Here is a 113,028-nt window from a genome sequence, read left to right on the forward strand (position 1 = left end):
CGCGCGAGGATCGCGGCGGAGGACAGGTCGTGCGGATCGGTCGGCAGGAGGGCGAAGTTCTCGTCGGCGAGGACCATGTTCATCGGGACGACCGAGGCGAACCGCACCTCCACGCCCAGCGCGGCACGCTCCTCCAGGTGCTGCGCCGTCTCCGGCACCGAGGCGGCCCGCCGGCTGTACATGGCGCGGACCCGGACCCCGCGCTCGGCCCACAGACGGTCCTGGGCCAGCTCGCCCGGCAGCTCCTCGCGGCGGACGGAGCCGGTGTGCATGAAGTGCACGGCCGTACGAACGGAGTCCGTCAGATCCGCGAGGCTGCGCCGTATCCGGTGGGGGTCGTCGACGATCTCGACCTCGATCTCGCCGCGCGGCGTGGCCCCCGCCCGAAGGAACGGTCCGGCGAGGGCTTCGAGTGCGGTGTGCGCGCGGCTGGTGGCGGCGAGCCGCTCCTGGAGCCGGTCGCGCTCCCGGCGCAGCAGCCGCAGCAGGGCGACATCGGGGTCGACGACGGCCACGGGGTCCTGGGGGGCGGTCAGTCCTAAGGAGACGAGTTCGTCACGACATCGCTCCCGCTCCTCGGCGGAGAGATCCAGCCGGTCCGCGGCCTCGTCGAAGGTCGCCCCGGGACGGGTGCGGAGCTCCTGGTACACGGCGAGGGCCTGTTCGCTGCCCGCACGGGCCACGGCGGCGTTTCTGGACACGGCGCAGCAGACTCCCCTCGGATCCCACCTGGACCCTGTTGAATCGCCCCGCTAGACCCTGCCACAAAATCGAACGACACGCACTGAGTTCACCGCAGCTCAGGCGGCGGGTGCGCTCGCCCGGCAGTCGGGGCACAGGCCCTTGAAGACGATCTCGGCGTCCTCCACCTGCCACTCGGGCAGGCCGCCCCGGGGCGGCTTCGGCGCGGCCATGTCGACGTTCTCCACGCGGCCGCAGACGACGCACAGCGCGTGCTGGTGCGCCGGACCGGAGATCTCGAAGACGGCGGGCAGGCCGGGGCGGTCGAACTTGCTGACCAGGCCGGTCTCCTGGAAGTGCCGCAGCATCTCGTACACGGCCTGGCTGGTCAGCGTGCCGAGCCGCTCGCGCGCGGTCGTGGTGATCGCCTCGACGTCGAGATGGCCGCCGGCGGCGAGCACCGTGAGCACCTCCAGGCGCGGGCCCGTGACCCGCAGCCCCACGTCGCGCAGGCGCTGGATCACCGCCTCGCGGCCCGTCAGCTCTTCCACGACTGCCATCTTCTCCGCCCGCCACCTGGTCGGCTCAAACTTTTGTGGGCATCGTACCTCTTGCTCGTCAACCTCGTCAGTCGTCCGTCCTGCACACCAGCAGGACGGACTCGGTCCGCTCGTCGATCCGGTGGCGTCGCCGGCCCTCGATGTGCAGGCCCGCCGAGTGCAGCTCGGCGGCGAGCCGCTCGGGGTCCACGATCCACTTGTCGGTGGTCAGCACGACCCGCTCGGTGGAGAGCTTGCCGGTACGGGCCGTGTAGTAGGTGATCCGCTCGCTCATCGACGGCAGGTCGAAGACCTGGCGCGCCACCACCCACTCGTCGATCCCGTCGAAGCGCGGCACCTGGAAGGCCCAGGTGCGCTGCGGCTCCGCGATCAGCCCGGGCAGCTGGTGCGCGGTGTAGTCGAGGGCGAGCGCCCCGCCCGTCTCCAGGTGGGACGCGACCTCCCGCAGCAGCGCCGGCCGGCGCGCGGGCGGGACGGCCGTGACCATCGCGCCCGCGAGGAGCGCCAGCCGGTAACTCCCTTCGAGCCGCAGGTCGGTGAGGTCGGCCCGGTGGGTGACGACGAGCCCGGCGACCTGCGGACCGATCCGGCGGGCCCAGCTTTCGAGGCGCTCGAGGGCCGAGGCGTCCCGGTCCACGGCTTCCACGGCGAAGCCGTGCCGGGCGAACGGGACGGCGAGCCGCCCGGCGCCGGAGCCGAGGTCCAGAACGGGTCCGCCGGTGGAGCGGGCGAGGCTGAGGTACCGGACGATGTCCGCGCTGTGCGGGCCGAGCAGGGTGTCGTGCAGCCAGACGGAGCTCTCGTCGGCGGGGGCGACCGATTCGAGCCCGGGAAGGGTGTCGGACTTGATTCGGACGCCGGCTCCGGGGACGGGCTTGCGCTCCCGCTCGTATCGGGACGGCAGGACCGGCGCGAGCACTGCGGGCACGACGGGCAGGGAAGTGCCGCTCGGTGTGTGCATCGCTCCTCCAGGGGCTCGCTCGGTCCATGCCGTCCGGACGAGGAACCCGTGCCGCCGGGACCGCGCCGCTGGACCCATCCTGACCTGGCGGGGAGCGCCGATCCACCGGATCGGGCTGCGTGAACACGCGATGGCGTGGATCCGCCAGCCCCCTTTTTTTTGAGGGCTCGGTTCGCCTCCGGGGCGCTTCAGCCGGGCTCACAGCCCCGACCGTGCTCGCCTCCTTCGTTCCTCAGGAGGCTCCGCGCGCTCGGGGCTGTTCCCCCGGCGCGCCCCTTCGGCTCACTCGCCGGGTCCTGGGGGTGGCGGGTGCTCGGTGGGGTCCCTCCAGCGCGCCCCGCAAGCCCGCGCGGCGGTCGAACCCGGGAGGCGAGCACGGTGCGGGGCTGTTCCGCCGGCTTCGGCGCCCCGGAGGCGAACCGAGCCCTTAAAAGAGAGAGCGGCTTATGCGGCGCGGGGACAGTGGGCCGAAGCCCATGTGTGTGTAGAAGGGGAGCGCCGGGTCGGGGTCCGCCGGGAGTTCGACGCGCTGGTCGTGGGCCCCGTAGCTCCGCATCCGGTCCGTGGCCGCGGCGAGCAGGGCCGTACCCACCCCGTGGCGGCGGGAGCCGTCCGCCACGGCCAGCGCGTACACCTCGCCCTCGCCCGGTACGGGCACCCCGCCCGCGGCGACGCCGACGACCGCGCCCTCCGTGTCGGTCGCGACGAGCCAGCCGAGCCAGCCGGGCGCGCCTCCCGGAATTTCAATTTCCGCTCGTATGCGGGGAAGTGCGCATTGCGCCGAGATCAGCCGCCGCATCGGGATTTCATCCAGGATTCCGGCGTAGCTGCTCCGAATGACGTCGGCGAGCAGCCTGGATATCGTCGCCGCATCGCCGGCCGCAGCCGTGCGAACGCCAGCCAGCTGCATTGGTTTCGTACCCTTCGACGTGCCGAGCCTGAGCCCCAACATACCCACAATAGCGGTGAATTAAGTTGCCCGTGACCGATGCGAAATCTACGAATTCGCTTAGTAAATAGCGGTGTTCGGGGGGTCCGACGGTGACTGGGTAAATTATTGAGGGAAGGAACAGCAGGCGATGACCAGCGGTGTCATCGCGAGCGTCGCCGCCCCGATGGTGCACAGTCCGCGCAGGACCGGGTGTCCGGCGCTGTAGGGAGTGAGGATGCGCCGCATCCGCAGCGCCGCCGAAGGACCGCCCGCCGCGAACGCCGACCGCGGCGCCCGTCCCGATGCCAGCGCGTACAGCGCGGTGGCGAGCGCGTCCCTCGTACATCGCCGCAACGCCCGGTCGTCCGCCGCCATTTCCAGGAGCAGCGGTACGGCGGCGGCACCGTGCCGTGCGAGCGGGAGCCGCGGGAAGACGGCCACGAAGGCCTCCGTCGCCGCGACCAGGAGGTGGTGGCGCCCGCTGATGTGCGCCCGCTCGTGCGCGAGGGCCGCCGCGAGCTGGGCGGGTGTCAGCGTGTGGACCGCGCCGGAGGAGACGACCACCCGGCGCGAGCGGCCCGGCAGGCAGTAGACGGCGGGGCGGTCGTCGTCGAGGACGGTGGCCCGCAGTGCGGGGTCGTACCGCCCGACGAGCCGCAGCACCCCCGCGTGCCGCATGCGCACGCGCCGGGCCCGTACCAGTCTCCGTACGAAGGCGGCGGCGGGCAGCGAGAGGACGGTGAGGCCGATCGCGAGGGCGAGCTGCTCGCGGCCGTCGAGGGTGAGCAGCTGGTCGAGGGTGGGGGGCCGGAGCGTGAGGGCCATGTCGGTGACGTGGTGGCTGCTCTCGGTCGACAGGACGAGCTGGGCGGGGAGCAGGGCGGTCGCGGCCGCGAAGACGGCGCCGCAGGCGGCCCAGACGGCGAGGGCGAGCCGGGGCGCCTGCTGGGCCCAGCGGGCCCGGGTGACGAGCCAGGGCACGAGGCAGCCGGTGAGCAGGACGAGCCCGAGCGGGACGAGCGCGTGGTGGTTCACGCGGCACCGCCGTCGCGGCGGGCGCCGCGGGGTGTGCCGTCCTGCCCGGTGCCGTCACCCCGGGCGGTGCGGAGGGCCGCGTCCAGGGCGGCCATGTCCTCGTCCGAGATGACCTCGACGAACCGCAGCAGGGCGGCCGGCCGGTCCTGGCTGTCGCCGAGGGCGTCCCGCATGAGGCCGGCCGTGTACTCCTCGCGGCTGCGGACGGGCTCGTACAGCCAGGCCCGGCCCGCCTTCTCGCGGCGGAGCCAGCCCTTGCGGTGCAGTATGTCCGCCACCGTCATGACGGTGGTGTAGGCGACCCGGCGTCCCCGGTTGATGTCGTCGACGATCTCGCGGACGGTGGCGGGCCGTTGCCATGCCCACAGCCGGTCCATGATCTCGGCTTCCAGCTCTCCCAGCCGACGCACGTGGATCCCCTTCCCCCTGGGCGGCGCTCATCGTACGGGCCGCTTCCTCCGCTCTGGTATACCCCCCGGGGGTACGATGGCGGGATGTCGACCCACATGACGAACCGCCCCTGCCCGAAGGTCTGCGGCCCCGGTCTGCCCGTTTCCGCGGAGCTGTTGCTCCTCCGGCGGGTGCTCGGGCTCTGCCTCCGCCTGAGCGTCAAGCTGTCCGCCGGCTGTCCTTCGAGCAAGAGCGGTTGATGCCGCTTCGGCTCTTCTTTCCCGATACTTCGTCAGGTCCGGATGAGCCGGGCGATCGCTTTCGACGCCTCGCTCACCTTCACCTTCGCCTGATCCCCGCCCTGGGCGATGGCCTCCGTGACGCAGCAGCTGAGGTGCTCGTCCAGGAGGGCCACCGCGCAGGACTGGAGGGCCGCGTTGATGGCGGAGACCTGGGTGAGGACGTCGATGCAGTAGACGTCCTCGTCGACCATCCGCTGCACGCCCCTGACCTGGCCCTCGATCCGCCTCAGGCGTCTGATGATGTCTTCCTTGTGCTGTCCGTAACCGGCCACGGCAGTCTCCCCGTCACATCGCTACATCGTTTCTCGGCGGCACGTCGCTGTCGGTGTCACTTCACTTCGGTGGCACTTCACTCCGGTGTCACGTCACTTGTCGGCGGCCTGGAAGCCGCGCAGGCGCAGGCTGTTGCCGACCACGAAGACCGAGGAGAAGGCCATCGCGGCCCCCGCGATCATCGGGTTGAGCAGTCCGGCCGCGGCGAGCGGCAGGGCGGCCACGTTGTAGGCGAAGGCCCAGAAGAGGTTCGAGCGGATCGTGCCGAGGGTCTTGCGGGAGAGCCGGATCGCGTCCGCCGCGGCCCGCAGGTCGCCCCGTACGAGGGTCAGGTCGCCGGCCTCGATCGCGGCGTCCGTGCCGGTGCCCATCGCCAGGCCCAGGTCGGCCTGGGCGAGCGCGGCGGCGTCGTTGACGCCGTCGCCGACCATGGCGACCGAACGGCCCTCCGCCTGGAGCTTCTTGACGACGTCGACCTTGTCCTGCGGCATGACCTCCGCGATGACCTCGTCGATGCCGACCTCGGCGGCGACGGCCTCGGCGACGGCCTTGTTGTCACCGGTGAGCAGGATCGGGGTGAGACCGAGGGCGCGCAGCCGCCGGATGGCCTCCGGGCTGGTCTCCTTGACGGCGTCGGCGACCTCCAGGACCGCGCGGGCCCGGCCGTCCCAGGCCACGGCGATCGCGGTCTTGCCGGCCTTCTCGGCCGTGTCCTTGGCCGCCTTGAGCTCCGCCGGGAGGGCCATGGCCCACTCCTCCAGGAGCTTCTCGCGGCCGACGAGGACGGCGTGACCGTCGACGACGCCCTGCACGCCGAGCCCGGGGATGTTGGCGAAGTCCTCGGGGGTGGGGAGCGTACCGACCCTGGCGGCGGCACCGGTGGCGACGGCCTGGGCGATCGGGTGCTCGGAGGAGTGCTCCAGGGCGCCCGCGAGACGCAGCACGTCGTGCTCACTGACCGCGCCGTCGCCTTCGGCGGTGTGGACCTTGATGAGGGTCATCCGGCCGGTGGTGACGGTGCCGGTCTTGTCGAGGACGATCGTGTCGACCTTGCGGGTGGTCTCCAGGACCTCCGGGCCCTTGATCAGGATGCCGAGCTGGGCGCCGCGGCCGGTGCCGACCATGAGGGCGGTCGGGGTGGCCAGGCCCAGGGCGCAGGGGCAGGCGATGATCAGGACGGCGACGGCGGCGGTGAACGCGGCGGTGAGTCCCTGGCCGGTGCCGAGCCAGAAGCCGAGGGTGCCGAGCGCGAGCGCGATGACCACGGGCACGAAGACGGCCGAGATCTTGTCGGCGAGGCGCTGGGCGGCGGCCTTGCCGTTCTGCGCGTCCTCGACGAGCTTCGCCATCCGGGCGAGCTGGGTGTCCGAGCCGACGCGGGTGGCCTCGACGACGAGACGGCCGCCGGCGTTCAGGGTGGCGCCGGTGACCGCGTCGCCGACCGAGACCTCGACCGGGACGGACTCGCCGGTGAGCATGGACGCGTCCACGGCGGACGAACCCTCGACGACCGTGCCGTCGGTGGCGATCTTCTCGCCCGGCCGGACCAGGAAACGGTCCCCGACCTGGAGGTCGGCGGTCGGTACGGTGACCTCCTGGCCGCCCCGCAGGACGGTGACCTCCTTGGCGCCCAGCTGCATCAGCGCCTTGAGCGCGGCGCCCGCCTTGCGCTTCGAGCGGGCCTCGAAGTACCGGCCGGCCAGGATGAAGGCGGTGACGCCGGCGGCGGCCTCCAGGTAGATGTTCCCGGCGCCGTCGGTACGGGCGATCGTGAACTCGAAGGGGTGCGTCATCCCCGGCGTACCGGCGGTCCCGAAGAACAGCGCCCACAGCGACCAGAGGAACGCGGCGATCGTGCCGACCGAGATCAGGGTGTCCATGGTGGCCGCGCCGTGCCTGGCGTTGGTCCAGGCGGCCTTGTGGAAGGGCCAGGCGGCGTAGACGACGACCGGCGCGGCGAGCGTGAGGCTCAGCCACTGCCAGTACTCGATCTGCAGGGCCGGGATCATCGCCATCGCGATGACGGGCACGGCGAGCGAGACTGCGGTGACCAGCCGCTGCTTGAGGGGCCGCAGCTCCTCGTCGGCCTTCTCCTCGTCCGAGGGACCTTCGGGGGCGCCGGGCGTCTCGCTCTTCGGCGGCGCGGGCTCGGCGGCGGTGTAACCGGTGGCCTCGACGGTGGCGATCAGCGCGGCGACGTCGATGTCGGCGTCGAAGGTGACCTTCGCCTTCTCGGTGGCGTAGTTGACGGTGGCCTCGACCCCGTCCATGCGGTTGAGCTTCTTCTCGATCCGGGCCGCGCACGAGGCGCAGGTCATGCCGCCGATGGCGAGCTCGACCTGAGCCGTGCCGGGTGTCGTCGTTGTCATGAGTACTGCTCCTCTTTCTTTCTTGGGCTCGGTTCGCCTCCGGGGCGCCTGAGCCGGGCTCACAGGGCCGCCCGTGCTCGCCTCCCTCGTTCCTCGGGAGGCTCCGCGCGCTCGTCCCTGTTCCCCCGGCGCGCCCTTCGGCTCACTCGCCGGTCCCCCTTTTTTGGGGCTCGGTTCGCCTCCGGGCGCCTGATGCGTGTGTCGACGGTCGACCGTGCTCGGCCCCTCGTTCCTCGGGGCCTGCGCGCGCTCTCCCTTTCGACACCCGCGCGCCCTTCGGCTCACTCGCCGGTGCTCGTGCGCGCCGCTCAGGGAAGGCGCTCGCGGCGGCCGGGATCGTCAGGGGTTCGGGGCGGGGGCCGGGACCCGGGCGTGGTGGGCGGGTCCCGGCGGCCGGGGTGGTGCGGGCGGTGGGCCGCCTGCCGGGCGGACCGTCGGGTACCGGGGACGGGGGACGCCGGTGGGGTGTCGGTCCTGCCCGGCGGCGGCTCAGGCGCGGCCGGTCAGCTCGTAGCCCGCGTCGTCGACGGCGGCGGTGATCGCGGTGTCGTCCGGCTCGCCGCCGGTGGTGACGGTCACCAGGCCGCCGTCGACGTCGACGTCCACGGAGATGACGCCGTCCAGCGCGCCGACGGACTTGGTGATCGCGGTCCGGCAGTGGCCGCACGTCATGCCGGAGACGGCGTAGACGGTCACGGTGCTCTCGGCGACCGCGACCGTGGCCGTGTCGGTGGTGCTGGTCGAGCAGCTGTTGTCAGGGGTGCAGCAGGAGCCCATGGCTTCCTCCTCGGTCGGTTCCTCCGGGCGAGATACCCTCGGGGGGTATCCGGTTGTGAGTCCATGTATACCCCCCTCCGGTATCCGATGCAAGCGGATCCCCGACTTGACTTGATACCCCCCAGGGGTATGGTGAAGTGCATCGAACGGCTACCACGCCACCCCGGGTATCCACCCCACGTATCGGGAGAGCAGCCATGAACACCGGTGTGAAGATCACTGCCTATGCCGCCGCGCTCGCCGCGACCTTCGGGGCCGCGTACGGGGTCGGCACGGGAGTCGGCCCCGTCGAGGAGCCGAAGAAGGCCGAGCACGGCGACCACGCGGCCGCACCCGCTCCCTCCGAGAGCGCCGCGGCGGGCGACGGCCACGCCGGACACGGCGAGGACGCGACCGCCGCCGCCCCCGCCGCCGCCGCGAACCTCCCCGGCGGGCTCCAGGTCTCCGACGGCGGCTACACCCTCGCCCTGGAGACGCCGACCCCCGCCGCCGGCAAGAGCGTCCTCAAGTTCTCGATCAAGGACGTGGCCGGAAAGAAGGTCACCGCCTTCACCACCGAACACGGCAAGGAACTGCACTTCATCGTCGCCTCGCGCGACCTCACCGTCTTCCGCCACCTGCACCCGGTGAAGGCCGCGGACGGCACCTGGACCACCCCCGTCGACCTGCCCGCCGCCGGCGGCTACAAGGCCTTCGCCGACTTCAAGCCCGCCGCCCCCGGCGCCAAGGGCATCACGCTCGGCGCCGACCTCTCCGTGCCCGGCGCGTACGCCCCGAAGCCGATGCCGGCCGTCGCCCCGACCGCCACCGTCGACGGCTACCAGGTCAGGCTCGGTGGCACGCTCGACCCGGGCAAGGCCGGCGAGCTGAAGCTCACCGTCTCCAAGGGCGGCAGGCCGGTCACCGACCTGGAGCCCTACCTCGGCGCGTACGGACACCTCGTCGCCCTGCGCGACGGCGACCTCGCCTACCTCCACGTGCACCCGAACGAGGGGGGTCCCGGCCCGGACGTATCCTTCACCGCGACGGCGCCCAGCGCGGGGACGTACCGTCTCTTCCTCGACTTCCAGCACCAGGGCACGGTGCGGACGGCGGCCTTCACGGTCACCGCGGGTGGCGGGAAGTCGTCCCTGCCGGCGCCCAAGTCGGACGTTCCCGCCGCCGGTGAGGCCACGCACGATGCGGGAGGTCACGCGCACGGCTAGTCTGTTCAATGGACTAGACCTGTAGCCGTCATTCATGGAGGAATGGGCTCGATGAGCAACCGTGCAGTCCTTGAGGTGATCGCCCTCGACGAGGAAGACGCGGTCGCCGCCCAGACCGGCGGCGCCGACCGGCTCGAACTCGTCACCGACATGGCGGCGGACGGGCTCACCCCGTCCCGGGCCGGCTTCGCCGCCATCCGCGCCGCCGTCGACATCCCGCTGCGCGTGATGCTCAGGGACGCCGACGGATTCTCGGCCGGCGGCCCCAAGGGCATCGACGCCCTCGTGGCCCACGCCTCGGAGCTCCGCGAGGCGGGCGCGGACGAGTTCGTGCTCGGCTTCCTCACCCCCGACGACGAACCGGACCTGGTCGCCGTCGAACGGCTCGTCGCCGTCCTCGACGGCGCCCGCTGGACCTTCCACCGGGCGATCGACCGCGCCTCCGACCGCGACGGGATGCGCAAGCGACTCGCGGACCTGCCGGGCCTCGACACCTACCTCACGGCCGGCTCCGCGACGGGCGTCGACGACGGCCTGGCCACCCTCAAGGCCGAGGCCGCCCGCTCGGGCGAGCCGGGCTACGAGGCCCAGATCCTCGTCGGCGGCGGCCTGCGCCTCGACCACCTCCCCGAACTGCGCGCGGCGGGCCTCGACGCCTTCCACATCGGCGGCGCGGCCCGCCCCCAGGGCTGGACCGCCCCGGTCTCGGCCGACGCGGTACGAGCCTGGCGCGAGGCCGTCGACGCGTAAGCCGGAGCACGGGGGGAGCCGGAGCACGGGGGAGCCGGGGCACGGGGGAGCCGGGGCACGGGGGAGCCGGGGCACGGGGGGAGCCGGGGCGGCGGCCGTGCCCGGAGCCCCTGGGCCCGGCCGGCGCGGGTCCCTGACCCGGGCCCGCCCCCGCCCCCCCCGGAAATCGCGTGGCCAGGGCGGGGGCCGGTCGCTAGCCTCGCCGTCATGGCAGCCACCACCACCACGACGCAACCCGACGAGCTGGACATCGACACCGAACTCGTCGAGCGGCTCGTCGCCGAGCGGTTCCCCGAGTGGGCCGGGCTGGCGGTGACGGCGGTGGACTCGGCCGGGACGGACAACGCGATGTTCCGGCTCGGCGACGACCTCGTCGTACGGCTGCCCCGCGTCCCCTTCGCGTCCGGCCAGGTCGAGAAGGAGCAGCGCTGGCTGCCGCTGCTCGCCCCGCACCTGCCGCTGGACGTCCCCGTCCCGGTGGGCCGGGCCGAGGGCGGCGCGGAGTTCCCGTGGCCCTGGTCCGTCTACCGCTGGCTCGACGGCGCCGACGCCTTCGACGAGCCGCTCACCGATCTCGCCCACGCCGCCGTCGAGTTGGGCCGCTTCGGCGCCGCCCTGCGCGCCGTCGACGCGAGCGGCGGACCGGCCTCCTTCCGGGGCGGACCGGTCACCGCCTGGGAGGACGGCTCCCTGCCGGGTGCCGTCCGGGACCTCGGCGCCGACGGCACCGTCGACGCGGAGCTCGCGAGCGCCGCCTGGGAGACCGTCCTCGCGCTCCCGCAGTGGGACCGCGAACCCGTCTGGATCCACGGCGACCTGCTCCCCGGCAACCTCCTCGGCCGCGACGGCCGCCTCAGCGCCGTCATCGACTTCGGCGGGCTCGGGGTCGGGGACCCGGCCTGCGACACCATGCCCGCCTGGACGCTCCTCACCGCCGAGACCCGGCCCCTCTTCCGCGAGGCCGCGCGGGTCGACGACGCCACCTGGGCGCGCGGCCGGGGCTGGGCCCTCTGCTGGGGTCTGGTGACCGAGCACTACTACCGCGGCAAGAACCCGGTCCTGGCCTCCGTCGCCCACCGCACCTGGTCCGAGGCCCTGCCCGAATTCGTGGCCTGAACCCGTACGCCGCCTCCTGACCAGCACACCCACCAACCGCCAGGGCCTGTCCGGCGGATCAGGGCCGGACATGCCTAGTCGGCGGCGACGAGTTCGACCTCGAAGCCGTCCGCGTTCTCCAGGTAGGCCGCGTAGACGCCCGCGCCGCCCGCGTACGGATGCCGGTCGGCGAACATCAGCCGCCAGCCGTGCGCCGGCGCCTCGGCGGCGAGCCGGTCGACGGCGGCCCGATCGCCCGCGTGGAAGGCGAGATGGTTCAGGCCCGGCCGCAGCCGGTCGTGCCGGTCCGACGTACGGGCCGGGGACCGCTCGACGACGAGGTAGCAGGAGCCGAGCGCCCAGCTGCGGCCGCCCTCCCAGCGCTGGAAGGGCGCGTACCCGAGGGCGCCGAGGAGCCAGCCGAAGCTCGCCTCGGCGCTCTCCAGGTCGCCCACCCACAGCTCGACGTGGTGCAGGGCCCCGACCGGGCTCACAGGGCGCCCAACTGCTCCGGAACCGGGGCCGAGTGAATGACCGTCAGGCCCGAAACGGCACGGGTCAGCGCCACGTACAGCCGCCGCAGGCCCGTCCGCTCGTCCGGTTCGCCGTCGACGACCGCCGCCGGCTCGTCCAGGACCACGTAGTCGTACTCCAGGCCCTTCGCCAGCGACGCCGGGACCAGCGTCAGCCGGGACTCCGCGGTCGTCTCCTCACCGGGGGAGAGGTACGCGAGACCGGCCGCCGTCAGCGCCTCCGCCAGCGGGGCGATCCGCGCGTCGGCGGCGATCAGGCCGATCGAGCCCTCGTGGGCCAGGTACTCGACGCAGGCCGCGACGACATCGGAGTCCAGGGCCTCCGGGCCGTCCGCCCGCCGGACCGCCAGCGAACCGGGGTTCTCCCGGACCGACTCCACCGCCGCGAGCCCCGGCGACATGTGCGGAAGCAGCCGCGAGGCGTACGCGATCACCTCGCGCGGCACACGGAAGCCGGCGGTCAGCTCCTCCACCACCGCCTCCGGCTTGCCCAGGTGCCCGAGCGCCTGCGCCCAGCTCTCCGTCGCCCACGGGGTCGTCCCCTGCGCCAGGTCGCCCAGGACCGTCGCCGAACCGGTCGTGCACCGGCGGCCCACCGCCCGGTACTGCATCGGGGACAGGTCCTGCGCCTCGTCGATGACCACGTGCCCGAGCGAGTGCGTCCGCTCGACCAGGTCCCTCGTCTCGTCGATCAGCACCGCGTCCGCCGCCGACCACTTCGCCGACTTCACGCTCCGGGCCGGCTTCGCCCAGAGCAGCAGCTTCTGCTCGTCCTCGGTGAGCAGCCCCTCGGCGTGCTCCGCCAGGAACTCCGGGTCGCCGAGGAGCCGCAGCACCAGCTTCGCCGGCTCCACCAGGGGCCAGCACTCCTTCACGACGGCCTTCACCGCCGCGTTCCGCGCGACCGCGTTCTGCACCCGGTCGTCGGGCGCCTCGCCCGCCTGCTCCATCCGCACCAGGACCGCGTGCGCGATCCGCTGCGGAAGCGCCTCGCGGGCCGCCCCGTACCGGATGTCCCGGTCCTGCAACTCCCTGACCATCTCCTCCAGTTCGTGCGCGGGCACCCGCCAGCGGCGCGAGCCGCGCACCACCATCAGGGACTCCTTCGGCAGCGAGATGTGCGAACGGACCGCGCGCCGCAGCACCTCCGCCATCCGGGCGTCGCCCTTGACGACCGCCGTCGCCGCCTCGTCCGTCCCCCGCACCTCGACATGGGCGACGAGGTCGTCGACGGTCGCCTGCTGGACCTCCAACTCGCCCAGCGCAGGCAGGACCTGCTCGATGTAGTGGAGGAAGGAGCGGTTCGGCCCGATGACCAGGGTGCCGGTGCGGGCGAGCCGCTCCCGGTGCGCGTAGAGGAGGTACGCGACACGGTGCAGGCCCACGGCCGTCTTTCCGGTGCCGGGCCCTCCCTGCACGCACACGGTCCCGGACAGGCCGGAGCGGACGATCCCGTCCTGCTCCGGCTGGATCGTCGCCACGATGTCCCGCATCGGGCCGACGCGGGGCCGCTCGATCTCGGTCTGGAGCAGCCGGCTCGTCGTCTCCAGCTCCGCCGGGTCGGAGAGGTGCTCGTCCTCGTACGCGGTGAGGTCGCCGCCCGTGTACCCGAAGCGCCGCCGCAGTCCCACGTCCTGCGGGTCCTTCTTCGACGCCTGGTAGTACGGCTGCGAGACCGGCGCGCGCCAGTCGATCACCATCGGGTCGCCGCCGGCGTCGTGGACGTGCCGCCGCCCGATGTAGAAGCGCTGCCCCTCCTGCGTGGTGTGCAGGTAGTCGAGCCGCCCGAAGAACAGCGGGGTGTCGGCGAGGTCCGCCAGCGCCTTGATCCGGTCCTCGATCTGGCGCCCGAGCACCAGCGAGTTGACCCAGTTCGCCGTGACGTCCTTGATGTCGAGCGACTCCACGTCCTCGCGCATCGCGCGCAGGGCGGCGCGGGAGGAGGTCAGATGGGCGCGCTCGCGCGAGAGCGGATCGGGCACGGGATCGGAAACGGGCACGGTGAAGCCTCCGAGCAGGTGGATACGCGGACACGACGAGGTGGCCGCCGGTTTCCGGCCGGGCGGCGGCTCTCCACGGAGGGAGGCGGGGAAGCTGGCGAGTGTAACTCCGCGCGGGTGGGCGGGGCGAATCGTTTTCACCCCTGCGTACCCGTAGGGGACGGGGTCCGACGTAAGGGGGACCCCGATTCCAACCCCAGGCCGATGTGTTCGGAATGTCCGGATTCCATCATGGAGGCATGACCGCGACGACCTTCACCCTCGTGACCACCGTCCCCCGACCCCGCACCCGCCCCCTCGCCACGGCGTTCCGCGCGATACGCGCGATAGGAGCCTTCGGCGGCGCCGCGGCCGGCGTCGTCCTCCTCGGCGACTACGGCCCGCCCGGGGCCGGCGTCAGGAACCCCCGCCCTGAGTACGCACCGGGCCCCGACTGAGTACGCGAACGCCTGGCCGCCGCCCCGTCGGACCTGATGTGATCAGGACATGGAGACGACCACCACCCCGGACACCACCGGCCCGACCCCCTTCACCCTGCGCGTCACAGCGAGCTTCGGCCTGCTGTTCCTCGTGGCCTGCCTGGTGGCCACCTTCATGATCACCCTCCGCGACGCCGTCCGGGGCGACGGCGGGGGCGGCGTGTTCATCGCGGCCGGCTTCTGGGCGCTGGCCGCAGGAGCCGTAGCGGGCGTGGCGGCCCTGATCGTGCCCCGCCGGGGACTCGTCATCGCCCAGTACTGCCTGGCGATCGCGGGCCCGTTCCTCGCACTGATGGACTGAGCCCGCAGACCGCCCCGCACCCTACGGAGCCAGCAGCTCGTCCGCGTCCACGATCCGGTACGCGTACCCCTGCTCCGCCAGGAACCGCTGCCGGTGCGCCGCGAAGTCCTGGTCGATCGTGTCCCGCGCGACCACCGAGTAGAAGTGCGCCTGGTGCCCGTCGGCCTTCGGCCGCAGCACGCGGCCCAGGCGCTGCGCCTCCTCCTGCCGCGAGCCGAAGGTGCCCGAGACCTGGATCGCGACCGTCGCCTCCGGCAGATCGATCGAGAAGTTCGCGACCTTCGACACCACGAGCACGCTGATCTCGCCCGTACGGAACGAGTCGAAGAGCTTCTCCCGCTGCGCGTTCGACGTCTCGCCCTTGATGACCGGCGCGTCGAGGTGCTCGCCGAGCTCGTCGAGCTGGTCGATGTACTGCCCGATGACGAGGATCTGCTGCCCCTCGAACTTCTTCACCAGGGCCTCCGTCACCTTCCGCTTCGTCGCCGTCGTCGCGCAGAAGCGGTACTTCTCCTCCGGCTCGGCCGTCGCGTACGCGAGCCGCTCGGAGTCGGTCAGGTTCACCCTGACCTCGACGCAGTCGGCGGGCGCGATGTAGCCCTGCGCCTCGATCTCCTTCCACGGCGCGTCGAACCGCTTGGGCCCGATCAGCGAGAAGACGTCCGACTCGCGCCCGTCCTCCCGGACGAGGGTCGCGGTCAGACCGAGCCGCCGCCGCGCCTGCAGATCGGCCGTGAACTTGAAGACGGGCGCGGGCAGCAGGTGCACCTCGTCGTAGACGACCAGGCCCCAGTCCCGCGAGTCGAAGAGCTCCAGGTGCGGGTAGACGCCCTTCCGCTTGGTCGTGAGGACCTGGTAGGTGGCGATGGTGACGGGCCGGATCTCCTTCTTCGTCCCGCTGTACTCGCCGATCTCGTCCTCGGTGAGCGAGGTCCGCTTCACGAGCTCGCTCTTCCACTGCCGGGCGGAGACGGTGTTGGTCACCAGAATCAGCGTCGTCGCCTTGGCCTCCGCCATGGCACCGGCCCCGACCAGCGTCTTTCCGGCGCCACAGGGCAGCACGACGACCCCGGAACCGCCGTGCCAGAAGCCGTCGACGGCCTGCCGCTGGTACGGCCGCAGGCTCCAGCCGTCCTCGGCGAGCTCGATCGGGTGGGCCTCCCCGTCGACGTACCCGGCGAGGTCCTCGGCCGGCCAGCCCAGCTTCAGCAGCGTCTGCTTGATCTGCCCGCGCTCGGAGGGGTGCACGGCGACGGTGTCCGGGTCGATCCGCGCCCCGACCAGCGGCTGCACCTTCTTCGACCGGAGGATCTCCTCCAGGACGGGCCGGTCGGTGCTGGTCAGGACGAGCCCGTGGGTGGGGTGCTTGGAGAGCGTGAGCCGCCCGTACCGGTCCATGGTCTCGGCGATGTCGACGAGCAGCGCGTGCGGCACGGGGTAGCGGGAGTACTCGACGAGCGCGTCGACGACCTGCTCGGCGTCGTGCCCGGCGGCCCGCGCGTTCCAGAGCCCGAGTGGGGTCAGCCGGTACGTGTGGATGTGCTCGGGAGCCCGCTCCAGCTCGGCGAAGGGCGCGATGGCCCGACGGCACGCCTCGGCGAGCTCGTGGTCGACCTCCAGGAGCAGTGTCTTGTCACTTTGGACGATGAGCGGCCCGTTCACGCGCGATCAGATCCTTCCCGGGCCGCTCAGACGACGGCCAATCCTCCAGTCTGCCTGATGCGGGGCCGTTGTCGGCAGGGGCTGCCACACTGAAGGCGACGGATTCCTGCTGAGGAGGTGGCGAGATGAGCGTTGCTCACGATCCGCATTACGGGCCTTGGACGATAGAGGAGGTCCTGGCACTGGGGGAGGACCGAGGTGAGCGTCGCGAATTGATGGGGGAAGCACTCTTGATGTCACCGGCTCCGGGATTCAAGCACCAGCGGGCGTCGCTCCGGCTGGCGTCGCTTTTGGATGCCGCGATCGAGGCGGCGGGCGCGCCGGCCGAGGTCCTTGAAGCCGTCAACGTCGTCCTGCCCGACGGACTCTTCATCCCCGACATCGTCGTGGTGGAGGCGGCAGCCGCCGCGGAGAACCCGGTGACATGCGACGCGGACGCCGTGCTGCTCGTCGTCGAGATCGTCTCGCCGTCGTCCTCCGGCCGCCGGACGGACCGCCTGCTCAAGCCGCCGTACTACGCGGAGGCGGGCATCGAGCACCTGTGGCGTCTTGAGCTGGAGCCCGAACCGGCACTGATCGTCTCCGAGCTGCGGGACGGCCGCTACGTGGAGCGGCTCGTCGCCGAGGCCGGGCGCGAGACGCTCGTCGAAGCGCCCTTCCCGTTGAAGCTCGACCCCGGCGCCCTGGTGAGCCAGAGGCGCTAGGAGGCGCTAGGGGGTCCGGCGGATCATGGCCGGGGTCCTACACCTGGTCGTCGGCCAGTTCCGCGACGCCCGTGATCCGGTGCAGGGGGTACGTGCGGACCTCGTCGGCCGTGTGGTCGTAGCCCGTCACGAAGCCGCCCTCCACCCGCACCGGAGCGATGACCCGCTGGCTCGCCGCGCCCTCCGCGTTGACGTAGCCGATCCAGACCGCCGAGCCGGTCATCGCGGCCGCCTGGACCGTGGCCAGGGTCTCGGCCGCGGAGGTGCGGGGGAGGGTCCCGGCGGCCGTCGGGGTCGCCGGTTCCTTCCGTACCGCCGTCGCCGCCCGGTCGCCGGCCCGGATCGCCCTGACCGCCGCGCCGAGCAGCGTCCTGTCGGGGGACGGCGGGCCCTCGGGGACGGGCACCGGGGCCGTACGGGCGGAGGTGCGGTACGCGTCGGCGCGGGCGATCAGGACGTCGCCCTCGGCGGACTCGGCCGCCGGGGCGTACCCGAGCGACCGCAGCCCGTCGAGCAGCGACACCGGGTCCGTCTGCGCGGCGAGGACGGTCGGCGCGATACGGCGCAGCCCCAGGGGCGCGGACCGCCGGTCGGCCAGGATCTCGCCGAGGACGGTGTCGTCGTCGCAGCGCACGTACGCGGAGGCCGCACCGACCTTGAGGTGGCCGTGGCGTCTGGCGACGTCGTCGATCAGATAGGCGAGCGGCTGCGGGACGGGCGTGCGGGAGTGCTTGGCGAGGAAGTCGTGCAGGTCGGTCGCCGTCTGGCCGGAGTCGAGCGCGCGCCGCACGGAACCCGGGGTGAACCGGTAGACCGTCGCACCACCCTTCGACTCCACGTCCGCGAGGACGCCCAGCGCGTCGGCGAGCGGCCGCCGCAGCGGGCCGGGTGCGACGGCCGTCAGATCGGCCTGGAGGAGTACGTGGTCGACGGCCTCCGGGAGCAGCGGCGCGAGCAGCGTCGCCGCCCGGGTCGCGGCCACCGACGGTTCGACCCCGCCGCCCGGGTCGGCGGCGGACGCGGCCTCGGCGAGCGGCAGGTTCAGCAGCGCCCGGGCGGGCCCGGAGAGCGCCCCGCGCCCGGTGAGCCCGAGCAGCTCGGCCTCCTCCAGGGTCCACCGCGCGATCCGCGTCCGCAGGTCGGCCGCGCCGGCCGAGGAGGAGCCCTCGGAGCCGCGCAGGGGCCGCTCCCAGCGCAGCCGGGCGAGGAGCGACTCGGGGTCGGCCGCGGCGCCCGGCGGGAGCGTCGCGAGCAGGTGCAGGACCCGGTGGCGGACCTCGGGGGCGGAGGAGCGGTCCAGCTCCGGGCCGAGCGCCGAGAGGGTGCGGCCCTTCGCGTCCTGGCCGCCGACCAGGCCGGACGTGCGGGTCGCGGCCAGCCAGGGCGTGACGATCCGCGCCCACCGCTCGGCGGGCGGCAGGTCCAGCCAGTCGTCGTAGGCGGGCGTCGGCGCGTACCGCTCGTCGGCCTCGCCGTCCGAGGCGAGGAGCCCCGCCGCGTAACCGAGCTCCAGCCAGAACGAGGCGATCGGCTCGGAGACGTCCAGGGCCGCGGCGATCCGCTTGAGGTCCCGTACGGCGAGTCCGCCCGCGCGCAGGACCGGCGGGCCGCCCCGGTCCCAGGACTTCAGCAGCTCCTCGACCGTCGCGAGGGCCACGTACGCCTGCCCGGCGGCCGCGCTGTCCACAACCTGTGGACGGTAGTCGCGCTGCACCGAAGGCTCCGGCGGCAGCGGCTCCGGCGACCGGTGCGCCCGCCCGCCCCGCAGATGCAGCGCCACCTCGCGCGGCAGCACCATCGTCCGCGCCGACACCGGCAGCAGCAGGCCGCGGTCGCGCAGCCAGCGCACGGGAGGCGCCGGGTTCGCCGTCACCTCCCCGTACGGCGGACCCCACACCAGCCGGTCGAGGACGGCGAGCGCCTCCGGCGGAGCCGTGTCGAGCAGCTCGCCCATCCGCGCCCGGTCGGTGAAGAGCGCCGTCAGCCCGGCCACCGCCGACACCGGATCGTGCGTCGACGTCAGCCCGGCCGCCGCGATGATCTCCTGCACCCGGCCCGGCGACATCCCGGACGTGGCCTCGGCGACCGTCGGCCCAAGACCGGTCGGCGACGGGTGCTGCGCCGAGGGCGCCAGCAGCTCCCGGGCGGTCCGCACGAGCCGCAGCCGCTCGTCGTCGCCCCACACCAGCGCCTGCTCGCGCAGCAGCGCCACCGCCCCGGGCAGCGCCGCCTCGATCTCCGGGTCGCCCTCGTCGCCGGTGAGCAGCCCGAGGAGTACGGGGTACGGCGTGGGGTCCGGGGCCACGGCGAGCGCTTCGGCCGTCTGGAGGGAGAACCGGTCGAGCCGCTCGATCGCCCGCACCACCGAACCGCGCGTTCCGGCGCGGGTGGCCAGCTGTGTCAGGTCGTTCGGTACGGGACCCAGCAGGTCCGGCCGGGCGCGCAGCAGCGCGGCAAGACCCTCGTCGCCCCGCGCGCGCAGCGCTTCAGCGAGCGTGCGCGGCGCAGCCACGGCGCCATCTGCTTCAGGCACGTGCGCCTCCCGGTCGAGCTCACCGATCCCCATCCGCACCACGTTAGCCCCTGTCCGCGCGCTAACGTCGGGGCGTACCGGGCGAACCGGCCGTGGAGGGGCACCGTGGAGATCGAGAGCGACCAGTTGGTCGACGACTATCTGAGCCGGGTCGGCGATCTGGCCCAGCAGCGGCAGCTGCCGCCGAGCGACAGCGCGCGGCTCGTGTCGACGCTCCGGAACGAGATCGACCGCCGGCGCGCCACGTACGGCGAGGAGAGCCCGGCGGCGGTACGCGGGATCCTCGGCGCGCTGGGAACACCGGACGAGGTGGTGGAGCGGGCGGAGGACGGGACACCGGTGCCGCCGCGCTCCGAGGGCCAGGGGCCGGTAAGCCCCCGGCGCCCCTCCCCGCCCCCGCCGAAGCCTTCCCGGTCGTCGGCGTCGAAGCCGTCGAGGTCGCCGTCCCCGAAGCCCTCCCGGTCGTCGTCCCCCAAGCCGTCCCCGTCGGCCTCGAAGCCCTCCCGGTCGTCGTCCCCGAAGCCGTCCGCCTCGTCCTCGCCCGTCCCGATGCCCCGCAGGGGCGACGAACTACCGGGCGCGGGCGCCGGCATGGACCCGGACTGGTGGCGGACCGACGCCCTCAACGCCACCGACATCGACGTGACCGACGGGCTCCCGGGCTTCGTCGGCGGCATCGAGATGCCGGAGCTCTTCGAGCCCCCGGCCCCCGAGGTCGAGGAGGAGCCCGAGGACGAGGAGGCCGCGCCCGGCAGGTGGCGCCGAGTCGCCCGCGTCGTCCTGCGCCGCAAGGCCGCCCCCGCCCCCGACCAGGAGGCCGAGGCCGACGAGGAGCCGGCGGCCGCCCCCGCCCGCCCCCGGCTCGCGAACCCCTTCCTCCTGCTCGCCGCGCTGCTGCTCGTCGGCGGCGCCGTCTTCGGTTCGCTCGTCGCGCTCGCCGCCGGCTGGCTCCTCGCGTACGCCTCCCGCCGGCTCACCCCCGGCGAGGTCAAGGGCGCCGTCCTCGTCGTCCCCGGCCTCGCCGCCGCGACAGGTGTCGTCTGGCTGTGGGGCCGCGTCGAGGGCCGCTGGGGCGACCCGGTGGGCCCGGGCGGCGAGGCGATGAGCGCGGCGATCGCCGAGACCTGGCCGTGGGTCCTGCGGGGAGCGGCGGTCGCGTCGGCCCTGTTCCTGCTCTGGCGCTCCCGCAAGCACTGAGACGCAGCTACGACACGACGTCCGCCACCTCGGCGTCGGTCTCCTGGGCGAGGGTCATCGCGATCCACGCGATCCACACCTGTACGGGGTGAGATAGGGCTCGCCTCAGCGCAAGCAGCGTGTAAGCAGCACCCATTTTTCGAACACCGGGCCCCGAGGTCGACCACAATGGCCGCATGACGACCACCGAGCAGCCCCCGCAGCCCCCCTCGTCCCCGCTCACCGTCGGCTTCGACCTCGACCTGACGCTGATCGACACCCGCCCCGGCATCAAGGCGGCCTGGGAGGTCTTCGCGGCGGAGACCGGAGCCGAGATCGACGCGGACCTGGTCGTCTCGCGTCTCGGCCCGCCGCTCGAACAGGAGATGGCGCACTGGTTCCCCGAGGAGCACGTCCCCGAGATGGTGGTCCGCTACCGCGCGCTCTACCCGACGTACGCGATCGAGCCCTCGCACCCCATGCCGGGCGCCCGGGACGCGATCGAGGCCGTTCACGCGGCGGGCGGCCGCACGATCGTCGTCACCGCCAAGAACGGCCCGCACGCCGAACTGCACCTCGCGCACCTCGGCATCGAACCCCACGCCGTCGCCGGCGGCCTCTGGGCCGAGGGCAAGGCCGAGGCCCTGCGCGCCCACGGCGCCCGGGTGTACGTGGGCGACCACGTCGGCGACGTCCGCGGCGCCGCCACGGCGGGCGCCCTGTCGGTGGCCGTCGCGACCGGCCCCTGCGCCCCCGACGAGCTGCGCGCGGCCGGCGCGGACGTCGTCCTCACGGACCTGACGGACTTCCGTGCCTGGTGGGAGAGCTACCGCGGCTGAGCCGGAGCGGCCGAACCCTCCCGGGCCTGCCGCCGCTGGGCCGCGATCGACCGCAGCACCCCGGCGGCGGCGACGGCGAATCCGACCCCCATGAGCATGGAGACGGTGTACGCGACGGTGGGGAACGGATCGGTCCCCAGGAAGAGCGGAGCCACCGTGACCAGCGTCGCCACCGCACCGACGGCGAAGAGGACGACACCGGCCTTGACGAGGCCGTCACCCGGGGCACTGTCGTTCACCGGTACGGCAGGGGTTTCACTACGCATCCAGTCAGGGTAGTTCCCAGGCCGTACGAACACTTCGGCGGCGTCTTGTCAGCGGCCCCCGGAGCACTAGCCTTGGTGCCGGCGGGTCGGGCGACCCGCCGTTTGCCATCCCCAGCGACGAGTACGAGGACGAGGACAGACGTGCCTACCGGCAAGGTCAAATGGTTCAACCCCGAGAAGGGCTTCGGCTTTCTCTCCCGCGACGACGGCGGTGACGTCTTCGTCCACTCGTCGGTGCTCCCTGCCGGAGTCGACGCACTGAAGCCCGGCCAGCGAGTCGAGTTCGGAGTCGTCGCCGGTCAGCGCGGCGACCAGGCGCTCTCCGTGACGATCCTCGACCCGACCCCGTCCGTCGCCGCGGCGCAGCGCCGTAAGCCCGACGAACTGGCGTCCATCGTGCAGGACCTGACGACGCTCCTGGAGAACATCACGCCGGCCCTGGAGCGCGGCCGCTACCCCGAGAAGACCCAGGGCAAGAAGATCGCCGGTCTGCTGCGGGCGGTCGCCGACCAGCTCGACGTGTAGGACCGGGCCCCGGACCCGGGTACGGGGACGTGCCCGGGCCTGACCCGGGTCACGGGAACGGGCCCGGTTCTACGGGAACGGACCCGGACCCGGTTCTACGGGAACGACAGCGCGTCCGGGCCGAAGGGCGGTACGAGTCCCTCGGCCGCGGCGCGGGTGAGCAGCCCGCGGATCGCCGCGTAGCCGTGCTCGCCCAGGTCGGCCGTGAACTCGTTCACGTAGAGACCGATGTGCTGGTCGGCCACCTTCGGGTCCATCTCCTGGGCGTGCTCCAGGACGTACGGCCGGGAGGCCGTCGGATCGTCCCAGGCCATCCGCACGGACGTTCGGGCCGACTCCGCGAGCAGCCGCAGGGTCTCCTCGCCCAGGGAGCGGCGGGCGACGATCGCGCCGAGCGGGATCGGGAGCCCGGTCGTCGCCTCCCAGTGCTCGCCCATGTCGGCGAGGGAGTGCAGGCCATAGCTCTGGTACGTGAAGCGGGCCTCGTGGATGACGAGTCCCGCGTCGACCTTGCCGTCGCGCACGGCGGGCATGATCTCGTGGAACGGCATGACGACGACGTTCCCGACGCCTCCCGGCACGGTCTCGGCCGCCCACAGCCGGAAGAGGAGATAGGCGGTCGAGCGCTCGCTCGGCACCGCGACCGTCTTCCCCGCGAGCTCCGACCCCGTGCCCTCCTCGCGGGTCAGCACGAGCGGCCCGCAGCCCCGGCCGAGGGCGCCGCCGCAGGGCAGCAGCGCGTACTCGTCGAGGATCCACGGCAGCACGGCGTACGAGACCTTCAGGACGTCGTGGTCGTCGGCGCCGCCCTCCGCCCAGCCGTTGGTGACGTCGATGTCGGCGAAGGTCACGTCGAGCCGGGGCGCGCCCGGGACGCGGCCGTGCGCCCAGGCGTCGAAGACGAAGGTGTCGTTCGGGCAGGGCGAGTAGGCGATCTTCAGTTTCACTTCGCCTCCACGAAGACGGTGGGGTTCATGAAGACGGCGGGGCCCAGCAGGGCGAACGCCTGCCGGAGGGAGTCCAGGGCCTCACCGATGCGCCAGGCGGCGCGGTCGCGCGGGCCGACGGCGTTCGACACGGCCCGGATCTCGACGACGGGCACCCCGTACGCGGCGGCGGCCTCGGCGACCCCGAAGCCCTCCATCGCCTCGGCGGCGGCGGCCGGGTGGCGCGCGGCCAGCTCGGCGGCGCGCCCGGCGGTGCCGGTGACGGTCGAGACGGTGAGGACGGGCGCGACGGTGTGCGGCCGGTCGCCGGCGCGCAGCGCGGCGGAGAGCGGGCCGGTCAGGGAGGGCGGTACGGGGTGGGTGGACCGTCCGAAGCCGAGCTCCTCGACGGCGAGGTACCCGTCGGGGGTCTCCGCACCGAGGTCGGCGGCGACGATCGCCCCGGAGACCACGACGGTGCCGATCGGCGCGTGCGGCGCGAACCCGCCGGCGATCCCGGCGGAGACGACGAGGTCGTACGGGGTGCCGGAGCCCGCCCCGGTCAGCGAGGCGTGCGCGAGCGCCGTCCCGGTCGCCGCGGCCACGGCCGCGGGCCCGACCCCGCCCACGAGGAGATCCACCCCGCCGGCGTGGCGGCGCAGAGCGAGGCCACCCGGGAGCGACAGGGGCTCCCAGGCGGTCTCCGGGGCTGTCTCCGGGGCATCGGGACCGAGGCCGGCGGCGACGGAGTCGGCCTCCGCCGCCACGGCCGTCACGATCAGGATCCGGTGGACCACCGGTGGATCAGGATTCCTTCTTCAGCTGGAAGTGCCAGATGCCGGTCAGCTTCTTGCCGGTGTTCTCGACGATGGTCACCTGGGTCTGGTCGGTGGCCTCGCCGGTCTGGCTGGAGAAGAAGGCGCTGGCCGGAATGGTCCGGTACGTCTTCTTGTACGGCTCGGGCTCGGCCTGCTGGCCGCCGAGGAAGATCGTCCAGCCGTTGTCCGCGATCTCGGGGTCGACCCCGAAGCGGATCTTGTCGTCCATCGCGACGGTGATGGACTTCTCGGCCTTCTTGTTGAGGCACTGCTGGATCTGCGACTCCTTGATGGCGTCGCCGTCGTTGTAGCAGGCGGCCTCGGAGTGGACCGAGTCGGTCCCGACCGTCACGGTCGCGATCGGAGTCGGCTTGTCGCAGGCGGAGAGAACGAGGAGCCCGGCGGAGACGGCCCCGAGGGCGACGGCGGCCCGGCGGCGCGAGCCGGAAAAGAACGCAACGGTCATGAGCCGAAGGCTATCGGGCCGCCGCGCCCGCGCCACGCGGGGGTACGGCGTGCCGCCGCTCCGTGACCTCGGCCCGGGCCGCCACGGATGGCCACGAGGCCTCGGGCGGGCCGCCACGGACGGCCGCGAGGCCTCGGGCGGGGCCTCCGCAGATCTCCGAGGCGCCTCGGGCGAGCCCCCGCGGAACGGTCACGGGACCTTGGGCGAGGCCTGCGCGGAACGGCGACGGGATCTCGCGTGAGGCCTCCGTAGATCTACGCGGCGCCTCGGGCGAGCCCTGCGCAGACGGCAGCCCGGGCCCTCGGGAGTCGTGTGCCTACGCCACCCGCGTCTTCGGGCGGCCCTGCGGCCCCGGTGGGCCCTTGCGCTGGCGGGCCGCCGTCAGCAGGCCGCGGACCGCGAGGAGAGCGCCCACCGCGAGGATCCCCGCCGCGACGGCCATGCCGAGCGTGCCGTTCAGCGGCAGCGAGATGCCGATGGCCCCGCCCACCACCCACGCCATCTGCAGCGCCGTCTCCGAGCGGGCGAACGCGGACGTCCGCACCACCTCCGGTACGTCCCGCTGGATCAGCGCGTCGAGTGACAGCTTCGACAGGGCCTGGGTGAGGCCCGCGACCGCAACGAGGACGGCGACCATCAGACCGCCGAAGAAGATCGCCGTGACGATCGCCGTACTGCACACGACGCAGATCATCGTGGCGATGATCACCTCGGGCCCGTGGCCCCGGTCGCGCAGGAGCGAGCCGGCCGCGGTGCCGCACGCGTTCCCCACGCCCGCCGCCACGCCCACGATCGCCAGCGAGACGGCGGGACTCTGCCCCGAGAGGGGATGATCGCGCAGCAGGAACGCCAGGAAGAAGATCAGGAATCCCGACAGCATGCGCTGCGCCGAGTTCGCCTCCAGACCGTGCAGCACCGAAGGGCCGACCGTCCGCAGGCTCGGCTTCCGCTCGCCGTGCGTCAGCAGGTGCGCCCGCCGCTCACCCTTCGCCGAGTCCACCTTGGGCGGCATCCGCAACGCCCAGAACGTGCCGAGCAGGAACAGCGCACACGCCCCGTACAGCGGCCACCTGGGCCCGATCAGCTGGAGCCCCGCACCGATGGGCGCGGCGATCCCGGTGGCGAGCAGCCCCGCCAGGGTGACCCGGGAGTTCGCCTTCACGAGGGAGAACTTCGGTGGGAGCAGGCGCGGGACGACCGCGCTGCGCACCACCCCGTACGCCTTCGAGGCGACCAGGACCCCCAGCGCCGCCGGGTAGAGCTCCAGGCCGCCGGTGGCGACCGCGCCCGACATCATGATCGCGAGGACCGCGCGGGTCAGCATCGCGCCCGCCATCGCCGCGCGCCTGCCGTGCGGGATGCGGTCCAGGAGCGGGCCGATCACCGGGGCGAGCAGGGTGAAGGGGGCCATCGTGACGGCGAGGTAGAGCGCGACGCGGCCGCGGGCCTCGTCGGTCGGTACGGAGAAGAACACGGTGGAGGCGAGGGCGACGGTGATCATGACGTCCCCGGCGCCGTTCACGGCGTGCAGCTCGATGAGTTTGCCGAGCCCCGACTCGCCCGCGCCGTGGGCGTGGGTGGCCTTCCGGATGCCTTTCGCCGTCCCGGTGAAGGGCAGGTGCAGGGCGCGTCCCACCGACCGGCCCGCTCGGCGGAGCGGTCCGGCATGATCTTCGGATCGTGCAGGAGACCGTGCGGCTGCCACTCCGTCATAGTGCCCCACCGGCGCGCCGGACGAACCGTGGCACGGCGACGGAGGCGCTCACGAACTTCCCCCGATCACATGCCCGGCCCGGCGGGGTGGCCCCCGATCCCATGCCCGGACCGCCCGTGACCCGGGGCCTGCGAGGGGTCCGTGAGGGGGACGCCGGGGGTCTGCGAAGGGTCCGCGAGGGGTGCGCCGGGGGTCTGCGAGGGCCCGCCGGGGGGCCGTCGGCGCCCCGCGGACCGTCCGCGATCCGGGCCACTTGGGGCGGGCAGGTGGGCGGAGGCCCGCGAACGGGGTAGCGTGCGTAGCGCGTCACCGGCGGAAGCTCTCGGCCGCGCGCCTCTTCGGCATCCCGCAGAATGGATGGCGATAGGTGTGCCCGAGACATGCGAGACAAGTCGGGTGCGGACGTCGATGCGGCCCCCTGGTCCGCTCCGCCCGCCGCCCGTGGCTTCGCTCCCGCCCCTCGGCCGGCGCACCCGTGAGACGGCGTAGGAGAGAAGCGAGACCTGTGAGTGCTGCGACGACGCGAAGCGGTACCCCGCGTACCCCGCGAGCCACGCGTACCCCCGACCGCCTGTGCGTCGAGGCGGTAGCCCTCGCCCGGGAGGCCGCCGAGGAGGCGGCCGCGCCCGGCATCGTGGGCGCACACGTCGAGGTCGTCGCGGAGGGCGACCGCGTCGTCACGCACTTCTTCGAGTGCAAGGAGCCCGGCTACCGCGGCTGGCGCTGGGCGGTGACCGTCACCCGCGCCTCCCGCGCCAAGAACGTCACGCTTGACGAAACCGTCCTGCTGCCCGGCGCCGACGCCCTCCTCGCCCCCGAGTGGGTGCCGTGGAGCGAGCGCCTGCGCCCCGGCGACATGGGACCGGGCGACCTGCTCCCCACCGAGCAGGACGACCTGCGCCTGGAGCCCGGCTACACGGGCGAGGACGCGCCGCCGCCGAACTCGGCGGTCTCGGAGGAGCTGGCGGACCACCTCGACGTCGAGGACGCCGAGATCGTCCCCCGTATCCCCACGCGGGGCACGGTCGCCTCGGTCGCCGAGGAGCTCGGCATGCGCCGGGCCCGGGTCCTCTCCCGGTACGGCCTGCACGTGGCCGCCGACCGCTGGGACGAGGCCTTCGGCGCGAAGACCCCGATGGCACAGGCGGCGCCCGCCACCTGCGAGTCCTGCGCCTTCCTGATGCCGATCGCCGGCTCCCTGAAGCAGGCCTTCGGAGTCTGCGCCAACGAGTTCTCCCCGGCGGACGGCCGGGTCGTCTCCCTCGCCTACGGCTGCGGCGGGCACTCGGAGGCCGCGATCATGCCGAAGCCCCCGCGCCCGGCGCCCCCGGTCCACGACTCGATGGCGACGGACGCCTTCCCGCTCCGCCCGGCCAAGGACTCCGGCTCGACGACGGAGCCCGACGACTCCTCCGAGGACCTCGGCCACTCGTAGCCCCCAGGGGCGTCCGGGGTGTGCTTCCGCGCGCCCCGGGGCCGGGACGTGCCCCGGCGGCCGGGGCAGGGCGGAGCGCGGTACCTTTCGGGCCCCGGACCTTCGGGTCCGGCAGCGTCACCGCCCGATGATCGCCCAGATCACCGCCCCGCAGAGTGGAGTCAGACGTGAGCGTCAGCGTCCGGACGACGACCGACGGAACCGATCCCTTCGGCACCGCACGGCTGCGGCGGGGAGTGCTCGACGCCTGGGGCGCCTCGCCCGCCCGGTTCCGGGAGGACGCCAACGCCGAGGAGGACCTCGCGCTCGGCGGCTACCGCGACCGGCTCGTCGTCGAACTGGCCCAGAACGCCGCCGACGCCGCCCACCGCGCCGGGGTCACCGGCCGGCTGCGGCTCACCCTGCACCCCGCGGACCACGAGGGCCCGGCGATCCTCGCCGCCGCCAACACCGGCGCCCCGCTGGACGCCGCCGGCGCCGAGTCGCTCTCCACGCTCCGCGCCTCCGCCAAGCGCGAGCAGGGCGCCGGAGCCGTCGGCCGCTTCGGTGTCGGCTTCGCCGCCGTCCTCGCGGTCAGCGACGAGCCCGCCGTCCTCGGCCGCCACGGCGGCGTCCGCTGGTCCCTCGCGGAGGCCCGCGAACTCGCCGCGGAAGCCGCCCGGTACAGCCCCGGCCTGGGCGACGAACTGCGCCGCCGCGACGGCCACGTACCCCTCCTGCGTCTTCCGCTGCCCGCCGAGGGCACCGCCCCCGACGGCTACGACACGGTCGTCGTCCTCCCGCTGCGCGACTCCGCCGCCCGCGACCTGGCCGGGCGGCTCCTCGACGCGGTCGACGACGCCCTGCTCCTCACCCTGCCCGGTCTCGCGGAGATCGTGGTGGAGACGGCCGAGGGCGTACGGACCCTCCACCGGTCCGAGGAGGACGGCTACGTCCGCATCGACGACACGGCGACCGGCACGCACCGCTGGCGGACCGTCTCGCACGCCGGGCCCCTCGCCGCCGAACTCCTCAAGGACCGCCCGGTGGAGGAGCGGCTCCGCCCCCACTGGTCCGTCACCTGGGCCGTACCCGTGGACGGCGAGGGCGCCCCGCGCCACCCCCGCACCGAGCCCGTCGTGCACGCCCCGACGCCCACCGACGAGCCGCTCGGCCTCCCCGCCCTGCTGATCGCCTCCCTGCCGCTGGACACCGCCCGCCGCCACCCGGCGCCCGGCCCGCTCACCGACTTCCTGGTGCAGCGCGCGGCCGACGCGTACGCCGAACTCCTCGCCGAATGGCAGCCGGTGACGACCGCCACCCTCGACCTGGTGCCGGGGCCGCTCGGCAAGGGCCCGCTCGACGGGGCGCTGCGCGAGGCCATCCTGGACCGGCTGCCCAGGGTCGCGTTCCTGGCCCCCGCCGCCCCCTCCGAGGAGCTCCCGGCCCTCCGCCCGATCGAGGCCGAGGTCGCGGAGGGCGCGGGCGCGGAGACCGTCGACGTCCTCGCGGAGGTCTTCCCGACGCTTCTCCCGGCCGGCCTGGAGCGGCGGCCCGAGCTGCGGACCCTCGGCGTGGGCCGGGTGCCGCTGACGGAGGCGATGGACCGGCTGGCCGGTGTGGACCGCGCCCCGTCCTGGTGGTGGCGCCTGTACGACTCCCTCGCCGGCGTCGACCCCGACCGCCTGAGCGGCCTCCCGGTGCCGCTCGCGGAGGCCCCCGGGGGCGACGGCCGGATCCGTACGACCATCGGCCCCCGCCAGGTCCTCCTGCCGCAGGACCGGACCCCCGCCGAGCTGACCCGCCTCGGGCTGAAGGTGGCCCACCCGGAGGCGGCGCACCCGCTCCTGGAGAAGCTGGGCGCCCTGCCCGCCACGCCCCGCGCGGTCCTCACGACCCCGCAGGTGCGGGCGGCGGTCGCCGCCTCCCTCGACGCGGGCGAGATCTGGGACGAGGACGCGGACGCGCTGGACGCGGACGAGCTCGCGGAGACGGTCCTCGGGCTGGTCCGGGACGCGGAGCTCGGCCCGGGCGAGGAGCCCTGGCTCGGCGGACTCGCCCTCCCCGACGAGGACGGCGAACTCTCCCCGGCGGGCGAGCTGGTGCTGCCGGGCTCGGCCTTCGCCGCCGTCATGCGCGAGGACGAACTCGCCTACGTCGACGCCGAGCTGGCCGCCCGCTGGGGCGAACAGCCGCTGGCCGCCTGTGGAGTCCTCGCCACCTTCGCGCTCGTCCGCGCGACCGACCTGGTCCTCGACCCGGACGAGGTCGAGCCCCGCGAGGGCGACTACCCGGAGCCGGACGACGCGGGCCTCCTCGACGCGGTCGACGTGTGGTGCGAGGACGTCCTCGACCGGCTGCCGGAAGCACCGGTGCCGCCGGTGGCGACGGAGATCGTGGCGGTACGGGACCTGGACCTCGTCGACGACGACGCCTGGCCCCAGGCGCTCGCCCTGCTCGCCGTGCCGCCCCTCCGGGACGCCCTCACCCAGCCCGTACGGATCCTCCTGCCGGACGGCACGACGGAGACGGTCCGCTCGTACACGGCATGGTGGCTCCGGGACCACCCGGTCCTGGACGGCCGCCGCCCGGCGGGACTCCGCGCGGAGGGCTCGGACCCCCTCCTCGCCGGCCTGTACGACTCCGCCGACGCGACCGGCTTCGACGACGAGCAGGTCCTGCGGGCGCTCGGCGTCCGCACCTCGGTCACGGCGCTCCTGGAGGAGCCGGGCGGCGCGGCGGAACTCCTGACCCGCCTCGCGGACCCGGCCCGCGAGGTCACGGCACCCCAGCTGCACGCCCTCTACACGGCGCTCGCGGACCTGGACCCGGAGCAGGTGACCCTCCCGGACGAGCTGCGCGCGGTCGTGGACGGGGAGCTGGTGGTGGTGGACGCGGCGGAGGCCCTGGTGGCCGACGCCCCGGACCTCCTCCCCCTCACGGGCGACGTCCCGCTCCTCCCGGTCGCCCCGTCCCGCGCGGCCGACCTGGCGGAGCTGTTCCAGGTGCGGCGCCTGAGCGAGGCGTACGAGGCGGAGGTGACGACGGTCGGCGAGGAGCACGAGGTCCCGCCCTCGGTCCACGCCCTCCTCGGCCCGGCGACCCCGTCCTCGTACATCGAGCACGAGGAACTCCGCGCGGGGGGCGTCGAACTGGACTGGCGCCTCACACCGGACGGCGTCCTCCACGCGGCCACGCTGGAGGGCGTGGCGGCGGGCCTGGCCTGGGCGGCCTCCCAATGGCCCCGCCGCTTCGAGGTGGCAGCCCTCCTGGAGGACCCGTCCCGCACGTCGGAACTGGCGAGGGACCGCTGGTTCGACTGAGGGGGTCGTGGGGGCGGGGCGGGGGTCCTGGGGACCGTGACCTCGAACTCCACCGGCAACCTCCGGGCCTCCGTCACGGCCACGGCCGACGGCTACTACCGCTGGAAGTACACGGCCCCGTACTGGGTCGCGCCCTCCATCTCCGTCACCGACTACGTCGACGTGCGCTGACGGCCGCAGCTTCATCGCACCCACCGGCGGCGCCGGTGGGTGTGCTCGGTCGGCTCGGCCAGGTGATGGTCTGAGCCTCCGGGGCGACCGTGATCCGGAAGCGGACGGGGTCCGGTGCCCCGTCCCGCCGCCGGCGGGTCATTGCTCGGCCGCGCGCGCCGGTGATTCGGCGGGTGGCAATGCCGGGAGTCCGGCGGGTTGGAGGGCGGCCTGTACGTTGTCCGCCGAGGTCGTCCATTCGATGCCGTTCTTGGGCCGGATGTGAGCGACGCGGACCACGCGGCCGTCGGTGTGCAGCTCGTGAGTCACCGCCGTCAGCTCCCCCTCACCGCGGCTGGCGATGTCGCGGACCCGCTTGTGGAGCAGGGGGTGTTGCTCGTACCCGTCGTGGCCGACCGCGTTCACGTCTTCACCTCCGGGAGGATTTCGCCGGCCTCGGCCCGCCGCATGAACCTCGCCCAGCCGGCCGCCGCGCGCATCCGGAGCGCCCGGCTCGGCGCACCCGGCGCCGCCTCAGGGGCATTGAACCTCCGTCCGCTGGAACCAGGTGTTCGGCGGGGCAGGTCAGGCGTACTCATACCGCTTGCTCCTCTCGCGATGACGTGATGGTCAGTCAACTGGTCGACACAGAGCGTGAGTACTGTTGAGGTCGTAGCGGACCGTGAAAGCCGTGAAAGTTCAGGGGGGTCGCCATGTCGGCACGTACACCGAACGTCGCGTTAGCCGCTCTCTTCAAGGAAACCGGATGGTCGAGGGGCCAGTTCGTCCGTGCCATCGCCCGCGTGGGTGCCGAAGTCGGTATCCCGTTCCAGTACGACGAATCCGCGGTGCCGCACTGGCTGGCAGGCACGCTTCCGCGGAAGCCGGTTCGCCCGCTGGTTCTGGAGGCGCTTGCGCGCAGGCTCGGCCGTCCCGTCAGCCTGTACGCGGCGGGATTTGCTCATTCGGCCGAGGATTCCGTGGGCGCTCCGGATACCGTGGCCGGACTTGCCGATCTCGGGAGTGCGGACATGGACCCATCACGCAGGAGCGTGCTCGGGGCGGGGGTCTATTCGGCTGCCGCCATCATCCCGGGGTGGCCGGATGTGCGGGACCGGTTGGGGAAGGTTCAGGCCGACCCCCACACGCGGATCGGGCATCCCGAGGTTGCGGCGATCATCGCCATGACCGGGCACATCAGCGATCTCGACGACAAGTTCGGCGGCCGGATGGCCCGGCCCATGGCAGCGGCCTTCCTCGTGAACACGATCGTTTCCGCGCTTCGAGCGACGGCCTCCGACGACGTGAAGAACGCCCTGCGGTCGGCGGCTGCCGATCACTGCTATCTGACCGGATACATGGCGATGGACGAGCGGAAGGACGGCCTGGCCCAGCAGTACTACACCAAGGCCCTCGAACTGGCCGGCGCGGCGGGTGACCATCTGACCTACTGCACGACCCTGCGCGGGATGAGCGTGCAGGCCGTCGACCTCGGTCACGGACCCCTCGCCGCGCGACTGGCGGACGCCGCCGCTGCCGCCTCACCGCAGGCTGGTCCCCGCATGGTCGCGTTCCTCACGGGGCAGCAGGCCCATGCTGCCGCGCAGACCGGGGACCGGGTGGGGGCTCTGATGCGTCTCAAGGAGGCGGAGAGGTCCATGGACAGGGCGGAGTCGCGGGCGAAGGCGTTCGGGTCCTACGACCCGTCCGCGCTGAATTACCATGTGGGTCAGGTCCGTTACGAACTCGGTGACGTCGACGGTTCGATCGAGTCCTTGGAGCTGGCCGACCGTCTGCGCGAGCCCGTCTACCGTCGCACTCGGGTCCGGTACAACGCGATGCTCGCGGAACGGAAGCTGGAGATCGGGCGTCTGGAAGAGGCGTGCGTCGACTGGAACCGCGTCCTGGACGACTACCCGCACGTACAGTCGGGCCGGTGCGACGACCGGGTGATGACAATGCTCTCGGGGCTTCGCCCACACCTCGGAAACGCCCGCGCGCGCGAGCTCTTCGAGCGCGGTCGGCCGATGATGCGGGGAGCGGGACCTGTCTGACCGAGACGGCGCCCCGGGAATCGCTCCGCGAACTCTCCACCGCGCATGACGTTTTGCGTGAAAGTACCTGAGAACCGGAGGTCACCACATGGCAGACGAGACGGCGAACGCGCAGGGCACGGCCGGGTTCATCTTCGAGATGGGGGTGCTCAAGAACGCCAAGCGCACCGGGTGGTGGTTCACCGGAAACAACAACCCCGAGTCGATCGCCGAGCACTCGTTCCGCGTGGGTGTCATCGGTGCCGTGCTCGCCATGATGGAGGGCGTGGACCCCGCCAAGGTCGCCTTGATGTGCCTGTTCCACGACACGCAGGAGACCCGGATCGGGGACATCCCGCACATCGGCCGCCGCTACATCGACGCCGCGACGAACCAGACGGTCACCGCGGATCAGGTGTCCGCCGCGCATCCCGCCGTGAAGGCCGGGGTCCAGCGGGTCGTCGACGAGTACGAGGCCGACACCCCCGAGGCGATCGTCGCCAAGGACGCGGACAAGCTGGAGTGCCTCGTGCAGGCCGTGGAGTACCGGGCGCAGGGCAACACTCTGGTCCAGGACTGGATCGACACCTCCCTCAACAGCCTCAAGACGGCGTCCGCGCAGGCCCTCGCCGAGGCCGCGCTCACCATGTCGCCGCTGGAGTGGCGCAAGACCTTCCTGGGCTGATCCCGAGGCCCCCGCCGGGGCGCGCCCGGCCACGCCCCGGCGGGGCACGTCGCCCCTTTAAGTAATGGGAAAAGAACTCCCCAACCCACCCCTCCCGCTCCCCAACTGGCCTTGCCACACGTTCGGGTGAAGGAGCGTCCGGAGTGCGGACGGATGCGGTACGGTCGGCCGCAACAACGGCATATGCAGCTCGGCCCCCGACAGGACTGGCATCCTGGCGAGGGCCTGACCAAGTAGGAAGTAACGCTTCCCAATGGCTTATCCGCAGTCTAACGCGGCCGTGTCCGCGCGCCCCGTTCCGTTCGAGATTCCCGCCGACGCGCCCCGCTCCGGGGTGATCCGGGTCCGGTTCCGGCATACCGACCGGTTCACGATCGTGGGGAACCACCTCGCCCAGCATCCGTCCCTGTCGGCCGTGGCGATCGGCCTCGGGGTGTACATCCAGTCGCTGCCCGAGGGCGCCGACGTCACCGTGAAGACGCTCACCAACCGCTTCACGGAGGGTGAGATCACCGTCCGTCGAGCCCTCAACGAGCTGGTCGTGGAAGGCTACTTGGAGCGGCATCGGGTGGCCCTTGGGGGTGGGCGGTTCGCCACGCGGATCGTGTCGTACGACAAGCCCGGGTGCGGCTTGCCTGCACGGCGAGCGGAAGTGCCTGTCCCGCCCGACGCCGACGCCGACGCCGAGTCCGAGCCGGAGGCCGTACAAGCAGTGGCCGACCCCGAACCCACCGCCCTCCCCGGGCCCGCCGCCGACCTGCTCGCGCGGCTTCGGACCGTCGATACCCGGCTGCTGCTGCCCTGGCGGGAGGTCCTGCGGCTCGCCCCCGCCGTCGACGAGTGGCTGGCCCGGGCCGCGACCCCGGCCCAGATCGTCCGTACCCTCACGGCCGCCCTGCCGCCCGCCCACGTACCCATCCACCACCCGGGCAGGTTCCTGGAGTACCGCCTCTCCGCCCTCCTCCCGCCCCCGCTCTCCGCCGGTCCGCCACCGCCGGCGGTCGAGGCGCCCGCGCCGCTGATCACCTGCGGCGGCTGCGATCGCGCCTTCCGCAGTCACGATCCCGACGCGAGCTGCGCGGACTGCCGCGGGGCCGCCTGAGCGGCGCCCTACGTCGGGAACCGCCTGCTCACCCAGCGGTACGACAGCTCCAGGAGTCCCCCTCCCGCCGCCGCGATCACCACCGCCGCCCACGGCATCGTCGTGCCGACCAGTTTCAGGGCGAAGAAGTCCTGGAGCCAGGGGACGACGAGGACGAGGAGGAAGGCGCCGGCCATCGTGGCGACCAGGGTGAGGCGCCACCACGTGTAGGGGCGGGCGATGATCGCCAGGACCCACATGGAGACCAGGAAGAGGGTGAGCGTGGCCGCGCTGGTCTCCGCTTCCAGGGCGCCTTCGCCGGTGTAGTGGTGGCGGGCGAGGAGGTACGTGGCGAAGGTGGCCGCCGCCGCGATGACGCCGCCGGGGATCGCGTACCGCATCACCCGGCGTACGAAGTTCGGCTTCGCCCGTTCCTTGTTGGGGGCGAGCGCGAGGAAGAAGGCCGGGACGCCGATCGTCAGGGTGGAGAGGAGGGTGAGGTGGCGGGGGAGGAAGGGGTACTCGACCTGGGAGCAGACCACCAGGACGGCCAGGAGGACCGAGTAGACCGTCTTGGTGAGGAAGAGGGTGGCTACGCGGGTGATGTTGCCGATCACCCGGCGGCCTTCGGCCACCACCGACGGCAGGGTCGCGAAGGAGTTGTTCAGGAGGACGATCTGGGCGACGGCCTTCGTCGCCTCCGAGCCCGAGCCCATCGAGACGCCGATGTCGGCGTCCTTGAGGGCGAGGACGTCGTTGACGCCGTCGCCCGTCATGGCGACCGTGTGGCCGTGGGACTGGAGCGCGGCCACCATGTCCCGCTTCTGCTGCGGGGAGACCCGGCCGAAGACCGCGTTCGCGTCCAGGACCTTCGCCATCTCCTCCCGGTCGGTGGGGAGGGTGCGGGCGTCCACCGTGTTCTCGGCGCCGGGCATGTCGAGCTGTCCGGCCACCGCGCCCACCGAGACCGCGTTGTCGCCCGAGATGATCTTCGTGGTGACGTTCTGGTCGGCGAAGTAGGCGAGGGTGTCGGCGGCCTCCGGCCGTAGCCGCTGTTCCAGGACGACGAGGGCGGTCGGGCGGGCGTCGGTGGCGACCACGGGGTCGTCGAGTTCGTGGGTCGTACGGGCGAGGAGGAGGACCCGGAGGCCCTGTTCGTTGAGGTGGTCGATCTCGGTGAGGGTCGGGTCCCCGGCGGGGAGCAGGACGTCCGGGGCGCCGAGCAGCCACGTCGAGCTCTCGCCGTTCCCCTCGCTGAAGGCCGCGCCGCTGTACTTCCGCGCCGACGAGAAGGGGAGCGACTCCGTGCAGCGCCAGTCCACCGAGTCCGGGTAGGCGTCGACGATCGCCTGGAGGGAGGCGTTCGGGCGCGGGTCGGACTCCCCGAGGGCGCCGAGCACCTTCCGTACGTACGCCTCGTCCGCGCCGTTGAGGGGCCGGAGCTCCGTGACGTCCATGCCGCCCTCGGTGAGCGTGCCCGTCTTGTCGAGGCAGACGACGTCGACGCGGGCGAGGCCCTCGATGGCCGGGAGTTCCTGGACGAGGCACTGTTTGCGGCCGAGGCGGATGACGCCGATGGCGAAGGCGACGGAGGTGAGGAGGACGAGGCCCTCGGGGATCATCGGGACGATGCCGCCGACCGTGCGGGCGATCGAGTCCTTGAGGTCGTTGTCCTTGACGACGAGCTGGCTGATGATCAGCCCGATCGCGGTCGGGATCATCATCCACGTCACGTACTTGAGGATCGTGGAGATGCCGCTGCGCAGTTCGGAGTGGACGAGGGTGAAGCGGGAGGCCTCCTCGGCCAGCTGGGCGGCGTAGGCCTCGCGGCCGACCTTGGTGGCGGTGAAGGCGCCGCCGCCCGCGACCACGAACGAGCCGGACATGACCGGGTCGCCGGGCTGTTTCACGACGGGGTCGGCCTCGCCGGTGAGGAGCGACTCGTCGATCTCCAGGCTGTCGGCCTCGGCGACGACACCGTCGACGACGGCCTTGTCCCCGGGGCCGAGCTCGATCAGGTCGCCGAGGACGATCTCGGAGGTGGAGAGCTCGGCGGTGACCCCGTCACGGCGGACGGTCGGTTTCGCCTCGCCGATGACGGCCAGCCCGTCGAGGGTCTTCTTGGCGCGGAGCTCCTGGATGATGCCGATGCCGGTGTTGGCGATGATCACGAAGCCGAAGAGGCTGTCCTGGATCGGCGCGACGAAGAACATGATCACCCACAGCACGCCGATGATCGCGTTGAAGCGGGTGAAGACGTTGCCGCGGACGATGTCGACGGTGGAGCGGGAGCTGCGTACGGGTACGTCGTTGACCTCGCCGCGTGCGACGCGCTCGGCGACCTCGGCGGAGGTGAGGCCGGCCGGGTGGTGCACGACGGGCGGTTCCACCGCCTCGGCCACGCCGCCGTCCGTGTCGATCTTCGCCCGCTGAGTCATGTTCTCGACGGTACGACCGGAACGGGCCGCTCACCTGCCGAGGAGGGCGAAGATCGGACCGGGGGAGGAGGGGAATGGTCCCTTGGTGCTACGCGGGTGCTACGCGGGTGCTACGCGGGTGCTACGCGGGTGCTACGCGGGTGCTACGCGGGTGCTGTGCGGGTGCTGTGCGGGTGCTACGCGCCCGGGGTGGCCTCGTCCTACGCGGGTGTTACGCGCCCGGGGTGGTCTCGTCCGCCGATGTCGCCCCCGCCGCGCTCGTCCCCGCGGCCTCCGCCGTCCGTGCCGCCTCGTGCCGCTTGATCGCCGCGTCCCGACCCCGTACGTACCAGATGCCGATCAGGCCGAGCCCGCCGCCGGCCAGGCAGGTCCACACCCACCAGGTCAGGTCCCGGTCGTCGAACCAGCCGTAGAAGGGGAGCTGGACGAGGAAGAGGGCGAACCAGAGGATCGTGCCGCCGGTGATGGTGGCGACGACGGGCCCTTCGAGGGGCTCGGGTGCCTCGTGCTTCGGTGTCCACTTCGCCATACGGCTCAGTCTAGGTGTCGGGAATTGTTGTCTACGCGCGGAGATAGACGCTCGCTCGCTCATGTGTTCATACTGAAACGGTTTGCCTCCGGCGGGTTTCCCTCGTATGAACCGCCAAAAGGACTTCTTCCGAAGAGGAACCCCCATGAGCACCACGGCCACCGCCAAGGCCACATCCCCCGAGCCTGTCTCCCCGCAGCCGAGCTCGGGCCTCGACCGCTTCTTCAAGATCTCCGAGCGCGGGTCGACCGTCGCCCGCGAGGTCCGGGGCGGTTTCGCCACCTTCTTCGCGATGGCCTACATCATCGTGCTGAACCCGATCATCCTCGGCAGCGCCAAGGACATGTACGGGCACCAGCTCGACGGTGGTCAGCTCGTCACCGCGACCGTCCTCACGGCGGCCTTCTCGACGCTCCTCATGGGAGTCATCGGCAACGTCCCGATCGCCCTCGCCGCCGGCCTCGGCGTCAACACGGTCGTCGCGCTCCAGCTCGCGCCGAAGATGTCCTGGCCGGACGCGATGGGCATGGTCGTCCTCGCCGGCATCGTCGTGATGCTGCTCGTCGCGACCGGTCTGCGCGAGCGCGTCATGAACGCCGTCCCGGTCGGCCTGCGCAAGGGCATCGCGATCGGCATCGGCCTCTTCATCATGCTCATCGGCCTCGTCGACTCGGGCTTCGTCTCCCGCATCCCCGACGCCGCGCACACCACCGTCCCGCTCCAGCTCGGCAGCGACGGTCACCTCACCGGCTGGCCGGTCCTCGTCTTCATCCTGGGCACCCTGCTCACCCTCGCCCTGATCATCCGCAAGGTGCCGGGCGCCATCCTGATCTCGATCGTCGCGATGACGGTCGTGGCCATGGTGATCAACGCGGTCGCGACCGTCCCCTCCTGGGGTCTCACCACCCCGGAGTGGCCGGGCAACCCCGTCGCCTCGCCCGACTTCGGCCTGGTCGGCGAGGTCAGCCTCTTCGGCGGCTTCGAGAAGGTCGGTCTGCTGACCGGCGTCCTCTTCGTCTTCACCGTGCTGCTGTCCTGCTTCTTCGACGCCATGGGCACGATCCTCGGCGTCGGCGACGAGGCCAAGCTGATGGACAAGGACGGCAACCTCCCCGGCATCAACAAGGTCCTGCTCGTCGACGGCCTGGCGGTCGCGGCCGGCGGCGCCACCTCCTCCTCGGCCAACACCTGCTTCGTGGAGTCCACGGCGGGCGTCGGCGAGGGCGCGCGTACGGGCCTCGCCTCGGTCGTGACCGGCGGTCTCTTCTCGATCGCGCTCTTCCTCACGCCGCTCGCGACGATGGTCCCGTCGCAGGCGGCCACGCCCGCGCTGCTCGCGGTCGGCTTCCTGATCCTGGCCGGCTCGATCAAGGACATCGACTGGAGCGACTACACCATCGCGGTGCCGGCGTTCCTGGCGATGATGATGATGCCGTTCACGTACTCGATCACGAACGGCATCGGCATCGGCTTCATCGCCTTCAGCGTGCTGCGACTGGCGGCCGGCCGAGGCCGTGAGGTCCCGGTGGCCATGTACGTGGTGTCGGCGGTCTTCGTCTTCTACTACGCGATGCCGGCGCTCGGCCTCACGTGATCCTCGGGCCCGGCTGACTCCGGCCCGTAGAACTTCTCCGTCTCGTCGACGGCGGTCTTGAACCGCTCGTCGAAATCCTCCCGAATGAGCGTCCGGACGACATAGTCCTGGACGCTCATTCCTCTTTTCGCGGCGTGACTCCTGAGCCGGTCGAGCAGCTCACCGTCGATGCGCAGGCTGAGCACTGTCGATCCCATGTCGTTCAGGGTCGGGGCAGCCGGGGCGTCTTTGCGTCACTTTCCGGATCCGACTCACTCATTTGGGTGATACATGGATGCCGAAGCGTGACCTTCCCGCCTCGGCGTTGCCGGTGCTGCCGGTGTTGTGGGAGTGGTCCGCGGGGGTGTCCGTGGGAGTGGTCCCTGTGAGTGGTTCGTGCGAGTTCGGTGTGATCCGTGCGACGTCGGCGCGTTCCCGTTGGTATTTAGGCAGAGTAATGAGTTAGGCTAACAAACATGCCAGACCTGTCCCACGGCACTGCCGACGACGTTGCGGCCGTGAACGCGCTCCGCTCCTCCGTCATGCGACTCAGCCGACGCCTCAAGCACCAGCGCGTCGACGAGTCGCTGAGCCCCACCGAGATGTCGGTGCTCGGCACCCTGAAGCTCTGCGGCTCCGCCACCCCCGGTGAGCTGGCCCGCAAGGAGCACGTCCAGCCTCCGTCGATGACCCGCATCGTCGCGCTGCTCGAAGCCAAGGGACTGGTCCTGCTGGAGCCGCACCCCGACGACCGTCGGCAGAAGGTGGTCCGCCAGACCGAGCAGGCCGAGGCCATGCTCGAAGAGTCCCGCCGCAAGCGGAACGCCTGGCTCGCCTCCCTCGCCGAAGGCCTGGACGAGGACGAATGGGCCAAGCTTCGCGCCGCCGCCCCGGTCCTGGAGAAGCTCGCACACCTCTAGAACCCCAGCCGAGGAGGCGAACGCACTTTGAGTACGGGACCCGGAGCAGACTCCGCACCCGTCCATCAACCCACCCTCAAGACCCGTGGGCGGGGGGAAACCTTCTCCTCGCTCAAGATCCGTAACTACCGGCTGTTCTTCACCGGAGCGATCGTCTCCAACACCGGTACGTGGATGGCCCGCATCACCCAGGACTGGCTGGTCCTGAGCCTCACCGGCTCGGCCGCCGCCGTCGGCATCACCACGGCACTGCAGTTCCTGCCGATGCTGCTCTTCGGGCTGTACGGCGGTGTGATCGCCGACCGCTACCCCAAGCGCACCCTGCTCCTCTTCAGCCAGGCCGCCCTCGGACTCTGCGGCCTCGCGCTCGCCGTCCTCACCCTCTCCGGCTCCATCCAGGTCTGGCACGTCTACCTGATCGCCTTCCTCCTGGGCATGGTGACGGTCGTCGACAACCCGGCCCGGCAGTCCTTCGTCTCCGAGATGGTCGGCCCGGACCAGCTGCGCAACGCCGTCTCCCTGAACTCTGCGAACTTCCAGTCCGCGCGGCTCGTCGGCCCCGCCGTCGCCGGTGTCCTCATCGCCGGAGTCGGCAGCGGCTGGGCCTTCCTCCTCAACGGCCTCTCCTTCCTCGCCCCGCTCGTGAGCCTCCTGCTCATGCGGACGAGCGAACTCCACAAGGTGGAGCGCGCCCCGCGCGGCAAGGGCCAGCTGAGGGAGGGCCTGCGATACGTGGCCGGGCGGCCGGACCTGATCTGGCCGATCGTCCTCGTGGGCTTCATCGGCACCTTCGGGTTCAACTTCCCGATCTGGCTGACCGCCTTCTCGGAGGAGGTCTTCCATGTCGGCGCCGGTACGTACGGCTTCCTCAACACCCTGATGGCGGCCGGCTCGCTCGTGGGCGCCCTGGCGGCGGCCCGCCGCGGCTCGACCCGGCTGCGGATGCTGGTCGTCGCGGCGGCGGTCTTCGGCGTCCTGGAGATCGCGGCGGCGCTGTCGCCGGCGTTCTGGCTGTTCGCGCTCTTGCTCGTCCCGATCGGCATGATCGGCCTCACGGTCAACGTCACCGCGAACTCGGCCGTCCAGATGGCGACCGACCCGGCCATGCGGGGCCGCGTGATGAGCCTCTACATGATGGTCTTCGCCGGCGGCACCCCGATCGGGGCGCCGCTCCTCGGCTGGATCACCGACACGTACGGCGCCCGCGCCGGCTTCGCGACGGGCGGCGCGATCTCGCTGGCCGCGGCCGGTGTCGTCGGCCTGGTCCTGGCGAAGGTCGGCGGCCTGAGGATGGCCTTCGCCTGGCGCGACGGCCACCCGCAACTCCGCTTCGTGGCGCGCGAGCGGCTGGCGACGGCGGCGTAGGGCCCGTCCGGGGTGTGGCATTCGTTCCGCGGTGCGGAACGGGTGGGCACACCCCGGAGCCCATGCGTGTCGCTCAGACCCGCCGCTCCAGGATCTGCCCCTCCCAGTCGCCGACCGCGAAGGCCTCCGTGCGGGTGAAGCCCTGGCCCTCGTAGTACGCGATCAGCCGGCCCTCGCTGCCCGCGAAGCAGTCCACCCGCAGCAGCGACACCCCCTGCCGCCGCGTCTCCTCCACCGCGTGGGCGAGGAGCGCCGCCCCCACCCCGTGGCCGTGGAACCGCGTGTCGGTCGCGAGGAGCCGTACGTACACCTCGGGCTCGTCCGCCCGCGGCACGTGCTTGCCCGGGTGCGGGGTCAGTGTCATCGTCCCCGCCGGTACGCCGTCGATCTCGACGATCCACGGGTCGCCCTCGGCGAGCGTGTCCTCGACCTGCTGCACCGCCGCCGGGCGTGCGGAGAACGGCTCCGTGCCCCACTGGGCGGTGATCCCCTTGCCGTTGAGCCACGCCACGGCGCTGTCGAGTACCGCGAGTATCGCGGGGAGGTCGTCCTCCCCGGCCTTCCTGATGGTGATCTCCATCCGCCCGAGGCTAGTCGCCGCGATTTCCATGATCCGTACAACCCTTCGAGAGGGTGGGGGGTCGTACCCGGTGTATCCATCGGGTTGGGGGGAGGAACACACCTTGCGTACCACTACGAGCCGTCGGCGTCTGGCGATCTCGGTCGGCGTCGTGCTCACCGCGGTGACCGCCGCTTCGCTCACCGTCCCGGCCGCGTCCGCGGCGCCCGGGCCGGGCCCCGCCGCGCCCGTGGCCGTGTCCGCGGCCCGGACCGCCGCGCCGGCCCCGGTGCCGTTCCTGGCCTCGGGCGGCAAGCTGCTCGGCGCCGGGACGACCGGCTTCCTCTCGCAGGACGCCGAGGGTACGGCGCGCTGGACCAGCTACGCGGACGGGGCGTCGAAGGTCATCGCGAAGAGCGAGGGCGAGTACGTCTTCGGCTCCGGCCCGGGCTCGGACATCGTCGTGGTCGCGCGCGAGGTGGCGGAGGCCGGGGCCGAGGAGATCTACACCTCGATCGTGAAGGTGTACGACATGGCGACGGGCGCCGCGCCCGTCACCTTCGACCTGAGGGAGAGCACGGAGACCCACGGGCGCGTCGGCGGCGCCGTGGGTTCGACGCTCCTGGTGAGCAGCGGCGACCAGACGCTGAAGCTGATCGACGTCGTCGGCGGGAAGCCGACCGTCCGCATGGTGGGCGACACGTACCTCGGCCCCGAATGGATGCCCGACACCCTGCCCGGCACGGCGGTGGCGCACAGCGTCGACGAGGCCTTCGTCGTCGACCTGGTCGGCGCGCGGGTCGACGGCAGATACCGGATGGCCCCTGACCCCGGCATGCCGAGTCCGCTCCCGAGGGACTCCTTCCTCTCGCCGACCCACGTGGCCTGGACGGAGGGGGCGGACGGCAAGCTGGTCCTCGCCACGGCGGTGCGGGGGCAGAGCGAGGTCCGGAAGACCCCGCTGGGTTCCGACGCCCGGGCGGAGATCACCGGCGGTCTGCTGGGCGACTGGTTCACGTGGGGAGCCACCACGGGGAACGCCACCGAGTGGCACGCCTTCTCGGCGCTCTCCCTGAAGGACGGGTCGACCGTCAAGCTTCTCGACCACGCCACCCACGCCACCAAGGGTCCCGACGGCACCCTGCTCGTCCTCGGCGTCACGGCCGCCGACGGCGCGGGCGTCTACCGGGTGTCGGTCGGCGCGGACGGGAAGCCGGCGGCCGAGCTGATCGCCTCCACCGGCGAACCGAACGACGGCGCCGCCCCCCTGGCGTACGTCGGAGGTGCCCCGGCCACCGTCGACCTGGACGGAGTCGCCAGGGCCCGTCTGTCCTGGAAGTTCTCCACGGCGAGGGCGGACCTCACCGTCGTGCTGAGGAGCAAGGTGACGGAGGAGGAGTTCCGGACGGTCGTCCGGCCCGTGTCCGGCTCCGGGGCCTACCCGGACGGATCCCTCGGGCTCGACTGGACCGGCGAGGTGACGGACGCCTTCACCCGGACGCCGAAGTCCGCCCCCAACGGCGCGTACGAGTGGACGGTGACCGCCAGGCCGTGGAACGGGATGCCGTCGGTCACCACCTCCGGCACCCTCACCGTGGCCCGCACCCCCAAGGCGCACGACTTCGACGACAACGGGGCGCCGGACCTGATGGCGCGGGACGAGAACGGCGACCTCGACCAGATCAGCACGCGCTGGGACGACGCGACGGGGCGGCTCGTCCCGCTGCCCAACCACACTTCCGGGCGGAGCGGCTGGAACGTCTACGACCGGGTCGAGTCCGCCGGCGACATCGCCGGTTCGAACGTCGCCGACCTGGTCACCCGCGACCGGGACGGGGTCCTCTGGCTCCACCGCGGGCGCGCTGCCAAAAGCCCGTACAGCGGCGGCCTCGAGTCCCGGGTGCGGATCGGCGGCGGGTGGAACACGTACACCCAGTTCACCGGCGGCAGCGACCTGACCGGTGACGGGCGTGCCGACCTCGTCGCCGTCGACAAGGCGGGCGACCTCTACCTCTACAAGGCGACCGGCTCGGTCACGGCTCCGTACGAGCCGCGCAAGAAGATCGGGTACGGCTGGGGGATCTACAACCAGCTCACCGCCACCGGCCAGATCGGCGGCAACCCGACCGGAGACCTCGTCGCCCGCGACAAGGACGGCGTGCTCTGGACGTACCTCGGCAAGGGCGACGGCACGTTCGCGCCGCGGACGCGGATCGGTGGCGGCTGGCAGGTGTACGCCGACATCGTCGGCATCGGCGACGGCAACAAGGACGGCCGACCCGACGTCTACGCCCGGACGCCGGCGGGCGCGACCTACTTCTACCCCGGTACGGGCGACTACAAGGTTCCGTTCACGCCGCGGTCCACCACCCAGACCGGGGTCGCCCCCGTCGAGACGGCGTACAACCAGCTCTTCTGACCGCGAGGGGGCACAGGGGCATGGAGACCCGGTCCGGCCGGGTCTCCTGACAGACTTGTCCCATGAGACTGTTCGCCGCCGTCCTGCCGCCCCCCGAGCAGCTGACCGAGCTCGGACACGTCACGGACCGACTGCACCGGCTGCCAGGCGCCGACGGGCTCCGCTGGACCTCGCGGCCCGCGTGGCACCTCACGCTCGCCTTCATGGGCGAGGTCGACGAGGAGCTGCTGCCCGAGCTGCGCGTCCGGCTCGCCAGGGCCGCGCACCGCACCCCGCCGTTCCCGCTGCGGCTGCACGGCGGCGGGCACTTCGGGCGGCGCGCCCTGTGGACCGGGGTCGCCGGGGATCTGGACGACCTGCGGCTGCTCGCCGAGCGGTCCGACGCCGCCGCGCGCCGGGCCGGGGTCGCGATGGAGGAGCACCGTCGCTACCAGGCGCATCTGACGCTCGCCCGGGCGCGGACGGACGAGGTCGACCTGCGTCCGTTCGTCGGGGAGCTCGACTCCTTCGAGGGCGGCCGCTGGCAGGTGGCCGAGCTGGCGCTCGTACGGTCGAACCTGCCGGTGAGCGGGGTGCGGGGTGAGCAGCCGCGGTACGAGAAGGTCGACGGCTGGCCCCTTGAGGGGCGCGAGGCGCGGTCGGGTTAACCTCGACGGGTGGACCCTAAGACCCGTAACCGCATCATGGCCGGCGTGCTCGTACTGATGTTCGCGATCATCGCGGTGGCATCGGTGACCAGCCAGTAGCCGACGGCCGGCCGCCCGTACCGGGCCGCCACTCCGTGGGAACCCCCTTGCTTCGAGCGGACTCGAAGCAGTTGGCTTGACCCCCATGGAGTACACGCAGCTCGGACGCACCGGACTCAAGGTCAGCCGCCTCGTCCTCGGGACGATGAACTTCGGACCCCAGACGGACGAAGCCACCAGCCACGCCATCATGGACTCGGCGCTGGACGCGGGGCTCAACTTCGTCGACACCGCCAACGTCTACGGCTGGGGCGAGAACAAGGGGCGGACGGAGGAGATCGTCGGCTCCTGGTTCGCCAAGGGCGACGGCCGCCGCGACAGGACCGTCCTCGCCACCAAGGTCTACGCGAACATGGGCCCCGAAGGCGAGGCCTGGCCCAACCACGACAAGCTCTCGGCGCTCAACATCCGCCGGGCCGTCGACGCCAGCCTCAAGCGGCTCGGCACCGACTACATCGACGTCTACCAGTTCCACCACATCGACCGTTCGACGCCCTTCGACGAGATCTGGCAGGCCGTCGACGTCCTGATCCAGCAGGGCAAGGTCCTCTACGCCGGCTCCTCCAACTTCCCCGGCTACAAGATCGCCCAGGCCAACGAGACGGCCGCCCGGCGCGGCTCGGTCGGACTGGTCAGCGAGCAGTGCCTCTACAACCTCTTCGAGCGGCGCGCGGAGATGGAGGTGATCCCGGCGGCCCAGGAGTACGGCCTCGGGGTCATCCCGTGGTCCCCGCTCCACGGCGGTCTGCTGGGCGGGGTCGTGAAGAAGGAGGCGCAGGGCAAGCGCCGCTCGGAGGGCCGCGCGGCGGCCGTGCTCGCCGACCCGGCGGCGCGGGCGCAGCTCCAGGCCTACGAGGACCTGCTCGACAAGCACGGTCTGGAGCCGGGGGAGACGGCCCTCGCGTGGCTGCTCACCCGCCCGGGCGTGACGGGTCCGATCGTCGGCCCGCGCACCCCCGAGCAGCTGACGAGCGCGCTGCGCGCCCTGGAGGTGGAGCTGAGCGAGGAGGTCCTGTCCGGCCTGGACGAGATCTTCCCGGGCCCGGGCCCGTCCCCGGAGGCCTTCGCCTGGTAGTCGGTGCCGTTCGGTTGGCCGGTGCCGTCCGGTGCCGTCCGGTGCCGTCCGGTGCCGTCCGGTGCTGCTCGGCGGTGACCTGGTGAGCCTTTCAGGCGCCGCCGAGCCAGCTCGTGGCGTCCAGACGGAACGCCGTCTCCGCGGGGACGACGTTCCGCAGGGCGGTCTCGATGTCCTGGACGCGGTCCGCGCCGAGGGCCGCGACCCATTCCGCCCGCAGTTCGTCGAAGATCGCGGCGGAGCGGGCGAGGGCGGCGCGGCCGCGCGGGGTGAGGTGGACGAGTTTGCGGCGCGCGTCGGCGGGGTCGTCGGCGCGGTCCGCGTAGCCGAGGGCGAGCAGCCGGTCGACGGTCTTGCCGGCGGCCTGCTTGGAGACGCCGAGGCGCCGCCCGATGTCGCTGGCGGTGGCGCCCCGGGCGCCGATGGCCTGCATGGCGAAGCCGTGGGCGGGGCGCAGGTCGGGGTGGCCCTCGGCGGCGAGACGGGCGTGGAGCCGGTCGATGAGGGTGCGGAAGCCGCCGAAGAGGAGCAGGGGCAGCTCGAAACCGGGACCCGGTTCCCCCTTGCCCCGATCGACAACCTGGTTTACTTTTTCTCCATCGACATGGTCAACCATGTTGTCGATCCTACCGTGATCCGCCAGGAGATGCCTTGACCGCAACCGTAGATCTGTCCGCCCGCACCGCCAACGCCGTCGCCCTCCTCAAGGAGTCGCCGGAGACCCTGAACGGCTTCCTCGGGCTCAGCGAGATCTTCGAGTCCACGACCCTCGACCCACACTCCCGCGAGACCGTGATCCTCACCGTCGCCGCCCGCAACCAGTGCCACCTGTGCGTCGACATGCACGAGGCCAAGATGGCCGCCCTCGGCCCCGCCCCCGCCCCCGAACGCCTCGCCGCCGTCCGCCTCTTCACCCTCCAGGTGCTCGCCTCCTCGGGCGCGGTCACCGACGAGGAGCTCGCGGCCTTCGAGTCCCACGGCTACACCCGCCGCAACGCCCTGGAGGTCGTCCTCGGCATCGGTACGTACACGGTCTCGACCTTCGCCAACCGCCTCACCCGCGCCGCCTGAAGCCGCCGCCGCGGTCAGTGGCGGTACGGGCCGCCCAGCCCCCAGGCCTGGTGCATCGCCGTGGCGAAGGCGGCGGCCAGCTTGTGCTCGCCGCTCGGGCCCGGGTGCGTGCCGTCGTAGGTGTCCGTGTCGAGGTCGTACGACTCCGGGACCGTCGCCAGGAGGAGCGGCGAGGCCGCCGTGTCCAGGTCGGCGACCGCCTTCGCGAGGAGCTCGTTGAAGCGGGCGCACTCGGCGGCGAAGGGGGCGTCGTACCCGGCGCGGACGTTCGGGATGACCGGCAGGAGCACGGCCCGTACGCGCGGGTTGGCGGCGCGGGCCGCCGCGACGAACGCGCGGACGTTCTCCTCGGTCTGGTCGCTGTTCGTGTAGAAGCCCAGGTCGATCAGGCCCAGCGAGATCAGCAGCACGTCCGCACCGGTCGCCGTGACGGTCTCGCCGATCACGGGCGCCATGTGCAGCCAGCCCTCGCCCCAGCCGGCCAGATGGCGCCGGGCGGGGGCGGGGAAGGCGGGGTCGGCGTAGGCCTCGACGCCGTTGGGGTCGTCGGCGGCCGTCGGGTCGTAGAGACCGGTGCGCGGGCCGACGATCTCGTACCCGCCCGGAAGTGTGGCCTCCAGGTGCTGCCACATCCGATGGCGCCAGGTCCAGTCGCCGACGCGCCCGATGGTCATGCTGTCGCCGACGAACAGAAAACGCATGGTCACATCATCGCGGACCGCTCCCCGGAGCTGCGACGTGATCCGGGACACGGATCACCCGCGCAGCCGCGCCCACCTCGGGGCCTCGGGCCTCGGGCCTCAGGGCTCGGGCTCAAGGCCTCAGGGCTCAGTCAGGGCTCAAGGCCTCAGGGGGGGCCTACCCCAGGAAGGCGTCGACCGTCTCCGTGAACCACTTCGCGTCGTCGTGCCACGGGAAGTGCCCGCCCCCGTCCAGGACGGCGAGCCCGGCCTTCGGGAACAGCTCCGCGTACGCGCCGGCCGTCGGCACCGGCGTGTTCGCGTCGCCCTCCCCGGCGACGACGAGCACCGGACGCCCGAACTCCGCGAACACCGCGCGCGTCGCCTCCGGTTGGAACGCGCCCTCGCTCCCGTAGACCCCCGCCGCCTCGCCGTTCCGCTGCCGGCCGCTCTCCGCGTGCCGCTCCCGCGCCGCCTCGTCCCAGCTCCCGTGGAAGAAGGGCGCGACCGCCTGGAAGGACTCGGCGGTCCCGCGCCCCGCCGTGACCTCCTCCAGGGCCGCGTACGCCGGCCCGAACCACGGCTCCGCGCTCCGCAGCCGCGCCGCCGCGAGCCGCTCCTCCGGCGCCGTGTCGAGCGCCACCGCCGCCGTGCCCGGCGTGACCAGCACGAGCCGGCGGACCCGCTCCGCGTGCCGGGTCACGTACAGCGCGGCCAGGTTCGCCCCCGCCGAATGGCCCAGGAGGTCAACGGTGTCGAGGCCCAGGTGCGCGCGCAGCGCCTCCACGTCCTCGACCAGCCGGTCGCAGCGGTACGAGGACGGGTCGTCCGGCACCGCGGAGGCGCCCGTGCCCCGCAGGTCGAGCCGGATCACCTGACGGTGGGCGGCGAGTCCGCCCAGGTCCCCGAGGTAGGCGGAGTCCTGCATCGGACCGCCGGGCAGACAGAGGAGCGGGGCGCCGGAGCCGGGGAGGGAACCGGAGACGTGGTACGTGAGTTCCGTGCCGTCGGGCGCGGTGAAAGTGGGCATGCACGCGACCATGACAGCGGCTCCGCCGCTGGTCAATCGGGTTTCCCGGGGGTCGTGGCAGGCTTGAGTCCATGCGAACTGCTCTGTGCGCCCTCGGCGCGGCGGCGGCCCTGGTGCTGCTCCCCGCCGGTCATGCCCGTGCCGAAGGGCAGGACCCCGACCGGGACTTCACGATCGCGGACCCCCGGATCACCGAGTCCAGCGGCCTCGCCGCGAGCCGGGCCCACCCCGGGATCTACTGGACGCACAACGACCAGGACGCGTCCCTGATCTACGGCATCGACTCCCGTACGGGCGAGACCGTCGCGACCCTGACGATGGAGGGCGTCGGGACCCCCCGCGACATGGAGGCGATCGCGGTCGGCCCGGACGGCGACATCTACGTCGGCGACATCGGCGACAACCTCGACGGCTCCTGGGACCACGTCTGGATCTACCGCTTCCCCGAGCCGAAGACCCTCAAGGACCAGAAGGTGTCGGCGAAGCAGTACGTCGTGAAGTACGCCGACGGGCCGCGCAACGCCGAGGCCCTGATGGTCCATCCGAAGACCGGCCGGGTGTACATCGCGAGCAAGAACCAGGACGGCGGCGGACTTTACGCGGGCCCCGAGCGGCTCTCCTCGTCCGGCACGAACGTCTTCCGGCGCGTCGACGACGTGCCGTGGGTGACCGACGGCGCCTTCTCCCCGGACGGCGGACGGCTCGTCCTGCGCGGCTACTTCAGCGCGAAGGAGTACGCGTGGAAGGACGGACGTCTCGGCGACGGGGGCACCGGGGTCGGGGCCCCCTTCCAGGGGCAGGCGGAGTCGGTGACGTACACGACGGACGGCTCGGCGTTCATGTTCGGCTCGGAGGGCACGAGCAGCAAGGTGGTGCGGGTCGACCGGGAGACGGACGGCCGGCCCTCGGGCACCCCCTCCGACCCCTCCGACCCGTCGGACCCCTCGGGCGGGGCCTCCTCCCAGGCCCCCGGCGCGCCGGAGTCCCCGACGGCGCAGGACAAGGACGGTCAGGGCGGCAACGCGACCGTCGGCTTCCTGGTCCTCGCCGGCGCCACCGTCCTCGTCCTCGGCTTCAAGCGCCTGCTGCGCCGCTGACCTGCGGTTCCCCGCCCCGTCCGGCGCCCGCGTCGACCCGGCGCGCCGACGGGGCGAGACTGGAAGGAGGCCGGAGAGCCGGAGCGCCGGAGAGCCCGAGAGCCAGATGGCCAGAGGGCCGGAGAACCGTGGACCGGGACCGGATCGGCCGTGGAGGAGTCATGACGGCAACCACCCGCGAGACCACCCCCGTCGTCCTGGAGGGCGGCGGCGTGGACCTGCGCGTCAAGGACGTCGGCGGGGGCCTGAGCGCCGCCTTCATCCACCTTCCCGCAGGCACCGACATGGGGCCGGCGCTCAAGGGCCTGGAGGGCGATCTGTGCCAGTGCCCCCACTGGGGGTACCTCTTCAAGGGCCGGATCAGGATGCGGACCGCCGACGGCGAGGAGATCTACGAGGCCGGGCAGGCCTACTACTGGGGCCCCGGCCATGCCCCCGAGGCGCTTGAGGACGTCGACGTCGTGGAGTTCTCGCCGACCGAGGAGTTCGTCGCGGTGCTCGACCACGTGAAGTCGCAGCTGGGCTGAGTCCACCGGCTCCGGCGGCTCCACCGGCTCCACCGGCTCCACCGGCTGTCCATACGCTCGCGCTCACGGCGGTCTTCCCGCCGCTCGCGGTCCGCCGCCACCAGGCACTCGGCCGGTGACGCACGAGGGCCCGGCGTCGACCGTGTCCGACGCCGGGCCCTCGTTCAAAACCGGGTGTTACAGCTTCTCGATCACGTAGTCGATGGAGGCCGTCAGGGCGCGCACGTCCGCCGGGTCGACCGCCGGGAACATCGCGATGCGCAGCTGGTTGCGGCCCAGCTTGCGGTACGGCTCCGTGTCCACGATCCCGTTGGCGCGCAGCACCTTGGCGACCGCCGCCGCGTCGACCTCGTCCGCGAAGTCGATCGTGCCGATGACCTGCGAGCGCTTCGCCGCGTCCGTCACGAACGGCGACGCGTACTTCGAGTCCTCGGCCCAGCCGTACAGCGCGTCCGAGGACTCCTTCGTCCGGGCCACGGCCCAGTCGAGACCGCCCTGGCCGTTGATCCACTTCAGCTGCTCGTTGAGCAGGAAGAGGGTCGAGAGCGCCGGGGTGTTGTACGTCTGGTTCTTCAGCGAGTTGTCGATCGCCGTCGGCAGCGAGAAGAACTCCGGGATGTGCCGACCCGAGGCGTGGACACGGGCGGCGCGCTCCAGGGCGGCCGGAGAGAAGGCCGCGAGCCACAGGCCGCCCTCGGCGGCGAAGGACTTCTGCGGGGCGAAGTAGTAGACGTCCGTCTCGGTGATGTCCACGGGCAGGCCGCCCGCGCCGGAGGTCGCGTCGACCAGGACGAGCGCGCCCTCGTCGGCACCGGCGACCCGCTTGATCGGGGCGGCGACACCGGTGGAGGTCTCGTTGTGGGTGTACGCGTAGACGTCGACGCCCGCCTCGGCCACCGGCTCCGGGTGCGTGCCCGGGTCGGAGGAGATCACGGTCGGCTCGGCAAGCCAGGGAGCCAGCTTGGCGGCCTTCGCGAACTTCGAGGAGAACTCGCCGAAGGTGAGGTGCTGCGACTTGTTCTCGATCAGACCGTGGGTCGCGATGTCCCAGAAGGCGGTGGAGCCGCCGTTGCCCAGGATCACCTCGTAGCCCTCGGGGAGCGAGAAGAGGTCACTGATGCCGGTACGTACCTCGCCGACCAGGTTCTTCACCGGAGCCTGGCGGTGGGACGTGCCGAGGAGGGAAGTGCCGGTCGCGGCCAGGGCGTCCAGCGCCTCCGTACGCACCTTGGAGGGGCCCGCGCCGAAACGGCCGTCGGCGGGCTTGATGTCAGCGGGAATCCGGATCTCAGCCACGAGGCGGAGAGTATCGGTTCCGGAAGGGCCCGGTCGCGGGATGTCCGCCCGATGAGACGAGCTCTGAGACATCCTGGCCTTGTGGGAACACACGAGGAGCACGCGTCCGAACTCGCCGCCGACCTGCGCGCCGCCGTGGCCGGGGAGGTCGATTTCTCCGTCACGGCGAGGGCCCTGACGACGATGGACGCCTCCAACTACCGCCGGGTGCCGGTCGGTACGGTCGCGCCGCGCGACGCGGCCGACGTGGCGGCGGTCCTGGAGGTGTGCCGGGCACACCGGACGCCGGTCGTCGCGCGCGGCGGCGGCACGTCCATCGGCGGCCAGGCCACCGGTACGGGCGTGGTGCTCGACCTCACACGGCACATGGGCGGGCTGGTCTCCCTGGACCCGGAGGAGCGCACGGCCGTCGTACGGCCGGGGCTCGTCCTCGACCGGCTGCGGGAGGCCGCACGGCCGTACGGGCTGACCTTCGGCCCCGATCCGTCCACGCACAGCCGCTGCACCCTCGGCGGCATGATCGGCAACAACGCCTGCGGGGCGCACTCGGTCGCCTGGGGCACCACGGCCGACAATGTGCGCTCGCTCGATGTGGTGACGTACCGAGGAGCGGAGTTGACGCTGGGCCGTGACGGGCAGGGCGCGCCGCCCGGACTCCGCGAGCTCGTCGACCGCCATCTCGCCCTGCTGCGGACCGGCTACCCGGCCGGCCTTCCGCGCCGGATCTCCGGCTACGCCCTCGACGCGCTGCTGCCGGAGCGGGGCGTGGACGTGGCGCGGTCCTTCTGCGGCAGCGAGGGGACCCTCGGGGTGGTGACGGAGGCGACGGTCCGGCTCGTCCCGCTGCCGGCCGACCCGGTCCTCGTCGTCCTCGGCTACCCGGACGAGAGCGCGGCGGCCGAGGCGGCGGCGGGGCTGCTCCCGTACGGCCCGCTGACCGTGGAGGGCATGGCCGCCGACCTCGTCCGGGGCGGTGCGGCCGTACTTCCCAGGGGCGGGGCCTGGCTGTTCGTGGAGACGGACGGGGCGGCGGCGGCCTCGGCCCTGGTCCGGGCGGCGGACGCCCTCGACTCCGCCGTGGTGCGGGACCCGGCCGGGCAGCGGGCACTCTGGCGGATCCGCGAGGACGCGGCGGGGACCGCGACGCGGACGCCGGAGGGCGGGGAGGCGTGGCCGGGATGGGAGGACTGCGCGGTGCCGCCGGCGCGGCTGGGCGCGTACCTGCGCGAATTCCGCTCCCTGCTCGGTGAGTTCGGGCTGCGGGGGGTGCCGTACGGCCACTTCGGGGACGGCTGCGTCCACGTCCGCATCGACTTCGACCTGTGGACGGGGAAGGGCGTACGCGAGTTCCGCCGCTTCTCGGAGGCCGTGGCGGACCTCGTGGTCGCCCACGGCGGCTCGCTCTCCGGAGAGCACGGCGACGGGCAGGCGCGGGCCGAGCTGCTGCCGAAGATGTACGGGGAGGAGCTCGTCGGCCTCTTCGGCGCGGTGAAGGACGTGTGGGACCCGGACGGCGGCCTGAATCCCGGAATGCTGGTCCGCCCGAACCCGCTGGACTCCGGGCTGCGCTTCGAGGGGCTTCCGCTGGTGGGCATCGGACGGGCCGCCGCGAGGTGCGTAGGAGTCGCCAAGTGCCGTGCGGACGCCCCGAGTTCAGGTACGGGGCCGGGTCCGGGGGTGATGTGCCCCTCGTACCGGGCGACGGGGGAGGAGAAGCACTCCACCCGGGGGCGGGCGCGGCTGCTGCACGAGATGGCGCTCGGCGAGCTGATCACCGACGGCTGGCGCTCGGAGGGGGTCGGGGAGGCGCTCGACCTCTGCCTGTCCTGCAAGGGCTGCCGCAGCGACTGCCCGGTGGGCGTCGACATGGCCGCGTACAAGGCGGAGTTCCTGGACCGCCACTACGCGGGCCTGCGCCGATGGCGCCGGCCGCGCTCGCACTGGACCATGGGCGGGCTGCCCCGATGGCTGGCGACCTTCGGGAGGGGCGTGAACCTGGCGACGGGCCTGCCGTTCGCGGCGCGCCTGGCCGGAGTGACGCCGGAGCGGACGATGCCGAGGGTGGCGGACCGGTCGTTCGTGTCGTGGTTCGGCGAGCGCGGCTCGCGCCGCCCGGCGGCCCTGACCCTGTGGCCGGACACCTTCACGAACCACCTGGCCCCGGAGGTCGGCCGGGCGGCGGTGCGGGTCCTGGAGGACGCGGGGCTGGGAGTGGCGCTGCCGCCGGGGAGGGTCTGCTGCGGCCTCACGTACGTGTCGACGGGGAGGCTGGGGGCGGCGCGGAAGGTGATGCGCAGGACGCTGGACGTGATCGGGGGCGGGGACGGGGGCGTGGACGTGATCGGTGCTGGTGCTGGTGCTGGTGCTGGGGCCGGAGACGGTGCCGGGGACGGTGCCGGGGATGGGGTCGGGGACCGGCCTGTCGTCGTGCTCGAACCCTCCTGTGCGGCGACCCTCCGCACCGACCTGCCCGAACTGTTGCCGGACGACCCCAGGGCCGCCCGCCTCGCGGCCTCCGTCCTCACCTTCGCCGAGGCCCTGGAGAAGCTGGCCCCCGACTGGTCCCCGCCCCGGGTCGACCGCCCGGTCACCGGCCAGACCCACTGCCACCAGCACGCGGTCCTGGGCGACGCCCCCGACCGCCGCCTCCGCGAACGCGCAGGCCTCACGGGCACCCTGGCGGGCGGCTGCTGCGGCCTGGCGGGCAACTTCGGCTTCGAACCGGGCCACTACGAGGTCTCGGTCGCCTGCGCCGAGGACCAACTCCTCCCGGCCCTCAGCGCGACCCCGGAAGGAGCGGCGGTCCTGGCGGACGGCTTCTCCTGCCGCACCCAGATCGCCGACCTGACGGACCGCCGGGGCCACCACCTGGCGGAACTCCTCGCGGAGGCCCTGGAGGAGGGGCTCTAGGGCGTGTGTCGAAAGTAGCGCCGTCTGCCCGAAGGGCAGGCCCGGTGGTGTCCGGTGCGTGCGATCGCAAGGCGGAGGATCACCCCGATACTGGATGTATCGGGGTGATCCCGACAACGCGGCGAGCGTGCGTGCCGGGCGCCGCCGGGCAGGCGGGACTTTAGACACACGCCCTAGGGGCGAGGGTCTCGGGCGGGCTTCTGGTGGGGCTCACGAGGTGCCTCGTTGCCCTCGGCGATGAGCCGGCAGTGGGGGCGTTCACTCCCCGCTGACGATCTCCCTGGCCATCGCCACCAGCGCGCCCGTCGCCGGGTGCGGGAAGGCGTCCCGCCAGGCCAGGACCACCGGTAGCGGCGGCGCGTCGGGCAGGGGGCGGTAGGCGACGCCCGGGTGCGGGTGGAGTGCGGCCGTGGAGGCGGAGGAGACGCCGATGCCCCGGCCGGCGGCGATCGCGGTGAGCCAGTCGTCGGTGTTGGCGACGGTCAGGGTGGCCTGCGGGCGGGCGGTGGCGGGCCAGAGCGCGAGCGTGGTCGTGCCCGAGACGGTGTTGAGGACGACCGTCTGCCCCGTGAGCTCCCCGAGGGTGAGCCGGGGCCGGTCCGCGAGCGGGTGGTCGGCGGACAGTGCGGCGACCCGCTCCTCCGTGGCGAGCTCCTCGGTGACCAGGCCCGGCGCGTCGACCGGGCCCCTGAGCAGGGCCGCGTCCACCTCGCCGCGGGCGAGACCGGCCGTGCGGTCGTCGATGCGGAGGAGTTCGAGCGGGGTCTCCGGGTGTTCGCGCTGCCAGCGCCGGAGCAGCGGGGTGGTGTACGGGCCGAACGCCGACCAGGCGTGCCCGAGGCGCAGGGGGCGGTGGCGCAGCCTCGCCGGGTCGACGGCGGCCTCGAAGGCGGCGAGGGCCGCGGCCGCCCGGTCCTGGAAGGCGCGGCCGTCGGGGGTGAGGGCGAGGTGGTGGGTGGAGCGGTCGACGAGCCGGGCGCCGAGGTGTTGTTCGAGGGCGGCCAGCGTGCGGGAGACGGCGGGCTGGGTGAGGTGGAGCCGTGCGGCTGCCCTGGTCAGGCTGGATTCCTCGGCGATGGCGAGGAAGCAGCGGAGGTGACGCAGCTCGATGCTCATGTCTTCGGAGCATAACCGCAGCGCATTCGGCATTTCCGGTGCCGCGCGGGGGCTCGTAGCGTGGGAGGGGAATCGTGGCGACAGTCGCGTGGGAGTGCACTATTCTGAACTGGGGGTCTAGTTCAGTGAACCATTCAGTCGTCTTCGACGTGTACGTCGTGTACGTCATGTAGGCGTGGACCTGTAGGAGGAGTAGCCCGGTGGACAGTCCGGTCAAGGATGTGACCCCGGCCGCCGCCATGGCCGTCGAGCCGCCGAGCGGCGTCGTGGACGGCGCTCCCGGGCCGGGGAGGGGGAAGGCCGTCCGGCACCTCGGGCCCGTCGCCCTCGTCGTCGCGGGCGGGCTCTCCGTGCAGTTCGGCTCCGCCGTCGCCGTCCTCCTGATGCCCCGCGCCGGCGCCCTCGGCGTCGTCACCCTGCGGCTCGTGCTCGCCGCGCTCGTCCTGCTGATCGTCTGCCGGCCCAAGGTCCGCGGCTACGGCCGCGCCGACTGGGGCACCGTCGTCGCCTTCGGCACCGCCATGGCCGGAATGAACATCCTCTTCTACCAGGCCGCCGACCGGATCCCGCTGGGCGCCGCCGTGACCCTGGAGGTCCTCGGCCCGCTCATCCTCTCGGTCGTCGCCTCACGCCGGGCCGCGAACCTGCTCTGGGCGGGGCTCGCCCTCGGCGGCGTCGTCCTGCTCAGCGGCGGCGGCTTCGACCGCCTGGACCCGGTGGGCTGCGCCTTCGCGCTCGCCGCGGGCGCGATGTGGGCCGCGTACATCGTCTTCAGCGCCCGCACCGGCCGCCGCTTCCCGCAGGCCGACGGGCTCGCGCTGGCCATGGCCTTCGGTGCCGTCCTCAGCCTGCCGTTCGGCATCGCGGAGGCGGGCGACAAGCTCCTCGTACCGTCGACGGTCCTGCTCGGCCTCGGAGTCGCGCTGCTCTCCTCCGTCCTGCCGTACACCCTCGAACTCATCGCCCTGCGCCGTCTGCCCGCGCCCACCTTCGCGATCCTGATGAGCCTGGAACCGGCCATCGCGGCGGCGGCCGGCTTCCTCGTCCTCAGCCAGGCCCTGTCCGTCACCGACGCACTCGCCATCGCCCTGGTCATCGGGGCCAGCATGGGCGCGGTCCGCACCCAGGTCCGGGCGGCGCGGCGCGACACCCCCTGAAGCCGGGGGCGGGTCGGCGAGAGGGCTTCCGGCACTCGGTCGGGGCGCCGTCGACCGCCGAGGTGACCGCCACCAGGCAGCCGGATCCGGGGCCGGCGTGGTCGCCTCTAGACTCCGCGCATGATCGCCGATCTGCAATGCCTCGTGATCGACTGCCCCGTGCCCCGGGAGCTCGCGGAGTTCTACCGCGCGGTGCTCGGCGGCGAGGTCGACCGGCCCGATCCCCGCTGGTCCCTCGACGACGCCTGGTCCACGCTGCACACCCCCGGTGGGCTCGTCCTCTGCTTCCAGGGCGTCGCCGACCACCGCCCGCCGACATGGCCGGATCCCGACCGCCCCCAGCAGTTCCACCTCGACTTCGGCGTCCCCGACCTGGACGCGGCCCAGGAGCACGTCCTCGCCCGGGGCGCGACCGTCCTGGACGAGGGGGACGGCAAGCGGAGCTGGCGGGTGTACGCGGACCCCGCCGGGCATCCGTTCTGCCTGGTCAGGCACTGATACGGGCGGCGGTGGGCCGGCGCTCCGGGCGGTGACCCGATCCTGTCGGTCCTTGGCCGCCGGCCTGTTTCGGGGGCCGGGGGCGGGCGCGGACGATGGGACGGTTCTCAGCCGTACGAAGAGGGGGAGCCGACCATGGCCCTGGAGATGCGAGACCGGTGCGAGCGCTGCGAGACGGCGGCCCTGACCGTGGACGGGCCGGCCCGGATCTGTACGTACGAGTGCACCTTCTGCGTGCCGTGCGCCGATGCCATGGACGACGTCTGCCCCAACTGCGGCGGCGAACTCGTCCCGCGACCGCGCCGCCGCCCCGCCGCGTAGCCGGCGGCCGGCCGTCCGGCGGTGTGGCTGGCGTGCCGCGCCCGTGGCCTACGCGGCGACGGTCCTTCCGTCGGGGTCGTGACCCTCGCCGCTGGGCGGGGCCGCGGGAGGCGGAGGGGGAGCGGGAGGCGGAGGCGGAGGCGGAGGGGGAGGGGGAGCGGGAGGCGGAGGGCCGGGGCGCGGCGGAAGCATGTGGGCGTCGATGTAGGCGACGGCCTCCACGTTGAGATCCTTGGCGGGCCAGGCCGCCACCCACGCCCGCAGTCGCCGGGCGATCCGTTCCCGTTCCGCCTGCTCGTACCCACCGGACAAGAGCAGGGCGTGACAGCGGTTGACGATCCCGGCGTTGGTGTAGAAGGCCGTGGGATCCATGGCGAACGGCAGTGCCAGCCACCGGCGGATGCAGTCGTCGGCCCAGGCCGCCCCGACTCCCGTGCGGAACTGCTGGGGGAGCCGCGATATCAGCGCGTCGAGTACGCCGGTGAAGTTCGCCCGGGCACCGTGGCGCTCGGCGTGGTCGAGGCAGAGTTCGATGATGCGGAGCCAGTCGCGGGCCCCCTGCCACGTCTCGATGTACGGACCCACGCCGAAGGACGTCCCCGCCATGCGGGGGACGAGATCCTCGTTGTCGGGGTTTCCGTGGGCCCAGACGAGCAGGGCCCGGTAGATCGGCGGGCTCATCAGCCGCTGCCGCAGGACCCACTTGCTGAGGAAGGTGAAGTCCTGCTGGGGGGTGTGGAGGCGGATCCAGGTCTCGACCATCTCCTGTATGTCGGGGGAAGCGCCCCCGGGCGGCAACTGCTTCAGCAACGGACCGAGGACGAAGTCGGCCTCGTGGTCGTCGGTGTGGGCGGCGAGCCAGCCGAGGGCGGCGGTGACCGCCCTCGTCGAGGTGTCCGGAGGGAGGTCGGTCCGCGACAGCAGGGGGTTGAGGACGAACTGCGCCTCCTGATGGCGGGTGTGCGTGTCGAGCCACGTGAGGGCGTGGGTGATCGCCTGCTCCGCGGTGTCCGGGGTCAGGTCGTTCCGCGACAGCAGCGGATTGAGGACGAACTGCGCCTCCTGATGGCGGGTGTGCGTGTCGAGCCATGCGAGGGCGTTGGCGATCGCCTGCTCCGCGGTGTCCGGGGTCAGGTCGTTCCGCGACAGCAGGGGATTGAGGACGAACTGCGCCTTGATGTCGTGGGCACGGACGCCGAGACAGGCCAGGGCGGCGGTGACCGCTCTCGTCGATTCGTCCGGGGTGAGGTCGGTGCGGTTGAGGAGGGGTCCGAGGACGAAGTCGGGCTCCAGGCCGTTCGCGCGGGTGTCGAGCCAGGTCAGGGCGGCTGTGACCGCTCTCGTCGACTCGTCCGGGGTGAGGTCGGAGCGGTTGAGGAGGGGGCCGAGGACGAAGTCGGCCTCCCTGTCGCCGGTGCGGGTGCCGAGCCAGGTGAGCGCGGCGGCGACGGCTCGTGTCGCGCTGTCCGGGGTGAGGTCGGTGCGGTGCAGCAGCGGGGCCAGGACGAAGCTCGCCTGCCCGACCTCGCCGTGCCGCGCCAGCCAGGACCAGACCGTCGGCAGCAGCAGCCGCGCGCCGTCCTCGGGGAGGTGGTGGAGGCCGCGGTAGAGCAGGTGCCGGGCGGCGACCCGGTGGCCGAAGTCCGCGAGCCAGGGGCCGACGACCTGTTCCCAGCACTGGACGGCGGACGCGGACCAGGGCGCGCCCGAGCAGACCGAGCCGAGCGCGTAGCTGCCGACGTTGGCGTCGAGCCGCAGGACGGCGCCGAGGGTCGTGGCGTGCTCCGTGAACCAGGTGTTCAGTACGGCGGAGACGGGCCCCGAACGGTCCGCGAGCGCCAGGTCGTTGACGACGCGCCCGATGTTGAGCGCTGCGCGGCCGATCGCGCGGGGGCTCACCAGGCACCCGGCGAGCAGCGCGTGGGCACCGTCGGTGTCCGGCGCCTCGTCCCGTTCGGGAAGGAGTACGGACTCCACGAGCTGGTCGGTGACGAGGTCGTGGGCGACGGACAGCGTGCCGTCCTCCCCGGTCTCCAGCCAGCCGAGGGAGAGGAGCGTGGCGACGGCGTCCTCGGCGCGCGGCACGATGCCCTGCGCGCCGGGGCTCGCACCCTGTGCTGTCCCCGAGGCCATCCCGGGGGCCGTCCCTGAGGCTGCCCCGGATGTCGTCCCCGAGGCCATCCCGGCCAGCGCCGCGCGCGCCGCCGCCGTCACCTCCTCGCGGGGCTGGGGGCAGGCGGCCGTGGCAGCGGCGGCGGCCACGAGGGAGGGGGAGGCGCGGACCGGGACGAAGGCGTGCAGGCGGCCGGGGACGGCGAGGTCGTCCTCGCCGAGGCGACTCTTCAGCCATCGGGGGATCTCCCCGCCCTCGCGCAGCCCCGTCGGCTCGGGCAGGGACAGGCCGGAGGTGACGCGCCGCTCGACCTCGCGCGCGACGAGCAGCGCCACGATCGGGCGGTGTCCGCAGATCTCCCGCATCCTGGCGATGCCGTGCCGGGCGGTCGCGGCCGGGGCGAGCGAGCGCAGGGCGTTGTCGGCGACCTGCTGCTGGAAGTCGTCGTCCTGGCGCAGCTCCACCTCGTCGAACAGCTCGTGCAGCTGGGCCCGGTTGGCCTTCCGCAGCCAGCCCGGGCGTACGGAGGCGAGGAGGGCCACAGGTATGCCGCGGCGGCGTGCCTCGGGGATGAGCCGGTGCCGCAGCGCCGGCAGGTCGATCTGGGACTCGTTGAGGTAGTCGACGACGACGAGGGCCGGGGTCTGTTCGGCGCAGACCTGCTCGGCGATGACGTCGGTGACGGAGTTGTCCTCGCCCGGCAGGACGTGCAGGACGCGCCAGCCCGCGTCGAGGGCGATCCGGCCCACCTCGATGCCGGCGCGGGTCTTTCCGGTGCCGGCGGCGCCGACGAGGAGGACGCCCCGGTCTCCCGAGCCGACGAGCCGGACGAAGAGGTTTCCCGGTTCGGCGGGGTGGTCGTCGCCCGGGGAGACGAAGGACAGCTGTTCGGAGGTGAGGTTCTTCTTGAAGTCGCCGAAGCCGCCGATGAGTTCGTGCTGGGGGATGACCGCGCGCAGGAGCGGTTCGGGCTCGGGCGGTTCGTCGCCGAGGGTGACGGGCCTGGGCTCGTACCGTATGCCGCCCAGGGCGAGCCGGCGGCAGAAGTCGGGGTCGTCGAGGGCGTCGGCGATCGGCTCGGCCTCGGCGCTGGTGATGCCCGCGGCGGGCAGCCGGTGCGCCTGCACCCCGATGAGCAGCCCGCTTTCGCGGGTGAAGAAGGCGGCGCCCGACATCCCCCGCCAGGGGTCGGGATCGTCCTGCCGGTCGGCGGGCCGGGGCGCGACGGTCGTGTACTGGAGGCCGAGATACCTCGACTTGATGTTGGAGCCCAGCAGGACGAAACCGTCGGCCTGCTGGCTGTCCCGCCGCCGCAGGCCCTTGATGCCGGGCTCCTCGGGGCGGGTCGCGAAGGCCGGGAAGCCGACGCCGGTGAAGGGCACGCTGCCCGCACCCGTCGGTAAGACGCCGAAGGACACCGCGAGGACGGTGTCCGCGGGGGCGTCGTCGAGGTACAGGAGTGCCAGGTCCCGGCCGTTCTTGCCGCGCCACACGGGCGTCGCGGCCAGCGGGGTGTCGCCGCCGCCGAGGCGTACGGTGCACGTGCCGGGGTTCTCGGGCCCACCGAAGACGTGGTCCACGGTGAGCACGAGACGGTTGGCGATGCGGTACCCGGAGCCGTACTCGGCCGGGCCGTTCCCCGTGACGACGACCTCGGCGACGCGGGCCGTGTCGAGCGGTGCCACGGGCGGCTCAGCCGGCGCCGAGGAGGTCGGTCACGTCGTCCGAGGTGCGGACCTTCTGGCCGGTCGAGGCGTCCTCCGCCGTGAGGCTCAGCCGCACCGTGTGGGTCTGGCCGCTCTTCGCGCCGGCCTTGCCGCCGAGCGAGACGACCCAGAACTTCATGCCCGCGTTCGCCTCGGCGGACTTCTCCACGGTGACCTGCAGCTCCAGGTCGATGGAGTCGATGCGGAACCTGACGTCCTCGTTCGCGGCTTCCAGTCGGGCGCGGCCGATCTCGGAGCGGAGGGAGGCGAGCAGGTCGGAGAGTTCGATGTCCATGTGACCCCCGTGGTGGTACGAAGCGCTACCCGTGAAGTGTTGCAGAAGGGTGGGGAGTTCGGCAGTGGTCCGTCAGGTCGCCGCCTGCTCCCGTCAGGTCGCCACCTGCTCCCGTCAGGTCGCCGCCTGCTCCCGTCAGGTCGCCGCCTGCTCCCGTCAGGTCGCCACCTGCTCCCGTCAGGTCGCCACCTGCTCCCGTCAGGTCGACGCCCGCCCCCCCCGGGCCTCCTCGCCATCAATCAAAGCAAGCATGCTTGATTGTTTTCTGGTTCGCTGCCATGCTCCGGGGCACGCCGTCGTGCCGCCGTGTCCCGAGGGGAGTGCACCGTGTCCGATTCCGCCGTCGTCCTCGACGATCTGCGTGAGGAGAGCGAAGAACTCGACCTGCTGATCGGAGAGTTGGGCGAGGAGCGGTGGAGCGCGCCGACCCCCGCGCCCGGCTGGACGATCGCCCACCAGATCGCTCACCTCGCCTGGACCGACCGGGCCGCCCTCCTCGCCGCCACCGACCCCGAGGCCTTCGCCGCCGAGACGGAGAAGGCCCTCGCCGCCCCCGACCGCTTCGTCGACGAGGGCGCCGAGGAGGGCGCGAAGCTGCCGCCCGCCGAGCTCCTCGCCGCCTGGCGCGCCGGCCGCGAGCGCCTCCAGGAGGCCCTGCGCGCGGTCCCGCCCGGGGCCAGGTTCCCCTGGTACGGGCCGCCGATGAGCGCCCCGGCCATGGCCACCGCCCGGCTCATGGAGACCTGGGCGCACGGCCAGGACGTCGCCGACGCCCTCGGGGTGGTCCGCGCGCCCACCGCCCGGCTCCGGCACGTCGCCTGGATCGGCGTCCGCGCCCGTGACTACGCCTTCCTGGTACGGGGCATCCCGGCGCCCGCCGAGCCCTTCCGTATCGAACTCACCGCCCCCGACGGGGAGATGTGGGCGTACGGGACCGAGGGCGCCGCCCAGACCGTCACCGGCCCGGCCCTCGACTTCTGCCTCCTCGTCACCCAGCGCGTCCACCGCGACGACACCGCCCTCGTCGCGCACGGCCCCGACGCCGAGCGCTGGCTCACCATCGCCCAGGCCTTCGCGGGCCCGGCGGGCGCCGGCCGCGCACCCGAGGGGGCGTAGGAGTGGTCCTCCGCATCGGCAACGCCTCCGGCTTCTACGGCGACCGCTTCGACGCCGTCCGCGAGATGCTCACCGGCGGTGAGCTCGACGTCCTCACCGGCGACTACCTCGCCGAGCTGACCATGCTCATCCTCGGCCGCGACCAGCTCAAGGACCCGGCCGCCGGCTACGCGAAGACCTTCCTGCGCCAGATGGAGGAGGGCCTCGGCCTCGCCCACGAGCGCGGGGTCCGCATCGTCACCAACGCGGGCGGCCTGAACCCCGCCGGGCTCGCCGAGGCCCTGCGCTCCCTCGCCGCGAAGCTCGGCCTGCCGACCCGGATCGCCCATGTCGAGGGCGACCGGCTGCCGCCGACGGACGGCGTGCTGACGTCCAACGCCTACCTCGGCGGGGCCGGGATCGCCGCCTGTCTCGCCGCCGGCGCCGATGTCGTCGTCACCGGCCGGGTCACCGACGCCGCGCTCGTCACCGGGCCCGCGCAGTGGCACTTCGGCTGGGGGCCGCAGGAGTACGACCGGCTGGCGGGCGCGGTCGTCGCCGGGCACGTCCTGGAGTGCGGCACCCAGGCCACCGGCGGGAACTACGCCTTCTTCGCCGAACACGACCCGGCCGTCTTCCGCCGCCCCGGCTTCCCGCTCGCCGAGCTCCACGAGGACGGCAGCGCCGTCATCACCAAGCACCCCGGCACGGGCGGACTCGTCGACGTCGGTACGGTCACGGCCCAGCTGCTCTACGAGACGGCCGGCGCCCGCTACCCCGGCCCGGACGTGACCGCCCGGCTCGACACCGTACGGCTCACCCCGGAGGGCCCTGACAGGGTCCGGATCCAGGGGGTGACGGGCGAGGCCCCGCCTCCCACCCTCAAGGCCGGGCTCAACCGTCTCGGCGGCTTCCGCAACGAGGTCGTCCTCGTCCTCACCGGCCTCGACATCGAGGCCAAGGCGCGACTCGTGCGCGACCAGATCGAGGACGCCTTCGGGCGGACGAAGTCCCGTCCCGCCGAGGTGCGTTGGGAGCTGGCCCGCACGGACCGGGAGGACGCCGCCACCGAGGAGACCGCGAGCGCCCTGCTCCGGCTCGTCGTCCGGGATCCCGCCCCCGAGGCCGTCGGCCGCACCCTGACAGGGGCGGCGATCGAACTGGCCCTGGGGAGCTACCCCGGCTTCCATGTGACCGCCCCACCCGGCAGGGGCGCCCCCTACGGCGTCTTCGAGACCGCGTACGTCCCCGCCGCCGACGTCCCGCACACGGCCGTGCTCCCGGACGGAACCCGCGTCCCCGTCCCCGTACCGCCCCCCACGCAGGTCCCGGCTCCCGTCCCCGTACCGCCCCGAGCCCAGGACGTGGACCCCGTCCCCGTACCGCCCCGCACACAGGCCCCGGCCCCCGTCCCCGACCCGCCGCTCCCCGCCCCCCTCCCGGACGGCCCCACCCGCCGGGCCCCCCTCGGCCGGGTCGCCGGAGCCCGCAGCGGCGACAAGGGCGGCGACGCCAACGTCGGCGTCTGGGTCCGCACGGAGGAGGAGTGGCGCTGGCTCGCGCACACGCTCACCGTGGAGAAGTTCCGCGAACTCCTCCCCGAGACCACCGGCCTGACCGTCGTCCGGCACGCCCTCCCCAACCTCCGGGCCCTCAACTTCACCGTCGCCGGGATCCTCGGCGAGGGCGTCGCCTCCCAGGCCCGTTTCGACCCCCAGGCCAAGGCCCTCGGCGAGTGGCTCCGCTCCCGGCACCTGGACATACCGGAGGAACTCCTGTGACCGTCCTCGCCTCCGCCCTCGACACCGGCGGACCCGACCACCAGGCCGCCCGCGCCGCCATGGAGGAGAAGCTCGCCGCCCTCGAAGCCGAGCACGCCAAGGCCCTCGCGGGCGGCGGCGAGAAGTACACGGCCCGGCACCGGGGGCGCGGCAAGCTCCTCGCCCGCGAGCGGATCGAGCTGCTCGTCGACCCCGACTCGCCGTTCCTGGAGCTGTCGCCGCTCGCCGCCTGGGGCAGCGACTACCAGGTGGGCGCCTCGCTCGTCACCGGCATCGGGGTCGTCGAGGGCGTCGAGTGCCTGATCACGGCCAACGACCCGACCGTACGTGGCGGCGCCTCCAACCCGTGGACGCTGAAGAAGGCGCTGCGGGCCAACGAGATCGCGTTCGCCAACCGTCTCCCGGTCGTCTCGCTCGTCGAGTCCGGCGGCGCCGACCTCCCCTCCCAGAAGGAGATCTTCATCCCCGGCGGGGCGCTCTTCCGCGACCTCACCCGCCTCTCGGCGGCCGGGATCCCCACGGTGGCGGTCGTCTTCGGCAACTCGACGGCCGGCGGGGCGTACGTCCCCGGCATGTCCGACCACACCGTGATGATCAAGGAGCGGTCGAAGGTCTTCCTCGGCGGCCCGCCGCTCGTGAAGATGGCGACGGGGGAGGAGAGCGACGACGAGTCCCTCGGCGGCGCCGAGATGCACGCGCGGACCTCCGGTCTCGCCGACCACTACGCCGTCGACGAGGCGGACGCGATCCGCCGGGCCCGCCGGATCGTCGCCCGCCTCAACCACCGCAAGGCGCACCCCGACCCGGGTCCGGCCGCTCCGCCGAAGTACGACGAGGAGGAGCTCCTCGGGATCGTGCCCGGGGACCTCAAGACCCCCTTCGACCCGCGCGAGGTGATCGCCCGGATCGTCGACGGCTCCGACTTCGACGAGTTCAAGCCGCTGTACGGGCCCTCGCTCACCACGGGCTGGGCGTCCCTGCACGGCTACCCGGTCGGCATCCTCGCCAACGCGCAGGGCGTCCTCTTCAGCGCGGAGTCGCAGAAGGCGGCGCAGTTCATCCAGCTCGCCAACCAGCGGGACATCCCGCTCCTCTTCCTCCACAACACCACCGGCTACATGGTCGGCAAGGAGTACGAGCAGGGCGGCATCATCAAGCACGGCGCGATGATGATCAACGCGGTCGCGAACTCGCGCGTGCCGCACCTCTCGCTGCTGATGGGAGCGTCGTACGGCGCCGGGCACTACGGCATGTGCGGCCGGGCGTACGACCCCCGCTTCCTCTTCGCCTGGCCGAGCGCGAAGTCCGCCGTCATGGGCCCGCAGCAGCTCGCCGGCGTCCTGTCGATCGTGGCGAGGGCGAGCGCGGCGGCGAAGGGGCAGCCGTACGACGACGAGGCCGACGCGGGGCTCCGCGCCCTCGTCGAGGCGCAGATCGAGTCCGAGTCCCTCCCGATGTTCCTGTCGGGGCGGCTCTACGACGACGGGGTCATCGACCCCCGCGACACCCGCACGGTCCTCGGGCTGTGCCTCTCCGCGATCCACACGGCACCGGTCGAGGGCGCGCGCGGCGGCTTCGGCGTCTTCCGAATGTGAGGGCTCTGATGATTTCGACCGTACTGGTCGCGAACCGGGGAGAGATCGCCTGCCGGGTCTTCCGCACCTGCCGTGACCTGGGCATCTCCACCGTCGCCGTGTACTCCGACGCGGACGCCGACGCCCTGCACGTCCGGGAGGCCGACGCGGCCGTACGGCTGCCGGGGGCGGCGCCCTCGGAGACGTACCTGCGCGGCGACCTGGTGGTGAAGGCGGCGCTCGCGGCGGGCGCCGACGCCGTCCACCCCGGCTACGGCTTCCTCTCCGAGAACGCCGGCTTCGCGCGGGCCGTGCTCGACGCGGGCCTCGTCTGGATCGGCCCGCCGCCCGAGGCGATCGAGGAGATGGCCTCGAAGACCCGGGCCAAGGAACTCCTGGGCGTCCGGCCCCTGTCGGACGTCGGCGAGGACGACCTGCCCGTCCTGGTGAAGGCGGCGGCGGGCGGCGGCGGCCGGGGCATGCGGATCGTCCGTGAACTCGCCGAGCTGAAAGACGCGTTGAGCGCGGCCTCCGCCGAGGCGGCGAGCGCCTTCGGCGACGGCGAGGTCTTCGTCGAGCCGTACGTGGAGAACGGCCGGCACGTCGAGGTGCAGCTCCTCTGCGACACCCACGGCACGGTCTGGGCGCTCGGCACCCGCGACTGCTCCCTCCAGCGGCGGCACCAGAAGGTCGTCGAGGAGGCCCCGGCGCCCGGTCTGCCGGCCGCCCTGGAGGCCTCCCTCCTGGACACGGCCGTCCGCGCGGCGAAGGCCGTCGGCTACGTCGGCGCGGGCACGGTCGAGTTCCTGGTGAAGGACGGCAGGGCGCACTTCCTGGAGATGAACACCCGCCTCCAGGTCGAGCACCCGGTGACGGAGGAGGTGTACGGGGTCGATCTCGTCGCCCTCCAGCTCGCCGTGGCGGAGGGCCGGGAACTGCCCCCCGAGCCCCCGGCCCCGCGCGGCCACGCGATCGAGGCGCGCCTCTACGCGGAGGACCCGGCCCGGGAGTGGGCGCCCCAGACGGGCGTCCTGCACCGCTTCGAGGTCCCCCGCGAGGGCCGGGTCCGGGTCGACACCGGATACGTCTCCGGCGACGGGATCGGCATCCACTACGACCCGATGCTCGCCAAGATCGTCGTCCACGCCCCCACCCGGGCCGAGGCCGCCCGCAAGCTCGCCCACGCCCTGGAGCGGGCCCGGATCCACGGACCCGCCACCAACCGGGAGCTGCTCGTCGCCTCCCTCCGCCACCCCGAGTACCTCTCGCCCGACACCCTGGACACCGGCTTCTACGAGCGGAACCTCACCGCCCTGACCGCCCCTCCCGAGAGTGGGGAGCGGGGTGGGGAGCGGGGCAGGGCGCCGGGTGCGGCGTACGCGGCGGCGGCAGCGGCCCTCGCCGAGGCCTCGCTCAACGGCCGCCGCTTCGGCGGAGGATGGCGCAACGTCCGCTCGCAGGACGAGACGCGGACGTACGGGGAGCACGAGGTCCGCTACCGGCCCGCTCGGGGCGGCGGCTACGAGGTCACCGCCCCCGAGGGGATCCGGGTCGTGTCGGCCGCCCCCGACCGCGTCCGCCTCGAAGTCGCCGGAGTCGTACGGGACTTCGACGTCGCCCGGTACGGCGACACCGTCCACGTCGGCCCGTACCGCCTCACCCTCCGCCCCCGCTTCCCCGACCCCGCCGACCAGCGGAAACCGGGCTCCCTGATCGCCCCCATGCCCGGCACCGTCGTCCGGGTCGCGGACGGCCTCGCCGTCGGCGACCGGGTCACCGCCGGGCAGCCGCTCCTCTGGCTGGAGGCCATGAAGATGGAGCACCGCGTCACCGCTCCCGCCTCCGGCACGCTCACCGCGCTCCATGCCGTCCCCGGCCGCCAGGTCGAGGTCGGCGCCCTGCTCGCCGTCGTACAGGCGGACGTCTCGACAGACGTCCCGACAGACGTCCCGACCGAAGCACAGGAGGACCAGACAGCATGAGCACCCTCATCGACTCCCCGGAACGGACCGCACTCCGCGCCGCCGTCTCCGCGCTCGGCCACCGCCACGGCCCCGGCTTCGACCGGGCCGCCCTGTGGGCCGAGGCGGGCAAGCTCGGCTACCTCGGCGTGAACCTGCCCGAGGAGTACGGCGGCGGGGGCGGCGGCATGGCCGAACTGTCGATCGTCCTGGAGGAGGCGGGCGCCGCCGGTGCCCCGCTCCTCATGATGGTCGTCTCGCCCGCCATCTGCGGCACGGTCATCGCCCGCTTCGGCACCGAGGAGCAGAAGCGGGACTGGCTCCCGGGCCTCGCGGACGGCTCGAAGACGATGGCCTTCGGCATCACCGAGCCCGACGCGGGATCCAACTCGCACCGCATCACGACCACCGCGACCCGCACGGAGGAGGGCTGGGTCCTCAACGGCCGGAAGGTCTTCGTCTCGGGCGTCGACATCGCCGACGCGACCCTCATCGTCGGCCGTACGTCGGACGCCCGCACGGGCAGCCTGAAGCCCTGCCTCTTCATCGTGCCGCGAGACGCCCCCGGCTTCGGGCGGCGCCACATCGAGATGGAACTCGACGCGAACGAGAAGCAGTTCGAGCTCACCCTCGACGACGTGCACCTCCCCGCCGACGCGCTCGTCGGCGACGAGGACGCGGGCCTCCTCCAGCTCTTCGCCGGGCTCAACCCGGAGCGGATCATGACGGCCGCGTTCGCGATCGGCATGGGCCGGTACGCGCTCGGCCAAGCCGTGAAGTACGCGAAGGAACGCCAGGTCTGGAAGGCCCCGATCGGCGCCCACCAGGCCGTCGCGCACCCCCTCGCCCAGGCCCACATCGAGCTCGAACTGGCCCGCCTGATGATGGCGAAGGCCGCGCACCTCTACGACGCGGGCGACGACATGGGAGCGGGCGAGGCCGCCAACATGGCGAAGTACGCGGCGGCGGAGGCCTGTGTGAGGGCGGTCGACACATCGGTCCACACCCTCGGCGGCAACGGCCTCACCAAGGAGTTCGGCCTCGCCCGCCTGATCACGGCGGCCCGGGTGGCCCGGATCGCCCCGGTCAGCCGGGAGATGATCCTGAACTACGTGTCGCACCAGACGCTGGGACTCCCCAAGTCGTACTGAGGGCCGGCCGATCCGGTCCCTGGGGAGGCCGTGCAGCACTTGGGTATCACCTTGAATCCGGCTCCACGGTGCGACGACGACGGCGCCGTGGGAGCAGGACAGGGACGTCAGTCCGGCGAAGGTGAGGGCGTCACCCCTAGGCGTCACCCCTAGGCGTCACCCCTAGGCGTCAGCCCTCGCCGTCGCCGCCGTCGCCCCGGAGCGCGACCTCGGAGATCCAGCGGCGGACCTCCTCGGCGAAGTCCACCCGGCCGAGGTCGTGGTGGGCGGCCACGTAGCGCAGCGCGGGCGGCTTCTTCTCCCAGTACTTCTCGCGGAAGGCGGCCTTGCGGAGATAGATCTCGCATCCGACGGGGTTGGCGCGGAAGGTCAACTCCAGTTCCCGCGGGCGGCCTTCACCGTCCGACCGGTCGACGAGGAGGAATCCCTGCACGAGGTAGACGTGGTACTCGGTGTCCGGAATCGTCCCCGTGACGACCCGGGAGGTCTCGAGCGCGTACCCCTCGGCGGCGAAGGCGTCGAAGACGGCCTCGTGCAGGGGCGTCGTGGTGATCCGGACGAGGTCGTCGTCCGTCTGGGCCTTGATGCCCTCGGCCTCGACCTCGGTGTTCAGCCCCAGCAGGACGCCGACCTCCTGCCCCTTCACCTCGCTGAGCGGGCTCTCCCACTTGAGCCGGTGCTTGATGGGCAGCCGCCGCTCCTCACCCTTCTTGAGGGTGAACCAGCCGCTCACACTGGGGTAGTCGAAGGTGTCGCCACGGCGCTCGCCGTCGCCGTCGCCCTTGTGCGCCGCCGACACGTTGGCGGCGAGCCGCAGGCTGATGGACTTCACCTCCACGTCCCGCTCGGGCGCGCGCACCACGACCTCCCCGGTGAGGATGCCGCCCGGCTGCGCAGGCCCGGACTGGATGACGGTATCGATTTCGAGCGGTATGCCGCCCCTGCCCAACAGACGCTTGAAAACCATGAGCGCAGGCTAACCGGCGGCCACAGCAGGGGTGTCGGCAGCCACGGAAGGGGCCTAACTCCCCGTCACGTGTCGAGCCAGATCCTGGGGCCGTCCAGGTCGTACTCGACCCTCTCGCGGTCGTCGACGGCCTTCTCGGGCAGGGCGGAGACCTCGTCGATCCACTGACGGACCCTTGCCTCGAAGTCCACCTGGCCGACGTCGTGGTGGGCGGCCACGTAGCGCAGGGCGGGCGGCTTCTGCCACCAGTCCTTCTGGGTCAGGCCGGACCTGCGGACGTAGATCTCGGCTCCGACCGCGTTGGAGTGGAAGTACAGCTCCAGGTTCTGCGGGCGGCCCGGCCCGGTCACCGCCAGGGTGGCGACGCAGCGGAAGCCCTGTCGCATGTAGAGGATGTGGCGCTCGGTGCGCGGGATGTGGTCGTCGTCGATCTGCGCGCTCCGGCAGGTGTACCCGGCGGCGGCGAACGCGTCGAGGACGGTCTCGTGCAGCGGTGTCGCGCCGATGCGCAGGGGGTCGCTGTCCGTGCGGCCCTCGATCCCGTCGGCCTCGACGAAGGTGTACACCCCGAGCCGCACCCCGTCGAGCTGCCTTCCGCGCACCTCGGACACCGGGCTCTCCCACCGCAGCCGGTACCGGAGGGGCACCCGCCGCTCCTGGCCCTTTCCGATGGTGAACTGGCTGGTCACGGGGAAATGCGCGAAGGTGTCGCCGGACTCCGTGTCGACGGCGCCGCTCTTGCCGACGGCCGGCGAGGTGTTGGCGACGAGCTTCACGTTGACGGTCCGCACCCGCACGTCGCGGTCGGGGGCGCGCAACACGATCTCCCCGCGCAGCAGCCCTCCCGGCAGGACCGGCTCGTCGGGTATGACGGTATCGATCTCGAGCGGAAGCCCGCTGCTTCCCTTGCTGCCCATCAGGCGCTTGAAAACCATCCGTGCAGGCTAATCGGCGTACGTGCCCATGTCCCCCTGTATGCCGCCCATTCCGTACTCGCCGACACCGGCCCGCTCCCGTTCCGGGGCGGGTCGTACGTCTTCCCAAGAACCATGCAAGCGTGCTTGATTGTTTCCATGGGAGGGCTGACAAGGTCTCCCCACGGCGCGTCGGTACGAGCGATCCCGGCGACCACCTTCCACCGCCGCTCAGGGGGCAACGCATGGTGTTCCACAGCGAGTACGAGGCCGTTCCCACCGTCTCCCTCCCCATCCACGACGCCGTCCTCGGCCGCGCCGCCGGGTTCGGCGACACCCCGGCTCTCGTCGACGGCGCCGGCGAGCTGACCCTCACGTACGCCCAGGTCGACGCCTTCCACCGGCTGGTCTCCGCCGGTCTCGCCGAGGCCGGGGTCCGCAAGGGGGACGTGCTCGCCCTGCACAGCCCCAACACCGTGCTCTTCCCCATCGCCTTCTACGCCGCCACCCGCGCCGGGGCCTCCGTCACCACCGTCCACCCGCTCGCCACGCCCGAGGAGTTCGCGAAGCAGCTCCGCGACTCCTCCGCCCGCTGGATCGTGACCGTGTCGCCGCTGCTCCCGGCGGCCCGCGCGGCGGCCGAACTCGCCGGCGGCATCGAGGAGATATTCGTCTGCGACCAGCCGCCGGAGGGGCCGGAGGGCGAGGGGATCCGCTCGCTCCAGTCCTTCCTGGTCTCCACGGGACCCGTCCCCGAGGTCGACATCGACCCCGACGAGGACGTGGCGGCGCTCCCGTACTCCTCCGGCACCACCGGGGTCCCCAAGGGCGTGATGCTCACCCACACGTCGATCGCCACCAACCTGGCGCAGCTGGAGCCGCTGGCCCCGATGGGACAGGGGCACCGCATCCTCGCGATCCTGCCCTTCTTCCACATCTACGGGCTCACGGCCCTCATGAACGCCCCGCTCCGCCAGGGCGCCACCGTCGTCGTCCTGCCCCGCTTCGACCTCGACACCTTCCTCGGCGCGATCCAGAAGCACCGCATCAACGGCCTCTACGTGGCCCCGCCCATCGTGCTCGCCCTCGCCAAGCACCCGGCCGTCGCCGACTACGACCTCTCCTCCCTGGAGTACATCGTCAGCGCGGCCGCCCCGCTCGACGCCGCCCTCGCCGAGGCCTGCTCGGCCCGGCTCGGGCTGCCGCCCGTCCGCCAGGCGTACGGCATGACGGAGCTCTCCCCGGGCACCCACGTCACCCCCCTCGACGCCGAGAACCCCCCACCCGGCACCGTCGGCAGACTCCTGCCCTCCACCGAGCTGCGGATCCTCTCCCTCGACGACCCGTCGAAGGACGCCGCACCCGGCGAGCGCGGCGAGGTCGCGATCCGGGGTCCCCAGGTGATGAAGGGGTACCTGGGCCGCCCCGACGCGACGGCCGCGATGATCGACGAGGACGGCTGGGTGCACACCGGGGACATCGGACGCGTCGACGACGACGGCTGGCTCTTCGTCGTCGACCGGGTCAAGGAGCTCATCAAGTACAAGGGCTTCCAGGTCGCCCCCGCCGAACTCGAAGCGCTCCTCCTCACCCACGAGGGCATCGCCGACGCCGCCGTCATCGGCGTCACCGACGCCGAGGGCACCGAGATCCCCAAGGCCTTCGTCGTCCGGCAGCCCGCCGCGCCCGGCCTCACCGCCGAAGAGGTCGTCGCGTACGTCGCCGAACGCGTCTCCCCGTACAAGAAGGTCCGCGACGTGGAGTTCGTCGAGGGCGTCCCGAGGGCAGCCTCCGGCAAGATCCTCCGCAGAGAATTGAGGGACCGCGCATGACCCTGGTCGACGTCTCCGAGGAGCGGGGGATCACCACCCTCGCCCTGAACTCCCCGGGCACCCGTAACGCCCTCTCCACCCACCTCGTCACCGAGCTCGCCGAGGCCCTCACCGTCTGCGGCAAGGACCCGGCGGTCCGCGCGGTCGTCCTCACCCACACCGGCACCACCTTCAGCGCCGGCGCCGACCTGAAGGCCCCGCCCAGCCCGTACGCCTTCGTGGACCTGCTCCGGCAGATCGTCGAGCTCCCGAAGCCGGTCGTCGGCCTGGTCACCGGCCACGCCCGGGCCGGCGGCCTCGGGCTGCTCGGGGCCTGCGACATCGTCGTGGCGGGCGAGGCGTCGGACTTTGCGCTCACGGAGGTACGGATCGGGGTCGCGCCCGCCGTCATCTCCCTCACCCTCCTCCCGAGGCTCGACCCGCGCGCGGCCGCCCGCCACTACCTGACGGGGGAGCGCTTCGGCGTCCCCGAGGCCCTCGCCATGGGCCTGGTCACCGCTTCCGACCGGGAACTCCCCGGCATCCTCGACGCCCTGCGCGCGGGCTCCCCGCAGGGCCTGCGGGAGGCGAAACGACTGGTCACCGCTAAAGTCCTGGAGACCTTCGAACGCGACGCGGAGGACCTGGTGCAGAGGTCGGCCACGCTCTTCGCCTCCGCCGAGGCGCGCGAAGGGATGACGGCCTTCCTCGAACGACGGGACCCCGAATGGCGGCTCTGACCGCACCCAAGCAGGACAGGAGCCGTGCCACCCGGCAGCGGCTCCTGGAGGCCGCCGTGTCCTGCCTGGCCGAACACGGCTGGGCGGGCTCCACGGTCGCCGTCGTCGCCGAGCGGGCCGGCGTCTCCCGGGGCGCGGCGCAGCACCACTTCCCGACCCGCGAGGACCTCTTCACGGCGGCCGTCGAGTACGTCGCCGAGGAACGCTCGCAGGCCCTGCGCGCCCTCCCGTCCCGCGACCGCACCGAGGCCGTCGCGGCCCTCGTCGACCTCTACACAGGACCCCTCTTCCGGGCCGCGCTCCACCTCTGGGTCGCGGCCTCCGACGAGGCCCAGCTCCGGGACCGCGTCACCGAACTGGAGGCCCGCGTCGGCCGCGAGTCGCACCGCGTCGCCGTCGAGGTCCTGGGCGCCGACGAGTCCCGCCCGGGCGTCCGCGAAACGGTCCAGGGCCTGCTTGACATGGCCCGCGGCCTGGGCCTCGCCACCCTCCTGACGGACGACAGCGCCCGCCGGGAACGGGTGGTGGCCCAGTGGGCGCGGCTGGTGAACGAGGCGCTGGCGTAGGGGAGGAGCGGGCCCTGAGCCCCGAGCCGGCCTGATCGGCACCCCCTAGGGCGTGCTTCCCGCCGGACGATCGACTCCTCAAGGCCGGAGCCCGACGTGTTCCAGGGCGACCGCGCTGAGGTCGGTGATGGCTTGCCGGTCTCCCTGACGCCAGGCGTCGGCCCATCCGCCGGGCGGGGCCGCCGGCAGTTTGGCGAGTGAGCGCGGAGGACCGGTGAGGGCGCGCAGGGCGAGCAGGTCGGTGCCTCCGGGAGCCTCGGCGAGGCGGCGCAGGGTGCTGCTGCGCCGGATCCAGAGCAGGCGCGGCGGGAGCCACAGCAGCAGGACGAAGAGCACCGGAACGACGATGAGGGCCGTCGTGATCACGTTGGCGACCTGGCCGACGGTCTCCTGGAGCGACACTCCCGCGTCGGCGAAGCCGGAACTGGCGTCGGCCGCGGACTCGAGCGGCTTCTTCAGGACGCCGCCGATGAAGGGCACGTCCGACGCCGCTTCTGCCGCGCTGTCGAGCTCCTTGGCGAGGCTGTCGCCGGAACTCTCCACCTTGCGCCCCGGTTCGGCCAGCAGCATGATCGCCTCGCGGACGGCGAGGGCTGCCCACACCACGACGGCGATCAGGGCCACGGCGATCAGGTCCACGAGCACCTGGCGGTTCCGACGTGCGGGTGTCTGGGCGTAGAAGCGCAACGGTGTGCTCCCGTTCGAGTCATGGCGTCGAGGAGGTCCGGCCGCCCCGCCCGCGACTCGGCCGACCGGTCGTCGGACTCAACTCTTGCACCGCGCCCCACCGGCGAACGTGCGAGACACGAGGCATGCCGGTAGTCCTGGCGTGGCAGGAGACGGTCGTGCCAGGAGACGGTCGTGGCCGGTGGCGGGCGTCTAGGATCTTGCCGCATGGCTCAGACAATCCGTATACATCTCGCGGCTCTCGGTGCCGCCCTCCTGGCTCTCGCCTCGTGCCTCGTGGCCGCGGGCCCCGCACAGGCCGCCATGCCCTTCGGGGAGGTCGACGCGGCGACCGTCGCGACCTTCCAGCTGCGGGCCGGGAACACGTTCACCGAGAACGACGCGGCCATCAAGGCCGTCGAGGCCCAGGGGGCCGTGACCGTCCGCAACGCCACCCAGGTCCTCACCTCCGGCGGGCGGACCGGGAGCAACGGCCTGTGCCACGCCACCGGCCTCGCCGCCTCCCTCAACCCCGGCGGCTTCTGCTGGGACAAGGGCGACGACACCTCCAACTCGTACACGGACGCCGGTGGCTGGACCCCGCAGGGCCTGACCGGTTCGTACGACGCCCAGCCCGACGGCAAGGTGGACGGCCGCACCGCCTTCCTGGCCTCCTGGCACTTCAGCCGGGGCATGCAGACCGGCGGCGCCCAGGTCGCCAACGAGTTCAGCCGGGTCAGCCTCGTCAACACCGAGGGCGGGCAGATCCGCTACAACCACCTGCTCCTCGTGCGCCCCACGGTCGACGCGAACGGCAAGGGCAGCTTCACCGGGGTCTCCAGCCACAGCGACGGCGTGGTCTGGTACGGCAACAAGCTGTTCGTCGCCAACGGGCGCTGGCTCCAGGTGTACGACCTGCGGCACATCTGGCAGGTCAACTCCAACAGCGACGCGGTCGGTGTCACCGGCTCCACCTCGTCGGCCCGGTGGAGCAACTACGCCCTGCCGATGATCGGCGAGTACGTCACGACCGCCGACGGCGGCGCCTGCGCGGCCGCCTCCACCGACCCCGCCACCAAGGACCGTCCCTGCCTCAACTCCCTGAGCCTGGACCGCACCGGCCAGGACGGCCTGGTGTCCGCCGAGTACAAGAAGGGTGCCGCGGGCGGCCGGGTGATCCGCTGGGCCCTCGACGCCAACACCGCCCTTCCCTACGGGCACGCCACCGTCGCGTACTCCTCCCCGATCTGGGCCATGCAGGGCGCGGCCACCGACGGCGCCGGCTGGTTCCTCGCCGGTGACTGCCCCACCGGAGTGGGCGGCGGCTCCGGCGACCCGTCGGGTGCTCCGTACTCCTGCATCCACAAGGCGGCCGCGAACACCGCCCCGCACGTCCTGACGACCTCGCCGGTCTACACCCAGAACCTCGGGTACTCACCGGCGACGGGCCGCATCTGGGGACTCAACGAGCGGATCAACTCGACCGACGGGGTGCGGGTGGTGTTCTCGATCGACAGGGCCTAGTGGGTGTCCGGCGGATCAGGCCCGGAGCCCTAGGGCCTGTCCGCCGGATCAGGGCCGGGCCCTAGAGGCCCGGGGCCTAGAGACCCGGGGCCCTGGAGACCCGGGGCCCTAGAGGCCCGGGATCTGCCGCGCCCGGAAGGCGTCCCGTACCGCGTCCGCCGCGCCCTTGCCGTACATCCGCTCCGCCGTCGCGACCGTCGTCAGCGCCGCGTCACGGAAGCTCGTGTCGGGGGCGAAGCCGAACTGGGCGTTGACGATGATCCGGTCGGCGGTCCGGGCGCCGAGCGAGGTGCGGATGTCGAGGAGCGCCCGGGACCAGATCTCACCGTCCGCGTGGACCTCGCCCTCCCGGTCCGCGTACGTCTTCGTCCCGTCGATCCGGCGCAGGCAGTGCGGCGCCTCGCTGTAGCCGGTCGCGTCCCAGTCGGCCACGCAGGCCGCGTCGGCCTTCACCGGCCAGCCGTACTTCGCGGCCGCGTTCGTGCCGACCGCCACGGCCAGGTAGTCGCCGAAGGCCTCGCCGATCGCCCCGGACTCCGGGGTCGTGCCGAAGCCGGGCACCTGGGCGTGGTGCACGGCGTGGCCGTACTCGTGGACGATCACGTCGGCGTCCTCGGCGTCGTCGACCCCGCCCTTGCCGAAGCGGATTTCGGCCTTCTTGTCGGTGAAGAAGGAGTTGTCGGCACCCCACTGGTTGAGCCGGACCGGCTGCACGCGGTCGTTCGCCCCGGGCAGCTCGGTGCCGAAGCCGAGCCCCTGGAGGTACTCCTGCGCCTCGTTGACCCAGAAGTACGCCATGACCTGCTCGAAGCCGTCCTCGGAGCGGTCGTACGAGCCGGCGTCGGCGACGGCGGCGGGCTTGCCCGTCTCGGAGCGGACCGCGGCCCACTTCCCCGACAGGCCGCCGCTCGCGTCGAGGTTCCGCAGCGTGACGGTGGCGTAGGCGGAGGAGGGGACGTCGCTCGCCGCGTCCTTGTGGTCGGTGAGGGACTGGTCGCCGGAGGACTGCACCGGGTTCACCATGAAGACCCGGGCCTGCGGCAGCGCGGCCGCGGCGGCTCCCGGGGAGGGGAGCAGGGCGGCGGCGGCCGTGCCGGCGACGGCGGCCGCGGCGACCAGGCCACGAGGGGTGCGGCGGGTGCGGGGAGTCATGGAAATCCTCCTGCGATGGGGTGCTGCGACGGGAAGCTTGGCATGCGCGTGACATGCGTGGCGGTGATCTTCGCGTACGCGCATCATTTTGGCCAGAGGTCGGGAGCCGCCCGGAAGGCGTGACACGGACCACACCCCTCCGCGCCCCGCGGCAGTACTCTGTTCGCATGCCTACGCTCGTACGCCGCCGCCACGTGGACTTCGTCCGCGTCACGAGCATGAGCTGTCGCCGCTCCGCCTGACCCCCAAGGGCACCACCCATGCCCCCAGGTCCCTCGTTCAGAGCCCAAGCCGACCGGCACCCGTGGCCCCCGCCCCACCCACAGGCGGCCGCCCCGGGCACCCGTAGACCCCGCGGATGCACCCATGACTCGCAGCTCGACCTCCCAGCAGCCGACGACCCGCCGCTCGACCGCACAGCAGCCGACCCGCAGCTCGTACGCCTCGCAGCTCCCGATCGTCGACCTCTCCGCCGCCGACCGCGGCCCCCAGGGCCGCCGGCTGCTCCACGCGCAGCTCCACTCGGCCGCCCACGACGTGGGCTTCTTCCAGCTCATAGGGCACGGCGTGACCCAGGCCGAGACGCAGGCCCTCACCTCCGCCATGCACGCCTTCTTCGCGCTGCCCGAGGCCGACCGGCTCGCCATCGACAACATCAACTCGCCGCACTTCCGCGGCTACACCCGCATCGGCGACGAGCGCACCGGCGGCGCCCGCGACTGGCGCGACCAGCTCGACATCGGCGCCGAGCGCCCCGCGCACACCCCCGCGCCCTGGGAAGCCCCGTACTGGTGGCTCGAAGGCCCCAACCAGTGGCCGACCGCGCTCCCCGAGCTGCGGACCGCCGCCCTCCACTGGATCGACCGGCTCAGCGGCGTCGCCGAGCGGCTCCTGCACGAGCTGCTGGCCTCCATCGGCGCGCCCGTGGACTTCTACGACGACATCTTCGGCCCGCGCGCCCACCCGCACCTCAAGCTGGTGCGCTACCCGGGCAGCAGCGGCGAGGGCGACGAGCAGGGCGTCGGCGCCCACAAGGACTACGGCTTCCTCACCCTGCTGCTCCAGGACCAGGTCGGCGGGCTCCAGGTCCAGCGCGAGGACGGGAACTTCCACGACGTGCCGCCGCTGCCGGGCGCGTTCGTCGTCAACCTCGGCGAGCTGCTCGAAGTGGCCACCAACGGCTATCTGATCGCCACCAACCACCGGGTGGTCTCCCCGCCCGGGGCGACGGAGCGCTACTCCGTCCCGTTCTTCTACAACCCGCGCCTGGACGCCCGGATCGCGCCGCTGAGCTTCCCGTACGCGTCCACGGCCCCCGGCGTCACGGCCGACCCGGCGAACCCGCTGTTCGCCGAGTACGGGCGGAACGAACTGAAGGGCAAGCTCCGAGCCCACCCGCTGGTGGCGGCGCGCCACCACGCGGATCTCCTCCTGCACCCGGAGAGCCGGCCCGCGATGTCGGCATAGCGACGGTGGCGGGCCGGCTCTCCGGCGGGGACATCACCTGGGGGACGTCACCCGACGATGTCGGCGTAACCCTCGATCTCGCGCGGGTCCCGCTGGCCGGGGCCCGTGTAGCGGGCCGAGGGGCGGACCAGGCGGCCGGTGCGCTTCTGCTCCAGGATGTGCGCCGACCAGCCCGCCGTACGGGCGCAGCTGAACATCGACGTGAACATGTGCGCCGGGACCTCGGCGAAGTCGAGGACGATGGCCGCCCAGAACTCGACGTTCGTCGCCAGGATCCGGTCGGGGCGGCGGTTGTGCAGCTCCTCCAGGGCGGCCTTCTCCAGGGCCTCGGCGACCTCGAAGCGCGGCGCCGCGAGCTCGCGGGCGGTACGGCGCAGGACGCGGGCGCGCGGGTCCTCGGCGCGGTAGACGCGGTGGCCGAAGCCCATGAGCCGCTCGCCCTTGTCGAGGGCCTGCTTCACGTACGCCGTGGCGTCGCCGGTGCGCTCGATCTCCTCGATCATGCCGAGGACACGGGAGGGCGCGCCGCCGTGCAGCGGGCCCGACATGGCGCCGACGGCGCCGGAGAGGGCCGCGGCCACGTCCGCGCCGGTGGAGGCGATGACACGGGCGGTGAACGTCGACGCGTTCATGCCGTGCTCGGCGGCGGAGGTCCAGTAGGCGTCGACGGCCTTGACGTGCTTCGGGTCCGGCTCGCCGCGCCAGCGGATCATGAACCGCTCGACGACGGACTGCGCCTTGTCGATCTCGCTCTGCGGCACCATCGGCATGCCCTGGCCGCGCGCGGACTGGGCGACGTACGAGAGGGCCATGACGGCCGCGCGGGCGAGGTCGTCGCGGGCCTGCTCGACGGAGATGTCGAGGAGCGGCTTGAGTCCCCACACGGGCGCGAGCATCGCGAGCGCGGACTGCACGTCGACCCGGATGTCCCCGGAGTGCACCGGGATCGGGAACGGCTCGGCGGCCGGCAGGCCGGGGTTGAAGGCGCCGTCGACGAGGAGGCCCCACACGTTGCCGAACGAGACGTGGCCGACGAGGTCCTCGATGTCGACGCCGCGGTAACGGAGTGCGCCGCCCTCCTTGTCGGGTTCGGCGATCTCCGTCTCGAACGCGACGACTCCCTCGAGCCCGGGTACGAAGTCGGACATCAGGCGGCTCCTCTATCGATGATCGATCAACCGTGCGGGTTGATGGTGGGGAATCAACAGTCATCCAGCGGAAGAGTCTGTACGGTTCCGATGATGCGGGGAAGCGTGACATCCGGCACACTCCGCCGATCCGGCGAGAGAGGATTAGGGCCGTGGGGTGCCGGGCAGACTGGAGTGCTGCGGCAGGATGGCCCCGTGACCGATCCCGTGACCGATCCCGTGAACGACGCCGCGAGTGACGCCGTGAACGACGCAGTGAACGACGCCGCGACCGGCGCCCTGGACCCCGCCGACATGCGCGAGCAGTACCGCACCACGGAGCTGTCCGCGTCCGATCTCGCCCCCGAGCCGATCGCGCAGTTCGCCCGCTGGTTCAAGGAGACCGCCGAGAACCCGGCGATCCACGAGCCGAACGCGATGATCGTCTCCACCGCGACCCCCGACGGCCGCCCGTCCTCCCGGACGGTCCTGCTGAAGCACTACGACGCCGCCGGTTTCGTCTTCTTCACCAACTACGGCTCCCGCAAGGGCGAGGAGATGGCGGCCAACCCGCACGTCTCGCTGCTCTTCCCCTGGCACCCGCTCGCCCGCCAGGTCATCGTCACCGGCCGTGCCGTCCACACCGGCCGCGACGAGACGGTCGCCTACTTCCGCACCCGCCCGCACGGCTCCCAGCTCGGCGCCTGGGCCAGCCGGCAGTCCTCGGTGATCGCCTCCCGCGCGGAACTCCTCGCGCGCTACGAGGAGCTGGAGGCCCGCTACCCCGAGGGCGAGCAGGTCCCGGTCCCCCCGGAGTGGGGCGGCATCCGGGTCGTCCCGGACGCGGTCGAGTTCTGGCAGGGCCACGAGAACCGCCTCCACGACCGCCTCCGCTACGTCCGCGAGTCCGACGGGGACGGCGGCGCCGGTGAGACCTGGAGAGTGGAGCGCCTCGCTCCCTGAGCGTCTCGCGCCCCGGGCGTGTCGTCCCCCGGGCGTGTCGCGCCCCGGACGTTCTACGTCCCGACCCGTCCCCTTCATCGAATTCACGGAACAGGGTGTGCCCTGCGTCACGTTTCCAGTTGAATGGGCACAGCATGGGGGGGTGCCGGGATGAGTACTTTCATCGGGTCCGCGAGCGATACCGCTTCCGTTCCGGGGGCCGGGGCCGATCTGCTGGCCGCGCTGCTCGACGGGATGGACGCGGCGCTCTGCGCCCTGGACGCCGACGGGACGGTCACACACTGGAACCGCGAGGCCGAGCGGATCCTCGGCTGGTCCGCGGCGGAGGCCGTCGGGCGGCGGGGGTTCGGCGGCTGGGCGGCGCGGAGCGCGGACGCCGAGGAGATCCTCGGCCGGCTGATGGGGGCCATGAAGGGCCCCGGCCGGCAGGTCCACGAGCTGGCGCTGCTGCGCAAGGACGGCGGACGGGTGCTCGTCCGGAGCCAGGCCGCCGGGGTGCGCGGCGCCGCCGGCGCCCCCGCCGGCGTGTACTGCGCCTTCAGCGAGGTCCACGTACAGCTCGATCTGGAGCGTTCGGTCGCCCTGAGCGAGGCCCTGTTCGAGGACGCCTCCTGGGGCGTCGTCCTCGTCGACGCCGACCTGCGCCCGGCCGTCATCAACGGCCACGCGGCCCGCGCCTTCGGTACGGGGCGTACGGCCCTGCTCGGGCGCCCGCTCGGGGACGTCGTCGTGCACGGCGCGGAGGAGCTGGAGGCCGCCCTCCAGCACGTCCTGGCGGAGGGCACGCCGCCCGCGCCCGCCGAGGTGTGGGTGACGCTGCGGAGCTCCGCCGGCGAGCGGCGCCGGTGCTGGCGCAGCGGCTTCCTGCGGCTGTCCTCGCCGATGGCGGAGGAACCGGTGCCGCTGGGCGTGGCCTGGCTGTTCCAGGACGTGACGGAGGAGCGGCTCGCGGGGCGCGAGGCGGACCGGCTGCGGTTCCGGTGGAGCCAGCTGCACCGGGCGGGCGCCGCGGCGGCGGAGTGCGAGGACACGGAGGAGGCGGTGACGGTCCTCCTCGACTTCGCCCTCGCCGGATTCGCGGACCACGCCCTCGTCGACCGGGTGGCGGGGGAGCGGCGGCTGACCCGCGCCCTGGCCACCCCGCCGGGTGTGCCCGGGCCGTCCTCCCCGGTCGTGGGCGGCGGCATTCCGCTGCGGTACGGGCCGCGGCATCCGGCGCTCCAGGCCTGGGACCGGTTGGGCACGGTGCGGGCGAGCGCGGGCCGGACCGCCGAGGTGTGGGCGGAGGCGCACCAGTGGCCGGGGGAGGCGGCGCACGCGCTGTGCGTGGTGCTCCGCTCCCGGGGCCGGACGCTGGGCGTGCTGACGTTCCTGCGGGCCGCGTGCCGCCCGGGCTTCGAGCGGGAGGACGTCGTGTACGCGGAGACGGTGGGGTCCCGGGTCGCGGCGGAGCTCGCCCTTCAGCCGGAACTCGGCCTTCCGCCGGAGGAGTGACGGGTCCCTACATGTCCTGACGGGCCCTTACATGTCCTGACCGGGCCCCGACGCGTCCCGTGGGGCCCGGCAGTCCGGTGCTCAGTGCCGGAAGAAGATCCGGTCGCCGTACTCGGTCATCACGCGGCCGTTCCACTCGTGCCCGCCGTCGACGTTGCCGGAGCGCAGCAGCGGCGGCTCGATGCCGCGGCGTACGAGCTCCTCGGCGGCGGCGGCCATCGTGGCCTGCATGAGCGCGCTGGTGACGACGGTCGACGCGGGGGCGAAGGGGGCCTCGATGCCCTCGTGGGTGAGCTCCGCGTCCCCGATGGCGATCCTGGAGTCGAGGACGATGTCGCAGTGGTCCTTGAGGTACGTCCCCGACACGTGCCGCGACTTCGTCTCCGTCGCGTAGGCCAGGGAGGTGACGCCGATGACGGTGAGGCCGAGGGCACGGGCGTTCATCGCCATCTCGACGGGGAGGGCGTTGCGCCCGGAGAGGGAGATGATGATCAGGACGTCCCCGGCCTTGGCGGGGGAGGAGTCCAGGACCGCCCCGGCGAGGCCGTCGACCCGCTCCAGGGCGGAGCCGAGCGTGGCCGGCATGACGTCCACACCGACGGTGCCGGGGACGGCGAGCAGGTTCATGAGGGCGAGGCCACCCGCCCGGTAGACGACGTCCTGGGCGGCGAGCGAGGAGTGGCCGGCACCGAAGGCGAAGAGACGGTTGCCGTTCGCGACCGCTTCGGCGATGGCCGCTCCGGCGGCGGCGATCTCTTCGGAGTCCCCGTCGCGGACCTGCTGGAGCAGGCCGATCGCGGCGTCGAAGAACTGTCCGGCCAGCTTGCTCTCGCCCATGGCGGCGACTCCTTCTCGTCGTGGTCGCGGATCACGGTGCGGTCTGGACCATTGCTCTGTCAATACCGCCTCACCCCGGTGAGGCCCGGTTGTCGGCGCGATGCGTCAGAATTGGGGCAGGGCCAGCGCACGACTCATCGAGGGGCACGTATGTCCGGACTGATCGACACAACGGAGATGTATCTCCGCACCATCCTCGAGCTTGAGGAGGAAGGTGTGGTCCCCATGCGTGCCCGGATCGCCGAGCGGCTCGACCAGAGCGGGCCGACGGTGAGCCAGACGGTGGCCCGGATGGAGCGCGACGGCCTGGTGGCCGTCGCGAGCGACCGGCACCTGGAGCTCACGGACGAGGGCCGCCGCCTCGCCACCCGCGTCATGCGCAAGCACCGGCTCGCCGAGTGCCTGCTCGTCGACGTGATCGGCCTGGAGTGGGAGCAGGTCCACGCGGAGGCCTGTCGCTGGGAGCACGTGATGAGCGAGGCCGTGGAGCGGCGGGTCCTGGAGCTGCTGCGTCACCCGACGGAGTCGCCGTACGGGAACCCGATCCCGGGCCTTGAGGAGCTGGGCGAGAAGGCGGAGGCGGAGGCCTTCCTCGACGACTCGATGGTCTCCCTCGCCGACCTGGACGCGAGCGGCGGCAAGACGGTCGTCGTGCGCCGGATCGGCGAGCCGATCCAGACGGACGCCCAGCTGATGTACACGCTGCGGAGGGCGGGCGTGCAGCCCGGTTCCGTGGTCTCGGTGACGGAGTCGCCGGGCGGTGTCCTGGTGGGCAGCAGCGGCGAGGCCGCCGAGCTGGCCGCGGAGGTCGCGGCGCACGTGTTCGTCGCGAAGCGCTGACGGCGACGGCTCGGGCCGCCGACTTCCGCCGTACGCCCAAAGGGGTGTCCCGCCGACCGGAAACGGTTGGCGGGACACCCCTTTGGGCGTAGTCACGGCGACGCGAGCCACCGATCCGGCGTTGCGCGGCGGGCGATCCGCGGCGATCCGCGGCGATGCGCGGCGATCCGCCTAACCGTCGCGATCCGCCTCACCGTGATCCGAATCCGGGGCGGAGGATTCCTCCGGGGGCGTCTCGGCGCGCGTGTGGAGGATCTCGCGGGCCTGCTGCGCGGCGCGGGCGGTGGTCTCGCTGACGAAGTCGAGGAAACGGGCGATGTTCTCCATGCGGTCGCCGGCCGGGGTGCCGGGGCCGAGGACACCGACGCCCTGCCGTGCGGTCTCGACTATCCGCGCGATGGACCGGGCGCTGGCCATCATCGACTGGTACCAGACGTCGGCGTCGACGACGTAGCGCTCGCGTCGCCCTTCGCCACGTTCCCGGCGGACGAGGTCCTGGCTCTCCAGGAACGTGATGGCCTTGGAGACGGTCGCCGGGCTGACCTGGAGGCGCTGGACGAGTTCCGCCGCCGTGAGACTGCCCGAGTCGCTGATGCAGAGACAGGCCATCACCCCGGCCATCATCTTGGACAGGCCCGACTGCATGAAGACGGTGGTGAGGGCTTCCTCGTACTCGCGCACGGCCTCGGGGTCGCGTCCGTAGGCCTGCGGGGTCGCCTCCGGCCCCCGGGGAGCGGGCTGTTTGCGCCGGTGGGCGCGGCGTTCGGTGGCGCGGTGTGCCAGGTCGGAGCGGTAGCCGGTGGGGCCGCCGTTCCGCATCACCTCACGCGTGACCGTGGAGGTCGGACGGTCGAGCCGCCTGGCGATCTCCGCGTAGGCGAGGCCGTCGGCCAGCCCCAGCGCGATCTGCTGGCGTTCCTGCTGAGTGAGCCTGCCTCCCGGCATCGCGATCTCCTTCGTACTCCTCGGATGACCGCACTATAGCGTTCACGCTCATTTCATTGCAACGAATGAGCTTCCCGGCGTTGCGTTCTCGTCGAGACCGTTGCAATGAAATCTCTCTTCTGACCTGTGTTGATGCGGATTCGACGCAACACGCCTGTTGCTCGATCTCTGAACGCAACGTAGCTTTTGCGTTGTCGGAAACAACGCCGCAGGAAACGCAAGAGGAGCAGGAACCATGCAGAAGTTCGCCACCGCCGCCCCGATCGCCACCGTCCTCGACATCCCGGCCGGCCACATCCGGTTCATCGCCGCCGACCGCGCCGACACCACCGTCGAGGTCCTCCCCGCGAACCCCGCCAGCAGCCACGACGTCAAGGCCGCCGAGCGCGTCACCGTCGAGTACGGCGACGGCGTCCTGCGGATCGAGACCCCGGCCGCGAAGAACCGGATCCTCGGCAGCTCCGGCTCCGTCGAGGTCACCGTCCAGCTGCCCGCCGGCTCCCGCGTCGAGGCGAAGACCGCCAGCGGCGAACTCCGCGGCGTCGGACGCCTCGGCGACGTCACCTTCGAAGGCGCCCAGGGCACGGTCAAGCTCGACGAGACCGCCGCCGCCCACCTCACCCTCCAGGCCGGCGACATCACCATCGGCCGCCTCGGCGGCACCGCCGAGATCAGCACCCAGAAGGGCGACATCCGCATCACCGAGGCCCACCGCGGCACCGTCACCCTGCGCACCCAGGCCGGCGACCTGACGGTCGGCGCCGCCCGCGGCGTCTCCGCCACCCTCGACGCCGGCACCTCCTACGGCCGGATCGACAACACCCTCCAGAACGCCCACGGCGCCGACGCCGGCCTGAACATCCACGCCACCACCGCCTACGGCGACATCACCGCCCGCAGCCTCTGAGCACCACCACCACCCACAGCCTCCGAGCACCACCACCACCACCCACCCACAGCCTCCACAGCCTCCAAGGAGCACCCCTCATGACCAGCTTGGCCATCGCGGCGAACGGGCTGCGCAAGTCGTACGGTGACAAGGTCGTGCTCGACGGCATCGACCTGGCGGTCCCCGAAGGGACGATCTTCTCCCTGCTCGGGCCGAACGGCGCCGGCAAGACCACCGCCGTAAAGATCCTCTCCACGCTCATCACCGCCGACGGCGGACAGGCCCAGGTCGCGGGCCACGACCTCGCCACCAGCCCGCAGGCGGTCCGTGCCACGATCGGTGTCACCGGCCAGTTCTCCGCCGTCGACGGCCTGATCACCGGCGAGGAGAACATGCTCCTCATGGCCGACCTGCACCACCTGTCCAAGAGCGAGGGGCGGCGGGTCACCGCCGAACTCCTGGAGCGCTTCGACCTGGTGGACGCGGCGAAGAAGCCCGCCTCCACCTACTCCGGCGGCATGAAGCGCCGCCTCGACATCGCCATGACCCTGGTCGGCAGCCCGCGGATCATCTTCCTCGACGAACCGACCACCGGCCTCGACCCCCGCAGCCGCCACAACATGTGGCAGATCATCCGCGAACTCGTCGCGGACGGGGTCACCGTCTTCCTCACCACCCAGTACCTCGAAGAGGCCGACCAACTCGCCGACCGCATCGCCGTCCTCAACGACGGGAAGATCGCCGCCGAGGGCACGGCCGAGGAACTGAAGCGCCTCGTCCCCGGCGGACACGTCCGCCTCCGCTTCTCCGACCCCACCGCCTACCGGTCCGCCACCGCCGCACTCACCGAAGCCGGCAGGGACGACGAGGCACTGTCCCTCCAGATCCCCAGCGACGGCAGCCAACGCGCACTGCGCGCCGTCCTCGACCGGCTGGACACCGCCGGCATCGAGGCCGACGAACTCACCGTGCACACCCCCGACCTCGACGACGTCTTCTTCGCCCTCACCGGCTCCAAGATCCCCGCCCAGTCCACCCAGTCCGCCCAGCCCAACCAGTCGAAGGATGCAGTCCGATGAGCTCTCTCTCCCTCGCCGTGCGCGACTCGTCCACGATGCTGCGCCGCAACCTCCTGCACGCCCGGCGCTACCCGTCGCTCACCCTGAACCTGCTGCTCACGCCGATCATGCTGCTGCTGCTCTTCGTCTACATCTTCGGCGACGTGATGAGCGCCGGCATCGGCGGCGCGGACCGCTCCGACTACATCGCCTACATCGTCCCCGGCCTCCTGCTGATGACCATCGGCAGCACCACCATCGGCACGGCCGTGTCCGTCTCCAACGACATGACCGAGGGCATCATCGCCCGCTTCCGCACGATGGCGATCCACCGCGGTTCGGTGCTCATCGGGCACGTCGTCGGCAGCGTGCTCCAGTGTGTGGCGAGCGTCGTCCTCGTGGGCGCCGTCGGCGTGGCCATCGGCTTCCGGTCCACGGACGCCACGGTCCTTGAGTGGCTCGCGGCCTTCGGCCTGCTCGTGCTCTTCGCCACGTCGCTCACCTGGATCGCGGTCGGCATGGGCCTGATCAGCCCGAACGCCGAGGCCGCCAGCAACAACGCGATGCCGATGATCCTGCTGCCGCTGCTCTCCAGCGCGTTCATCCCGGTCGAGACGATGCCGGGCTGGTTCCAGCCGATCGCCGAGTACCAGCCCTTCACCCCGGCCATCGAGACCCTCCGGGGCCTGCTGCTCGGCACCGAGATCGGCTACAACGGCTGGCTCACCGTCGCCTGGTCCCTGGGCCTCGCGATCCTCGGCTACTTCTGGTCGGCCGCGAGGTTCAACGGCGACCCGAAGTAACCGCGGTGACAGCGCGGGCAGCCTCCCGCAACCCGTACCGCCCGAGGGCGGCGTACACCGACACCACGTCGGAGTACGCCGCCCCGTCGGCGTTCCGGACTCCTCTTCCCTTGCCTGCCAAGGGTGTTGGAGGATCCACGCATGAACCCGGATGCGACAGAACCGACCGCCGACGCGGCGGCCACGTACCTCACGGCTCTCCAGGAACGGCTGACGGCCGACGGCTGCACGGTGACCTCGCCGCAGTGGAACGACCACCGCGTGGTGATCGGCTGCCGAGCCGACCGCAAGCTCCGCTGGGCCGGGACGAAGGTCGAGCTGTTCGTCTTCGCGGCAGCCGTCCCCGAGGTCGACGTGGCCATCCTGGGGGAGTTCAGCGTGTGGTCCATGGGGTACGCCAAGAGCCTGCGCGCCGGCATACCCGGTGCCCGCAACGCGGCAATGGTGCTTCCCGCCCTGGTGAGCTCGCGCGTCCAGCCCGAGGCGGCCCGGTGGGCCGCCCAGGACGCCCGGATCCTCGGCACGACGCTGATCGGCCGCCCCCTCACGGTCGAGACCGCCCCGGCCGCCGTACGGACCACGATGTACCGGGGCGGGGTCGCCTTGGGCGGCATGTTCACAGGCCATGTGCTGGCGAAGGCCGCCCTGTACTTCCCGTGATCCTCCCCGGCCGATCCGGAGCGGGCCGGCCGGCGGGCCCGTCTCCGGAGCGGTCACGGGACGGCCCTCAGAAGAGGTAGACGACGACCCCGGCGCCGCCGAGGGCGAGGCACGCGAGACCGAGGGCCAGCAGGAGGAGGAGCCCCAGCGCCACCGCGAAGAGCGGGCGTCTGGGGGCGAAGTCGCCCGGGTTCCGCGGGTCGTAGACGAGGTCGACGTACTGCGCGGAGCGCTGGGAGAAGTAGAGGTGCTCGCGGCCTTCGCTGTCGGTGTAGGCGAAGTAACCCTTCCTCTTTCCGTTCGGGTAATGGCCCGCGTGGGCCGCGCGGACGGTGATGCCGCGCCGTGCGAGCTTGATCCGGGTGACCCCCATGAGCACCGCGCCCGGGGTGCTGACGAGGCCGATGAGCAGCGGGAGCGCCGAGAAGAAGACCAGGACGGCGTCCTCGGCGGTGTAGGCGGAGCCGACCCAGTAGGCGTAGCCGAACCAGCCCAGCAGCAGGGTGAGTCCGCCGACGACCAGGTACCAGGTCTTGATGACGAGCCCCTCGTCCGTGACGGTGACGAGTGCGCTGCCGGCGGGGTCCCGCCGCTCGGGCAGGGCTTCGGCGAGCGCGGTGACGAACGAGGCGGTGGCCACCCGGTTCTCGCCCTCGATCCGGTGGACGACTCCGTCGGTCAGGACGACCTCGACGGCCGTCGAGCCGTCCGGGCGTGCCTCCTGGACGGCGGCGAGGGGGATCTCCGTACGGTGCCGTCCCCGCGTGACGACGAGGCGGTCGGAGTCGAGGAGTGCGGACGCGTCGCCTTTGGTGAGGACTTGAGGAGAGGGCATGTCAAGTCGACGAGCAGACGGACGAATTGGTTGCGCGGAAGTGGGTCACGAGGGCGTATCGGCTCGGTGGGAACGGATCGAGCCGGATCGAGCCGCGTCGATCCGGACTGGGCCGGATCGGGCCGGACGGTGTCGCGTCCGGGTCAACGACTGCCGTGCGGCCCGGTTTACGCCGGAATGGCCACGGCCGCACCCTCGGCGTGCCACGCTGTACGAGCCGTGTGCTGCCGGGAGGAGTGGCTCATGAGGACGAGGACGAGGGACGACGCAGGGTCGAGGGCGACAGAGGGCCCCGGCGCCCTGGGGCGCCGGGGCCTGTCCTCCCCTGTGCTGACCTGGAGCCCCGAGCTCTCAAGGTCAGTCCCGTCGGACCGTTTTTCCCCGAGCGGTCCGCCTCCCGTTCAAGATCTCCCCTCGGCGGCGGGAGTCAATCCTTGAGCCCTGTCACTCGAACGAGGGGTGTTGGGTGGCAGAAGCGTATTTTCGAATGCGAGTTCGATACTCTGATGTGGTTCGACGGGAAAGAGGGGGTGCCAGGGACATGGCGCGACGACTCGACGTCACCGGGGCCGGCGGCGTACGCCTGGCGGCCTGGGACTACACGCCACTGACCGGCGAGGGCGACGACCCGAAGGCCGCCCCGCACTCGGGCCCACGGCCACCCGGCCCCCGGTCCGAACCGCGGCTGCCCACGCCGACATCCGCCGCGCCGCACGCACCCGCACCGGCGCACGCAACCATGCCCGCACCGGCGCACACACCCGCACCCACGTCCACTCCCACCGCCACTCCCGCCCCCGGCGTGTTACTGCTCCACGGCCTGATGGGCCACGCCGCCCACTGGGCCCCCGCCGTCCGCCACCTCGCCGGCCGTCACCGTGTCGTCGCCCTCGACCAGCGCGGTCACGGCCACAGCGAGAAGCCCCCCGCCGGCCCCTTCACCCGCGAGGCGTACGTGGCGGACGCGGCCGCCGCCGTCGAGCAGCTGGGCCTCGGCCCGGTCACCCTCGTCGGCCACTCCATGGGCGCGCTCACCGCCTGGCAGCTCGCCGCCGACCGCCCCGACCTGGTCCGCGCCCTCGTCATCTGCGACATGCGGGCCTCCGCGCTCGGCGCCGCCTCGCAGCGCGCCTGGCAGGACTGGTTCAGGGGCTGGCCCGCGCCCTTCCCGTCCCTCGACGCCGTCCGCCGCTGGTTCGGCGAGGACGACCCGTGGGTCGAGCGGCCCAACCCCGCGCGGGGCGCCTTCTTCGCCGAGGTGATGGCCGAGCACCCCGACGGCTGGCGCCCCGTCTTCGACCCGGCGCAGATGCTGACCTCCCGGGAGACGTGGGTCCACGACGCCCACTGGGAGTCGCTCGCCCAGGTCCGCTGCCCGACGCTCGTCGTCCGCGGCCTCGACGGCGAGCTGGGCCGCGCCGAGGCCCAGGAGATGGTCAGGGTCCTGCCCCACGGGGCGTACGCGGAGATCCCCGACGCGGGCCATCTCCTCCACTACGAGTACCCGGAGGCCTGGAGCGAGGCGGTCGAGCCCTTCCTGAACGGCGCGCTCACGTCCTGACGGCGGGGCACCGGAACCCTGTTGCCGTGATCACCACATGACAAGGTACGGTGCCCCCGCGGCGCGTCGAGACCTCTCCGCGCCACGTCAGGGAGGGAACAATTTGCGCATGTCACTGCTGAAGCGCCTGGCCACCGCGGCCACGGCGCTGGGGCTCGCCTCGGCCGGTCTCGTGGGTGCGGGCGCCGCGCCCGCGCAGGCCGCGGTCAGCGACTGCCCGTCGGGCTACTTCTGCGCCTGGAAGACCGACAACGGCACGGGCACGATGTACAAGACGAACGTCAACACGGCGACGCTCGGGACCTGGGACAACACCTTCCGCTCGATCGTCAACCGCACGAACAAGTACGTCTGCCTGCACGAGGACGCCAACTACGGCGACTCGGGTGCCGTGTACTCCGGGCCCCCGGACCCGGCGGGCACCGAGTGGGGCGGCCCGGGCACCAACTCGGTCAGCTCGCTGAAGTTCGTCGTCACCGAGCGGGAATGCTTCCTGCCCGCGTACCCGGCCTGGTACTCGCCGGTCGCCCCCACCGTGGCGGGCTTCGGCGACATGAACGCCGACCGGAAGGCCGACGTCGTCGTCCGCGACAAGGCCGGCCGTCTCTGGTTCCTGCCCGGTGACGAAACCGGACGCCTGATCGGCTCCGGTGGCTGGAACGCCATGAACACCCTCACCCGTCACGGGGACTTCACCGGCGACGCCCGCGAGGACGTCATCGCCCGCGAGACGGCCACCGGGAAGCTCTGGCTCTACCCCGGCACCGGGACCGGCGCCCTCGGCAGCCGCAAGCTGATCGGCAGCGGCGGCTGGAACGCCATGCACCGCATCACCGCCTTCGGCGACCTGACCGGCGACGCCCGCGCGGACCTGCTCGCCATCGAGAAGTCCACCGGCAAGCTCTGGCTGTACCCCGGTACGTCGACGGGCACCCTGGGCGCGCGGAAGCTGATCGGCTCCGGCGGCTGGAACGCCATGAACACCCTGGTCGCCCCCGGCGACATGAACGGCGACGGCAAGGCCGACCTCATCGCCCGCGAGGCGTCCAGCGGCAAGCTCTGGCTCTACCCGGGCAAGACCGGCGCCGTCGGGACCCGCGTGCTCATCGGCTCCGGCGGCTGGAACGTGATGTCGACGATCCTCGGCGTCGGCGACATCACCGGCGACGGCCACAACGACCTGGCCACCCAGACGACCGCCAACTACGTCTCCCCCGAGTGCCGGGGCACCGGCTGCCTCGTCCTGTACCCGGGCCGTGGCACGGGCGGGCTCGAGGCCGGCACTCCGACGAGCGTCGACTGGTGGGGCCTGAACGGCGCCTTCTGACCCGGCTCCGACAAGCGTCACGTGAAGGCCTCCGCCCCAGGGTGGAGGCCTTCTCCGTGCCTGACGGAGAAGATGCCGGTCCACGACGTGCCCAGGGCCTGATCACCTGAACACCGCCCGACGGATCATGCGACTACTAGGCTGCGCCGAATGGACCGAGTAACCGACGTGCCAGAGAACTTCGCCCGGTCAGCAGATCCGGTCCGGGTGAATGACTACGACAGTATCGCCGAGGCGTACTCGGCGGACAACGAGCACAACCTGGTGAACGCGTACTACGCGCGGCCCGCGATGATGGCCCTGGCCGGAGACGTGGCCGGCCGCCGGATCCTCGACGCCGGCTGCGGCTCGGGCCCCCTGTCCGCCGCACTGCGCGAGCGCGGTGCCGTCGTCACCGGCATCGACGCCAGCGCCGGGATGCTGGCGCTGGCCAGGCGGCGGCTCGGGGAGGACGTGGCCCTGCACGTGGCCGACCTGAGGGACCGTCTGCCGTTCGCCGACGGTGCGTTCGACGACGTGGTCTCGTCGCTGGTGCTGCACTACCTGGAGGACTGGGGTCCGACGCTGGCCGAGTTGCGGCGCGTGCTCAGGCCCGGCGGCCGGCTGATCGCATCGGTGGACCACCCTTTCGTGGCGTACACGATCCGGGATCCTCGGCCCGACTACTTCGCGGCCAACAGCTACACCTTCGACTGGACGTTCGACGGGCAGTCCGTCCCGATGAAGTTCTGGCGCAAGCCGCTGCACGCGATGATCGATGCCTTCACGACAGCCGGCTTCCGTCTCTCCGTCATCAGCGAGCCTCAGCCCGACCCGGCCGCCCGTGAGCTGTTCCCCGACGACTTCCGTGACTTTTCGACCAAGCCCTGCTTCCTGTTCTTCGTCGTCGAGGTACCGCCGTCGGCGGAAGGCTCGCACGACTAGAGCGTGTTTTCTTGGACCGGTGGTCAGTTGATCGGACGTGTCCGTCCGGCTGCCCGGCGCGCAAACCGCTCTTCCGGGTGAAACCATGATCGGCCGGTCGCCTCGGCCTCCGGCGGGGCCGAGCAAAGAACGACGGCCCCCGCCCACAGAGGGCGGAGGCCGTCGCGTTTCGCTGGCCGGGAACGACCGTTCAGGGAACGGCTGTTCCTGGAACGGCTAGAACAGCAGGTTGTACGTCTTCCAGCCGCCGCCGACCTTCACGCGCGCGGCGTACGGCTTCGTCGCGGAGCCCGTGCCCGCGTAGTACCAGAGCACGCCCGTGGTGTCCCGGGCCACCAGGTCCGCCTTGCGGTCGGAGTTCAGGTCGCCGGTCGCCACCATGGAGTTGTAGACCTGCCAGCCGGTGCCGACCTGCACACGGACGCCGAACGGCCGCGTCGACACGCCCGTACCCGCGTACAGCCACTGCTTGCCCGCGGCGTCGCGGGCGATCAGGTCGGCCTTGCCGTCGCCGGTCACGTCGGTGCCGCCGACCAGCGAGTTGTAGATGCTCCAGCCGCCGCCGATCCGGACGCGGGTGCCGAACGGCGCCGTGGTGGTGCCCGTGCCCGGGTACAGCCACAGCACGCCGGCGGTGTCCCGCGCGAGCAGGTCCGCCTTCTTGTCGCCGGTCAGGTCCGAGCCGCCGACGATCGAGTTGTAGATGTTCCAGCCGCCGCCGACGCGCAGGCGGGACTGGTAGACGCTGCCGTCACCGGACATCCGGTAGAACCACAGCACGCCGCTCTTGTCCCGCGCGACCGCGCCGGGACCGGTGCTCTGCACGGTGACCGGGCCGAGCCGGGTCAGCGCCGAGTACTGGTTCCAGTCGAAGGTGCCGCCGACCGGGTCGGGCGAGTTGAGAAGCGGGTAACCCTTGCCCGTGCCCCGGTAGTCCCACAGCCAGCCCTCCGCGTCGCGGCCGACGAGCCGGTGGCGGTCGATGACCGGGACGGAGCTGCTGACGGAGAAGTCCGAGGTCTTCTCCGGGTTGCCGGTGCCGAAGGTGTACACCTCGTACGTCGCGGTGTTCCGGATCCGCCACGCGGGTGCGGTCGCCCCGGCCTTCAGCCCGTAGGTGATCGTGTAGTCGCCGGGCTTCGTGATGTCGCAGCGGAAGTCGCCGACCTCACCGAGGGAGTGGTCGCACGTGGCGCCGGTGGCGCCGCCCGCGTCGATCCCGTCGGGGGTGACCTTCAGCTCGCCCTCGTCCCAGCTGCGGTAGCCGGGCGCCGCGTTCAGGTACATCGAGAGGTGGCCCTTGTCGACCGCGTGCAGCTTCACGGTGTGCTTCACCGAGCCGCCGGCGGGCAGCGTGGGCGTCGTCATCGTGATGGTGTTCTGCGCGACGTGGGCCTTGGTCTTGACCGTGATCGTCGCGTGCGCGCGGCGCGTACCGATGGGCTGTGAGGCGGCGGTCTGCGCCTCCTTGATGCCCGCGTCGATGCTGGCCCCGCGCGGCACGTAGACGAGGCCGTAGTAGGCCGTCAGCCCGTTCGCCGCGGTGCTCGTCGCCGAGACGTCCGGCGCCGGGCTGCCCCACCCGTTCAGGTCGCACAGGTACACGCCGGCCTGGCCGGCCTTCAACGTGCAGCCGTCCGCCCGGTCCACCTTCAGCCCGGTCGGCAGGCCGCCGGCGGTGGACCAGGTGGTGCCCGTGATGAGCGGCTTCTTGCTCAGCGCGTAGACGTACGTGCCGTCCGGCTCCCCGCTGTTCTCCCCCCAGGTGCCCGGCGGGGACAGCCACGTCCAGCCCTCGCCGGGCATGAGGACCTTGTCCTCGACCGGTTCGAACGCGAACGTCGGGTCCCCGGCCGCGACGGCCGTTCCGGCGCCCACGGCCCCACCGGTGACCAACAGCGCGGCCGCTATGCCCGCGCCCAAAAACTTGCGCAAAATACCCCCCACAGATTCGAACAATCGGCGGACGTTAACACGCCCCCCGTCGCCCGAAACGCCCGGGGCCCGGGGCCCGGGGTGGCCCCCAGCGGGGCCCACCCCGGGACGTCACCCCTTGCTGACCGCCGCCAGGATCTCCGGCAGCCGCCTCGCCGTGCGCGGAGCCGCCAGCTTGAGGCCCGCCCAGACGAGCAGCGCGCCGTAGGCCACGCCCGCCGGGAAGAGGAGCCACAGCAGGGACTCCCGGTCGGAGAGGTGGTGGAGGTAGACCGCCGGGCCGATCAGCGGGGCGCACAGCAGCGCGGAGCCGAACATGCCGCCGATGATCGACATCCAGGCCAGACCGCCCTGGCCGGGCGCCACGTTCTTGTAGCCGCTGTCCTGCGGGATCGAGTACGGGAAGACGGCCGAGGCCAGCGTGCCCGTACCCACCATCGCGCCGAGCAGCCCGAACGACAGGCCGAGGGCCTCCGGGAGGTCCGACCAGTCGCCGAGGACGGCGGCCGTCGCCACCGTCACCAGGACGGTGTACGGGAGGGTGATCGCGAGCAGGGCCATGGCCCGCGCCCGGAGCTCGCCGTACGCGTCGGCGGTCGTCGAGATCGTCTGTGCGACCATCCAGAACGCCGAGGTGTCCTGGCCGAACTGGTTGTACATCTGGACGCCGAGCATGCCCGAGGCGAAACAGGCCCAGTAGATCGTGCCCGTGCCCTGGAAGGCGTTGAAGAGCGGCACGATCATGCCGAGCGCGAGCGCGGTGACCCACGCCGCCTTCGTCTTCGGGTCACGCCAGATGTAGCGGAGGCTGCGCTCCATGACCGCGCCCGTGCGCCCGCCCGGCAGGACCCGGCCGAGCAGCCCCGTGCCACCCGACGCCTCCCCGGCTCCGCCGGCGGAGGACGCGCCGATCGTGGAGCCGTCCGGCTCGACCATCAGCCGCACCAGGCTCCGCCGCCACCAGTACACGAGCGCCACCAGCGCCGCCGCCGTGAGCAGCAGCCGGGCCGCCGCCACCGCGTAGTCGCCGCCGCTCGCCGCGTCCACCGCGCCGATCGCGGCGGCCGGCGGGAGCCAGCCGACGACGGCCGCGGCCGGTTCGAGCGGGCCCAGGCCGCCGGCCTGGCCCAGGCGCTGGGCGCCGAAGTTGACCAGCTGCATGCCGACCGCGATCACCAGGCCGCTGAGCAGCGCCAGGTCCCGGCCCTTGCGGGAGGTCAGGAGCCGCACGTTGGCCGCGGCGACCGCCCGGGACAGCGCCACGCACGCGACCGTCACGAGGGGGACGGCGAGGACGGCGACGACCGTGCCGGCCGCGCCGTGCGCGACCGAAAGGGCCGCCCCGAAGGCGAGGAAGAGAGTGAGGACGGGCCCGACGCCCACCAGGGACGCCACGAGCAGGGCCCGGACCAGCGGCCGGGGCCGCAGCGGCAGCATCACGAGCCGCGACGGGTCGAGGGTCTCGTCCCCGCTCGGCACGAACAGCGGCATCACCGCCCACGAGAGCGCGACCACCCCGGTGAGGAGGACCGCGACCGTGTCGGCGTCCGCGCTGCCCCGCATGAGGACGAACGACAGCACCATGGCGGCGGCGAAGAGGACGCCGAAGACGATCGAGGCGATGTACGCGGCCGTGCGCCCGCCCGACTGCCGCAGCCCGTTCCTCAGCAGCGACAGCTTGAGCCGTACGAAGACGGAGGTGAGGGACGGTACGGGGGAGGTGGCGGTGGCCGGAGAGGTGACGGTGGAGGCGGTCGTGCTCATCACTGCGCCCCGCCCGAAGCGCCGGAGCCGGAGCCGGAGGAGCCCGTACCCGAGCCCGAGCCCGAGCCCGTACGCGAGCCCGAACCGGAGTTCGCACCCGACCCGCCGCCCAGCCAGTCCAGGGAGTCCCCGGCCGCCTCGCGCCCGTTCGCCCCGACCAGCTCCAGGAACGCCGCCTGGAGCGAAGGGGCCTCGCCGCGGACCTCGGCGAGCGGCCCCTGCGCGCGGATCCGGCCCGCCGCCATCACCGCGACCCAGTCGCAGAGCGACTCCACGAGCTCCATCACATGGCTGGAGAAGACGACCGTCGCGCCCGACGCGGTGTACCGCTCCAGGACTCCGCGGATGGTCTGCGCGGAGACCGGGTCGACGCCCTCGAACGGCTCGTCGAGGAAGAGGACCTCGGGGTTGTGGAGGAGTGCCGCCGCGAGGCCGATCTTCTTCCGCATGCCGGTCGAGTAGTCGACGACCAGCTTGTTCTGCGAGCCGGTCAGGTCGAGCACGTCGAGGAGCTGCGCGGCCCGCTTGTCGACCTCGGCGCCCGGCAGCCCCCGCAGCCGGCCGCTGTACGCGAGGAGTTCGCGGCCGGAGAGCCGCTCGAAGAGCCGCAGCCCCTCCGGCAGGATGCCGATCCGGGCCTTGACCTCGGCGACCGACTCGGGGTCGGCCCAGACGTCGTGCCCGGCGACCAGGATCCGCCCGTGGTCCGGCCGGAGCAGGCCGGTGATCATGGAGAGGGTGGTGGTCTTGCCGGCCCCGTTGGGCCCGACGAGCCCGATGAACTTCCCCGCGGGCAGGACGAGATCGATCCCGTTCACCGCGATCTGTCGGCCGAAACGCTTCCACAGCCCCTCGACACGCACCGCGGGCACCGCACCGTCACCCGGTGCGGTGCCCGCTGCGGCGCCCGCTTCTTCGAACACTCCGTCAAATGCCTGGTCAGGCATGGTCCGTCAACCCCTAGGTCGTCCCCGCTCATACGGGCACCACCATACGGGTGAGGCCCGACCGGGCCCGTGGATCACTGCGCCCGGCTCCTCGCCTCCGCCGCCTCTCGGCCACACGCGTACGCGAGGGCGCTGATCAGCTCCTCCGCGTCGGGCAGCCAGCGGTTCGCCGGGGTGGGGCGCCGCGCCCACTGCACCGCGCCGACGCCGCCGATCCGGGTGGGCGGGGCGGCCACGTAGTGGCCCTCGCCGCGCGTGGTGAGGTCGATCGCCGACGGGATCCAGCCCAGCTTCCGTACGAGGTCGGGCACCTTGGTGGCGGCGCCCGGCAGGACGAAGAAGAACATCCGGCGGTCCGGGGTGCAGGTCACCGGGCCGAGCGTCAGGTCCATGCGCTCCATCCGCGCGAGCGCCAGGAAGCCGGCCGACTCCGACACCTCGATCGCGTCGAAGGTGCGGCCCGTCGGCAGCAGGATCGACGCCTTCGGCGTCTTCGACCACATGCGCCGGGCCCCGACCCCGCTCCCGGTGGCCTGGGTCGACCAGTCGGGCCTGACCGCGTGGGCGCCGGGGACGGCGCACGCGTCCGCGCCGCAGGAGCAGCGCTCCCTGCCCTCGACGGCCTCAAGCCAGGTCCCGGGGAACACGTCCCAGTGCCGCTCTTCCGCGTACCGCACGGCGTTGTCCAGCAGTTGCTCGCCTCGCTGCTGGGGGATCTGTGCGGCTTCCGTGACTCCGATGGTCTCTTCCACGGTGAACACAACTGCGCCCGTCACCTGGGGTTACGGGCGGCGCGGAGAGCGGTGTGACGCATCGATCCTGCACGCGGGGCGCACGGGTGCACCGGTGGGGGCGCGCGGGGGGCCGGGGAGCGGTGGTGGGTACGGAGAGGTGGGGGCGCCGGCGGCAGCGTCGCGGCCGACGTGTCCGGTGTCGTCGTGACCGGGGCCGGCCTGTCCGGTTTCGCGTGTTCACATCGGCATTGACCGGATATCCACCGGGCATTGATCACTTCTCTCGTGATCACTGCACCTGTGATCACCGCTCGGCCTCAGGGGGTTTCTCATGGCAGCCAGGCCACTTGTCGCGCGCGAGCCGAACGAACGGCTCCAGGCGCTCATCCAGGAGGCGGCCTGCTCGCACGCCGGCCTCGCCCGCAGGGTCAACATGGTCGGCGCGGAGCGCGGCCTCGACCTGCGGTACGACAAGACGTCGGTGGCGCGCTGGCTGCGCGGGCAGCAGCCGCGCGGCCGGGCGCCCGGCATCATCGCGGAGGCGCTGGGCCGCAAGCTGGGCCGTACGGTCTCGATCGACGAGGTCGGGATGGCGAACGGCCGGAACCTCGCGGCCGGGGTGGGCCTCCAGTTCGCGCCGACCGTGCTCGGGGCGATCGAGCAGGTCTGCGAGCTGTGGCGCAGCGACGTGGGCCGACGGGACTTCCTGACGGGGTCCACGGTGGCGGCCTCCGCGCTCGTCGAGCCCAGCAGGGACTGGCTGATCACGGGTGCGGACGCGCACGTGGCGCGGCTCGCGGGCGCGCGCGTCGGGGTCGGGGACGTGGCGGCGGTACGGGAGATGACGGCCGCGCTCGTCGACCTGGACCGGCGGTTCGGCAGCGGCCATGTGCGGCCGGTGGTGGTGCACTACCTCAACAGCGTGGTGTCGGGGATGCTTTCGGGCTCGTACCGGGAGGCCGTGGGCCGGCAGCTCTTCGCGGCGGCCGCGCGGCTGACCGAACTCGCCGGGTACATGGCGGTGGACACGGGCGAGGCGGGCCTCGCCCAGCGGTACTACATCCAGGCGCTGCGGCTCGCGCAGGCGGCGGGGGACCGGGGGTACGGCGGGTACGTCCTCGCCGCGTCGATGAGCCACCTCGCCGCGCAGCTCGGGAACCCCCGGGAGATCGCCCAGTTGGCGCGGGCGGCGCAGGAGGGGGCGCGCGGGAAGGTGCCGCCGCGGGCGGAGGCGATGTTCTTCGCGGCCGAGGCGCGCGGGCACGCGCTGCTCGGGGACGTCGGCTCCTTCGAGGCGGCGGCCGGCCGTGCCGTACGAGCCCTTGAGCAGGCCGATCCCGAGGCGGGCGACGACCCGGCGTGGATCGCGCACTTCGACCACGCCTACCTCGCGGACGAACTGGCGCACTGCCACCGGGACCTGGGGCAGGCGGAGGCGGCGGCCCGGGCGGCGCGGGAGTCGATCGCCGGGCACCCGGAGACGCGGGCGCGGCGCCGGGCGATCGGACTTGCCCTGCTGGCCTCGGCGCAGGTGCAGCAGCGGGAGGTCGAGCAGGCCTGCCGTACCGGGACGCGGGCGCTCGAACTCCTGGACACGCTGCGGTCGTCGCGGGGCGTGGAGTACCTGGACGACCTGAGGGAGAGCCTGGAGCCGTACGCGGGGGAGGCGGTGGTGCGGGAGTTCCACGCGCGGATGGACCTCTCGGCGGCGTAGGGAGGCGGCCGACGGCGTAGGGAGGCGGTCGGCGGGCGCGGGGCGCGCCGCCGTGCAAGAAGGTTGTGTAACCGGGCTCACACGTGTGTGCGGAGCCCTGGGCGCACCCGGTAGCGTGAGCCGACGATTCCGTAGGTCCATCAGTAGGAGTCCCGGTGACGCAGAACGGACAGGGTCCGGAGCCGCAGTACCCGGCGGTGCCCCCCGCGCACGACGGTGCCCATGGGGGAGCCCAGCCGTGGGGCGGCGCCTGGGGTCCCGCCGGTGGTCAGCCGGGCGGGCAGCCGCTGCCGCCCGCGCAGCCGCTGCCCCCGGAGGCCGCGCCGGGCGCCGGCGACATGCAGTCCACGCAGTACCTCGCGCCGGTCCCGCAGCAGCAGGTCCCGCCGCAGGCGCCCCACCAGGCTCCGCCCCACCAGGCTCCGCCGCAGCCCGGTTACGGCTACCCGCAGCCGGGCGGCCAGGCCGCCGCCGACATGCAGGCGACCCAGCACATCGCGCCGGTCCCGGGCGCGATGCCGCCGGTGCAGGCCCAGCAGCCGGGGTACGGCTACCCGCAGCCGGGCGCGCCGGCCGCCGGGGACATGCAGGCCACGCAGCACATAGCCCCCGTGCCGCCGCAGCAGGGCGGGGGCTCCGCCACCCAGTTCCTGGGGACCGGGCCGCTCCCGCACCAGGGACCCGGGCAGCCCGCGGGCGCCTCGGACGCGACCCAGTACATCGCCCCCGTACCGGCGCAGACGCCCGGCGAGCGGCAGCCGCCCGCCGAGTTCGACAACCTCTTCCGTACGGAGGCCCCGCGGGCCCCGCAGCAGCCGCAGGCCTACCAGCCGCAGCAGCCCGCCCCGCCGGCGTACCAGCAGCACCAGGGGCCCCCGCAGCAGGGGTACCAGCCGCCGCAGCCCCCGCAGCAGCAGTACGCCTACCAGGACGCCTACTACGACGACGAGCCCGAGCCGCCGCGCCGCAAGTCGCCGGTCGCGCTGATCGCCGCCGTCGTCGTCGGCTGCGCGGTCGTCGGCCTCGGGGCCGGGATGCTGCTCAGCGGCGGGGACGAGAAGAAGGACCCGAAGACGGGCGGCCAGAACGTGGCGGCGACCACCGCCGCGCCCTCCGCCACCACCGAGCCGCCCGCGGAGAAGCCGGCCGACCCGGCGGAGCCGCAGGCCAAGGAGCTGGACAAGCTCCTCGCCACCAGCAACAACAGCCGCGACACGGTGATCAGCTCGGTCGAGCTGATCAAGCAGTGCAAGAACCTCGACCAGGCGGCGAGCGACCTGCGGGGCGCCGCCGACCAGCGCCGGGGTCTGGTGACCAAGCTCCGGACGCTCTCCGTGGACAAGCTCCCGAACAGCCCCGCGCTGACGGCCGCGCTGACCAAGGCCTGGCAGGCCTCGGCCTCCGCGGACGACCACTACGCGGCCTGGGCCGACCAGATGAAGGGCAAGAAGGCCTGCAAGGACGGCAAGGCCCGTACGACCAGCCATCTGACCGAGGCGAGCAAGAAGAGCAGCGAGGCCAGCACGGCCAAGCGCACGGCGGCCGGGCTGTGGAACCCGACCGCCGAGAAGTACGGACTGGACAAGCGGACGCCCACCCAGCTCTAGGTCCTGCGGTCCCGCCGGGGGGCCTACGGGGCGCTGAGGACGGTCTCGCCGACGTCGACGAAGCCCGCCTTCTGCGCCACGAGCCGCCCCTCGCGGACCACCTGGAACGTCACCTGGCGGTTGACGATCCGGGGGAAGCCGGGGGCGCCGAGCAGGTCCTCGTACTTCCAGCGCAGGCTGGGGGTGAGGCCGCCGGTGTCGATGCGCGCGCCCCGGTCGAGGGCCTGGGTGATCTGCTCGGCGCTGATCCGGTCCTTGTCGAGGGACTCGACGACGGCCTTGAGGACCGTGTAGGCGATCCAGGTGGTCTGGACGCCCGCGTCGGCCGGGTCGACCCGGTTGTCGGCGAAGGCGTGCTCCTGGATGACCTTGCGCATCGGCGCCCAGCTCTTGTCGCCGGCCTCCGGGTACCAGCCGGTGACGTACGCGCCCTCGAAGGGGCTGTGGGCGCCGCCCGTGCGGTCGATGACGGGCTGGCCGACGCTGCCGAGCACCGAGGAGATGCGGACCGGGCTGCCGTCCTTCTCCGCTTCGCCGCTCTTCCCGTCCTCCGGGAGGCGCCGGAAGGAGTCGAAGAAGGTCTGGGTGCGCTCGCCGAGCACGGCGGTGACGCAGCCGTCCTTCTCGCCGGCCCTGGCGCGGGCCCGGCCGGCCTGCTGGGTGTACTCGGCGGCGTCCTCGACGGCCGGGATGTCGATCGCGCTGCGGTGACTGGCCTTGCGCAGGCCGGAGTTGAGGAGGTCGGGGAGCCGGTCGCCGGCGACGGTGTCGGGCCGGACGAGGGAGACCTTCTGGCAGGACTCGGCCAGCTGTATGCCGTGACCGGCGATGAGGGAGGCCTGTCCGCCGTTGACGGGGTAGGAGAGCGAGCTGGTGAACTCGTCCTCCGAGATGCCGTAGCCGCCGATGTACGGGATGCCGGCGGCTTCGAGCGGGGCCATGAAGGCGCCGCCGTTCTGGCTGTACGAGCCGACGACGGCGACCGCCTTCTCGCGGACGGCCCGGCGGGCGCAGGCGGCGGCGCCTGCGCTGGTGTTCTGTTCGTTGCAGGTGAGGACGCGGAGTTCGTGCCCGTCGATGCCGCCCTGGGAGTTCACCCACCGGGCGTACGCCTGCGCCATTGCAGGCATTCCGGGCATATTGGTCGCACGGGTCTGGTCGGGAGCCCAGGTCATCACGGTGACGGGCTCCCTGGAGCCCCCCGTGGCCCCAGGGAGTACGCCACACCCGGTGAGCAGCGACGCTCCGGCCGCCGTGGTCGTGACGTACGCGAGGAGTGAGGTCAGTCGCCTACCGGTCATGGGTATGCACATTTCCGCCTCACGGGTAACGCGGGAGTGAGCATGGTTCAACGAAGGGTGACGTGAAGGTGAATTACGGGGGTCGGGCGGCGATGAGGAGGGGGCGAGTCCGCTTACTGGCCAAGGGAACGTACGATCGAAACGTGTCCAGTCCAGTCTCCGGTTCGGTTAACTCTTCCCGTCGCGGCCGTCGCTCCTCCACCATGGGCGGCATGCCGCTCAACGACATGCCGTGGTGGCGCTGGCGCATCAACGTGCGCTCGGCGCTGCACATGCTTTCCGACCCCGCGTTCCACGAGACGACCTGGCTGGCCGGCCAGGAGGGATACGGCGACGTCACCGACGCCGTCTACCGCCTCGTCGAGGACACCTGGCTCGACAACTGGTCCGCCGAGAAGTACGTGGGCTCGGTCTTCCGCGACACCGGCGAGGCCGCCCTCGTCGACGTCGCCGTGCTCCGCGTGCTGCGGATCATGCACCAGGTGGGCCCCGACGCACCCGTCTCCGCCTACCTCCAGCACCAGGGCTGGCCCGAGGCCGTACGGGCCGCCCGCGAGGCCCACGTACGGATGGCGCACGCCGACGGGGAGGACCCCGACACGCCCCCGCGCTCCCTCGACGTGCTCCGCATCATGACCCGCTCCTGACCCGCTCCTGACCCGGTCCTGAGCCGTTCCGTCCGAAGCCGTTCCGTCTGACGGACACTGGCTCTGCCGGGCGTCCGGGGTGTGGCAGGCTAACGGGATGACCGACCAGTACGTCCTCACCCTCTCGTGCCCGGACAAGCAGGGCATCGTGCACGCCGTGTCGAGCTACCTGTTCATCACCGGGTGCAACATCGAGGACAGCCAGCAGTTCGGAGACCGGGACACGGGTCTCTTCTTCATGCGGGTCCACTTCTCGGCCGAGGCCCAGGTGAACGTGGAGAAGCTGCGGGCGAGCTTCGCGGCGGTCGGCGACGCCTACGCGATGGACTGGCAGATCAACCGTGCCGACCAGCCCATGCGGGTCGTGCTCATGGTCTCCAAGTTCGGGCACTGCCTGAACGACCTGCTGTTCCGCTCGCGGATCGGCGCGCTGCCGGTGGAGATCGTCGCCGTGGTCTCCAACCACACCGACTTCACGGAGCTCGTCGGCTCGTACGGCATCCCCTTCCGCCACATCCCGGTGACGAAGGAGACCAAGGCCGAGGCCGAGGCGGAACTCCTCGACCTCGTCCGCGAGGAGAACGTCGAGCTCGTCGTCCTCGCCCGCTACATGCAGGTGCTCTCCGACGACCTGTGCAAGCAGCTCTCCGGCCGGATCATCAACATCCACCACTCCTTCCTGCCGAGCTTCAAGGGCGCCAAGCCCTACCACCAGGCGCACACGCGCGGCGTGAAGCTCATCGGCGCGACCGCGCACTACGTGACGGCCGACCTCGACGAGGGCCCGATCATCGAGCAGGAGGTCGAGCGCGTGGGCCACGAGGTGACGCCGGACCAGCTGGTGGCGGTGGGCCGCGACGTGGAGTGCCAGGCGCTGGCCCGCGCGGTGAAGTGGCACGCGGAACGCCGAATCCTCCTGAACGGCCGCCGCACAGTCGTCTTCGCCTGACCTCCGGGGCGCCTCCCGCCCCCCGGGGCCTCCGCCCCCCGTGGCGCGGGCCCGCACGGGACCCTCCCGCCTCCGCGGGGCGACTCTCCCCGCACTTCCGCCCCCCGTTGTGGGCAGTCGTTCCGCTGGGGCGGAACGGGTGGGCACAACGGGACGGCGCCCCTTGCCGGGCCCAGGCTCCGGTGCCTGAGCGGTGCGCCGACGATGCGGCGCGTGGTGGGTTGTGCCCACCCTCCCCCAGAGGGAGGACCCCCAGCCCTGCGGAACGCCTGCCCACAACTCGGTGCGAGGTCCTTCACGGCCAGGGCGGCGGGGGCTACAGGCGGCTCAGGGAGGCGGCTGCCGACAGGACGTCGCGGATGGCTTCGCGGTCGCCGTCCTGGCCCGCCGCCGCTTCCTCCGGCGAGATGTGCCCCGCCACCAGCTGGCAGAACTCCACCCCGTCCATCGCCACCTGCGCCACCGCCCGCTCCGGGGAGCCGAGCGCCGCCGGGGAGTCCAGCGCGATGTACCAGTGGCCACCGCCCGCGCCCTCGACCTCCAGGTGGAGGGAGCGGCCGGGCGAGCCCGCCGCCACGAGGTGCCGGGCCGGCGAGGCGAGTCCCGTGCGCCGCCGGTCGGCCAGGGCCGCCGGGAGCAGCCGCGCCGCCAGGTCGATCATGCCGTGCAGATGGGCGCCGCTGGGCGGGGCGTACGGGTACGCCACCGCGTTGGCGATGTCGTCCGCGTGCAGCCAGCACTCGAAGGCCCGCTCCAGGAGCGAGTCCCGCAGCGGCAGCGCGAAGTCCTTGTAGGTGACCGTGAGGTCGGCCGCGCCCCGGCCCGCGAACGAGACCGTGCGGATCAGGGTGTGCGTCTGGTCCCGCCACGGGCCGCGCAGCGCGCGGTTCGGCGGCCGGTCGAGCGCCGACCAGAAGGCCTCGGTCCGCTCGGTCGGTGAGAGTTCGGGCACTCCCGTGCCCAGCGGGTCGTTGATGCCGAGCGCCGAGGACACCAGGCCGTCCACCGCCAGGAGGTGGCCGATGACCCCGGCGACGGTGGTCTTGCGGCGCACCACGTGCTCGTCCTCGTACCACTTGAGCCGCACCGGGGTGTGCCACTCCGACTCGCCGATGTCCCGCAGCAGCGCGTCGAGCCGGGCGGTCTCGGCGTCGTACGGAGTGACCCACTCGGGCACCGGGAAGCGGGCGGGGCGCCGGCCCAGGCAGTTCTCCAGGACCCGGGAGCGCAGCAGCGGGTCGAGGTCCAGGTCGCGGTCCTCGTGGAGCAGCGCGACGGCGTCCCGGAGCCGCAGGGCCTCGTCGGCGCAGGGCGCGCACTCGGTGAGGTGGTCCTCGACGGCCTTCGTCTCCCCGGTGGAGCACGCCGAAAGGGCCCAGGCCCCGAGGAGGGACTTGAGCACCGCGTGCGACAGCTCGGGTACGTCCGGATCATCCGGATCATTCGGATCGCTTGGATGGATCGGAGCGCTCGGAGCGCTCGGAGAGCTCGGATCGTCCGGGGCGGTTCGTGTGGCCGGCTCGTCGGGCCTCGCCCCCGGCGGGATCGCCGTCAGGTCCGCGTGGTCGTCCGCCGAGCGGCGCGGCCCCGGTATCCACGGGGCGCGTGCGACGTCGTCCGCGTCGTCGTTCGCCCCGGTCACAGCGCCCGCCCGTAACCGGGCGGCGAGGAGCCCTCCAGAGCGCGGGTGTTCGCCGAGGAGAGCAACTGGAGCCCGAGCCGGAGGCGCCGGCGGGCCTCGTCCTCCGTGACCCCGAGGTCGGCCGCGGTCTGGCGGTAGTCGCGCCGCTGGAAGTAGGCCAGTTCCAGCGCGGCCCGCAGCGGGGCCGGCATGGAGGTCACGATGTAGTCCGCGCGGGCCGCGACCGAGGCGCGCCGCACCTTCTGCTCCAGCTCCTCGGCGGAGCCCTGCCCGGTCTCCGCGTACGCCGTGGCCTCGGCCTGCCGCAGCCGGTACACGGCCTGCCGCTGGGTCAGCTTGGCGACCCACGAGCGCATGTTGCCCTGCTTGGGGTCGTAGTCGTCGGGGTTCTCCCAGATGTAGCCGAAGACCTCTCGGGTGACCTGGTCGGCCGCGGCGTCGTCGTCCAGGACCCGGTGGGCGAGGCTGTGCACCAGCGAGGCGAACCGGTCGTAGAACTCGCCGAGCGCGGCGGCCTCCCCGCGCGCGAGCCGCTGCTGTATCTTGCGGTCCCAGCGCGGTGGTGTGTCCATCGCCATCCGAATCCTCCGTCCCCTCTCGGTCCCCGGTCCCTTCCGCTCGCCCTCCAAAGTAATGCGCCGCACCGACAAGCACGCCTGTTTGCCGCAAGTGCGCCCTTGACGCCGGTCCGGATGGTAAGGAAAGCGCCATACCTCGGCGCGGGGGTTTCGGCCGCTGGTGGTGGGGCAGGCGGCGACCGTGACGACGATCGAGGTCGACGAGGACGAACACGGCCCCTGGACGGTGCTCAGCATCCGGGGGGAACTGGACCTGGTCACCTCCCCCCGGATACGCCGCCGCGTCCACGACGCCGTCGCGGGCGGCCGGCACGACCTGGTGATAGACCTCTCCTCCGTGCGGTTCTGCGACTCCAGCGGTGTCGGCGTCCTGATCGCCGCCCGCCGTCTCCTGCGCTCCTGCGGGGGCCGCCTCCGCCTGATCCTTCCCGAGGCCGGTGCCGGCACCGTGGCCGGAGCAGGCCTCGGTGCCGGGGCCAGGGGCGGAGGGGACCACGTGGACCGGGTGCTCTCCGCCCTCGGCGTCCGCCGTCTGTTCGAGGTCTACGAGGACGTCCCGGGGGCGGTGACCGAGGTCGGCTGATCGACCGGATCGGTCCCCCGAGGATCACCGGGACGGGCCGAACCGCTCCCTGAGCCGGTACTTGAGGACCTTGCGCAGGGTCTCGTTGCGGGGGAGGGCGTCCACGACCTCCAGCTGCTCCGGGAGCTTGTGGACGGAGAGGCCGGCCTCCCGCAGGAAGGCCGTCACCGTCGGCAGGGTCAGCGGGGCGGCGCCCGGGGGCTGTTCGACGACCGCGCAGACGCGTTCGCCGCGCTCGGGGTCCGGGAGGCCTATGACGGCCGCGTCGCCCACGTCCGGGTGGCCGTGGAGGAGGTCCTCGATCTCCTTGGCCGAGATGTTCTCTCCCTTCCGGATGATGATGTCCTTGATCCGTCCGGTGAGGACGAGGTGGCCGCTCGGGGTCAGGTGCCCCACGTCGCCGGTGACGAGGAAGCCGTCCTCGTCGAAGGCGGCCGCGGTCTGGGCCGGGTCCAGGTAGCCCCGGCAGACGGCCTCGCCGCGGAGCCGGACCTCGCCGCCGTCGGTGATCCGGATCTCCATGCCGGCGGGCGGCCGGCCCTCGGTGCCGGCGAGGTTCTCGGCGGTGTCGTCGGGGTCGCCCATGGTGATCATCGGGACCTCGGTCATGCCGTAGCCGTGGGTGAGCTGGCAGCCCAGCTCCTTGCGCACCGCGTGGTAGATCTCCGGAGGTTTCGGCGCCCCGCCGCCCGCGAGGAGCCGCAGGGTGGGGATGACCGGCTCGCCCGGCTGCTTGCGCTGTTCGGCCAGGAACATCGCGTAGAAGGCGGTGGAGCCGCCGGCCACGGTCACGCCGTGCGCGCGGTACTCGTCCAGCGCGTCGGGCAGCGCGAACTGCTCGAACATGACGGCGGGGAATCCGTACAGCAGGAGCATCACCGTGTAGTCGGGCCCGGCGATGTGCGCGTACGGGAAGGCCATGGAGCCGACGTCCTCGGCGGTCAGGCGCAGCGAGTGGGCGAGGCAGGAGCCGCCCGCGAGGAGCGAGCGGTCGGCGTGCAGGACGCCCTTGGGGTCGGAGGTGGTGCCGGAGGTCCAGTAGATCCAGCGCACGTCGGTGCCGGTGGCGGGCGGCGGCGGCAGGACGTCCGGGTCGCCGTCCGGGAGGGTGTCGTACGCCTCGAAGATCCCGCGCGCGCCGAGCCGCCGGGCCATCTCGGTGTGGTCGAACCCGCGCCATTCGCCGGGGACGGCGAAGTACTCGGCCTTGGACTCGCGCAGCGCGAAGCCGACCTCCTTGTCCCGGTAGAAGGGGATCACGGGCGTCTGTACGGCTCCGATGCGGGCGAGCGCGAAGGAGAGCACCGCGGTCTCGATGCGGGTGGGCAGCTGCCAGGCGACGACCGTGCCCGGCCGCACCCCCATCCCGTACAGCCCGGCGGCGCAGCGTTCGGCGCGCTCGCGCAGGCCGCCGAAGGTGAGGACGCGGTCGCCCTGGAGGAGGACGGGCCGGTCGGGGGTGAGGGCGGCGCGGCGTTCGACGAGCTCCCAGAGCGTGCGGGACCCGCTCAGGTCGTGCGCGGTCTGGTCGATGACCGTATCCATGCCCGTACTCCTCTTGGCTGACGTTCCGTCAGATAGTGCGGAGAGCGTAGAGGTCCGGCGCTTGTCGGTCCAGGGGTGCGGGGCTAGCCTGATCCCGTCAGATCTGACGGGTCATCAGAAACGGCTCGTCGGAAACGGCCCCATCGAGTTCGGGAGAGGGTCCCATGAGCTCCAGCGCGGAACTGCCCCGCATCATCAGCGTCGACGACCACGTGATCGAGCCGGCCCATCTCTTCGAGACCTGGCTCCCGAAGAAGTACCGCGACCGCGGCCCCCGGCCCCTCACGGCCGGCATCGGCGAGCTCGCCTACGTCGCCGGCAAGTACCAGATCACGATGGACCCCGAAGGGCCGCCCACCGACTGGTGGATCTACGAGGACCTCAAGTTCCCGTACAAGCGCAACATCGCCGCCGTCGGCTTCGACCGCGACGACATGACCCTCGAAGGCATCACCCGCGCCGAGATGCGCCGCGGCTGCTGGGACCCCAAGGCGCGCCTCGCGGACATGGACCTCAACCACGTCGAGGCCTCGCTCTGCTTCCCCACCTTCCCGCGCTTCTGCGGCCAGACCTTCGCAGAGGCCCAGGACAAGGAGGTCGCCCTCGCCTGCGTCCGCGCCTACAACGACTGGATGGTCGAGGAGTGGTGCGGGGACAGCGGCGGCCGGCTCATCCCGCTCTGCATCATCCCGCTCTGGGACATCGGCCTCGCCGTCGCCGAGATCCGGCGCAACGCCGCCCGCGGGGTCAAGGCCGTCACCTTCTCCGAGATCCCCACCCACCTCGGGCTCCCCTCGATCCACTCCGGCTACTGGGACCCCTTCTTCGCCGTCTGCCAGGAGACCGGGACGGTGGTCAACATGCACATCGGCTCCAGCAGCCAGATGCCCGCCGCCTCCCCCGACGCCCCGCCCGCCGTCCAGGCCGCCCTCAGCTTCAACAACGCCATGGCCTCGATGATGGACTTCCTCTTCTCCGGCGTCCTCGTCAAGTTCCCCCGGCTCAAGCTCGCCTACAGCGAGGGCCAGATGGGGTGGATCCCGTACGCCCTCGAACGCGCCGACGACGTGTGGGAGGAGCACCGCGCCTGGGGCGGCGTCCGCGACCTGATCCCCGAGCCCCCGTCCACGTACTACTACCGGCAGATCTTCTGCTGCTTCTTCCGCGACAAGCACGGCATCGCCTCGCTCGACGTCGTCGGCCGCGACAACGCCACCTTCGAGACCGACTACCCGCACGTCGACTCGACCTTCCCGCACACCAAGGAGGTCGCCCTCGACCACGTCCAGGGCCTCGACGACGAGACGATCTACAAGCTCATGCGCGGCAACGCCATCCGCATGCTCGACCTCGACTTCGACCGGGGTGCCGGCCGGGGCGCCGACCTGGGTGTCGGTCGGGGCCTCGTCTGATGGACCTCGCGTACAGCGCGGAGGAGGAGGAGTTCCGCGTCCGGCTGCGGGAATGGCTGGCCGCGGCGCTGCCCACCCTCCCGCCGAAACCCGACCCGCTCGACTGGCCGGCCCGGCGGGCCTACGACTGCGGCTGGCAGCGCAGGCTGCACGAGGCCGGATACGCCGACGTCCACTGGGACGCGTCCCCGACCCAGCGGCTGATCTTCCTGGAGGAGACCGAACTCGCCGGCGCGCCCTACGTCGGCGCCAACTTCGTCGGACTGCTCCACGCCGGCCCGACGATCGCCGCCGAGGGCACGGCGGAGCAGCGGGAGCGCTGGCTGCCGGGGATCCTGCGCGGCGACGAGGTCTGGTGCCAGGGGTTCAGCGAGCCCGACGCCGGCTCCGACCTCGCCTCGCTCCGGACCCGGGCGGTCCGGGACGGCGATTCGTACGTCGTCAGCGGTCAGAAGATCTGGACCTCGCACGCCGAGGTCGCCGACTGGTGCGAACTCCTCGTCCGCACGGATCCCACCGCCGCCAAGCACCGGGGCATCAGCTGGCTCGCCATGCCCATGGACGCTCCCGGCGTCACCGTACGGCCGCTGCGGACCCTCGCAGGGTCCACCGAGTTCGCGGAGGTCTTCCTCGACGAGGTGCGGGTGCCGGTGGCCGACCGGGTGGGGGAGGAGAACGACGGCTGGCGCGTCACCATGGTCACCCTCTCCTTCGAACGCGGCACCGCCTTCGTCGGCGAGGTCGTCGCCTGCCGCCGCCTCCTCGGCGAACTCGCCCGTACGGCACGGAGGAACGGCACCTGGGACGACCCCGTCCTGCGGCGGCGGCTCGGCAGGCTCTCCGCCGAGTTCCAGGCCCTGTGGCGGCTCACCCAGGCGAACGTCAGCGAGGCCCAGGCGACGGGCGGGGTGCCCGGCGCGGGCGGCTCCGTCTTCAAACTGCACTACTCGCACGCCCGCCAGGAGCTGTACGAGGCCGCCGCCGCCGTCCTCGGCCCGGACGCGCTCGACCTCGGCCGCGACTGGACCCTCGACCGGCTGTCCTCGCTCTCGTACACGATCGCCGCCGGCACCTCCCAGATCCAGCGCAACATCGTCGCCGAGCGCATCCTCGGCCTCCCGAAGGGACGGTGACCCCCGCCATGGACTTCCGACTCACCGAGGACCAGCGGGCGCTGCGGAAGGGGGTACGGGAGCTGCTCGCGCGTCTCTTCGACCGGGAGGCGCTCCGGGCGGCCGTGGACTCCGGGCGGCTGGACCGGGAGCTGTGGCGGGAGCTCGGCGCGGCCGGGTTCTTCGCGCTGCGGCTCCCCGAGGAGGAGGGCGGGGTGGGGCTCGGGCTGCCGGAGGCGGTGCTCGTCTTCGAGGAGGCGGGGCGGGTGTTGCTGCCGGGGCCGTTGGTTGCGACGCATGTGGCGGCGGGGTCCCTGCGGGGCGCGGCCGAGGGGGAGGTCGTGGTGACCGACGCCTCGGAGGGGCTGGTTCCTTGGCTGGACGAGGCGGATGTGGTGCTGGGGGATGCCGAGGGAGCCGTGCCGTTGCGGTCGGTGGATCCGCTTACACCCCTGCACAGGGTGCCCGGCACCGGGGGTCGTGCCCACCCGTTCCGCCATGTGGAACGCCTGCCCACAACGGTTCTGG

At 72.6% G+C, this 113,028-nt stretch carries 105 protein-coding genes (2 of these 105 only partly in view); 57 read left to right on the top strand and 48 right to left on the bottom strand.

The window, feature by feature from the left end:
* The 6 genes from OG361_RS22745 to OG361_RS22770 all read right to left on the bottom strand — a co-directional run.
* A protein-coding gene (locus OG361_RS22745) for a helix-turn-helix domain-containing protein (protein ID WP_405856253.1) crosses the window boundary here: on the bottom strand, positions 1–701 show its 5' portion. 316 nt of this gene lie to the left of the window's left edge; 701 of the gene's 1,017 nt are visible here — the first part of the coding sequence; it begins with the start codon at positions 699–701; the stop codon falls past the left edge of the window.
* A gap of 99 nt (positions 702–800) precedes the next feature.
* Positions 801–1,241 (bottom strand): Fur family transcriptional regulator, encoded by a 441-nt coding sequence (locus OG361_RS22750; protein WP_384569804.1) that lies wholly within the window; start codon positions 1,239–1,241, stop codon positions 801–803.
* A 67-nt stretch (positions 1,242–1,308) separates the two neighbouring features.
* Positions 1,309–2,202, bottom strand: coding sequence for an SAM-dependent methyltransferase (locus tag OG361_RS22755; protein WP_405856255.1), 894 nt, complete (start codon positions 2,200–2,202; stop codon positions 1,309–1,311).
* A gap of 427 nt (positions 2,203–2,629) precedes the next feature.
* Positions 2,630–3,001, bottom strand: coding sequence for a GNAT family N-acetyltransferase (locus tag OG361_RS22760; protein WP_405856257.1), 372 nt, complete (start codon positions 2,999–3,001; stop codon positions 2,630–2,632).
* A gap of 255 nt (positions 3,002–3,256) precedes the next feature.
* Entirely contained in the window at positions 3,257–4,168 is a 912-nt protein-coding gene (locus OG361_RS22765) for a M56 family metallopeptidase (protein WP_405856259.1), read from the bottom strand.
* Positions 4,165–4,578, bottom strand: a complete 414-nt coding sequence (locus tag OG361_RS22770) for a BlaI/MecI/CopY family transcriptional regulator (protein WP_384569794.1) — start codon at positions 4,576–4,578, stop codon at positions 4,165–4,167. The genes OG361_RS22765 and OG361_RS22770 overlap by 4 nt, the downstream gene beginning before the upstream one ends.
* Positions 4,579–4,662: 84 nt before the next feature.
* Between OG361_RS22770 and OG361_RS22775 the strand changes: the two genes are divergently transcribed.
* Positions 4,663–4,818, top strand: a complete 156-nt coding sequence (locus OG361_RS22775; RefSeq protein WP_405856262.1) for a hypothetical protein — start codon at positions 4,663–4,665, stop codon at positions 4,816–4,818.
* A 32-nt stretch (positions 4,819–4,850) separates the two neighbouring features.
* On the opposite strand, the gene OG361_RS22780 is transcribed toward OG361_RS22775, so the two are convergent.
* From OG361_RS22780 to OG361_RS22790, 3 genes are all read right to left on the bottom strand, one after another.
* Positions 4,851–5,132 carry a metal-sensitive transcriptional regulator gene (locus OG361_RS22780; protein ID WP_250766246.1) on the bottom strand — a complete coding sequence of 94 codons (282 nt, stop codon included), beginning with the start codon at positions 5,130–5,132 and terminating at the stop codon, positions 4,851–4,853.
* A 93-nt stretch (positions 5,133–5,225) separates the two neighbouring features.
* Positions 5,226–7,502 carry a heavy metal translocating P-type ATPase gene (locus OG361_RS22785; RefSeq protein ID WP_405856264.1) on the bottom strand — a complete coding sequence of 759 codons (2,277 nt, stop codon included), beginning with the start codon at positions 7,500–7,502 and terminating at the stop codon, positions 5,226–5,228.
* Between the two features lie 489 nt (positions 7,503–7,991).
* On the bottom strand, positions 7,992–8,279 hold the full coding sequence (locus OG361_RS22790; protein WP_405856266.1) for a heavy-metal-associated domain-containing protein: 288 nt from the start codon (positions 8,277–8,279) through the stop codon (positions 7,992–7,994).
* A 197-nt stretch (positions 8,280–8,476) separates the two neighbouring features.
* On the opposite strand from OG361_RS22790, the gene OG361_RS22795 reads away from it, so the two are divergent.
* From OG361_RS22795 to OG361_RS22805, 3 genes are all read left to right on the top strand, one after another.
* Entirely contained in the window at positions 8,477–9,484 is a 1,008-nt protein-coding gene (locus OG361_RS22795; RefSeq protein ID WP_405856268.1) for a hypothetical protein, read from the top strand.
* A 51-nt stretch (positions 9,485–9,535) separates the two neighbouring features.
* On the top strand, positions 9,536–10,234 hold the full coding sequence (locus OG361_RS22800; RefSeq protein ID WP_405856270.1) for a copper homeostasis protein CutC: 699 nt from the start codon (positions 9,536–9,538) through the stop codon (positions 10,232–10,234).
* 207 nt (positions 10,235–10,441) lie between these two features.
* On the top strand, positions 10,442–11,350 hold the full coding sequence (locus OG361_RS22805) for an aminoglycoside phosphotransferase family protein (RefSeq protein WP_405856272.1): 909 nt from the start codon (positions 10,442–10,444) through the stop codon (positions 11,348–11,350).
* Between the two features lie 74 nt (positions 11,351–11,424).
* Here the strand turns inward: OG361_RS22805 and OG361_RS22810 are convergent, their stop codons facing one another.
* A complete protein-coding gene (locus OG361_RS22810) occupies positions 11,425–11,823 on the bottom strand; it encodes a VOC family protein (protein ID WP_405856274.1) in 399 nt (132 codons plus the stop codon).
* Entirely contained in the window at positions 11,820–13,862 is a 2,043-nt protein-coding gene (locus tag OG361_RS22815; protein ID WP_405856276.1) for a HelD family protein, read from the bottom strand. The genes OG361_RS22810 and OG361_RS22815 overlap by 4 nt, the downstream gene beginning before the upstream one ends.
* A 239-nt stretch (positions 13,863–14,101) precedes the next feature.
* On the opposite strand from OG361_RS22815, the gene OG361_RS22820 reads away from it, so the two are divergent.
* On the top strand, positions 14,102–14,299 hold the full coding sequence (locus tag OG361_RS22820) for a hypothetical protein (RefSeq protein WP_405856278.1): 198 nt from the start codon (positions 14,102–14,104) through the stop codon (positions 14,297–14,299).
* 49 nt (positions 14,300–14,348) lie between these two features.
* Positions 14,349–14,642: a hypothetical protein gene (locus tag OG361_RS22825; RefSeq protein WP_405856280.1), complete on the top strand. Its 294-nt coding sequence runs from the start codon at positions 14,349–14,351 to the stop codon at positions 14,640–14,642.
* 21 nt (positions 14,643–14,663) lie between these two features.
* On the opposite strand, the gene OG361_RS22830 is transcribed toward OG361_RS22825, so the two are convergent.
* Complete coding sequence (locus tag OG361_RS22830) at positions 14,664–16,304, bottom strand: DNA repair helicase XPB (protein WP_384569757.1); 1,641 nt, start codon at positions 16,302–16,304, stop codon at positions 14,664–14,666.
* A 125-nt stretch (positions 16,305–16,429) separates the two neighbouring features.
* On the opposite strand from OG361_RS22830, the gene OG361_RS22835 reads away from it, so the two are divergent.
* Positions 16,430–17,008 carry a Uma2 family endonuclease gene (locus tag OG361_RS22835; RefSeq protein ID WP_405856282.1) on the top strand — a complete coding sequence of 193 codons (579 nt, stop codon included), beginning with the start codon at positions 16,430–16,432 and terminating at the stop codon, positions 17,006–17,008.
* A 37-nt stretch (positions 17,009–17,045) separates the two neighbouring features.
* On the opposite strand, the gene OG361_RS22840 is transcribed toward OG361_RS22835, so the two are convergent.
* Together OG361_RS22840 and OG361_RS22845 are read right to left on the bottom strand one after the other, a co-directional pair.
* Complete coding sequence (locus OG361_RS22840; RefSeq protein ID WP_405856284.1) at positions 17,046–19,574, bottom strand: helicase-associated domain-containing protein; 2,529 nt, start codon at positions 19,572–19,574, stop codon at positions 17,046–17,048.
* Positions 19,575–19,678: 104 nt separating this feature from the next.
* A complete protein-coding gene (locus OG361_RS22845; RefSeq protein ID WP_405856286.1) occupies positions 19,679–20,134 on the bottom strand; it encodes a hypothetical protein in 456 nt (151 codons plus the stop codon).
* Here OG361_RS22845 and OG361_RS22850 point away from each other — a divergent pair.
* Entirely contained in the window at positions 20,133–20,738 is a 606-nt protein-coding gene (locus OG361_RS22850; RefSeq protein WP_405856288.1) for a hypothetical protein, read from the top strand. The genes OG361_RS22845 and OG361_RS22850 overlap by 2 nt on opposite strands.
* A 7-nt stretch (positions 20,739–20,745) precedes the next feature.
* Here the strand turns inward: OG361_RS22850 and OG361_RS22855 are convergent, their stop codons facing one another.
* Positions 20,746–20,874 (bottom strand): hypothetical protein, encoded by a 129-nt coding sequence (locus tag OG361_RS22855; protein WP_405856290.1) that lies wholly within the window; start codon positions 20,872–20,874, stop codon positions 20,746–20,748.
* 40 nt (positions 20,875–20,914) lie between these two features.
* Between OG361_RS22855 and OG361_RS22860 the strand changes: the two genes are divergently transcribed.
* Complete coding sequence (locus tag OG361_RS22860) at positions 20,915–21,556, top strand: HAD family hydrolase (RefSeq protein WP_405856292.1); 642 nt, start codon at positions 20,915–20,917, stop codon at positions 21,554–21,556.
* On the opposite strand, the gene OG361_RS22865 is transcribed toward OG361_RS22860, so the two are convergent.
* Positions 21,544–21,822, bottom strand: coding sequence for a hypothetical protein (locus OG361_RS22865; protein WP_405856294.1), 279 nt, complete (start codon positions 21,820–21,822; stop codon positions 21,544–21,546). The genes OG361_RS22860 and OG361_RS22865 overlap by 13 nt on opposite strands.
* A 141-nt stretch (positions 21,823–21,963) precedes the next feature.
* Between OG361_RS22865 and OG361_RS22870 the strand changes: the two genes are divergently transcribed.
* The gene (locus OG361_RS22870; RefSeq protein ID WP_405856296.1) at positions 21,964–22,347 is read left to right on the top strand and encodes a cold-shock protein; all 384 of its coding nucleotides are present in this window, start codon (positions 21,964–21,966) and stop codon (positions 22,345–22,347) included.
* A 95-nt stretch (positions 22,348–22,442) separates the two neighbouring features.
* On the opposite strand, the gene OG361_RS22875 is transcribed toward OG361_RS22870, so the two are convergent.
* The 4 genes from OG361_RS22875 to OG361_RS22890 form a co-directional block, all read right to left on the bottom strand.
* Positions 22,443–23,294, bottom strand: coding sequence for a 1,4-dihydroxy-6-naphthoate synthase (locus tag OG361_RS22875; RefSeq protein WP_405856298.1), 852 nt, complete (start codon positions 23,292–23,294; stop codon positions 22,443–22,445).
* Entirely contained in the window at positions 23,291–24,070 is a 780-nt protein-coding gene (locus tag OG361_RS22880) for a futalosine hydrolase (protein ID WP_405856300.1), read from the bottom strand. Before OG361_RS22880 ends, OG361_RS22875 begins: the two co-directional genes overlap by 4 nt.
* A gap of 7 nt (positions 24,071–24,077) precedes the next feature.
* Complete coding sequence (locus tag OG361_RS22885) at positions 24,078–24,557, bottom strand: DUF2771 domain-containing protein (protein WP_405856302.1); 480 nt, start codon at positions 24,555–24,557, stop codon at positions 24,078–24,080.
* 316 nt (positions 24,558–24,873) lie between these two features.
* Complete coding sequence (locus OG361_RS22890; RefSeq protein ID WP_405856304.1) at positions 24,874–26,280, bottom strand: MFS transporter; 1,407 nt, start codon at positions 26,278–26,280, stop codon at positions 24,874–24,876.
* 496 nt (positions 26,281–26,776) lie between these two features.
* On the opposite strand from OG361_RS22890, the gene OG361_RS22895 reads away from it, so the two are divergent.
* The 3 genes from OG361_RS22895 (at position 26,777) to OG361_RS22905 (ending at position 31,179) form a co-directional block, all read left to right on the top strand.
* Positions 26,777–27,706, top strand: coding sequence for a DUF3027 domain-containing protein (locus tag OG361_RS22895; protein WP_384569727.1), 930 nt, complete (start codon positions 26,777–26,779; stop codon positions 27,704–27,706).
* 155 nt (positions 27,707–27,861) lie between these two features.
* Positions 27,862–31,008, top strand: a complete 3,147-nt coding sequence (locus OG361_RS22900; protein WP_405856306.1) for a sacsin N-terminal ATP-binding-like domain-containing protein — start codon at positions 27,862–27,864, stop codon at positions 31,006–31,008.
* A 36-nt stretch (positions 31,009–31,044) separates the two neighbouring features.
* Positions 31,045–31,179: a hypothetical protein gene (locus OG361_RS22905; RefSeq protein WP_405856308.1), complete on the top strand. Its 135-nt coding sequence runs from the start codon at positions 31,045–31,047 to the stop codon at positions 31,177–31,179.
* A gap of 138 nt (positions 31,180–31,317) precedes the next feature.
* Here the strand turns inward: OG361_RS22905 and OG361_RS22910 are convergent, their stop codons facing one another.
* Positions 31,318–31,584: a hypothetical protein gene (locus OG361_RS22910; RefSeq protein WP_405856310.1), complete on the bottom strand. Its 267-nt coding sequence runs from the start codon at positions 31,582–31,584 to the stop codon at positions 31,318–31,320.
* A gap of 287 nt (positions 31,585–31,871) precedes the next feature.
* On the opposite strand from OG361_RS22910, the gene OG361_RS22915 reads away from it, so the two are divergent.
* From OG361_RS22915 to OG361_RS22925, 3 genes are all read left to right on the top strand, one after another.
* The gene (locus tag OG361_RS22915) at positions 31,872–33,212 is read left to right on the top strand and encodes a tetratricopeptide repeat protein (RefSeq protein ID WP_405856312.1); all 1,341 of its coding nucleotides are present in this window, start codon (positions 31,872–31,874) and stop codon (positions 33,210–33,212) included.
* Between the two features lie 88 nt (positions 33,213–33,300).
* Positions 33,301–33,876 (top strand): HD family hydrolase, encoded by a 576-nt coding sequence (locus OG361_RS22920; RefSeq protein WP_405856314.1) that lies wholly within the window; start codon positions 33,301–33,303, stop codon positions 33,874–33,876.
* A gap of 280 nt (positions 33,877–34,156) precedes the next feature.
* A complete protein-coding gene (locus tag OG361_RS22925) occupies positions 34,157–34,978 on the top strand; it encodes a hypothetical protein (protein WP_405856316.1) in 822 nt (273 codons plus the stop codon).
* An 8-nt stretch (positions 34,979–34,986) separates the two neighbouring features.
* On the opposite strand, the gene OG361_RS22930 is transcribed toward OG361_RS22925, so the two are convergent.
* Positions 34,987–37,395, bottom strand: a complete 2,409-nt coding sequence (locus OG361_RS22930) for an HAD-IC family P-type ATPase (RefSeq protein WP_405856318.1) — start codon at positions 37,393–37,395, stop codon at positions 34,987–34,989.
* Positions 37,396–37,606: 211 nt separating this feature from the next.
* A complete protein-coding gene (locus tag OG361_RS22935; protein ID WP_405856320.1) occupies positions 37,607–37,924 on the bottom strand; it encodes a DUF2530 domain-containing protein in 318 nt (105 codons plus the stop codon).
* A 145-nt stretch (positions 37,925–38,069) separates the two neighbouring features.
* Here OG361_RS22935 and OG361_RS22940 point away from each other — a divergent pair, with 145 nt between their 5' ends.
* Positions 38,070–39,518 carry an NCS2 family permease gene (locus OG361_RS22940; RefSeq protein ID WP_405856322.1) on the top strand — a complete coding sequence of 483 codons (1,449 nt, stop codon included), beginning with the start codon at positions 38,070–38,072 and terminating at the stop codon, positions 39,516–39,518.
* Here the strand turns inward: OG361_RS22940 and OG361_RS22945 are convergent.
* Positions 39,488–39,715: a hypothetical protein gene (locus OG361_RS22945; protein ID WP_405856324.1), complete on the bottom strand. Its 228-nt coding sequence runs from the start codon at positions 39,713–39,715 to the stop codon at positions 39,488–39,490. The two genes, OG361_RS22940 and OG361_RS22945, sit on opposite strands and share 31 nt — an antisense overlap.
* A 258-nt stretch (positions 39,716–39,973) precedes the next feature.
* On the opposite strand from OG361_RS22945, the gene OG361_RS22950 reads away from it, so the two are divergent.
* Both OG361_RS22950 and OG361_RS22955 read left to right on the top strand, forming a co-directional pair.
* A complete protein-coding gene (locus tag OG361_RS22950) occupies positions 39,974–40,417 on the top strand; it encodes a MarR family winged helix-turn-helix transcriptional regulator (protein ID WP_384569695.1) in 444 nt (147 codons plus the stop codon).
* 27 nt (positions 40,418–40,444) lie between these two features.
* The gene (locus OG361_RS22955) at positions 40,445–41,782 is read left to right on the top strand and encodes an MFS transporter (protein ID WP_405856326.1); all 1,338 of its coding nucleotides are present in this window, start codon (positions 40,445–40,447) and stop codon (positions 41,780–41,782) included.
* Between the two features lie 73 nt (positions 41,783–41,855).
* Here OG361_RS22955 and OG361_RS22960 read toward each other — a convergent pair whose 3' ends face one another.
* Complete coding sequence (locus OG361_RS22960; protein ID WP_405856328.1) at positions 41,856–42,362, bottom strand: GNAT family N-acetyltransferase; 507 nt, start codon at positions 42,360–42,362, stop codon at positions 41,856–41,858.
* A gap of 103 nt (positions 42,363–42,465) precedes the next feature.
* On the opposite strand from OG361_RS22960, the gene OG361_RS22965 reads away from it, so the two are divergent.
* The 3 genes from OG361_RS22965 to OG361_RS22975 all read left to right on the top strand — a co-directional run bounded on the left by OG361_RS22965 (position 42,466) and on the right by OG361_RS22975 (position 46,581).
* Positions 42,466–44,760 carry an FG-GAP repeat domain-containing protein gene (locus OG361_RS22965; protein WP_405856330.1) on the top strand — a complete coding sequence of 765 codons (2,295 nt, stop codon included), beginning with the start codon at positions 42,466–42,468 and terminating at the stop codon, positions 44,758–44,760.
* A gap of 62 nt (positions 44,761–44,822) precedes the next feature.
* Positions 44,823–45,407, top strand: a complete 585-nt coding sequence (thpR, locus tag OG361_RS22970) for an RNA 2',3'-cyclic phosphodiesterase (protein ID WP_405856332.1) — start codon at positions 44,823–44,825, stop codon at positions 45,405–45,407.
* 184 nt (positions 45,408–45,591) lie between these two features.
* Positions 45,592–46,581: an aldo/keto reductase gene (locus OG361_RS22975; RefSeq protein ID WP_405856334.1), complete on the top strand. Its 990-nt coding sequence runs from the start codon at positions 45,592–45,594 to the stop codon at positions 46,579–46,581.
* A 91-nt stretch (positions 46,582–46,672) separates the two neighbouring features.
* Here OG361_RS22975 and OG361_RS22980 read toward each other — a convergent pair whose 3' ends face one another.
* Positions 46,673–47,197 carry a MarR family winged helix-turn-helix transcriptional regulator gene (locus OG361_RS22980; protein WP_405856336.1) on the bottom strand — a complete coding sequence of 175 codons (525 nt, stop codon included), beginning with the start codon at positions 47,195–47,197 and terminating at the stop codon, positions 46,673–46,675.
* Between the two features lie 35 nt (positions 47,198–47,232).
* On the opposite strand from OG361_RS22980, the gene OG361_RS22985 reads away from it, so the two are divergent.
* Positions 47,233–47,652 (top strand): carboxymuconolactone decarboxylase family protein, encoded by a 420-nt coding sequence (locus OG361_RS22985; protein ID WP_405856338.1) that lies wholly within the window; start codon positions 47,233–47,235, stop codon positions 47,650–47,652.
* Between the two features lie 14 nt (positions 47,653–47,666).
* Here OG361_RS22985 and OG361_RS22990 read toward each other — a convergent pair whose 3' ends face one another.
* On the bottom strand, positions 47,667–48,353 hold the full coding sequence (locus tag OG361_RS22990) for a GDSL-type esterase/lipase family protein (protein WP_405856340.1): 687 nt from the start codon (positions 48,351–48,353) through the stop codon (positions 47,667–47,669).
* 157 nt (positions 48,354–48,510) lie between these two features.
* A complete protein-coding gene (locus tag OG361_RS22995) occupies positions 48,511–49,362 on the bottom strand; it encodes an alpha/beta fold hydrolase (protein ID WP_405856342.1) in 852 nt (283 codons plus the stop codon).
* A 71-nt stretch (positions 49,363–49,433) separates the two neighbouring features.
* On the opposite strand from OG361_RS22995, the gene OG361_RS23000 reads away from it, so the two are divergent.
* Together OG361_RS23000 and OG361_RS23005 are read left to right on the top strand one after the other, a co-directional pair.
* On the top strand, positions 49,434–50,459 hold the full coding sequence (locus OG361_RS23000) for a WD40 repeat domain-containing protein (RefSeq protein ID WP_405856344.1): 1,026 nt from the start codon (positions 49,434–49,436) through the stop codon (positions 50,457–50,459).
* Positions 50,460–50,620: 161 nt separating this feature from the next.
* Complete coding sequence (locus OG361_RS23005; protein ID WP_405856346.1) at positions 50,621–50,986, top strand: hypothetical protein; 366 nt, start codon at positions 50,621–50,623, stop codon at positions 50,984–50,986.
* A gap of 177 nt (positions 50,987–51,163) precedes the next feature.
* Here the strand turns inward: OG361_RS23005 and serC are convergent, their stop codons facing one another.
* Positions 51,164–52,282 (bottom strand): phosphoserine transaminase, encoded by a 1,119-nt coding sequence (gene serC, locus OG361_RS23010; RefSeq protein WP_405856348.1) that lies wholly within the window; start codon positions 52,280–52,282, stop codon positions 51,164–51,166.
* Positions 52,283–52,333: 51 nt separating this feature from the next.
* Here serC and OG361_RS23015 point away from each other — a divergent pair, with 51 nt between their 5' ends.
* Entirely contained in the window at positions 52,334–55,192 is a 2,859-nt protein-coding gene (locus tag OG361_RS23015) for an FAD-binding and (Fe-S)-binding domain-containing protein (protein WP_405856350.1), read from the top strand.
* A 258-nt stretch (positions 55,193–55,450) separates the two neighbouring features.
* On the opposite strand, the gene OG361_RS23020 is transcribed toward OG361_RS23015, so the two are convergent.
* Positions 55,451–56,308 carry a LysR family transcriptional regulator gene (locus OG361_RS23020; RefSeq protein ID WP_405856352.1) on the bottom strand — a complete coding sequence of 286 codons (858 nt, stop codon included), beginning with the start codon at positions 56,306–56,308 and terminating at the stop codon, positions 55,451–55,453.
* 239 nt (positions 56,309–56,547) lie between these two features.
* Here OG361_RS23020 and OG361_RS23025 point away from each other — a divergent pair, with 239 nt between their 5' ends.
* The 3 genes from OG361_RS23025 to OG361_RS23035 all read left to right on the top strand — a co-directional run bounded on the left by OG361_RS23025 (position 56,548) and on the right by OG361_RS23035 (position 58,284).
* The gene (locus tag OG361_RS23025) at positions 56,548–57,465 is read left to right on the top strand and encodes an EamA family transporter (protein WP_405862392.1); all 918 of its coding nucleotides are present in this window, start codon (positions 56,548–56,550) and stop codon (positions 57,463–57,465) included.
* A 120-nt stretch (positions 57,466–57,585) separates the two neighbouring features.
* The gene (locus tag OG361_RS23030) at positions 57,586–57,963 is read left to right on the top strand and encodes a VOC family protein (protein ID WP_384569647.1); all 378 of its coding nucleotides are present in this window, start codon (positions 57,586–57,588) and stop codon (positions 57,961–57,963) included.
* 135 nt (positions 57,964–58,098) lie between these two features.
* Positions 58,099–58,284, top strand: a complete 186-nt coding sequence (locus OG361_RS23035) for a DUF1272 domain-containing protein (RefSeq protein ID WP_384569645.1) — start codon at positions 58,099–58,101, stop codon at positions 58,282–58,284.
* 48 nt (positions 58,285–58,332) lie between these two features.
* On the opposite strand, the gene OG361_RS23040 is transcribed toward OG361_RS23035, so the two are convergent.
* The gene (locus OG361_RS23040) at positions 58,333–62,082 is read right to left on the bottom strand and encodes a hypothetical protein (protein ID WP_405856355.1); all 3,750 of its coding nucleotides are present in this window, start codon (positions 62,080–62,082) and stop codon (positions 58,333–58,335) included.
* Positions 62,083–62,089: 7 nt separating this feature from the next.
* Positions 62,090–62,398, bottom strand: a complete 309-nt coding sequence (locus tag OG361_RS23045; RefSeq protein WP_405856357.1) for a trypco2 family protein — start codon at positions 62,396–62,398, stop codon at positions 62,090–62,092.
* A gap of 327 nt (positions 62,399–62,725) precedes the next feature.
* Here OG361_RS23045 and OG361_RS23050 point away from each other — a divergent pair, with 327 nt between their 5' ends.
* The 5 genes from OG361_RS23050 (at position 62,726) to OG361_RS23070 (ending at position 69,960) form a co-directional block, all read left to right on the top strand.
* Entirely contained in the window at positions 62,726–63,514 is a 789-nt protein-coding gene (locus tag OG361_RS23050) for a TIGR03084 family metal-binding protein (RefSeq protein ID WP_405856359.1), read from the top strand.
* Between the two features lie 65 nt (positions 63,515–63,579).
* On the top strand, positions 63,580–65,274 hold the full coding sequence (locus OG361_RS23055; protein WP_405862394.1) for an acyclic terpene utilization AtuA family protein: 1,695 nt from the start codon (positions 63,580–63,582) through the stop codon (positions 65,272–65,274).
* Positions 65,271–66,869, top strand: coding sequence for an acyl-CoA carboxylase subunit beta (locus tag OG361_RS23060; RefSeq protein ID WP_405856361.1), 1,599 nt, complete (start codon positions 65,271–65,273; stop codon positions 66,867–66,869). The genes OG361_RS23055 and OG361_RS23060 overlap by 4 nt, the downstream gene beginning before the upstream one ends.
* Before the next feature lie 8 nt (positions 66,870–66,877).
* Positions 66,878–68,830: a biotin carboxylase N-terminal domain-containing protein gene (locus OG361_RS23065; protein ID WP_405856363.1), complete on the top strand. Its 1,953-nt coding sequence runs from the start codon at positions 66,878–66,880 to the stop codon at positions 68,828–68,830.
* Positions 68,827–69,960, top strand: a complete 1,134-nt coding sequence (locus OG361_RS23070; protein ID WP_405856365.1) for an acyl-CoA dehydrogenase family protein — start codon at positions 68,827–68,829, stop codon at positions 69,958–69,960. Before OG361_RS23065 ends, OG361_RS23070 begins: the two co-directional genes overlap by 4 nt.
* A 169-nt stretch (positions 69,961–70,129) precedes the next feature.
* Here OG361_RS23070 and OG361_RS23075 read toward each other — a convergent pair whose 3' ends face one another.
* Together OG361_RS23075 and OG361_RS23080 are read right to left on the bottom strand one after the other, a co-directional pair.
* Positions 70,130–70,927 (bottom strand): sporulation protein, encoded by a 798-nt coding sequence (locus OG361_RS23075; protein ID WP_405856367.1) that lies wholly within the window; start codon positions 70,925–70,927, stop codon positions 70,130–70,132.
* Between the two features lie 65 nt (positions 70,928–70,992).
* A complete protein-coding gene (locus tag OG361_RS23080; protein WP_405856369.1) occupies positions 70,993–71,862 on the bottom strand; it encodes a sporulation protein in 870 nt (289 codons plus the stop codon).
* 224 nt (positions 71,863–72,086) lie between these two features.
* Here OG361_RS23080 and OG361_RS23085 point away from each other — a divergent pair, with 224 nt between their 5' ends.
* Genes OG361_RS23085 through OG361_RS23095 form a run of 3 tightly spaced genes read left to right on the top strand, consistent with a single transcriptional unit; the run spans position 72,087 to position 74,958 of the window.
* Complete coding sequence (locus tag OG361_RS23085; protein ID WP_405856371.1) at positions 72,087–73,673, top strand: AMP-binding protein; 1,587 nt, start codon at positions 72,087–72,089, stop codon at positions 73,671–73,673.
* Entirely contained in the window at positions 73,670–74,392 is a 723-nt protein-coding gene (locus OG361_RS23090; protein WP_405856373.1) for an enoyl-CoA hydratase family protein, read from the top strand. Before OG361_RS23085 ends, OG361_RS23090 begins: the two co-directional genes overlap by 4 nt.
* A complete protein-coding gene (locus OG361_RS23095) occupies positions 74,380–74,958 on the top strand; it encodes a TetR/AcrR family transcriptional regulator (protein ID WP_405856375.1) in 579 nt (192 codons plus the stop codon). Before OG361_RS23090 ends, OG361_RS23095 begins: the two co-directional genes overlap by 13 nt.
* Before the next feature lie 78 nt (positions 74,959–75,036).
* Here OG361_RS23095 and OG361_RS23100 read toward each other — a convergent pair whose 3' ends face one another.
* Positions 75,037–75,645 (bottom strand): hypothetical protein, encoded by a 609-nt coding sequence (locus tag OG361_RS23100; protein ID WP_405856377.1) that lies wholly within the window; start codon positions 75,643–75,645, stop codon positions 75,037–75,039.
* 276 nt (positions 75,646–75,921) lie between these two features.
* Here OG361_RS23100 and OG361_RS23105 point away from each other — a divergent pair, with 276 nt between their 5' ends.
* Entirely contained in the window at positions 75,922–77,148 is a 1,227-nt protein-coding gene (locus tag OG361_RS23105) for a hypothetical protein (RefSeq protein WP_405856379.1), read from the top strand.
* Positions 77,149–77,256: 108 nt separating this feature from the next.
* Here OG361_RS23105 and OG361_RS23110 read toward each other — a convergent pair whose 3' ends face one another.
* Positions 77,257–78,300: a M4 family metallopeptidase gene (locus tag OG361_RS23110; RefSeq protein ID WP_405856381.1), complete on the bottom strand. Its 1,044-nt coding sequence runs from the start codon at positions 78,298–78,300 to the stop codon at positions 77,257–77,259.
* A gap of 366 nt (positions 78,301–78,666) precedes the next feature.
* Between OG361_RS23110 and OG361_RS23115 the strand changes: the two genes are divergently transcribed.
* Positions 78,667–79,767: an isopenicillin N synthase family dioxygenase gene (locus OG361_RS23115; RefSeq protein ID WP_405856383.1), complete on the top strand. Its 1,101-nt coding sequence runs from the start codon at positions 78,667–78,669 to the stop codon at positions 79,765–79,767.
* A gap of 47 nt (positions 79,768–79,814) precedes the next feature.
* On the opposite strand, the gene OG361_RS23120 is transcribed toward OG361_RS23115, so the two are convergent.
* Positions 79,815–80,915: a citrate synthase 2 gene (locus OG361_RS23120; protein WP_405856385.1), complete on the bottom strand. Its 1,101-nt coding sequence runs from the start codon at positions 80,913–80,915 to the stop codon at positions 79,815–79,817.
* A gap of 294 nt (positions 80,916–81,209) precedes the next feature.
* Here OG361_RS23120 and pdxH point away from each other — a divergent pair, with 294 nt between their 5' ends.
* The gene (gene pdxH / locus OG361_RS23125; protein ID WP_405862396.1) at positions 81,210–81,857 is read left to right on the top strand and encodes a pyridoxamine 5'-phosphate oxidase; all 648 of its coding nucleotides are present in this window, start codon (positions 81,210–81,212) and stop codon (positions 81,855–81,857) included.
* A 150-nt stretch (positions 81,858–82,007) separates the two neighbouring features.
* On the top strand, positions 82,008–83,351 hold the full coding sequence (locus OG361_RS23130) for a PAS domain-containing protein (RefSeq protein ID WP_405856387.1): 1,344 nt from the start codon (positions 82,008–82,010) through the stop codon (positions 83,349–83,351).
* Positions 83,352–83,432: 81 nt separating this feature from the next.
* Here the strand turns inward: OG361_RS23130 and OG361_RS23135 are convergent, their stop codons facing one another.
* On the bottom strand, positions 83,433–84,188 hold the full coding sequence (locus OG361_RS23135) for an SIS domain-containing protein (RefSeq protein ID WP_405856389.1): 756 nt from the start codon (positions 84,186–84,188) through the stop codon (positions 83,433–83,435).
* A 150-nt stretch (positions 84,189–84,338) separates the two neighbouring features.
* On the opposite strand from OG361_RS23135, the gene OG361_RS23140 reads away from it, so the two are divergent.
* Positions 84,339–85,028, top strand: coding sequence for a metal-dependent transcriptional regulator (locus OG361_RS23140; RefSeq protein WP_150267384.1), 690 nt, complete (start codon positions 84,339–84,341; stop codon positions 85,026–85,028).
* Between the two features lie 171 nt (positions 85,029–85,199).
* Here the strand turns inward: OG361_RS23140 and OG361_RS23145 are convergent, their stop codons facing one another.
* Positions 85,200–85,973 (bottom strand): helix-turn-helix domain-containing protein, encoded by a 774-nt coding sequence (locus OG361_RS23145; protein ID WP_405856391.1) that lies wholly within the window; start codon positions 85,971–85,973, stop codon positions 85,200–85,202.
* Between the two features lie 235 nt (positions 85,974–86,208).
* Between OG361_RS23145 and OG361_RS23150 the strand changes: the two genes are divergently transcribed.
* The 4 genes from OG361_RS23150 (at position 86,209) to OG361_RS23165 (ending at position 89,383) form a co-directional block, all read left to right on the top strand.
* Positions 86,209–86,880 (top strand): DUF4097 family beta strand repeat-containing protein, encoded by a 672-nt coding sequence (locus OG361_RS23150; protein WP_405856393.1) that lies wholly within the window; start codon positions 86,209–86,211, stop codon positions 86,878–86,880.
* Positions 86,881–86,960: 80 nt separating this feature from the next.
* Positions 86,961–87,941, top strand: coding sequence for an ATP-binding cassette domain-containing protein (locus tag OG361_RS23155; RefSeq protein ID WP_405856395.1), 981 nt, complete (start codon positions 86,961–86,963; stop codon positions 87,939–87,941).
* Complete coding sequence (locus tag OG361_RS23160; RefSeq protein WP_405856397.1) at positions 87,938–88,723, top strand: ABC transporter permease; 786 nt, start codon at positions 87,938–87,940, stop codon at positions 88,721–88,723. The genes OG361_RS23155 and OG361_RS23160 overlap by 4 nt, the downstream gene beginning before the upstream one ends.
* A 141-nt stretch (positions 88,724–88,864) precedes the next feature.
* The gene (locus tag OG361_RS23165) at positions 88,865–89,383 is read left to right on the top strand and encodes a hypothetical protein (protein ID WP_405856399.1); all 519 of its coding nucleotides are present in this window, start codon (positions 88,865–88,867) and stop codon (positions 89,381–89,383) included.
* A gap of 67 nt (positions 89,384–89,450) precedes the next feature.
* On the opposite strand, the gene OG361_RS23170 is transcribed toward OG361_RS23165, so the two are convergent.
* Positions 89,451–90,218, bottom strand: a complete 768-nt coding sequence (locus OG361_RS23170) for a hypothetical protein (protein ID WP_405856401.1) — start codon at positions 90,216–90,218, stop codon at positions 89,451–89,453.
* A gap of 541 nt (positions 90,219–90,759) precedes the next feature.
* Between OG361_RS23170 and OG361_RS23175 the strand changes: the two genes are divergently transcribed.
* The 3 genes from OG361_RS23175 to OG361_RS23185 all read left to right on the top strand — a co-directional run bounded on the left by OG361_RS23175 (position 90,760) and on the right by OG361_RS23185 (position 94,030).
* A complete protein-coding gene (locus tag OG361_RS23175) occupies positions 90,760–91,779 on the top strand; it encodes an alpha/beta fold hydrolase (RefSeq protein ID WP_405856403.1) in 1,020 nt (339 codons plus the stop codon).
* A 103-nt stretch (positions 91,780–91,882) separates the two neighbouring features.
* Positions 91,883–93,106, top strand: coding sequence for an FG-GAP-like repeat-containing protein (locus OG361_RS23180; protein WP_405856405.1), 1,224 nt, complete (start codon positions 91,883–91,885; stop codon positions 93,104–93,106).
* 150 nt (positions 93,107–93,256) lie between these two features.
* Entirely contained in the window at positions 93,257–94,030 is a 774-nt protein-coding gene (locus tag OG361_RS23185; protein ID WP_405856407.1) for a class I SAM-dependent methyltransferase, read from the top strand.
* Positions 94,031–94,246: 216 nt separating this feature from the next.
* Here the strand turns inward: OG361_RS23185 and OG361_RS23190 are convergent, their stop codons facing one another.
* From OG361_RS23190 to OG361_RS23205, 4 genes are all read right to left on the bottom strand, one after another.
* Positions 94,247–95,965 carry an FG-GAP repeat domain-containing protein gene (locus OG361_RS23190; protein WP_405856409.1) on the bottom strand — a complete coding sequence of 573 codons (1,719 nt, stop codon included), beginning with the start codon at positions 95,963–95,965 and terminating at the stop codon, positions 94,247–94,249.
* Positions 95,966–96,076: 111 nt separating this feature from the next.
* The gene (locus tag OG361_RS23195) at positions 96,077–97,729 is read right to left on the bottom strand and encodes a transporter (protein ID WP_405856411.1); all 1,653 of its coding nucleotides are present in this window, start codon (positions 97,727–97,729) and stop codon (positions 96,077–96,079) included.
* On the bottom strand, positions 97,729–98,676 hold the full coding sequence (locus tag OG361_RS23200) for an ABC transporter ATP-binding protein (protein ID WP_405856413.1): 948 nt from the start codon (positions 98,674–98,676) through the stop codon (positions 97,729–97,731). The genes OG361_RS23195 and OG361_RS23200 overlap by 1 nt, the downstream gene beginning before the upstream one ends.
* A gap of 74 nt (positions 98,677–98,750) precedes the next feature.
* Positions 98,751–99,437 carry a bifunctional DNA primase/polymerase gene (locus OG361_RS23205; RefSeq protein ID WP_405856415.1) on the bottom strand — a complete coding sequence of 229 codons (687 nt, stop codon included), beginning with the start codon at positions 99,435–99,437 and terminating at the stop codon, positions 98,751–98,753.
* Between the two features lie 304 nt (positions 99,438–99,741).
* Between OG361_RS23205 and OG361_RS23210 the strand changes: the two genes are divergently transcribed.
* Both OG361_RS23210 and OG361_RS23215 read left to right on the top strand, forming a co-directional pair.
* Positions 99,742–101,124: a transcriptional regulator gene (locus OG361_RS23210; protein WP_405856417.1), complete on the top strand. Its 1,383-nt coding sequence runs from the start codon at positions 99,742–99,744 to the stop codon at positions 101,122–101,124.
* Between the two features lie 155 nt (positions 101,125–101,279).
* Positions 101,280–102,731, top strand: a complete 1,452-nt coding sequence (locus OG361_RS23215) for a hypothetical protein (protein WP_405856419.1) — start codon at positions 101,280–101,282, stop codon at positions 102,729–102,731.
* A gap of 23 nt (positions 102,732–102,754) precedes the next feature.
* Here OG361_RS23215 and OG361_RS23220 read toward each other — a convergent pair whose 3' ends face one another.
* Positions 102,755–104,032, bottom strand: a complete 1,278-nt coding sequence (locus OG361_RS23220) for an ABC transporter substrate-binding protein (RefSeq protein WP_405856421.1) — start codon at positions 104,030–104,032, stop codon at positions 102,755–102,757.
* Between the two features lie 203 nt (positions 104,033–104,235).
* Between OG361_RS23220 and OG361_RS23225 the strand changes: the two genes are divergently transcribed.
* Positions 104,236–104,679, top strand: a complete 444-nt coding sequence (locus OG361_RS23225) for a hypothetical protein (protein WP_405862398.1) — start codon at positions 104,236–104,238, stop codon at positions 104,677–104,679.
* 97 nt (positions 104,680–104,776) lie between these two features.
* Positions 104,777–105,628, top strand: a complete 852-nt coding sequence (gene purU / locus OG361_RS23230; RefSeq protein WP_405856423.1) for a formyltetrahydrofolate deformylase — start codon at positions 104,777–104,779, stop codon at positions 105,626–105,628.
* A gap of 316 nt (positions 105,629–105,944) precedes the next feature.
* Here the strand turns inward: purU and OG361_RS23235 are convergent, their stop codons facing one another.
* The gene (locus OG361_RS23235; RefSeq protein ID WP_405856425.1) at positions 105,945–107,270 is read right to left on the bottom strand and encodes a maleylpyruvate isomerase N-terminal domain-containing protein; all 1,326 of its coding nucleotides are present in this window, start codon (positions 107,268–107,270) and stop codon (positions 105,945–105,947) included.
* Entirely contained in the window at positions 107,267–107,848 is a 582-nt protein-coding gene (locus tag OG361_RS23240; RefSeq protein ID WP_405856427.1) for a sigma-70 family RNA polymerase sigma factor, read from the bottom strand. Before OG361_RS23240 ends, OG361_RS23235 begins: the two co-directional genes overlap by 4 nt.
* Before the next feature lie 181 nt (positions 107,849–108,029).
* On the opposite strand from OG361_RS23240, the gene OG361_RS23245 reads away from it, so the two are divergent.
* Complete coding sequence (locus OG361_RS23245) at positions 108,030–108,431, top strand: STAS domain-containing protein (RefSeq protein ID WP_405856428.1); 402 nt, start codon at positions 108,030–108,032, stop codon at positions 108,429–108,431.
* A gap of 24 nt (positions 108,432–108,455) precedes the next feature.
* Here OG361_RS23245 and OG361_RS23250 read toward each other — a convergent pair whose 3' ends face one another.
* Positions 108,456–109,964 (bottom strand): class I adenylate-forming enzyme family protein, encoded by a 1,509-nt coding sequence (locus OG361_RS23250; RefSeq protein ID WP_405862400.1) that lies wholly within the window; start codon positions 109,962–109,964, stop codon positions 108,456–108,458.
* Positions 109,965–110,140: 176 nt separating this feature from the next.
* Between OG361_RS23250 and OG361_RS23255 the strand changes: the two genes are divergently transcribed.
* The 3 genes in view from OG361_RS23255 to OG361_RS23265 are tightly spaced (at most 8 nt apart) and all read left to right on the top strand, a layout consistent with a single transcriptional unit that may run on beyond the window.
* Entirely contained in the window at positions 110,141–111,388 is a 1,248-nt protein-coding gene (locus OG361_RS23255; RefSeq protein ID WP_405856430.1) for an amidohydrolase family protein, read from the top strand.
* Positions 111,388–112,521, top strand: a complete 1,134-nt coding sequence (locus OG361_RS23260; RefSeq protein WP_405856432.1) for an acyl-CoA dehydrogenase — start codon at positions 111,388–111,390, stop codon at positions 112,519–112,521. Before OG361_RS23255 ends, OG361_RS23260 begins: the two co-directional genes overlap by 1 nt.
* Before the next feature lie 8 nt (positions 112,522–112,529).
* Positions 112,530–113,028, top strand: partial view of an acyl-CoA dehydrogenase family protein gene (locus OG361_RS23265; protein WP_405856434.1) — the 5' portion only. It continues 398 nt past the right edge of the window; 499 of the gene's 897 nt are visible here — the first part of the coding sequence; the start codon lies at positions 112,530–112,532; the stop codon falls past the right edge of the window.

Source organism: Streptomyces sp. NBC_00090 (genome assembly GCF_045160815.1).
Taxonomy (GTDB): Bacteria; Actinomycetota; Actinomycetes; order Streptomycetales; family Streptomycetaceae; genus Streptomyces.

Excerpts from the sequence above, each read along its gene's own strand:
- thpR (WP_405856332.1), top strand. The coding sequence starts at position 44,823 with ATGAGACTGTTCGCCGCCGTCCTGCCGCCCCCCGAGCAGCTGACCGAG.
- OG361_RS23070 (WP_405856365.1), top strand. The coding sequence starts at position 68,827 with ATGAGCACCCTCATCGACTCCCCGGAACGGACCGCACTCCGCGCCGCC.
- OG361_RS23090 (WP_405856373.1), top strand. The coding sequence starts at position 73,670 with ATGACCCTGGTCGACGTCTCCGAGGAGCGGGGGATCACCACCCTCGCC.
- OG361_RS23080 (WP_405856369.1), bottom strand. The coding sequence starts at position 71,862 with ATGGTTTTCAAGCGCCTGATGGGCAGCAAGGGAAGCAGCGGGCTTCCG.
- OG361_RS22840 (WP_405856284.1), bottom strand. The coding sequence starts at position 19,574 with ATGGGGATCGGTGAGCTCGACCGGGAGGCGCACGTGCCTGAAGCAGAT.
- OG361_RS23015 (WP_405856350.1), top strand. The coding sequence starts at position 52,334 with ATGAGACGAGCTCTGAGACATCCTGGCCTTGTGGGAACACACGAGGAG.
- OG361_RS23110 (WP_405856381.1), bottom strand. The coding sequence starts at position 78,300 with ATGACTCCCCGCACCCGCCGCACCCCTCGTGGCCTGGTCGCCGCGGCC.
- OG361_RS23255 (WP_405856430.1), top strand. The coding sequence starts at position 110,141 with ATGAGCTCCAGCGCGGAACTGCCCCGCATCATCAGCGTCGACGACCAC.
- OG361_RS22750 (WP_384569804.1), bottom strand. The coding sequence starts at position 1,241 with ATGGCAGTCGTGGAAGAGCTGACGGGCCGCGAGGCGGTGATCCAGCGC.
- OG361_RS23195 (WP_405856411.1), bottom strand. The coding sequence starts at position 97,729 with ATGAGCACGACCGCCTCCACCGTCACCTCTCCGGCCACCGCCACCTCC.
- OG361_RS23025 (WP_405862392.1), top strand. The coding sequence starts at position 56,548 with ATGGCCGTCGAGCCGCCGAGCGGCGTCGTGGACGGCGCTCCCGGGCCG.
- OG361_RS22800 (WP_405856270.1), top strand. The coding sequence starts at position 9,536 with ATGAGCAACCGTGCAGTCCTTGAGGTGATCGCCCTCGACGAGGAAGAC.
- OG361_RS22795 (WP_405856268.1), top strand. The coding sequence starts at position 8,477 with ATGAACACCGGTGTGAAGATCACTGCCTATGCCGCCGCGCTCGCCGCG.
- OG361_RS23150 (WP_405856393.1), top strand. The coding sequence starts at position 86,209 with ATGCAGAAGTTCGCCACCGCCGCCCCGATCGCCACCGTCCTCGACATC.
- OG361_RS23005 (WP_405856346.1), top strand. The coding sequence starts at position 50,621 with ATGACGGCAACCACCCGCGAGACCACCCCCGTCGTCCTGGAGGGCGGC.
- OG361_RS22805 (WP_405856272.1), top strand. The coding sequence starts at position 10,442 with ATGGCAGCCACCACCACCACGACGCAACCCGACGAGCTGGACATCGAC.
- OG361_RS23185 (WP_405856407.1), top strand. The coding sequence starts at position 93,257 with ATGGACCGAGTAACCGACGTGCCAGAGAACTTCGCCCGGTCAGCAGAT.
- OG361_RS22755 (WP_405856255.1), bottom strand. The coding sequence starts at position 2,202 with ATGCACACACCGAGCGGCACTTCCCTGCCCGTCGTGCCCGCAGTGCTC.
- OG361_RS22845 (WP_405856286.1), bottom strand. The coding sequence starts at position 20,134 with ATGCCGGCGCCCGCGCCCGGTAGTTCGTCGCCCCTGCGGGGCATCGGG.
- OG361_RS22995 (WP_405856342.1), bottom strand. The coding sequence starts at position 49,362 with ATGCCCACTTTCACCGCGCCCGACGGCACGGAACTCACGTACCACGTC.
- OG361_RS23130 (WP_405856387.1), top strand. The coding sequence starts at position 82,008 with ATGAGTACTTTCATCGGGTCCGCGAGCGATACCGCTTCCGTTCCGGGG.
- OG361_RS22920 (WP_405856314.1), top strand. The coding sequence starts at position 33,301 with ATGGCAGACGAGACGGCGAACGCGCAGGGCACGGCCGGGTTCATCTTC.
- OG361_RS22945 (WP_405856324.1), bottom strand. The coding sequence starts at position 39,715 with ATGGGATCGACAGTGCTCAGCCTGCGCATCGACGGTGAGCTGCTCGAC.
- OG361_RS22885 (WP_405856302.1), bottom strand. The coding sequence starts at position 24,557 with ATGACCGTTGCGTTCTTTTCCGGCTCGCGCCGCCGGGCCGCCGTCGCC.
- OG361_RS23120 (WP_405856385.1), bottom strand. The coding sequence starts at position 80,915 with ATGTCCGACTTCGTACCCGGGCTCGAGGGAGTCGTCGCGTTCGAGACG.
- OG361_RS23035 (WP_384569645.1), top strand. The coding sequence starts at position 58,099 with ATGGCCCTGGAGATGCGAGACCGGTGCGAGCGCTGCGAGACGGCGGCC.
- OG361_RS22820 (WP_405856278.1), top strand. The coding sequence starts at position 14,102 with ATGACCGCGACGACCTTCACCCTCGTGACCACCGTCCCCCGACCCCGC.
- OG361_RS22960 (WP_405856328.1), bottom strand. The coding sequence starts at position 42,362 with ATGGAGATCACCATCAGGAAGGCCGGGGAGGACGACCTCCCCGCGATA.
- OG361_RS22785 (WP_405856264.1), bottom strand. The coding sequence starts at position 7,502 with ATGACAACGACGACACCCGGCACGGCTCAGGTCGAGCTCGCCATCGGC.
- OG361_RS23225 (WP_405862398.1), top strand. The coding sequence starts at position 104,236 with ATGGGCGGCATGCCGCTCAACGACATGCCGTGGTGGCGCTGGCGCATC.
- OG361_RS23075 (WP_405856367.1), bottom strand. The coding sequence starts at position 70,927 with ATGGTTTTCAAGCGTCTGTTGGGCAGGGGCGGCATACCGCTCGAAATC.
- OG361_RS23055 (WP_405862394.1), top strand. The coding sequence starts at position 63,580 with ATGCTCACCGGCGGTGAGCTCGACGTCCTCACCGGCGACTACCTCGCC.
- OG361_RS23210 (WP_405856417.1), top strand. The coding sequence starts at position 99,742 with ATGGCAGCCAGGCCACTTGTCGCGCGCGAGCCGAACGAACGGCTCCAG.
- purU (WP_405856423.1), top strand. The coding sequence starts at position 104,777 with ATGACCGACCAGTACGTCCTCACCCTCTCGTGCCCGGACAAGCAGGGC.
- pdxH (WP_405862396.1), top strand. The coding sequence starts at position 81,210 with ATGCGCGAGCAGTACCGCACCACGGAGCTGTCCGCGTCCGATCTCGCC.
- OG361_RS23240 (WP_405856427.1), bottom strand. The coding sequence starts at position 107,848 with ATGGCGATGGACACACCACCGCGCTGGGACCGCAAGATACAGCAGCGG.
- OG361_RS23095 (WP_405856375.1), top strand. The coding sequence starts at position 74,380 with ATGGCGGCTCTGACCGCACCCAAGCAGGACAGGAGCCGTGCCACCCGG.
- OG361_RS23220 (WP_405856421.1), bottom strand. The coding sequence starts at position 104,032 with ATGACCGGTAGGCGACTGACCTCACTCCTCGCGTACGTCACGACCACG.
- OG361_RS23170 (WP_405856401.1), bottom strand. The coding sequence starts at position 90,218 with ATGCCCTCTCCTCAAGTCCTCACCAAAGGCGACGCGTCCGCACTCCTC.
- OG361_RS23155 (WP_405856395.1), top strand. The coding sequence starts at position 86,961 with ATGACCAGCTTGGCCATCGCGGCGAACGGGCTGCGCAAGTCGTACGGT.
- OG361_RS22865 (WP_405856294.1), bottom strand. The coding sequence starts at position 21,822 with ATGCGTAGTGAAACCCCTGCCGTACCGGTGAACGACAGTGCCCCGGGT.
- OG361_RS22850 (WP_405856288.1), top strand. The coding sequence starts at position 20,133 with ATGGACCCGGACTGGTGGCGGACCGACGCCCTCAACGCCACCGACATC.
- OG361_RS23000 (WP_405856344.1), top strand. The coding sequence starts at position 49,434 with ATGCGAACTGCTCTGTGCGCCCTCGGCGCGGCGGCGGCCCTGGTGCTG.
- OG361_RS22775 (WP_405856262.1), top strand. The coding sequence starts at position 4,663 with ATGTCGACCCACATGACGAACCGCCCCTGCCCGAAGGTCTGCGGCCCC.
- OG361_RS22940 (WP_405856322.1), top strand. The coding sequence starts at position 38,070 with ATGAGCACCACGGCCACCGCCAAGGCCACATCCCCCGAGCCTGTCTCC.
- OG361_RS22915 (WP_405856312.1), top strand. The coding sequence starts at position 31,872 with ATGTCGGCACGTACACCGAACGTCGCGTTAGCCGCTCTCTTCAAGGAA.
- OG361_RS23135 (WP_405856389.1), bottom strand. The coding sequence starts at position 84,188 with ATGGGCGAGAGCAAGCTGGCCGGACAGTTCTTCGACGCCGCGATCGGC.
- OG361_RS23020 (WP_405856352.1), bottom strand. The coding sequence starts at position 56,308 with ATGAGCATCGAGCTGCGTCACCTCCGCTGCTTCCTCGCCATCGCCGAG.
- OG361_RS22935 (WP_405856320.1), bottom strand. The coding sequence starts at position 37,924 with ATGGCGAAGTGGACACCGAAGCACGAGGCACCCGAGCCCCTCGAAGGG.
- OG361_RS23065 (WP_405856363.1), top strand. The coding sequence starts at position 66,878 with ATGATTTCGACCGTACTGGTCGCGAACCGGGGAGAGATCGCCTGCCGG.
- OG361_RS22860 (WP_405856292.1), top strand. The coding sequence starts at position 20,915 with ATGACGACCACCGAGCAGCCCCCGCAGCCCCCCTCGTCCCCGCTCACC.
- OG361_RS23200 (WP_405856413.1), bottom strand. The coding sequence starts at position 98,676 with ATGCCTGACCAGGCATTTGACGGAGTGTTCGAAGAAGCGGGCGCCGCA.
- OG361_RS22930 (WP_405856318.1), bottom strand. The coding sequence starts at position 37,395 with ATGACTCAGCGGGCGAAGATCGACACGGACGGCGGCGTGGCCGAGGCG.
- OG361_RS22825 (WP_405856280.1), top strand. The coding sequence starts at position 14,349 with ATGGAGACGACCACCACCCCGGACACCACCGGCCCGACCCCCTTCACC.
- OG361_RS23140 (WP_150267384.1), top strand. The coding sequence starts at position 84,339 with ATGTCCGGACTGATCGACACAACGGAGATGTATCTCCGCACCATCCTC.
- OG361_RS23045 (WP_405856357.1), bottom strand. The coding sequence starts at position 62,398 with ATGGACATCGAACTCTCCGACCTGCTCGCCTCCCTCCGCTCCGAGATC.
- OG361_RS22990 (WP_405856340.1), bottom strand. The coding sequence starts at position 48,353 with ATGCGTTTTCTGTTCGTCGGCGACAGCATGACCATCGGGCGCGTCGGC.
- OG361_RS23165 (WP_405856399.1), top strand. The coding sequence starts at position 88,865 with ATGAACCCGGATGCGACAGAACCGACCGCCGACGCGGCGGCCACGTAC.
- OG361_RS22790 (WP_405856266.1), bottom strand. The coding sequence starts at position 8,279 with ATGGGCTCCTGCTGCACCCCTGACAACAGCTGCTCGACCAGCACCACC.
- OG361_RS23260 (WP_405856432.1), top strand. The coding sequence starts at position 111,388 with ATGGACCTCGCGTACAGCGCGGAGGAGGAGGAGTTCCGCGTCCGGCTG.
- OG361_RS23145 (WP_405856391.1), bottom strand. The coding sequence starts at position 85,973 with ATGCCGGGAGGCAGGCTCACTCAGCAGGAACGCCAGCAGATCGCGCTG.
- OG361_RS22835 (WP_405856282.1), top strand. The coding sequence starts at position 16,430 with ATGAGCGTTGCTCACGATCCGCATTACGGGCCTTGGACGATAGAGGAG.
- OG361_RS23175 (WP_405856403.1), top strand. The coding sequence starts at position 90,760 with ATGGCGCGACGACTCGACGTCACCGGGGCCGGCGGCGTACGCCTGGCG.
- OG361_RS23160 (WP_405856397.1), top strand. The coding sequence starts at position 87,938 with ATGAGCTCTCTCTCCCTCGCCGTGCGCGACTCGTCCACGATGCTGCGC.
- OG361_RS22980 (WP_405856336.1), bottom strand. The coding sequence starts at position 47,197 with ATGGTTGACCATGTCGATGGAGAAAAAGTAAACCAGGTTGTCGATCGG.
- OG361_RS23030 (WP_384569647.1), top strand. The coding sequence starts at position 57,586 with ATGATCGCCGATCTGCAATGCCTCGTGATCGACTGCCCCGTGCCCCGG.
- OG361_RS22975 (WP_405856334.1), top strand. The coding sequence starts at position 45,592 with ATGGAGTACACGCAGCTCGGACGCACCGGACTCAAGGTCAGCCGCCTC.
- OG361_RS22855 (WP_405856290.1), bottom strand. The coding sequence starts at position 20,874 with ATGGGTGCTGCTTACACGCTGCTTGCGCTGAGGCGAGCCCTATCTCAC.
- OG361_RS22950 (WP_384569695.1), top strand. The coding sequence starts at position 39,974 with ATGCCAGACCTGTCCCACGGCACTGCCGACGACGTTGCGGCCGTGAAC.
- OG361_RS23085 (WP_405856371.1), top strand. The coding sequence starts at position 72,087 with ATGGTGTTCCACAGCGAGTACGAGGCCGTTCCCACCGTCTCCCTCCCC.
- OG361_RS23115 (WP_405856383.1), top strand. The coding sequence starts at position 78,667 with ATGACTCGCAGCTCGACCTCCCAGCAGCCGACGACCCGCCGCTCGACC.
- OG361_RS22760 (WP_405856257.1), bottom strand. The coding sequence starts at position 3,001 with ATGCGGCGGCTGATCTCGGCGCAATGCGCACTTCCCCGCATACGAGCG.